Origin of the sequence: Pseudomonas sichuanensis (assembly GCF_003231305.1) — a bacterium.
In the GTDB taxonomy this organism is placed as follows: domain Bacteria; phylum Pseudomonadota; class Gammaproteobacteria; order Pseudomonadales; family Pseudomonadaceae; genus Aquipseudomonas; species Aquipseudomonas sichuanensis.
Window position 1 is genome coordinate 56,499 of the sequence record NZ_QKVM01000001.1, and the last position, 114,136, is coordinate 170,634.

At 65.2% G+C, this 114,136-nt stretch carries 101 protein-coding genes and 1 pseudogene (2 of these 102 only partly in view); 48 read left to right on the plus strand and 54 right to left on the minus strand.

Annotation, left to right across the window (positions count from 1 at the left end; all coding sequences use genetic code 11):
- From zapE to DM373_RS00300, 3 genes are all read right to left on the minus strand, one after another.
- Window positions 1-691, minus strand: partial view of a cell division protein ZapE gene (zapE, locus tag DM373_RS00290; protein ID WP_110991637.1) — the 5' portion only. It extends 404 nt beyond the left edge of the window; 691 of the gene's 1,095 nt are visible here — the first part of the coding sequence; the start codon lies at window positions 689-691; the stop codon falls past the left edge of the window.
- 193 nt (window positions 692-884) lie between these two features.
- On the minus strand, window positions 885-2,234 hold the full coding sequence (locus tag DM373_RS00295) for a tryptophan--tRNA ligase (RefSeq protein ID WP_110991638.1): 1,350 nt from the start codon (window positions 2,232-2,234) through the stop codon (window positions 885-887).
- Between the two features lie 24 nt (window positions 2,235-2,258).
- A complete protein-coding gene (locus DM373_RS00300; RefSeq protein WP_110991639.1) occupies window positions 2,259-2,894 on the minus strand; it encodes an alpha/beta hydrolase in 636 nt (211 codons plus the stop codon).
- Between the two features lie 135 nt (window positions 2,895-3,029).
- Here DM373_RS00300 and DM373_RS00305 point away from each other — a divergent pair, with 135 nt between their 5' ends.
- Window positions 3,030-3,467: a Z-ring associated ZapG family protein gene (locus tag DM373_RS00305; RefSeq protein WP_110991640.1), complete on the plus strand. Its 438-nt coding sequence runs from the start codon at window positions 3,030-3,032 to the stop codon at window positions 3,465-3,467.
- Window positions 3,468-3,609: 142 nt separating this feature from the next.
- On the opposite strand, the gene mdeB is transcribed toward DM373_RS00305, so the two are convergent.
- Together mdeB and DM373_RS00315 are read right to left on the minus strand one after the other, a co-directional pair.
- A complete protein-coding gene (gene mdeB / locus DM373_RS00310; RefSeq protein ID WP_110991641.1) occupies window positions 3,610-6,300 on the minus strand; it encodes an alpha-ketoglutarate dehydrogenase in 2,691 nt (896 codons plus the stop codon).
- Window positions 6,301-6,324: 24 nt separating this feature from the next.
- Window positions 6,325-7,521 (minus strand): methionine gamma-lyase, encoded by a 1,197-nt coding sequence (locus DM373_RS00315; RefSeq protein ID WP_110991642.1) that lies wholly within the window; start codon window positions 7,519-7,521, stop codon window positions 6,325-6,327.
- A 127-nt stretch (window positions 7,522-7,648) separates the two neighbouring features.
- Between DM373_RS00315 and DM373_RS00320 the strand changes: the two genes are divergently transcribed.
- On the plus strand, window positions 7,649-8,128 hold the full coding sequence (locus tag DM373_RS00320; RefSeq protein WP_110991643.1) for an Lrp/AsnC family transcriptional regulator: 480 nt from the start codon (window positions 7,649-7,651) through the stop codon (window positions 8,126-8,128).
- Between the two features lie 195 nt (window positions 8,129-8,323).
- Here DM373_RS00320 and cysN read toward each other — a convergent pair whose 3' ends face one another.
- The 3 genes from cysN to DM373_RS00335 form a co-directional block, all read right to left on the minus strand.
- Window positions 8,324-10,225, minus strand: a complete 1,902-nt coding sequence (cysN, locus tag DM373_RS00325; RefSeq protein WP_110991644.1) for a sulfate adenylyltransferase subunit CysN — start codon at window positions 10,223-10,225, stop codon at window positions 8,324-8,326.
- 15 nt (window positions 10,226-10,240) lie between these two features.
- Window positions 10,241-11,158 (minus strand): sulfate adenylyltransferase subunit CysD, encoded by a 918-nt coding sequence (gene cysD / locus DM373_RS00330; protein ID WP_110991645.1) that lies wholly within the window; start codon window positions 11,156-11,158, stop codon window positions 10,241-10,243.
- Window positions 11,159-11,362: 204 nt separating this feature from the next.
- Window positions 11,363-12,121, minus strand: coding sequence for a Nif3-like dinuclear metal center hexameric protein (locus DM373_RS00335; protein ID WP_110991646.1), 759 nt, complete (start codon window positions 12,119-12,121; stop codon window positions 11,363-11,365).
- Window positions 12,122-12,401: 280 nt separating this feature from the next.
- Between DM373_RS00335 and algW the strand changes: the two genes are divergently transcribed.
- Window positions 12,402-13,562, plus strand: a complete 1,161-nt coding sequence (gene algW / locus DM373_RS00340; protein WP_110991647.1) for a Do family serine endopeptidase AlgW — start codon at window positions 12,402-12,404, stop codon at window positions 13,560-13,562.
- 184 nt (window positions 13,563-13,746) lie between these two features.
- Here the strand turns inward: algW and DM373_RS00350 are convergent, their stop codons facing one another.
- The 4 genes from DM373_RS00350 to DM373_RS00365 form a co-directional block, all read right to left on the minus strand.
- A complete protein-coding gene (locus tag DM373_RS00350; RefSeq protein WP_110991649.1) occupies window positions 13,747-14,511 on the minus strand; it encodes an amino acid ABC transporter ATP-binding protein in 765 nt (254 codons plus the stop codon).
- Between the two features lie 10 nt (window positions 14,512-14,521).
- Window positions 14,522-15,619: an amino acid ABC transporter permease gene (locus DM373_RS00355; RefSeq protein WP_110991650.1), complete on the minus strand. Its 1,098-nt coding sequence runs from the start codon at window positions 15,617-15,619 to the stop codon at window positions 14,522-14,524.
- A 10-nt stretch (window positions 15,620-15,629) separates the two neighbouring features.
- Window positions 15,630-16,808 (minus strand): amino acid ABC transporter permease, encoded by a 1,179-nt coding sequence (locus tag DM373_RS00360; protein WP_110991651.1) that lies wholly within the window; start codon window positions 16,806-16,808, stop codon window positions 15,630-15,632.
- 67 nt (window positions 16,809-16,875) lie between these two features.
- Window positions 16,876-17,904, minus strand: coding sequence for an amino acid ABC transporter substrate-binding protein (locus DM373_RS00365; RefSeq protein WP_110991652.1), 1,029 nt, complete (start codon window positions 17,902-17,904; stop codon window positions 16,876-16,878).
- Window positions 17,905-18,240: 336 nt separating this feature from the next.
- Here DM373_RS00365 and DM373_RS00370 point away from each other — a divergent pair, with 336 nt between their 5' ends.
- The 4 genes from DM373_RS00370 to DM373_RS00385 all read left to right on the plus strand — a co-directional run bounded on the left by DM373_RS00370 (window position 18,241) and on the right by DM373_RS00385 (window position 22,248).
- A complete protein-coding gene (locus tag DM373_RS00370) occupies window positions 18,241-18,897 on the plus strand; it encodes an alpha/beta hydrolase (protein WP_110991653.1) in 657 nt (218 codons plus the stop codon).
- A 92-nt stretch (window positions 18,898-18,989) separates the two neighbouring features.
- A complete protein-coding gene (gene rhlB, locus DM373_RS00375; RefSeq protein WP_110991788.1) occupies window positions 18,990-20,453 on the plus strand; it encodes an ATP-dependent RNA helicase RhlB in 1,464 nt (487 codons plus the stop codon).
- Window positions 20,454-20,581: 128 nt separating this feature from the next.
- Entirely contained in the window at window positions 20,582-21,532 is a 951-nt protein-coding gene (locus DM373_RS00380) for an ornithine cyclodeaminase family protein (protein WP_110991654.1), read from the plus strand.
- 89 nt (window positions 21,533-21,621) lie between these two features.
- Window positions 21,622-22,248, plus strand: coding sequence for a helix-turn-helix transcriptional regulator (locus DM373_RS00385; RefSeq protein ID WP_110991655.1), 627 nt, complete (start codon window positions 21,622-21,624; stop codon window positions 22,246-22,248).
- Between the two features lie 29 nt (window positions 22,249-22,277).
- Here the strand turns inward: DM373_RS00385 and DM373_RS00390 are convergent, their stop codons facing one another.
- The 6 genes from DM373_RS00390 to DM373_RS00415 all read right to left on the minus strand — a co-directional run bounded on the left by DM373_RS00390 (window position 22,278) and on the right by DM373_RS00415 (window position 27,665).
- Window positions 22,278-23,054: an ABC transporter substrate-binding protein gene (locus DM373_RS00390; protein ID WP_110991656.1), complete on the minus strand. Its 777-nt coding sequence runs from the start codon at window positions 23,052-23,054 to the stop codon at window positions 22,278-22,280.
- A 166-nt stretch (window positions 23,055-23,220) separates the two neighbouring features.
- A complete protein-coding gene (moaE, locus tag DM373_RS00395; protein WP_110991657.1) occupies window positions 23,221-23,667 on the minus strand; it encodes a molybdopterin synthase catalytic subunit MoaE in 447 nt (148 codons plus the stop codon).
- Window positions 23,668-23,669: 2 nt separating this feature from the next.
- Window positions 23,670-23,915 (minus strand): MoaD/ThiS family protein, encoded by a 246-nt coding sequence (locus DM373_RS00400; protein ID WP_110991658.1) that lies wholly within the window; start codon window positions 23,913-23,915, stop codon window positions 23,670-23,672.
- A complete protein-coding gene (moaC, locus tag DM373_RS00405; protein ID WP_110991659.1) occupies window positions 23,915-24,385 on the minus strand; it encodes a cyclic pyranopterin monophosphate synthase MoaC in 471 nt (156 codons plus the stop codon). The genes DM373_RS00400 and moaC overlap by 1 nt, the downstream gene beginning before the upstream one ends.
- Before the next feature lie 116 nt (window positions 24,386-24,501).
- Window positions 24,502-25,896, minus strand: coding sequence for a PhoH family protein (locus DM373_RS00410; RefSeq protein WP_110991660.1), 1,395 nt, complete (start codon window positions 25,894-25,896; stop codon window positions 24,502-24,504).
- 647 nt (window positions 25,897-26,543) lie between these two features.
- Window positions 26,544-27,665, minus strand: a complete 1,122-nt coding sequence (locus DM373_RS00415; protein ID WP_110991661.1) for a polysaccharide deacetylase family protein — start codon at window positions 27,663-27,665, stop codon at window positions 26,544-26,546.
- Window positions 27,666-27,814: 149 nt separating this feature from the next.
- Between DM373_RS00415 and yaaA the strand changes: the two genes are divergently transcribed.
- The 15 genes from yaaA to DM373_RS00490 all read left to right on the plus strand — a co-directional run bounded on the left by yaaA (window position 27,815) and on the right by DM373_RS00490 (window position 47,465).
- On the plus strand, window positions 27,815-28,594 hold the full coding sequence (gene yaaA, locus DM373_RS00420) for a peroxide stress protein YaaA (RefSeq protein ID WP_110991662.1): 780 nt from the start codon (window positions 27,815-27,817) through the stop codon (window positions 28,592-28,594).
- A gap of 1,052 nt (window positions 28,595-29,646) precedes the next feature.
- On the plus strand, window positions 29,647-30,963 hold the full coding sequence (locus DM373_RS00425) for a nucleotide sugar dehydrogenase (protein ID WP_110991663.1): 1,317 nt from the start codon (window positions 29,647-29,649) through the stop codon (window positions 30,961-30,963).
- 71 nt (window positions 30,964-31,034) lie between these two features.
- Window positions 31,035-32,516 (plus strand): glycosyltransferase family 2 protein, encoded by a 1,482-nt coding sequence (locus DM373_RS00430; protein ID WP_110991664.1) that lies wholly within the window; start codon window positions 31,035-31,037, stop codon window positions 32,514-32,516.
- Window positions 32,517-32,552: 36 nt separating this feature from the next.
- The gene (locus DM373_RS00435) at window positions 32,553-33,719 is read left to right on the plus strand and encodes an alginate biosynthesis protein Alg44 (protein ID WP_110991665.1); all 1,167 of its coding nucleotides are present in this window, start codon (window positions 32,553-32,555) and stop codon (window positions 33,717-33,719) included.
- Between the two features lie 12 nt (window positions 33,720-33,731).
- Window positions 33,732-35,288, plus strand: coding sequence for an alginate biosynthesis TPR repeat lipoprotein AlgK (algK, locus tag DM373_RS00440; RefSeq protein WP_244215019.1), 1,557 nt, complete (start codon window positions 33,732-33,734; stop codon window positions 35,286-35,288).
- A complete protein-coding gene (locus DM373_RS00445) occupies window positions 35,285-36,763 on the plus strand; it encodes an alginate export family protein (RefSeq protein ID WP_110991667.1) in 1,479 nt (492 codons plus the stop codon). The genes algK and DM373_RS00445 overlap by 4 nt, the downstream gene beginning before the upstream one ends.
- A 19-nt stretch (window positions 36,764-36,782) precedes the next feature.
- Complete coding sequence (algG, locus tag DM373_RS00450; protein ID WP_110991668.1) at window positions 36,783-38,339, plus strand: mannuronan 5-epimerase AlgG; 1,557 nt, start codon at window positions 36,783-36,785, stop codon at window positions 38,337-38,339.
- 13 nt (window positions 38,340-38,352) lie between these two features.
- Window positions 38,353-39,798 carry an alginate O-acetyltransferase gene (locus tag DM373_RS00455; RefSeq protein WP_110991669.1) on the plus strand — a complete coding sequence of 482 codons (1,446 nt, stop codon included), beginning with the start codon at window positions 38,353-38,355 and terminating at the stop codon, window positions 39,796-39,798.
- A gap of 7 nt (window positions 39,799-39,805) precedes the next feature.
- The gene (locus tag DM373_RS00460; RefSeq protein WP_110991670.1) at window positions 39,806-40,909 is read left to right on the plus strand and encodes a mannuronate-specific alginate lyase; all 1,104 of its coding nucleotides are present in this window, start codon (window positions 39,806-39,808) and stop codon (window positions 40,907-40,909) included.
- Window positions 40,910-41,087: 178 nt separating this feature from the next.
- Complete coding sequence (locus tag DM373_RS00465) at window positions 41,088-42,545, plus strand: MBOAT family O-acyltransferase (protein WP_110991671.1); 1,458 nt, start codon at window positions 41,088-41,090, stop codon at window positions 42,543-42,545.
- 10 nt (window positions 42,546-42,555) lie between these two features.
- Window positions 42,556-43,716 (plus strand): alginate O-acetyltransferase, encoded by a 1,161-nt coding sequence (locus tag DM373_RS00470; RefSeq protein ID WP_110991672.1) that lies wholly within the window; start codon window positions 42,556-42,558, stop codon window positions 43,714-43,716.
- A 20-nt stretch (window positions 43,717-43,736) separates the two neighbouring features.
- On the plus strand, window positions 43,737-44,384 hold the full coding sequence (locus DM373_RS00475) for an alginate O-acetyltransferase AlgF (RefSeq protein ID WP_110991673.1): 648 nt from the start codon (window positions 43,737-43,739) through the stop codon (window positions 44,382-44,384).
- A 35-nt stretch (window positions 44,385-44,419) separates the two neighbouring features.
- A complete protein-coding gene (locus tag DM373_RS00480) occupies window positions 44,420-45,874 on the plus strand; it encodes a mannose-1-phosphate guanylyltransferase/mannose-6-phosphate isomerase (protein WP_110991674.1) in 1,455 nt (484 codons plus the stop codon).
- A gap of 177 nt (window positions 45,875-46,051) precedes the next feature.
- A complete protein-coding gene (locus DM373_RS00485; RefSeq protein ID WP_110991675.1) occupies window positions 46,052-46,516 on the plus strand; it encodes a multidrug transporter in 465 nt (154 codons plus the stop codon).
- Window positions 46,517-46,640: 124 nt separating this feature from the next.
- Window positions 46,641-47,465 carry an SDR family oxidoreductase gene (locus tag DM373_RS00490; RefSeq protein ID WP_110991676.1) on the plus strand — a complete coding sequence of 275 codons (825 nt, stop codon included), beginning with the start codon at window positions 46,641-46,643 and terminating at the stop codon, window positions 47,463-47,465.
- Between the two features lie 63 nt (window positions 47,466-47,528).
- Here DM373_RS00490 and DM373_RS00495 read toward each other — a convergent pair whose 3' ends face one another.
- The 4 genes from DM373_RS00495 to DM373_RS00510 form a co-directional block, all read right to left on the minus strand.
- Window positions 47,529-48,926: an efflux transporter outer membrane subunit gene (locus tag DM373_RS00495; RefSeq protein WP_110991677.1), complete on the minus strand. Its 1,398-nt coding sequence runs from the start codon at window positions 48,924-48,926 to the stop codon at window positions 47,529-47,531.
- 146 nt (window positions 48,927-49,072) lie between these two features.
- Entirely contained in the window at window positions 49,073-50,134 is a 1,062-nt protein-coding gene (locus tag DM373_RS00500) for an HlyD family secretion protein (RefSeq protein ID WP_110991678.1), read from the minus strand.
- Window positions 50,135-50,161: 27 nt separating this feature from the next.
- Window positions 50,162-51,703, minus strand: a complete 1,542-nt coding sequence (locus DM373_RS00505) for an MFS transporter (RefSeq protein ID WP_110991679.1) — start codon at window positions 51,701-51,703, stop codon at window positions 50,162-50,164.
- Window positions 51,704-51,929: 226 nt separating this feature from the next.
- On the minus strand, window positions 51,930-52,835 hold the full coding sequence (locus tag DM373_RS00510) for a LysR family transcriptional regulator (RefSeq protein ID WP_110991680.1): 906 nt from the start codon (window positions 52,833-52,835) through the stop codon (window positions 51,930-51,932).
- A gap of 223 nt (window positions 52,836-53,058) precedes the next feature.
- On the opposite strand from DM373_RS00510, the gene DM373_RS00515 reads away from it, so the two are divergent.
- Window positions 53,059-53,514 (plus strand): universal stress protein, encoded by a 456-nt coding sequence (locus DM373_RS00515; protein ID WP_110991681.1) that lies wholly within the window; start codon window positions 53,059-53,061, stop codon window positions 53,512-53,514.
- A 146-nt stretch (window positions 53,515-53,660) separates the two neighbouring features.
- On the opposite strand, the gene DM373_RS00520 is transcribed toward DM373_RS00515, so the two are convergent.
- From DM373_RS00520 to DM373_RS00535, 4 genes are read right to left on the minus strand one after another with little or no spacing between them, the layout of a single operon-like run.
- Entirely contained in the window at window positions 53,661-54,521 is an 861-nt protein-coding gene (locus DM373_RS00520) for an efflux RND transporter periplasmic adaptor subunit (RefSeq protein ID WP_110991682.1), read from the minus strand.
- A gap of 10 nt (window positions 54,522-54,531) precedes the next feature.
- Window positions 54,532-54,732 carry a DUF1656 domain-containing protein gene (locus DM373_RS00525; RefSeq protein WP_008097766.1) on the minus strand — a complete coding sequence of 67 codons (201 nt, stop codon included), beginning with the start codon at window positions 54,730-54,732 and terminating at the stop codon, window positions 54,532-54,534.
- On the minus strand, window positions 54,722-56,899 hold the full coding sequence (locus DM373_RS00530; protein ID WP_110991683.1) for an FUSC family protein: 2,178 nt from the start codon (window positions 56,897-56,899) through the stop codon (window positions 54,722-54,724). Before DM373_RS00530 ends, DM373_RS00525 begins: the two co-directional genes overlap by 11 nt.
- Entirely contained in the window at window positions 56,896-58,434 is a 1,539-nt protein-coding gene (locus DM373_RS00535; protein WP_110991684.1) for an efflux transporter outer membrane subunit, read from the minus strand. The genes DM373_RS00530 and DM373_RS00535 overlap by 4 nt, the downstream gene beginning before the upstream one ends.
- A 180-nt stretch (window positions 58,435-58,614) precedes the next feature.
- On the opposite strand from DM373_RS00535, the gene DM373_RS00540 reads away from it, so the two are divergent.
- Together DM373_RS00540 and DM373_RS00545 are read left to right on the plus strand one after the other, a co-directional pair.
- Window positions 58,615-59,562: a LysR family transcriptional regulator gene (locus DM373_RS00540; RefSeq protein WP_110991685.1), complete on the plus strand. Its 948-nt coding sequence runs from the start codon at window positions 58,615-58,617 to the stop codon at window positions 59,560-59,562.
- A 183-nt stretch (window positions 59,563-59,745) separates the two neighbouring features.
- Window positions 59,746-60,720, plus strand: a complete 975-nt coding sequence (locus tag DM373_RS00545) for a 2-hydroxyacid dehydrogenase (RefSeq protein WP_110991686.1) — start codon at window positions 59,746-59,748, stop codon at window positions 60,718-60,720.
- Window positions 60,721-60,822: 102 nt separating this feature from the next.
- On the opposite strand, the gene DM373_RS00550 is transcribed toward DM373_RS00545, so the two are convergent.
- Window positions 60,823-61,725 (minus strand): DMT family transporter, encoded by a 903-nt coding sequence (locus tag DM373_RS00550; RefSeq protein ID WP_110991789.1) that lies wholly within the window; start codon window positions 61,723-61,725, stop codon window positions 60,823-60,825.
- A gap of 217 nt (window positions 61,726-61,942) precedes the next feature.
- Between DM373_RS00550 and DM373_RS00555 the strand changes: the two genes are divergently transcribed.
- On the plus strand, window positions 61,943-62,821 hold the full coding sequence (locus DM373_RS00555) for a helix-turn-helix domain-containing protein (protein ID WP_110991687.1): 879 nt from the start codon (window positions 61,943-61,945) through the stop codon (window positions 62,819-62,821).
- Between the two features lie 84 nt (window positions 62,822-62,905).
- Here DM373_RS00555 and DM373_RS00560 read toward each other — a convergent pair whose 3' ends face one another.
- The 6 genes from DM373_RS00560 to DM373_RS00585 all read right to left on the minus strand — a co-directional run bounded on the left by DM373_RS00560 (window position 62,906) and on the right by DM373_RS00585 (window position 69,267).
- Window positions 62,906-65,308: a TonB-dependent siderophore receptor gene (locus DM373_RS00560; protein WP_110991688.1), complete on the minus strand. Its 2,403-nt coding sequence runs from the start codon at window positions 65,306-65,308 to the stop codon at window positions 62,906-62,908.
- Window positions 65,309-65,528: 220 nt separating this feature from the next.
- A complete protein-coding gene (locus tag DM373_RS00565; RefSeq protein ID WP_110991689.1) occupies window positions 65,529-66,500 on the minus strand; it encodes a FecR family protein in 972 nt (323 codons plus the stop codon).
- Window positions 66,497-67,072 (minus strand): RNA polymerase sigma factor, encoded by a 576-nt coding sequence (locus DM373_RS00570; RefSeq protein WP_110991690.1) that lies wholly within the window; start codon window positions 67,070-67,072, stop codon window positions 66,497-66,499. The genes DM373_RS00565 and DM373_RS00570 overlap by 4 nt, the downstream gene beginning before the upstream one ends.
- A gap of 4 nt (window positions 67,073-67,076) precedes the next feature.
- Window positions 67,077-67,403 (minus strand): DUF3325 domain-containing protein, encoded by a 327-nt coding sequence (locus tag DM373_RS00575; protein WP_110991691.1) that lies wholly within the window; start codon window positions 67,401-67,403, stop codon window positions 67,077-67,079.
- A complete protein-coding gene (locus DM373_RS00580; RefSeq protein WP_110991692.1) occupies window positions 67,403-68,965 on the minus strand; it encodes a PepSY-associated TM helix domain-containing protein in 1,563 nt (520 codons plus the stop codon). Before DM373_RS00580 ends, DM373_RS00575 begins: the two co-directional genes overlap by 1 nt.
- The gene (locus DM373_RS00585; RefSeq protein ID WP_110991693.1) at window positions 68,962-69,267 is read right to left on the minus strand and encodes a DUF3649 domain-containing protein; all 306 of its coding nucleotides are present in this window, start codon (window positions 69,265-69,267) and stop codon (window positions 68,962-68,964) included. The genes DM373_RS00580 and DM373_RS00585 overlap by 4 nt, the downstream gene beginning before the upstream one ends.
- Window positions 69,268-69,437: 170 nt before the next feature.
- Between DM373_RS00585 and DM373_RS00590 the strand changes: the two genes are divergently transcribed.
- The 5 genes from DM373_RS00590 to DM373_RS00610 all read left to right on the plus strand — a co-directional run bounded on the left by DM373_RS00590 (window position 69,438) and on the right by DM373_RS00610 (window position 74,371).
- A complete protein-coding gene (locus DM373_RS00590; protein ID WP_110991694.1) occupies window positions 69,438-69,932 on the plus strand; it encodes a sigma-70 family RNA polymerase sigma factor in 495 nt (164 codons plus the stop codon).
- Window positions 69,929-70,852 (plus strand): FecR domain-containing protein, encoded by a 924-nt coding sequence (locus DM373_RS00595; RefSeq protein ID WP_110991695.1) that lies wholly within the window; start codon window positions 69,929-69,931, stop codon window positions 70,850-70,852. Before DM373_RS00590 ends, DM373_RS00595 begins: the two co-directional genes overlap by 4 nt.
- Before the next feature lie 248 nt (window positions 70,853-71,100).
- A complete protein-coding gene (gene fecA / locus DM373_RS00600) occupies window positions 71,101-73,431 on the plus strand; it encodes a TonB-dependent Fe(3+) dicitrate receptor FecA (RefSeq protein ID WP_110991696.1) in 2,331 nt (776 codons plus the stop codon).
- 178 nt (window positions 73,432-73,609) lie between these two features.
- On the plus strand, window positions 73,610-73,957 hold the full coding sequence (locus tag DM373_RS00605) for an HPF/RaiA family ribosome-associated protein (RefSeq protein ID WP_110991697.1): 348 nt from the start codon (window positions 73,610-73,612) through the stop codon (window positions 73,955-73,957).
- A 126-nt stretch (window positions 73,958-74,083) separates the two neighbouring features.
- Window positions 74,084-74,371, plus strand: a complete 288-nt coding sequence (locus DM373_RS00610) for a DUF3509 domain-containing protein (RefSeq protein WP_110991790.1) — start codon at window positions 74,084-74,086, stop codon at window positions 74,369-74,371.
- A 3-nt stretch (window positions 74,372-74,374) separates the two neighbouring features.
- Here the strand turns inward: DM373_RS00610 and DM373_RS00615 are convergent, their stop codons facing one another.
- A complete protein-coding gene (locus tag DM373_RS00615; protein WP_110991698.1) occupies window positions 74,375-74,845 on the minus strand; it encodes a phosphate-starvation-inducible protein PsiE in 471 nt (156 codons plus the stop codon).
- Window positions 74,846-75,086: 241 nt separating this feature from the next.
- Between DM373_RS00615 and DM373_RS00620 the strand changes: the two genes are divergently transcribed.
- Complete coding sequence (locus tag DM373_RS00620) at window positions 75,087-75,350, plus strand: YebG family protein (RefSeq protein ID WP_012274138.1); 264 nt, start codon at window positions 75,087-75,089, stop codon at window positions 75,348-75,350.
- A gap of 35 nt (window positions 75,351-75,385) precedes the next feature.
- Here DM373_RS00620 and DM373_RS00625 read toward each other — a convergent pair whose 3' ends face one another.
- Complete coding sequence (locus DM373_RS00625) at window positions 75,386-76,405, minus strand: Leu/Phe/Val dehydrogenase (protein ID WP_110991699.1); 1,020 nt, start codon at window positions 76,403-76,405, stop codon at window positions 75,386-75,388.
- Between the two features lie 147 nt (window positions 76,406-76,552).
- Between DM373_RS00625 and DM373_RS00630 the strand changes: the two genes are divergently transcribed.
- A complete protein-coding gene (locus DM373_RS00630) occupies window positions 76,553-77,359 on the plus strand; it encodes a SirB1 family protein (RefSeq protein WP_110991700.1) in 807 nt (268 codons plus the stop codon).
- Here the strand turns inward: DM373_RS00630 and maiA are convergent.
- Genes maiA through hmgA form a run of 3 tightly spaced genes read right to left on the minus strand, consistent with a single transcriptional unit; the run spans window position 77,353 to window position 80,595 of the window.
- Window positions 77,353-77,985, minus strand: a complete 633-nt coding sequence (gene maiA, locus DM373_RS00635) for a maleylacetoacetate isomerase (RefSeq protein ID WP_110991701.1) — start codon at window positions 77,983-77,985, stop codon at window positions 77,353-77,355. The genes DM373_RS00630 and maiA overlap by 7 nt on opposite strands.
- A 12-nt stretch (window positions 77,986-77,997) precedes the next feature.
- Window positions 77,998-79,290, minus strand: a complete 1,293-nt coding sequence (gene fahA / locus DM373_RS00640; RefSeq protein WP_110991702.1) for a fumarylacetoacetase — start codon at window positions 79,288-79,290, stop codon at window positions 77,998-78,000.
- Window positions 79,291-79,293: 3 nt separating this feature from the next.
- Entirely contained in the window at window positions 79,294-80,595 is a 1,302-nt protein-coding gene (gene hmgA, locus DM373_RS00645) for a homogentisate 1,2-dioxygenase (protein WP_110991703.1), read from the minus strand.
- 194 nt (window positions 80,596-80,789) lie between these two features.
- Between hmgA and DM373_RS00650 the strand changes: the two genes are divergently transcribed.
- Entirely contained in the window at window positions 80,790-81,569 is a 780-nt protein-coding gene (locus tag DM373_RS00650; RefSeq protein ID WP_110991704.1) for an IclR family transcriptional regulator, read from the plus strand.
- A 36-nt stretch (window positions 81,570-81,605) separates the two neighbouring features.
- On the opposite strand, the gene DM373_RS00655 is transcribed toward DM373_RS00650, so the two are convergent.
- The 5 genes from DM373_RS00655 to DM373_RS00675 form a co-directional block, all read right to left on the minus strand.
- Complete coding sequence (locus DM373_RS00655) at window positions 81,606-84,821, minus strand: dermonecrotic toxin domain-containing protein (protein ID WP_110991705.1); 3,216 nt, start codon at window positions 84,819-84,821, stop codon at window positions 81,606-81,608.
- Between the two features lie 394 nt (window positions 84,822-85,215).
- Entirely contained in the window at window positions 85,216-86,130 is a 915-nt protein-coding gene (locus DM373_RS00660) for an SDR family oxidoreductase (RefSeq protein ID WP_110991706.1), read from the minus strand.
- A gap of 115 nt (window positions 86,131-86,245) precedes the next feature.
- Window positions 86,246-87,151, minus strand: coding sequence for an alpha/beta fold hydrolase (locus DM373_RS00665; RefSeq protein ID WP_110991707.1), 906 nt, complete (start codon window positions 87,149-87,151; stop codon window positions 86,246-86,248).
- A 179-nt stretch (window positions 87,152-87,330) separates the two neighbouring features.
- Window positions 87,331-88,017, minus strand: a complete 687-nt coding sequence (locus tag DM373_RS00670) for an LrgB family protein (RefSeq protein WP_110991708.1) — start codon at window positions 88,015-88,017, stop codon at window positions 87,331-87,333.
- Window positions 88,007-88,393 (minus strand): CidA/LrgA family protein, encoded by a 387-nt coding sequence (locus DM373_RS00675; RefSeq protein ID WP_110991709.1) that lies wholly within the window; start codon window positions 88,391-88,393, stop codon window positions 88,007-88,009. Before DM373_RS00675 ends, DM373_RS00670 begins: the two co-directional genes overlap by 11 nt.
- 97 nt (window positions 88,394-88,490) lie before the next feature.
- Between DM373_RS00675 and DM373_RS00680 the strand changes: the two genes are divergently transcribed.
- Window positions 88,491-89,369, plus strand: coding sequence for a LysR family transcriptional regulator (locus DM373_RS00680; RefSeq protein ID WP_110991710.1), 879 nt, complete (start codon window positions 88,491-88,493; stop codon window positions 89,367-89,369).
- A gap of 163 nt (window positions 89,370-89,532) precedes the next feature.
- Here the strand turns inward: DM373_RS00680 and DM373_RS00690 are convergent, their stop codons facing one another.
- Window positions 89,533-89,988, minus strand: coding sequence for a flavodoxin (locus tag DM373_RS00690; RefSeq protein WP_110991711.1), 456 nt, complete (start codon window positions 89,986-89,988; stop codon window positions 89,533-89,535).
- A 183-nt stretch (window positions 89,989-90,171) separates the two neighbouring features.
- On the opposite strand from DM373_RS00690, the gene DM373_RS00695 reads away from it, so the two are divergent.
- The 5 genes from DM373_RS00695 (at window position 90,172) to DM373_RS00715 (ending at window position 92,963) form a co-directional block, all read left to right on the plus strand.
- A complete protein-coding gene (locus tag DM373_RS00695; protein WP_110991712.1) occupies window positions 90,172-90,789 on the plus strand; it encodes a hypothetical protein in 618 nt (205 codons plus the stop codon).
- Between the two features lie 192 nt (window positions 90,790-90,981).
- Window positions 90,982-91,554, plus strand: a complete 573-nt coding sequence (locus DM373_RS00700; RefSeq protein ID WP_110991713.1) for a putative antibiotic biosynthesis monooxygenase — start codon at window positions 90,982-90,984, stop codon at window positions 91,552-91,554.
- A gap of 76 nt (window positions 91,555-91,630) precedes the next feature.
- Window positions 91,631-92,323 carry a dihydromonapterin reductase gene (gene folM / locus DM373_RS00705; protein WP_110991714.1) on the plus strand — a complete coding sequence of 231 codons (693 nt, stop codon included), beginning with the start codon at window positions 91,631-91,633 and terminating at the stop codon, window positions 92,321-92,323.
- A 9-nt stretch (window positions 92,324-92,332) separates the two neighbouring features.
- Window positions 92,333-92,629: a DUF1244 domain-containing protein gene (locus DM373_RS00710; protein ID WP_110991715.1), complete on the plus strand. Its 297-nt coding sequence runs from the start codon at window positions 92,333-92,335 to the stop codon at window positions 92,627-92,629.
- Entirely contained in the window at window positions 92,622-92,963 is a 342-nt protein-coding gene (locus tag DM373_RS00715) for a HopJ type III effector protein (RefSeq protein WP_110991716.1), read from the plus strand. The genes DM373_RS00710 and DM373_RS00715 overlap by 8 nt, the downstream gene beginning before the upstream one ends.
- Before the next feature lie 96 nt (window positions 92,964-93,059).
- Here the strand turns inward: DM373_RS00715 and DM373_RS00720 are convergent, their stop codons facing one another.
- The 3 genes from DM373_RS00720 to DM373_RS00730 form a co-directional block, all read right to left on the minus strand.
- Window positions 93,060-93,965, minus strand: a complete 906-nt coding sequence (locus DM373_RS00720) for an alpha/beta hydrolase family protein (protein WP_110991717.1) — start codon at window positions 93,963-93,965, stop codon at window positions 93,060-93,062.
- Window positions 93,966-94,104: 139 nt separating this feature from the next.
- Window positions 94,105-95,304 (minus strand): enoyl-ACP reductase FabV, encoded by a 1,200-nt coding sequence (fabV, locus tag DM373_RS00725; RefSeq protein WP_110991718.1) that lies wholly within the window; start codon window positions 95,302-95,304, stop codon window positions 94,105-94,107.
- Window positions 95,305-95,531: 227 nt separating this feature from the next.
- Complete coding sequence (locus DM373_RS00730) at window positions 95,532-96,383, minus strand: LysR substrate-binding domain-containing protein (protein ID WP_110991719.1); 852 nt, start codon at window positions 96,381-96,383, stop codon at window positions 95,532-95,534.
- Between the two features lie 134 nt (window positions 96,384-96,517).
- Between DM373_RS00730 and DM373_RS00735 the strand changes: the two genes are divergently transcribed.
- The 4 genes from DM373_RS00735 to DM373_RS00750 are packed head-to-tail and all read left to right on the plus strand — an operon-like array spanning window position 96,518 to window position 100,686.
- Window positions 96,518-97,573 carry an agmatine deiminase family protein gene (locus tag DM373_RS00735; RefSeq protein WP_110991720.1) on the plus strand — a complete coding sequence of 352 codons (1,056 nt, stop codon included), beginning with the start codon at window positions 96,518-96,520 and terminating at the stop codon, window positions 97,571-97,573.
- On the plus strand, window positions 97,570-98,466 hold the full coding sequence (aguB, locus tag DM373_RS00740; protein WP_110991721.1) for an N-carbamoylputrescine amidase: 897 nt from the start codon (window positions 97,570-97,572) through the stop codon (window positions 98,464-98,466). The genes DM373_RS00735 and aguB overlap by 4 nt, the downstream gene beginning before the upstream one ends.
- A gap of 2 nt (window positions 98,467-98,468) precedes the next feature.
- The gene (locus DM373_RS00745; protein ID WP_110991722.1) at window positions 98,469-99,563 is read left to right on the plus strand and encodes an extracellular solute-binding protein; all 1,095 of its coding nucleotides are present in this window, start codon (window positions 98,469-98,471) and stop codon (window positions 99,561-99,563) included.
- Between the two features lie 4 nt (window positions 99,564-99,567).
- Entirely contained in the window at window positions 99,568-100,686 is a 1,119-nt protein-coding gene (locus tag DM373_RS00750; RefSeq protein WP_110991723.1) for an agmatine deiminase family protein, read from the plus strand.
- Window positions 100,687-100,831: 145 nt separating this feature from the next.
- On the opposite strand, the gene DM373_RS00755 is transcribed toward DM373_RS00750, so the two are convergent.
- On the minus strand, window positions 100,832-101,365 hold the full coding sequence (locus DM373_RS00755; RefSeq protein ID WP_110991724.1) for a cytochrome b/b6 domain-containing protein: 534 nt from the start codon (window positions 101,363-101,365) through the stop codon (window positions 100,832-100,834).
- Complete coding sequence (locus DM373_RS00760; protein ID WP_110991725.1) at window positions 101,362-101,631, minus strand: PepSY domain-containing protein; 270 nt, start codon at window positions 101,629-101,631, stop codon at window positions 101,362-101,364. Before DM373_RS00760 ends, DM373_RS00755 begins: the two co-directional genes overlap by 4 nt.
- A 198-nt stretch (window positions 101,632-101,829) precedes the next feature.
- Here DM373_RS00760 and DM373_RS00765 point away from each other — a divergent pair, with 198 nt between their 5' ends.
- Window positions 101,830-103,008, plus strand: a complete 1,179-nt coding sequence (locus DM373_RS00765) for an acetyl-CoA C-acetyltransferase (protein ID WP_110991726.1) — start codon at window positions 101,830-101,832, stop codon at window positions 103,006-103,008.
- A 136-nt stretch (window positions 103,009-103,144) separates the two neighbouring features.
- On the opposite strand, the gene DM373_RS00770 is transcribed toward DM373_RS00765, so the two are convergent.
- Window positions 103,145-103,852, minus strand: a complete 708-nt coding sequence (locus DM373_RS00770) for an SDR family NAD(P)-dependent oxidoreductase (RefSeq protein ID WP_110991727.1) — start codon at window positions 103,850-103,852, stop codon at window positions 103,145-103,147.
- A 76-nt stretch (window positions 103,853-103,928) separates the two neighbouring features.
- Between DM373_RS00770 and DM373_RS00775 the strand changes: the two genes are divergently transcribed.
- Complete coding sequence (locus tag DM373_RS00775) at window positions 103,929-104,885, plus strand: arsenic resistance protein (RefSeq protein WP_110991728.1); 957 nt, start codon at window positions 103,929-103,931, stop codon at window positions 104,883-104,885.
- 149 nt (window positions 104,886-105,034) lie between these two features.
- Here the strand turns inward: DM373_RS00775 and DM373_RS00780 are convergent, their stop codons facing one another.
- Window positions 105,035-105,505 carry a histidine phosphatase family protein gene (locus DM373_RS00780; RefSeq protein WP_425272553.1) on the minus strand — a complete coding sequence of 157 codons (471 nt, stop codon included), beginning with the start codon at window positions 105,503-105,505 and terminating at the stop codon, window positions 105,035-105,037.
- Window positions 105,491-106,712 (minus strand): annotated as a pseudogene (locus tag DM373_RS00785) (5-methyltetrahydropteroyltriglutamate--homocysteine S-methyltransferase); the annotation flags it as partial. The gene DM373_RS00780 and the pseudogene DM373_RS00785, both read right to left, overlap by 15 nt.
- A gap of 319 nt (window positions 106,713-107,031) precedes the next feature.
- Between DM373_RS00785 and DM373_RS00790 the strand changes: the two are divergent.
- The gene (locus tag DM373_RS00790) at window positions 107,032-108,582 is read left to right on the plus strand and encodes a methylenetetrahydrofolate reductase C-terminal domain-containing protein (RefSeq protein ID WP_244215020.1); all 1,551 of its coding nucleotides are present in this window, start codon (window positions 107,032-107,034) and stop codon (window positions 108,580-108,582) included.
- Window positions 108,583-108,644: 62 nt separating this feature from the next.
- A complete protein-coding gene (locus tag DM373_RS00795) occupies window positions 108,645-109,394 on the plus strand; it encodes a S8/S53 family peptidase (RefSeq protein WP_157966797.1) in 750 nt (249 codons plus the stop codon).
- A 7-nt stretch (window positions 109,395-109,401) separates the two neighbouring features.
- Here the strand turns inward: DM373_RS00795 and DM373_RS00800 are convergent, their stop codons facing one another.
- Both DM373_RS00800 and DM373_RS00805 read right to left on the minus strand, forming a co-directional pair.
- Window positions 109,402-112,920, minus strand: a complete 3,519-nt coding sequence (locus DM373_RS00800; protein WP_110991731.1) for a hypothetical protein — start codon at window positions 112,918-112,920, stop codon at window positions 109,402-109,404.
- Window positions 112,921-112,942: 22 nt separating this feature from the next.
- On the minus strand, window positions 112,943-114,136 hold the 3' portion of the coding sequence (locus DM373_RS00805; RefSeq protein WP_110991732.1) for a hypothetical protein. Its footprint extends 414 nt past the window's final position; 1,194 of the gene's 1,608 nt are visible here — the last part of the coding sequence; its start codon lies beyond the right edge, outside the window; its stop codon occupies window positions 112,943-112,945.

A 114,136-nucleotide genomic window follows, 5' to 3' on the forward strand; every position in this document is an offset into this window, starting at 1 on the left:
ACGCCTTGAAGCTCGCACGCAGGCTCTGGTGGGCGGCATCGTTGAGCGGGTAGTGGAACAACTCGGCCTGCTCCAGGTGACGCAGACGATAGTCCACACCACTGTCGACGTTCACCACGTCGGTGTACTGCTTGATCATGGCGATGGCCGGCAGGAAACGCGCACGCTGCAAGCCGTCCTTGTACAGGCCGTCCGGCACGATGTTGGAGGTGGCCACCAGCGACACGCCGTTCTTGAACAGCTCTTCCATCAGGGTGCCGAGGATCATCGCATCGGTGATGTCGGAGACGAAGAATTCGTCGAAGCAGATGACCCGGGCTTCATCGCTGAAGCGCTTGGCGATGATGGTCAGCGGGTTCTTCTCGCCCTTGAGGGTTTTCATCTCCTCGTGCACACGCTTCATGAAGCGGTGGAAGTGCGTGCGCATCTTCTGCTTGAACGGCAGCGCCTCGTAGAAGGTGTCGACCAGGTAAGTCTTGCCTCGCCCTACCCCACCCCAGAAGTACAGGCCCTTGACCGGGGTCTGCTCCTTCTTGCCGAACAGCTTGCCGAACACGCCCGGCTTGTTGTTCTGCGCGTGTACCAGGTCGTCGTACAGACGCTGCAGGTGACGCACCGCAGTTTCCTGCGCCGCGTCATGGAAGAAGTCGGGGCGTTTCAGATCGGCTTGATAGCGTTCTAAGGGAGTCATAATTCGTTAGCGAGGCAACAAAAAACGGGCCGTCACTGTAGCGACCGGCCCGCTTAATGGCAATGATACATGCGGCCAATGCGCGCAGGAATCAACCTCGTGGGAGCGGGCTTGCCCCGCGATAGCGTCGGAAAACCAAGCTTCGTTGCATGCTCCAACGCAGATCGCGGGGCAAGCCCGCTCCCACGCTCCCTTACTCCTGGGCGGGTTGCAGCGCTTCACGCAGGCTCTGAACCGCCGCGTCACGGGCCTCGGCGCTGTCGAACTGCTGCCCCTCGGCCACCTGCTCGCCTTCCAGCCACAGGCTGAAGCTCAAGCCCTCGACCCGCACATCGGCCTCGCCACCTTGCTGCAGCTGCTTGCTCACCGCACCTGCGCTCTTGCCATCGGCAAAGCGGCGCGACAGCAGCAGTTGCTCGCCGTCGGCGGCCAGCAGGCGGAAGCGGAAGCTGCCGTCTTCGTCGCGGAAGCTGACGAAACGCGCGCTCTTGGCGGCCTTTTTCTTCACTTCGGCATTGGCCTGCACGCTGGTGCGGAACGAACGCAAGCCCACCGCCTCGCGCAGCTGCTCGAGGAACGGCGTGGCGCTCTTGCGCGCCTTGGCGGCACCGGCCAGCAGGATGTCTTCCAGGTCCGAGGGGCGCGAGATCAACTGGTGATAGTGATCGCGCTTCTCGGCCAGCTGGCCGTCAAGCAGCTGGAACAGGCGCTGCTTGGCCTCGCCCCAGCCCAGGCCCTGCAGCAGCTCTTCACGGAACTCGGCGCATTGCGCCGGCGTCGAGAAGGCCTGGAACAGGGTGAACAGGTGCGAATTGTCCGGGTCCTTGGCTTCGCCCGGGGCCCGCGAGTCGGTGACGATGCGCGAGATCGCGTCCTTCATGTCCTTGGCGCTGGTGAACAGCGGGATGGTGTTGTCGTAGCTCTTGGACATCTTGCGCCCGTCCAGGCCCGGCAACGTGGCCACGCTTTCCTCGATCACTGCCTCCGGCAGGGCGAAGAAGTCCTTGCCCTGGCCGAACAGGTGGTTGAAGCGCTGGCCGATGTCGCGGGCCATCTCCACGTGCTGGATCTGGTCGCGGCCGACCGGCACCTTGTGCGCGTTGAACATCAGGATGTCGGCAGCCATCAGCACCGGGTAGCTGAACAGGCCCATGGTCACGCCGGCGTCCGGGTCTTCACCGTTTTCGACGTTCTTGTCCACCGACGCCTTGTAGGCGTGGGCGCGGTTGAGCAGGCCCTTGGCGGCAACGCAGGTCAGCAGCCAGGTCAGTTCGGGGATCTCGGGGATGTCGGACTGGCGGTAGAAGGTCACCTTGTCCGGGTCCAGGCCGCCGGCCAGCCAGGTGGCGGCGATCTCCAGGCGCGAACGCTGGATGCGCAGCGGGTCGTCGCACTTGATCAGGGCGTGGTAGTCGGCCAGGAAATAGAACGAGTCGGCACCGGGCTGCTGGCTGGCGAGGATCGCCGGGCGGATGGCGCCGGCGTAGTTGCCCAGGTGCGGGGTGCCGGTGGTGGTGATACCGGTGAGGATGCGCGTAGTCATGGGTGTTCGCTTGTTCAGGCTTGCTCAGTTCGAAAGGCGCGGCAGCAGCAGATCCTTCAGATCGGTCAGCTTGCCATGGAAGAAGTGTCCGCATTCTGCCACTTTCAGCAGCTCATGGGGGCGCGACAGGGCGGCGGACCAGTCGTAGACCAGCTGCGGCTCGACCACTTCGTCGGTGTCCGGCTGCACGACCGTCAATGTGACCCGCTCAGGCATCGGGAACTGCTCGCTCAGGCGCATCACCGCCGGGGCGATCATGAACAGCTGCTGCAACGCGATGCCGTCGGCTTCCAGGCGCCCGGCCAGGCTGGCGGCGACGAAGCCACCGAAGGAGAAGCCCATCAGCACCAACGGCAACTGCGGGTGCTGCTCACGCAGCCAGGCCGCGGCGGCCTGGGCGTCGGCCACTTCACCGGCCCCCATGTCATGGCTGCCGGCGCTCTGGCCGACGCCGCGGTAGTTGAAGCGCAGGGTGACGTAGCCGGCGTCCCGGGCGGTACGTTGCAGGGTCGAGACCACCTTGTTGAGCATGGTGCCGCCCTGGACTGGGTTGGGGTGGCAGATCAGCACCGCGCCACGGGCATCGGCCACGTCCAGGTACAAGGCTTCCAACTGGCCGCACGGGCCATCGATGAACAAGGGTGTTTCGCGGATAAGCAAGGTACTACTCCGTGACCTCGGGGAGGGTCGACTCGTCTAGCAAAGGAATTCTGTTCTGATTTGCGATTGCTCGCGGTATACAGCGCAGGTCTGAGCCGTTAACGTAAAGCAAAGCCGTTTATAGAGGAAGGACTCGTGGAACACTCGCTCCTTGTTTGGTTGCTGCCGACCCTGGCCCTGGTCATCGGTGTCGTTGCAGGTTTCGCGCTGGCCCGCCTGCTGCCCAATGCGGCGCCCAGCAATACACAACGCCAACTGGATGACATCCAGCAGCGTTTCGACACCTATCAGAACGAAGTGGTCACCCACTTCAACAGCACCGCCTCGCTGGTGCAGAAGCTCACGCAAAGCTACCAGGACGTGCAGGACCACCTGGCCGACGGCGCCAACCGCCTGGCCCTCGACGAGCTGACCCGCCAGCGCCTGCTGGCTGCCCTGCATTCGGAAGCGGCGCAAGCTCCACGTGATCGCCTCACGCCACCGAAAGACACCGCCGAAGTGCCGCGCGACTATGCGCCCAAGGCACCTAACTCGCCGGGCATGCTGGATGAGAGCTACGGCCTCAAGCGTTGATCGGATGAAATGAAGAAGGCCTCGAAAGAGGCCTTTTTTGTGGGAGTCGCGCTCACCATCGCGGGGCAAGCTCGCTCCCACGCCGACAGGGCATGGCGTGGGAGCGGGCTTGCCCCGCGATCTGGCCAGCACCGGCAATACATCAGCGGTACCAGGCTGCCTCATCATCCACGATCGCGTACCGCGCCCTGGCCTGCCCCAACACTTCTCTTGGCAACCGCCCCTGCCGCACCAGCCCATACAACGCCGCCATCACCACCGCGAACCGATCCACCTCGAAGAACCGCCGAAGGTGCTGACGGCTATCGCTGCGGCCGAAGCCATCGGTGCCCAGGGTGATGTAAGGCGCATCGACATACTCGGCGATCAGCTGCGGCCAGGCGCGCACATAGTCACTGGCGGCGATCACAGGCGCATCGCCTTCGAGGCAGCGCCGCACATGGCTGTCCTCCACATCTCCCGCTATCGCGGCCCGACGATGATCCCTGGCCTCCCGGGCCAGCTCACTGAAGCTGGTGACACTGAACACCTCGCTGTCGACCTGCCATTCGGTCGCCAGCAGTTCACTGGCTTTGATCACTTCGCGCAGGATCGCCCCCGAACCCAGCAGCCGCACCTGGGCACGCGGCTCTACTGACTGCTGCCGTGCGTGCAGGTACATGCCACGCAACACATCGGCGTGTACGCTCGACGGCAGCGACGGCTGTGGATAGTTTTCGTTCATGACCGCCACGTAATGGAACTCGTCGCATTGCTCCACCAGCATGCGCCGTGCGGCATGGTCGAGGATCACCGCCAGCTCCCCGGCGAAGCACGGATCCCAGGCCCGGCAGTTGGGCACCATCGACGCCATGACCAGGCTCGAGCCATCCTGGTGTTGCAACCCCTCCCCACCGAGCGTGGTGCGCCCGGCAGTGGCGCCCAGCAACAGGCCACGGGCACGCTGGTCGGCGGCGGCCCAGATCAGGTCGCCGACACGCTGGAAACCGAACATCGAGTAATAGATGTACACCGGCAGCATCGGCTCGCCGTGCACCGCATACGAAGTGGCGGCCGCGACCCAGGACGAGATCGCCCCGGCCTCGGTGATGCCCTCTTCCAGCAACTGGCCGTCGCGCGCCTCCTTGTACGTCAGCAGCGAGCCTGCATCCTCGGGCTCGTAGCGTTGCCCCGCCGGTGAATAGATACCGATCTGGCGGAACAGGCTGGCCATGCCGAAGGTTCGCGCCTCATCGGCGACGATCGGCACCACACGCGGCCCCAGCCCTGGGGCCTTGAGCCAGTGGCCGAGCAGGCGCACGGCGGCCATGGTGGTGGACATTTCCTTGCCGTCGGCCTGCAGGGCGAAACCTGCGAACGCATCGAGCGTCGGCAGTGGCAGCGTGGCGCAGTCGCTGCGGCGCACTGGCAGGGGGCCGCCAAGGGCTTCCCGGCGCTGGCGCAGGTAGACCATCTCCGGGCTGTCCGCAGCCGGGCGATAGAAGCGCAGTTGCTCCACTGCCTCGTCCGACAGCGGCAGGTGAAAACGATCACGGAAGGCCAACAGCGCCTGTACATCCAGCTTCTTGGCCTGGTGCGCGGTCATCCGTGACTCACCGGCGCTGCTCATGCCGTAGCCTTTCTTGGTCTTGGCCAGGATCACCGTCGGCCGCCCCTTGCACGCCCTGGCGGCGGCATAGGCCGCGTGCAGCTTGCGAAAATCATGGCCACCGCGCTTGAGAGCGTTGATCTGCTCACTGCTCATATGCGCCACCAGGCGCTGCAAGGCCGGGTCCTGGTTGAAGAAATGCTCGAGGTTGTAGCTGCCATCCTTGGCGCCCAGGTTCTGGAACTGGCCATCGGGTGTCGCCGCCAGCTGGCGCAGCAACGCGTGCTCGTGGTCGCGGGCGAACAACGCGTCCCACTCCGAGCCCCACAGCACCTTGATCACATTCCAGCCGGCACCGCTGAACAGCGCTTCCAGCTCCTGGACGATCTGGCCGTTGCCACGCACCGGGCCATCCAGACGCTGCAGGTTGCAATTGACGATGAAGGTCAGGTTGTCCAGCCCTTCACGGGCGGCCAAGGTCAGGCCGGCGATGGACTCCGGCTCGTCCATCTCGCCGTCGCCGAACACGCCCCACACATGCCGCGCCGAGGTATCCAGCAGGCCGCGATGCTGCAGGTAGCGCATGAAGCGCGCCTGGTAGATTGCACTGAGCGGGCCGATGCCCATGGAGCCGGTGGGGAATTGCCAGAAGTCGGGCATCAGCCAGGGGTGTGGATAAGAGCACAGGCCATTGCCCGCGATCTCCTGGCGGTAGTTGGCCAGTTGCTGTTCGCTCAACCGCCCTTCGAGAAACGCCCGGGCATAAATGCCCGGCGCCGAGTGCGGCTGGAAGAACACCAGGTCGCCCGTGCGCCGCTCGCCGCCGCTTTCGCCGCGGAAGAAGTGCTGGAAACCGACCTCGAAGATCTCCGCCGCCGAGGCGTAGCTGGCGATATGCCCGCCCAGTTCGCCATAGGCATGATTGGCCCGCACCACCATGGCCAGGGCATTCCAACGCAGGATAGCGGTGATCCGCTCATCCAGCTCCAGGTCGCCGGGGTAGGTACCTTGCTGCTCCACTGGCAAGGTATTGCGGTAGGCAGAAAACGCCTGGGCCTCGCGCTCAAGGCCCAGCTCCAGGGCATGGGCCTGCAGGCGCTGCAGCAGGTAGCGCGCCCGCGCCGGGCCGCAATGGGCCAGGCTGGATTCCAGGGCCTGGCACCATTCGGCGGTTTCCGCCGGGTCGCTGTCCAACGCGGCATCGTGGGCCGTAAACGGCGCGTTCGGGTTCATCATCGCTACCATCGCGCAAGCCTCTTCCGTGGCAGTTCAGGCACAGGCCTTCAGGGCCTGGTCGATATCGGCCAGCAAGTCGTCGATGTCTTCGAGCCCCACCGACAAACGCACCAGCCCCTCGGAAATACCATGGTGCGCCCGCTCCTCGGGCGTGTAGCTGGAGTGGGTCATGCTCGCCGGGTGCTGGGCCAGCGACTCGGCGTCACCCAGGCTCACCGCCCGGCTGAACAGCTGCAATGCATTCATGAAGCGGCGCCCGGCCTCGATGCCACCCTTGAGCTCGAAGGCGATCATTCCACCCGGCAGGCGCATCTGCCGTTGCGCCAATGCGTACTGAGGGAACGACGGAAGGCCTGGGTAATGGATCAGCTCGACCTGAGGTTGGCGGGCAAGGTGCTCGGCCAACCGCTGCGCATTGGCGCAATGGCGGTCCAGGCGCAGGGCCAGGGTCTTCATGCCACGCATCAGCAGCGAGGCGTCGTGGGGCGACAGCACCGCGCCGGTCATGTCCTTGAGGCCTTGCAGGCGAATGCGGTCGACCAGCGCCTTGCGCCCGACCACCAGGCCGGCGGTGATGTCGCCGTGGCCGGACAGGTACTTGGTCGCCGAGTGCACCACCAGGTCGGCGCCCAGTTCCAGAGGGCGCTGCAGATAAGGGGTGCAGTAAGTATTGTCGACCACGATGCTGATGTCGTGGCCACGCACCGCCTCGGCCACGGCGGCGATATCCACCAGTTGCATGTTGGGGTTGGCCGGGGTTTCGAAGTAGATCATCCGAGTTTTCGCGGTGATCGCGGCTTTTAGCGCCTGCGGGTCGTTGAGGTCGACATGCTGGATCTTCACACCGAACTCACCGATGCCGTGGTGCAGGTAGGCGAAGGTGCAGCCATACAGGGTGCGGCCGACGATCAGCTCGTCCCCCGGGCGTAGCAAGGTCCACAAGGTGGAAGTGATGGCGCCCATGCCCGAAGCCAGTGCCAGCCCGGCCTCGCCGCCTTCGAGCGACGCCATGCGCTGCTCCAGCAGGGCCAGGGTCGGGTTGGAGATACGGCTGTAGAAGTGCCCGCCCTCCTCGCCGGCAAAGCAGGCAGCACCGTATTCGACGGTCGGAAAAGCGAAGGTGGCGGTCTGGTAGACCGGCGGCACCAGGGCGCCACCATGGGACAGCGGATCGTAGCCGTAGTGGATCGCTCGCGTGGAAAAACCGGTGTTGTTATTGGAGTCGCGCATGGCAACAGCCTCGTGTGGTTTGTTATAAGCTTATGCCACCGAGCTGCTGCAATTTTTCCAAAGTTGCCCACGCAATCGGGCCAGTATTGGAATAAAAACAATAAATGGTTAACCAGGAGGGCAAATCATGCCTTCGACCCTCGACCGCACCGACCGCGCCCTGCTCGCCGCCCTGCAGGACAACGCGCGCCTGACCGTCTCCGAACTTGCCGACCAGGTCGCCCTGACCACCTCGCCGTGCTGGCGGCGGGTCAAGTTGCTGGAGGACAACGGCTACATCACCGGCTACCAGGCTATTCTCTCGCCCAAATCGCTGGGTTTTGGGGTGACCGCCTTCGTCAGCATCATGATGGACTCGCACACCAAGGAGATGGCCCTGGCCTTCGAGCGGCGGCTGATGGAGATCCCCGAGATCGTCGCCTGCCACAACATTTCCGGGCGCTATGATTTTTTGCTGGAGATCCTGGCGCGCGACCTGGAGTCGTTCGGCGAATTCACCCGCGAGGTGCTGCAGCGGTTGCCGGGGGTGAAGGAGATCTACTCGAGCTTTTCGTACAAGGCGGTGAAGGAGCGCAGAGTCATCCCCGTTTCGGAAAAGCATATTTAGCTAACGCGTGGGAGCGGGCTTGCCCCGCGATAAGGCCAGCCCAGGCAACCGCTTCGCATGGCATGGACTTCGTCCATGATCGCGGGACAAGCCCGCTCCCACAGTACCGCGCCGAACTCAAAACCCGCTCCCACAGGCACACCGTCCACAAAAGAAAAAACCCGCCGAAGCGGGTTTTTCATGTACGACGATGGATCAGATCGCCCCACGCTGACGCAGCACATCCAGCACCAGCTTCACGCCTTCATCGACGCTGACCGACTGGGTGTCGATCACCAGGTCCGCATCCAGCGGCACGTCGTACGGGAAGCTCTCGCCCGGGATGTTGTCGCCACCGGCGGCATACAGGCCCTGCGGGTCACGCTCGCGGCAGGCCAGCGGCGAGGCCTGGACGTAGATGGTCACCAGGCGCTCCTTGCCGATCAGCGCCTTGGCCTGTTCGCGGCCTTCGGCGTCCGGGGCAACGAAGGCAGCCAGGGTCAGCAGGCCGGCTTCATTGAACTGGCGCGCCACATGGGCGGCACGGCGCCAGTTTTCGGTGCGGCCGGCGCGGTCCTGCGGCAGGCCCTTGTTCAGGTCGTGACGCAGGTTCTGGCCATCGAGCACGTAAACCGCACGGCCCATGTCGAACAGCTTGCGCTCGACCGCATAGGCCAGGGTGCTCTTGCCGGCGCCGGAGAGGCCGCTGAACAGCACGGTGGCCGGTTGCTGGCCAAAGCGCAGGGCGCGCTCTTCGGTGGCCACGTGGGCCAGCTTGCCATGCTGGCCGGCGCTGCCGTGGGGCAGTACCGGCGGCGCGATGATCATGCCGGCGCCGACGGTGCCGTTGGTCAGGCGGTCGATGACGATGAACGCACCGGTGGTGCGATTGCTGTCGTAACCATCCAGGGCAATGGCGCTGTCCAGGGCGACCTTGACGCGACCGATCTCGTTCAGCTGCAGCGCGCTGGCGGCGCCCTGCTCGAGGGTGTTCACATCGACCTTGTGGGTGATGCTGGCAATCGAGCCCGGCACGTAGCTGGTGGCGCGCTTGATGTCGTATTTCTTGCCCGGGAGCATCGGCTCCTCGGCCATCCACACCAGCATGGCGTCGAACTGGTCGGTCACCTGCGGCACGTTGTCGGCATGCACCAGCAGGTCGCCACGGGAGATGTCGATCTCGTCTTCCATGGTCAAGGTCACCGCCTGGCCGGGGCCGGCGTTCTCCAGCTCACCTTCGAAGGTGACGATGGACTTGACCCGGCTGCTCTTGCCCGACGGCAGCACGACGATCTCGTCGCCCTTGTGCACCACGCCACCGGCGATGGTGCCGGCAAAGCCACGGAAGTTCAGGTTCGGGCGGTTGACGTACTGCACCGGGAAGCGCAGGTCGGTGACATTGCGGTCGGCGGCGATCTCGACGGACTCGAGGATCTCCATCAGCACCGGGCCGGTGTACCACGGCGACTGCTCGCTGCGGTTGACCACGTTGTCGCCCTTGAGCGCCGACATCGGCACGAAGTGCAGGCTCGATGGTTTGAGGTCGATGCTCTCGGCGAACTTCAGGTAATCGGCCTTGATCGACTCGAAGACCTGCTCGTCGAAGCCCTTGAGGTCCATCTTGTTGACCGCGACGACGATGTGCTTGATACCCAGCAGCGAGGCGATGTAGCTGTGCCGGCGGGTCTGGGTCTGCACGCCGTAGCGGGCATCGACCAGGATGATCGCCAGGTCGCAGGTCGAGGCGCCGGTGGCCATGTTGCGGGTGTACTGCTCGTGGCCCGGGGTGTCGGCGATGATGAACTTGCGCTTGGCAGTGGAGAAGTAGCGGTAGGCGACATCGATGGTGATGCCCTGCTCGCGCTCGGCCTGCAGGCCGTCCACCAGCAGCGCCAGGTCGACTTCCTCGCCGGTGGTGCCGGATTTCTTCGAGTCGCGGGTGATGGCCTCGAGGTGGTCCTCGTAGATCATCTTGGAGTCGTGCAGCAGGCGCCCGATCAGGGTGCTCTTGCCGTCGTCCACGTTGCCGCAGGTGAGGAAGCGCAGCAGCTCTTTACGCTCATGCTGGGCCAGGTAGGCGAGGATGTCCTCGCTGATCAGATCAGATTGGTGCGACATGACGAAACCCTGAAATTAGAAGTAGCCTTGGCGTTTTTTGTCTTCCATCGAGCCTGCACCATCGTGGTCGATGACGCGGCCCTGGCGCTCGGACGTGCGGGTCAGGAGCATTTCCTGAATGATGTCCGTCAGGGTCTCGGCTTCGGACTCGACCGCACCCGTCAACGGGTAGCAGCCCAGGGTACGGAAACGCACTTTCTTCTTGACGATGCGCGCCTTCTCTTCCTCGCTGAGGTGCTCGAGGATGCGTTCGTCGTCGATCATGATCAGGGTGCCGTTCTTCTCGATCACTTCACGCTCGGCGGCGAAGTACAGCGGCACGATCGGGATGCCTTCGAGGTAGATGTACTGCCAGATGTCCAGCTCGGTCCAGTTGGACAGCGGGAACACACGGATCGACTCGCCCTTGTTGACCTTGCCGTTGTAGATGTTCCACAGCTCCGGGCGCTGGTTCTTCGGGTCCCAACGGTGCTTGCTGTCGCGGAACGAGTACACGCGCTCTTTCGCGCGGGACTTCTCTTCGTCGCGGCGCGCGCCACCGAAAGCGGCATCGAAACCATGCTTGTCCAGCGCCTGTTTCAGGCCCTGGGTCTTCATGATGTCGGTGTGCTTGGAGCTGCCATGGGTGAACGGGTTGATGCCCTGCGCCACACCCTCGGGGTTGACGTGGGTGATCAACTCCAGGCCCATCTCCTCGACCATCTTGTCGCGGAAGCTGTACATCTCCTGGAACTTCCACTGGGTGTCGACGTGCATCACCGGGAACGGCAGCTTGCCCGGGAAGAAGGCCTTGCGCGCCAGGTGCAGCATGACCGCGGAATCCTTGCCGATCGAGTAGAGCATCACCGGGTTGTCGAACTCGGCGGCCACCTCGCGGATGATATGGATGCTCTCCGCCTCCAGCTGTTTCAAGTGCGTCAGATTGTCGACCATGGCTACTCACGAAAAACGATCTTATGGACGGCCTGCGGGCCGTGTTCGAGCGAGCCACTTTATCACAGCGCCTGATTCTATTTAGGAGGCTGCCTAGATCGAAACAATCTAACGATATGACTGGGGGTTTGGGCCCAAAAGCATCGCGGGGCAAGCCCGCTCCCACGCCAGTCGTGGGAGCGGGCTTGCCCCGCGAAAAGGCCATCAGATCGGGTTCGGGCAATCGATGAACAGGTGCTCGACCGCGAACCGCCGTGCCAGGTAATCCCCCAGTGCCTGCACACCATAGCGCTCGGTGGCGTGGTGCCCGGCGGCAATGAAGCTGATGCCGTTCTCCCGGGCACTGTGGAAGGTCTGCTCGGACGCCTCGCCGCTGAGGAACAGATCCACCCCCGCCGCGATGGCGGTGTCGATATAGCCCTGACCGCCACCGGTGCACCAGCCGACCCGGCGGATCATCTGCTCGCCCTCGATCACCAGCGGCTCACGGCCCATGACCTCCTGCACCCGGCGGGCGAAATCACGCGCCGACAGAGGCTCGGCCAACGAGCCGACCAGGCCCACCACCTTGGGGTTGTTCGGGTCCAGCGGGCCTTCGACGGTGATGTCCAGCTGGCGCGCCAACTGCACGTTGTTGCCCACTTCGGGGTGCAGGTCCAGCGGCAGGTGGTAGGCCAGCAGGCTGATGTCGTGCTTGAGCAAGGTCTTCAGGCGGCGCTGCTTCATGCCGGTGATGCAGGGGTTTTCCCCCTTCCAGAAATAACCGTGGTGGACCAGCACCAGATCGGCCTCGGCCTCGACGGCGGCATCGAGCAGTGCCTGGCTGGCGGTGACCCCCGTGACGATGCGGCTGACCTGCGGGCGGCCCTCGACCTGCAGGCCATTGGGGCAGTAATCCTGGATTTTTGCACTGGCCAGGTAGCGCTCGGCTTCCTCGACCAGGGTATTGAGGGCGACGGCCATGAAAAATCTCCTCGAAATCGGCGTTGCACCAGGGCACGAGGCCCTATAATGGCCGCCATTATGGGCCGTTGCCGGCGCAGGGGAAACCGGCGGCAAGTGCTTGGGGGACTACCCCATCGCGGGGCAAGCCCGCTCCCACGCCTTCACTACCTGGCGTGGGAGCGGGCTTGCCCCGCGATGAGGCAGCCGTCGCCGATCGACTTTTTCACGTGTATGATCGCGCGCGCTCGCACCCTGGGCCGCACCGATGTGGCCCCCGCCCTACTCCCAGGATTGATTCATGCTCAAGGCTCTGCGTTATTTCGGCTGGCCCCTGCTCACCGGCGTATTGATCGCCATGCTGGTCATCCAGCGCTTCCCGCAATGGGTCGGCCTGCCCAGCCAGGACGTCAACCTGCAGCAGGCCCCGCAGACCACCCGGATCATGCAGGGCCCGGTCTCCTATGCCGATGCCGTGACCCTGGCCGCCCCGGCGGTGGTCAACCTGTACACCACCAAGGTGGTCAACAAGAGCGCCCACCCGCTGTTCGAAGACCCGCAGTTCCGGCGTTTCTTCGGCGACAACCTGCCCAAGCAGCGGCGCTGGGAATCGAGCCTGGGTTCGGCGGTGATCATGAGCCCCGAGGGCTACCTGCTGACCAATAACCACGTCACCAGTGGTGCCGACCAGATCGTCGTGGCGCTCAAGGATGGCCGCGAAACCCTGGCCCGGGTCATCGGCAGCGACCCGGAAACCGACCTCGCGGTACTGAAGATCGACCTCAAGAACCTGCCGGCGATCACCATCGGCCGTTCGGACAACATCCACATCGGCGATGTCACCCTGGCCATCGGCAACCCCTTCGGCGTCGGCCAGACCGTGACCATGGGCATCATCAGCGCCACCGGGCGCAACCAGCTGGGCCTGAACAACTACGAAGACTTCATTCAGACCGACGCGGCGATCAACCCAGGCAACTCTGGCGGCGCGCTGGTCGATGCCAACGGCAACCTGGTGGGCATCAACACGGCAATCTTCTCCAAGTCCGGCGGCTCGCAAGGCATCGGCTTCGCCATTCCGGTCAAGCTGGCACTGGAGGTGATGAAATCGATCGTCGAGCACGGCCAGGTGATCCGTGGCTGGCTGGGCATCGAAGTGCAGCCGCTGAGCCAGGAATTGGCCGAGTCGTTCGGCATGCAGGGGCGCCCGGGCATCGTCGTGGCAGGGATTTTCCGCGACGGCCCAGCGGCACGCGCGGGGCTGCAATTGGGGGATGTGATCCTCAGCATCAACGGCGAGCCAGCCGGCGATGGCCGCAAGTCGATGAACCAGGTGGCGCGGATCAAGCCTACCGAAAAGATCACCATCGAAGTGGTGCGCAATGGTCAGCAACTGAAGCTGATCGCCGAGGTGGGGCTGCGGCCACCACCGGCGCCGGTGGCCGCAAAAGAAGAGAACTAAGCGTACACGGATCGCCCTGTAGGAGCGGCCTTGTGCCGCGAAAGGGCCGCAACGCGGCCCCGGCGGCATTTGTGGTGAAGCTGAAATCCTGGGGCCGCTGCGCAGCCCCTTCGCGGCACAAGGCCGCTCCTACAACGACCGCGTCAGCCGCTGCAAAAAGGGCTGCAAAGCAGCCCTTTTTGCATCAATGCAGGATCTGGCTCAGGAACAACTTGGTCCGGTCACTGCGCGGCCGGTCGAAGAACTCGTCCGGCGCCGCCTGCTCGACGATCTCACCCTTGTCCATGAAGATCACCCGGTTCGCCACGGTGCGGGCAAAGCCCATCTCATGGGTCACGCAGAGCATGGTCATGCCGTCCTCGGCCAGGCTGACCATGGTGTCGAGCACTTCCTTCACCATCTCCGGGTCGAGCGCCGATGTCGGTTCGTCGAACAGCATGATCTTCGGCTTCATGCACAGCGCCCGGGCAATCGCCACGCGCTGCTGCTGACCACCGGACAACTGCCCCGGGTACTTGTGCGCCTGCTCTGGAATACGCACGCGCTCCAGGAAGTGCATGGCGATTTCCTCGGCCTTGCGCCGTGGCATCTTGCGTACCCACATGGGCGCCAGGGTGCAGTTCTCGAGGATACTCAGGTGCGGGAACAGGTTGAAGTGCTGGAACACCATGCCCACCTCGCGGCGGATCGCCTCGATCTGCTTGAGGTCGTTGGTCAGCTCCACACCGTCGACGACAATGCGCCCCTGCTGGTGCTCTTCCAGGCGGTTGAGGCAGCGGATGGTGGTCGACTTGCCCGAGCCGGACGGCCCGCACAACACGATGCGCTCACCCTGGCGCACGTTCAGGTTGATGTCCTTGAGCACATGGAACTGGCCGTACCACTTGTTCACGCCCTGCATCTGGATGATGCCTTCGGGGCCGGCAGGCTGCTTGATCGCTTCACTCATTTCGAAACTCCTAACGCTTGTGGCCAGTGTCCAGCTTGCGCTCCAGGTGCATGGAGTAGCGGGACATACCGAAACAGAAAATCCAGTAAACCAGGGCCGCGAACACGTAGCCCTCGGTCGCCATGCCAAGCCAGGCAGGGTCTGCCGTGGCTTGTCGAGTGCTGTTGAGCAGGTCGAACAGGCCGATGATGATCACCAGGCTGGTGTCCTTGAACAGGGCGATGAAGGTGTTGACGATGCCAGGGATCACCAGCTTGAGCGCCTGGGGCAGGATCACCAGGCCCATGGCACGCCAGTAGCCCAGGCCCATGGCCGCAGCCGCTTCGTACTGGCCCTTGGGGATCGCCTGCAGGCCACCGCGGACCACCTCGGCGATATAGGCAGACTCGAACAGGATCACGAAGATCATCGCCCGCAACAGCTTGTCGAAGCTGGTCCCCTCGGGCATGAACAACGGCAGCATCACCGAGGACATGAACAGCACCGTGATCAACGGGATGCCGCGCCAGAACTCGATGAACGTCACCGAGACCGCCTTGACCACCGGCATCCTCGAGCGCCGCCCGAGGGCAAGCAGAATGCCCAGCGGCAGCGCCGCAGCAATACCCACAGTGGCGATCACCAGGGTCAAGGTCAGCCCACCCCATTGGGACGTCGGCACCAGGGCCAGACCAAAGCTGCCACCGTGCAGCAACAGGTAGGCAAGAATGGGATACAGCACCAGGTAGCCGATGCCGTAGGGCACCTTGCGTGGGAAGCGCTTGATGAACAGCGGCGCCGCTGCGATCACGCCCAGCCAGACCGTCAGGTCGACACGCCAGCGTAGCTCGGCCGGGTAGTAGCCATACATGAACTGGCCGATGCGCTGCTGAATGAACACCCAACAGGCACCTTCCTTCGTACAGTCCGCCCGGGTGGTGCCGGACCAGTTGGCCTCCAGGAACGCCCACTGCAACAGGGGCGGCACAATCAGCCACACCAGGTAGATGGCAAACAGGGTCAGCAGGGTGTTGACCCAGCTGGAAAACAGATTGGCGCGCATCCACGCCAGCACGCCGACGGTTTTCACCGGTGGCGGCATATCAGGTTTGAAAACATGGGAACTCATGCGCCTGCCCTCACCGCTCGATCAGCGCAATGCGCTTGTTGTACCAGTTCATCAGCAACGAAATGCTGATGCTGATCGTCAGATACACACCCATGGTGATCGCCATGACCTCGACAGATTGCCCCGTCTGGTTCAACACCGTGCCCGCGAACAGCGACACCAGCTCGGGGTAGCCGATCACCGCAGCCAGCGAGGAGTTCTTCGTCAGGTTCAGGTACTGGCTGGTCAGCGGCGGGATAATGACCCGCAGTGCCTGGGGGATGATCACCTTGCGCAAAGTCGGGCCTTCGCGCAGCCCGAGTGAACGCGCCGCCTCAGTCTGGCCGTAGCTGACCGAACGAATGCCGGCACGCACGATCTCGGCGATAAACGCTGCGGTGTAGATCGACAGGGCCAGGGTCAACGCCAGGAACTCGGGGATCAGCACCCAGCCGCCGACAAAGTTGAAGCCCTTGAGCTGTGGCACCTCCCACTGCAGCGGGCTGCCGAACAGCAGCACGCTCATGGCGGGGATACCGATGAACAGTGCCAGGCCTACCCAGAACTTGTGGAACGGTTGCCCGGTTTCATCGAAGCGCTTGTTGGCAAAGCGCACCATCACCACGACCGCCACGACCGCCAGGGCCACCGCCACCGCGAACGGCCAGGCGCCCTCGGCGATGGACGCACCGGGCATGTTCACGCCACGGCTGCTGATGAAGAACAGATCATCGATATTGATGCTGCCCCGCGGCCCCGGCAGCGCGGTGAACACCGCGAAGTACCAGAACAGGATCTGCAACAGCGGCGGGATGTTGCGGAAGGTCTCCACATACACCGTCGCCAGCTTGCTGATCACCCAGTTGGAGGACAAGCGGGCCACGCCGATGGTGAAGCCAAGCACGGTGGCGAGAATGATGCCGATGACACTCGCCAGCAATGTATTGAGCAGGCCGACCAGCAATACCCGTGCGTAGGTATCGGCCTCGGTGTAGCCGATCAGATGCTGGGCGATGCCGAAACCGGCACTGCGCTCGAGAAAGTCGAAGCCCGAGGTGATGCCCCGGTGCTGCATGTTGGTCTGGGTGTTATGAATGAGGTACCAGCCCAGACCGATCACACAGGCTACCGTGAGGATCTGGAACAGCCACGCGCGCACACGTGGATCGCTAAGGGAAAACCCTTTCCGTGCGCCGATTTGATTTTGCATGAAGTGCCCCGAAAAGAAGGGTGTCGAACGACCCGCGGCGGCGGTATGCCGCCGCGGGGTGCAAGCATCAGCGCACTGGCGGTGCGTACTGGATGCCGCCGTTGTTCCACAGGGCGTTCAGGCCGCGGTCGATCTCCAGCGGTGTGCTCTTGCCAAGGTTCTTCTCGAACACTTCACCGTAGTTGCCGACCTGCTTGACGATCTGCACCACCCAGTCCTTCGGCAGCTTGAGGTCCTTGCCGTATTCGCCGTCGGCACCCAGCAGGCGGGCGACATCAGGGTTCTTGGTGGACTTGGCCTCGGCTTCGACGTTCTTCGAGGTGATCCCCGCCTCTTCGGCATTGAGCATGGCGTAGAGGGTCCACTTGACGATGCTGAACCACTCTTCATCGCCTTTGCGCACCACTGGGCCCAGAGGCTCCTTGGAGATGGTTTCCGGGAGCACCACGTAGTCGGTCGGCGCGGCCAGCTTGGAGCGCTGGGCGAACAGCTGCGACTTGTCGGAGGTCAGCACGTCGCAACGACCCGACTCCAGCGACTTGGCGCTCTCGTCGGAGGTGTCGAAGGTGATCGGGGTGTATTTCAGGCCGTTGGCGCGGAAGTAGTCGGAGACGTTCAGCTCGGTGGTGGTACCGGCCTGGATGCAGATGGTGGCGCCATCGAGCTCCTTGGCGCTGGAAACGCCGAGCTTCTTGTTCACCAGGAAACCGACACCGTCGTAGTAGGTGACGCCGGCAAATACCAGGCCCATGCCGGCATCGCGCGAGCTGGTCCAGGTGGTGTTGCGCGACAGCACGTCGACTTCGCCGGACTGCAGCGCGGTGAAGCGTTCCTTGGCGTTGAGCTGGCTGAACTTGACCTTGGTGGCGTCACCGAACACGGCGGCGGCCACTGCACGGCAGACGTCGGCGTCGATGCCGACGATCTTGCCTTGTGCATCAGGTACGGAGAACCCCGGAAGACCATCGCTCACGCCACACTGGACGAAGCCCTTCTTCTTCACCGCATCGAGGGTGGCGCCGGCCTGGGCGAAGCTGGTGGCGCCCAGCGCAGCGGCGGCGGTCAGGACTGCCAGGGTGGTTTTCAACATCTTCATCAACAACCTCCAAATCGCTCTTGTTGTACGAGCCGGAATTGCACCGCACCCTTATGAGGCACATCCGACCCCGTGTTGGCTTGTTTTTGGGTCAATTGGCGCAATGAGCTGTTCTATGACAGCCTTTATATCCACACGAGGGGTGTTACCGTGACTGGCCCACTCCTTCGCATGACAAGGTCATAGCAAAGGGCGTACCACAGTTGCAGGCTTAAGCGATTAAGCGGGCGTCAAGTAGGAAAAGTTGTAGAGTTGCGACATCTTTTTCTGGCATTAACCTCCATCGCCTTCTTTTTACGCACTCATTACGTACGCACGCACTTTTTCGGAGCAGTCATGACCAACCCGCTGATTCTCGAACCCCAGAACACCGCCGACGCCTGTGTGATCTGGTTGCACGGCCTGGGGGCCGACCGTTACGACTTCCTACCGGTGGCCGAGTTTCTCCAGGAGCGCCTGCTCAGCACCCGCTTCGTCATGCCCCAGGCCCCTACCCGCCCGGTGACCATCAACGGCGGCTATGAAATGCCCAGCTGGTACGACATCAAGGCCATGACCCCGGCACGGGCCATCGACGAAGCGCAGCTCGAGGAATCGGCCGGGCAGATCATCACGCTGATCAAGGCCGAACAGGCCAAGGGCATCAACCTGTCGCGGATCATCCTGGCGGGCTTTTCCCAGGGTGGCGCCGTGGTGCTGCACACCGCCTATATAAAGTGGCAGGAAGCGCTGGGCGGGGTGATTGCCCTGTCCACCTACGCCCCGACCTTCACCGACAGCCAGCAACTGAGCGCCTGCCAGCAGCGCACGCCCGCGCTGTGCCTGCACGGCGTGCATGACCCGGTGGTGATCCCATCGATGGGCCGCACGGCGTTCGAATACCTCAATACCTGGGGCGTGGCCGCGCAATGGCACGAATACCCGATGGAACACGAGGTGGCGGTGGCCGAGCTGAACGATATCCACGACTGGCTGAGCCGCCAGCTGCAGTGAGCCTGTAGCCGCCCGAGCATTGCACTACGCCGCGCCCGATTCTTGCATTACACTGCCCGGCGTACATTCCTTAACCAGTTGACGAGATGATCGTGCTCAAGGCACTCAAGAAAATATTCGCCAAGGGAGACGCCGCGCCGCCAGCCGCCGAGCCCGTCGCCGTGACCCCGCCCGCGCCGGCACCGCAACCGGCCGCCGAACATTCTGCGCCGCGCGCCAGCGCCAAGCCCAAACCCGCCCCGGCCGCCGCCGACAAGCCGGCCACCGAGCCGGTCCGCGCGCAGCAGCCCGCCACGCCAAAGCCACGCCGCGAGCGCAAGCCCAAACCCCAGGCCAGCCTGTGGAAACCCGAAGACTTCGTGGTCGAGCCGCAAGAGGGCAAGACGCGCTTCCACGACTTCAAGCTTTCCAACGAGCTGATGCATGCCATCCACGACCTCGGGTTCCCGTATTGCACGCCGATCCAGGCCGGCGTGCTGGGCTACACCCTGCGTGGCCAGGACGCCATTGGTCGGGCACAGACCGGCACCGGCAAGACCGCCGCGTTCCTGATCTCGATCATCTCGCAGCTGCAGCAGACCCCGCCGCCCAAGGAGCGCTACATGGGCGAACCGCGCGCGCTGATCATCGCCCCGACCCGCGAACTGGTGGTGCAGATCGCCAAGGACGCCGTGGCCCTGACCAAGTACAGCGGCCTGAACGTGATGAGCTTCGTCGGCGGCATGGACTTCGACAAGCAGCTCAAGGCCCTCGAAGCCCGCCACTGCGACATCCTGGTGGCCACGCCGGGCCGCCTGCTGGACTTCCAGCAGCGTGGCGAAGTGCATCTGGACATGGTCGAGGTGATGGTACTGGACGAAGCCGACCGCATGCTCGACATGGGCTTCATCCCCCAGGTGCGGCAGATCATCCGCCAGACCCCGCCGAAGAGCGAGCGCCAGACCCTGCTGTTCTCCGCCACCTTCACCGACGACGTGATGAACCTGGCCAAGCAGTGGACCACCAACCCGGCCATCGTCGAGATCGAGCCGGAGAACGTCGCCAGCGAAACCGTCGAGCAGCACGTGTACGCGGTGGCCGGCAGCGACAAGTACAAGCTGCTGTACAACCTGGTCACCCAGCACAAATGGGAACGGGTGATGGTGTTCGCCAACCGCAAGGACGAAGTGCGGCGCATCGAGGAAAAACTGGTGCGCGACGGCATCAACGCCGCCCAGCTTTCCGGCGACGTGCCGCAGCACAAGCGCATCCGTACCCTGGAAAACTTCCGCGAAGGGCGCATCACCGTGCTGGTGGCCACCGATGTGGCCGGCCGCGGCATCCACATCGACGGCATCAGCCATGTGATCAACTTCACCCTGCCGGAAGACCCGGACGACTACGTGCACCGCATTGGCCGTACTGGCCGCGCGGGGGCCGAGGGCGTGTCGATCAGCTTCGCCGGTGAGGACGACTCCTACCAGTTGCCGGCGATCGAGGAACTGCTGGGGCGCAAGATCAAGTGCGAGATGCCCCCGGACGAGCTGCTCAAGCCGGTGCCGCGCAAAGGGCACTGAGGCGTCACTCATATTGGGGCTGCTTTGCAGCCCCAATTGCTTTGCTTGACCCCGCTGTCCGTACCCGCGATATTGCTCAACAGAACAAAAAGTCCATAATGGACTAAATTGTTTATCAGGAGCCGTCCATGCCCACGCCCCTCGTCATCGATCAACAACACGCTCGCCACCTGCTCGGCCAGCTGGACGTGCCGCAGATCCTGCGCAAGCTGTTCCGCGACTTGGCCGCAGGCGAAGCGGTGCAGCCCCCTCAGCAACTGGTGGAATTCCCCGCCGGGCGCGGCGACTTCATCAACTATGGCGGGGTGCTGGCCGAGGAGCGCGTCTACGGGATCAAGACTTCACCCTACATCGTCCGCGAGCAGGGCCCGCTGGTGACGGCCTGGACGCTGCTGATGTCGATGGACAGCGGCCTGCCGCTGCTGTTGTGCGACGCCGGCGAGCTGACCACCGCGCGCACCGCCGCCACCACCGCCGTGGCCGTCGACGCCCTGGCCTCACCCCAGGCCCGGCGCCTGGCCGTGATCGGCAGCGGCGCCATCGCCCGTGCCCACTTGCACTACGTGCGTGGCCTGCGCCAATGGCAGGACATCCGCCTGTTCTCGCCAAGCCTCGCCCGGCAGAGCGCCGCGCAACGCCAGCAATTGACCGACCTCGACAATCGCGTGCAACTGGCCGACAGCCTGGAGCAGGCGCTGGTCGATGCCGACGTGATCATGCTGTGCACCTCATCGGCAGGCCCGGTGATCGACCCCGGCCAGTTGAGCAAGCCGGCACTGATCACCTCGATCAGCACCAATGCCGTGCGTGCCCATGAGGTCCCCCCGGCCAGCCTGCAAGACATGGATGTGTACTGCGATTACCGGGTAACCACCCCAGGCAGTGCCGGCGAAATGCTGATCGCCGCCGAGCAGACCGGCTGGCGGCCCGAGGCGATCATCGGCGACTTGGCGCAACTGCTCAGCGGCGTAGCGCCCGTGCCGAGCTACCAGCGCCACGCCTTCTTCCGCTCCATTGGCCTTGGCCTGGAAGACATCGCCCTGGCCAATGCCCTGTATCGCTTGCAACAGGCCGGCTAAGGCCCGCCCGGATGACGCGCCGCCATGATTGCGGCACACTCCCAGCGCCCTTGGCACAAGGGCGCTGATACCGCATGGAGCCTGCCACGATGCCTTCACCTTGCCCCGATCCGGCCCTGGACAACTACCGGGCCATCGCCGACGCGATCGCCACCCTCTTCTTCCCCCATGCCGAGGTGGTGCTGCACGACCTGCGCAGCCAGAAGATCGACTACATCGCCAACAACCTGTCCAAACGCGAGATCGGCGACGATGCCGCCCTGGAAGACCTGCTTGAACCCGGCACCGACGAAACCAACATCGGCCCCTACGAGAAACTCAACTGGGACGGGCAGAAGATCCGTTCGCTGAGCACCGTGCTGCGCGACAGCGCAGGCAAGCCGCTGGCGGTGCTGTGCATCAACCTGAACATCTCGCTGTTCGAAAACGCCCGGGCGGCGCTGGACCTGTTCCTCTCGCCGAGCCGGCTGATCCCCCAGCCCGATGCGCTGTTCCGCGACGACTGGCAGGAACGCATCAACACCTTCCTCAATGGCTGGCTGCGCGAGCATCAGCTGAGCCTGAGCGTGCTCAACCGCGACCACAAGCGCGAGCTGGTGCTGGCCCTGCATGCCGAGGGCGCGTTCAAAGGCAAGAGTGCGGCCAACTACGTGGCCAATGTGCTGGGGATGGGGCGGGCGACGGTGTACAAGCACCTGAAGGAGCTCAAGGCCTGAAACGGCTCAGGCCTTGAACCCAGGGCGGCTCAGTCGCCGTAGATGTCCGACTTGAAGTACTTGCCCTGGATCTTCTGGTACTCGCCACTGGCCCGCAGTGCGTCGATGGCGCCGTTGAGCTGGCTGACCAACTCGCCGTTGCCCTTGCGCACGGCAATGCCGGCACCTTCGCCGACGTATTTCGGGTCCTTCAGCTCCGGGCCGACAAAGGCGTAGTCGGCGCCGCGCGGCATCGACAGGAAATCATCCAGCGGGATGGTGTCGGCGAAGATCGCATCCACACGCCCCGATGCCAGGTCCATGTAGATCTCTTCGTTGTTGCTGTAGCGCTTGACCTTGACGCCCTTGGGCTCGAGCACTTCGGTGGCGTAGCGGTCGGTAGTGGTGGCGCGCTGCACACCAATGGTCTTGCCGACCAGGCTCTGGTACTGGTCATCGACCGTCGCGCCCTTCTTCATCACCAGCCGCGACGAGGTGAAGTAGTACTTGTGGGTGAAGTCCACGGACTTCTTGCGCTCATCGGTGATGGTCATCGACGACAGGGCGGCGTCGATCTTCTTCACCTTCAGCGACGGGATCAGCCCGTCGAACTCGACCTCGGTCCACACGCACTTGACCTTGAGCTGCGCGCACAAGGCATTGCCGATGTCATAGTCGAAACCGACGATTTCGCCCTTGTCGTTCTTCGAGGCAAACGGCGGGTAAGCCGCTTCGATGCCGATTCGCAGCTCGGAATTGGCGGCGAACAGATTGCTACTGGCCAACAGGCCCAGGGCCAGACCACTGATCAGGGTGATTTTCTTCATCGGAATCTCGCTCGCTCATTATTGGAGGTTGTGGTGCAAGACAGAGGTAAAGACAAAGGCCGCAAGGCCGTATGGAATCATTTTGTACTTATGATTCCATACTGGACTTTTGTGTCTTGAAACTCAACCACCTCCGAGACGAAATACACGCCCCGAAAGAGCTCGCTCACCAGCGCCGGGCAGCGTCCTCATCGCTCTGCTTGCCCTCGACCCAGCGCGGGCCGTCGCCGGTCTGTTCTTTCTTCCAGAACGGCGCACGGGTCTTGAGGTAATCCATGATGAAGTTGCAGGCGTCGAATGCCGCCTGGCGGTGTGCGCTGGCCACCCCGACGAACACGATCGGTTCGCCCGGCTCCAGGGCACCGATGCGGTGCAACACCTCGACCTTGAGCAGCGGCCAGCGCTGCTCGGCCTCGACCACGATCTTGGCCAGGGCCTTCTCGGTCATGCCCGGGTAGTGCTCGAGGAACATCCCCGCCACGTCCTGGCCATCGTTGAAATCGCGCACGTAGCCGACAAAGCCGACCACCGCACCCACGCCGACGTTGGCGGCGTGCATGGCGTTGACCTCGAACCCCGGGTCGAACGCCGCCTCCTGCACACGTACGGCCATGGTCAGCCTCCGGTCACCGGCGGGAAGAACGCGACCTCGTCGCCCTCCTCCAGCGGCTCATCGAGCCTGCACAGTTCCTCGTTGCGCGCACACATCAGGTTCTGCTCGGCCAGCACGGCGTACTGCCCGCCCTTGGCCACCAGGGCCTGGCGCACATCGTCCAGCACCTTGAAGGTGCCCTCCACCCGCTCGACATCCACGCCCAGCACTTCGCGATAGCGGGCGAAATACATGACCTTGACCTTCATCACCCCTCCACCTTGTAGTGGCCGCTCTTGCCGCCGGTCTTCTCCAGCAGGCGCACCTGCTCGATGACCATGCCTTTGTCCACCGCCTTGCACATGTCGTAGATAGTCAACGCAGCGACACTGGCCGCGGTCAGCGCTTCCATCTCGACCCCGGTCTGCCCGGCCAGCTTGCAGCGCGCGACGATATGCACCACGTCCTCGCCCTCGGCGGCCAGCTCGACCTTGACGCTGGTGAGCATCAACGGGTGGCACAGCGGGATCAGGTCGCTGGTCTTCTTCGCCGCCTGGATGCCAGCGATACGCGCCACGGCGAACACGTCACCCTTGGGGTGTTCGCCATCGACGATCATGCGCAAGGTCGCCGGCAACATGCGCACCCGCGCCTCGGCCAGCGCCTCGCGTGCGGTCACGGCTTTTTCAGTGACGTCGACCATGTTGGCGCGCCCCTGGGAATCAAGATGAGTCAGCACAGCTCTGCTCCTGTGAAGGGAAAGCAGAGTGTAAACCCGTGGGTCAGGTTTGAGCAGAGGGCAACGCGGGGCAAGTCGTATCGGCGGTACGCCGATGCGACCTGCCCCGCGAAGTGTTACAGATGCGACTCGGCGTACTCGGCCAGTACCGAGCGCGGCACGCCCTGCAGGGTGATGTGCACGCCGTGGGGGAAGTCCTTGAAGCGTTCGGTCAGGTAGGTCAGCCCGGAACTGGTGGCCGACAGGTAGGGGGTGTCGATCTGCGCCAGGTTGCCCAGGCAGACCACCTTGGATCCTGCACCGGCACGGGTGATGATGGTTTTCATCTGGTGCGGGGTGAGGTTCTGGCACTCGTCGATCAGGATCAGGCTCTGCTGGAAGCTGCGCCCGCGGATGTAGTTCATCGACTTGAACTGCAGCGGGACCCTTTCGAGGATGTACTCGACGCTGCCGTGGGTGCTCTCGTCATCCATGTGCAAGGCTTCGAGGTTGTCGGTGATGGCGCCCAGCCAAGGCTCCATCTTCTCCGCCTCGGTGCCCGGCAGGAAGCCGATCTCCTGGTCCAGCCCCTGCACGCTGCGGGTGGCGATGATGCGCCGGTAACGCTTGCTGACCATGGTCTGCTCGATGGCCGCGGCCAGTGCCAGGATGGTCTTGCCGGAACCGGCGGCGCCGGTCAGGTTGACCAGGTGGATATCCGGGTCGAGCAAGGCGAACAGCGCCAGGCTCTGGTGGATGTCGCGCGGCTTCAGGCCCCAGGCCTCCTGGTGCAGCAGCGGCTCCTGGTGCAGGTCGAGCAGCAGCAGTTCGCTGTCGCGGATGCCCTTGACCCAACCGACGAAGCCTTGCTCATCGATGATGAACTCGTTGATGTGCACAGCCGGCAGGTTGTCGATCATCTGTACCCGGTGCCAGGTGCGGCCGCGCTCCTGGCGGGTGTCGACCTTGCTGACCCGGTCCCAGAAGGAACCGGTGACCGAGTGGTAGCCCTTGGACAGCAAGGACACGTCGTCGACCAGTTGGTCGGTGCTGTAGTCCTCGGCGGCAATCCCGCAGGCGCGCGCCTTCAGGCGCATGTTGATGTCTTTGGTGACCAGCACCACGTCCAGGTCCGGGCGCTTGGCGCGCAGGTCCAGCAACTGGTTGATGATGATGTTGTCGGCAAGGTTTTCGGGGAGCAGGCGGTTCGGCTCGTTGCGCGTGCTCATGAGGATGGACAGGAAGCCCTTGGGCCCGCTCTTGCCGCGCTGGATCGGGACACCCTTCTCGACATCGCTGGGCGAGGCGTCGCCCAGGGTCTGGTCGATCAGGCGGATGGCCTGGCGACATTCGGCGGCGATGGTGTGTTTACCGGTCTTGAGCTTGTCGAGTTCCTCCAGCACCGTCATCGGCAAGGCGACGTGGTGCTCCTCGAAGTTGAGCAGGGCGTTAGGGTCGTGAATCAGGACGTTGGTATCGAGCACATACAGGATTGGCTGGTTGGAGGAAGGGTTGCGTCCTTGGTCATCCATACTCGGTCACCTTATGTGAAAGCCACACGGCGCATACGGCTGCGCCGCAAAGTGACTGCCGTTTCCCCCGTATCCGCGTTGTTACGGGCGGGGATTTCACCTGGCAAGGCTGGCGTGGATGACGCCACCTGTGCTGCAGGTTTCGGCTGTCTGGTTCCTTGATACCGCAAAAACCATGACGGTAAAAAGTCTTTTTACGCACAGATGAAGTTTATTTTTCCGATTGACGAACAGGGCTTGGCGTGAGGGTTGGGTGGGACTACGCTCAGAGATCAAATGCGGTGTTTCAGCTGGATTTTTTGGTGATCCGTTCGGATATTGCAGCGCCTATCAGATCGAGCGCCGCCCGCGCGGCGCATCGCGGGACAAGCCCGCTCCCACATTTGTTTCGGGCCAGTCTGTCCTGTGCCATTACCTGGTCCGCCTTGTTGGTACGACGCGGTATCAAGGTTGGCACTGCTGGCGTCTCGCCTGACTTGAGGCATGCACCAAGGCGGGCAGCGGTACCCTCACAGACATCATTGGCCCGAAACAAATGTGGGAGCGGGCTTGTCCCGCGATGCGCCGCGCGGGCGGCGCTCGATCTCAAGAGCGCTGCAAATCCATCGCCCTACACCTAGCCGCCATTACACGATCAACCGCCAAACCTATTCCCCCACCACCCCATACTCCCGACACCCCTCCCAGCCAATCCCGCTCTGCGCCGTGTGCTGCAACAGCCACTCCAGCGCCGGCTGCGCCTTGGGCAGGTAATCGCGGAACTGGATCACCCCCTTGCGCCACAACAGCATCAGGGTCATCACCCGCTGCGCCGAGGCCTCTGCGGTCAACGGCCCGTCATCCTGGGCATCGATATCCCACAACGACACCCGCAACCGCTGGCTGGCCATGAACGCCTCGCCATCCCCGCGCCGCTGCCCGTAGGGCGGGCGGAACAACGGCACATATTGCGCTGGCAGGTCCGCCTGAACCCGCGCCTGGCTGCGCCGCAGCGAGTCCTGCCAGCCCTGCCACTGGGCATGGGAACGGTACTCCCAGCCCTGGATGCCCACGCACTGGCCCGCATACAGCCCGGCCAGCGCCCCGCTGTCACGACGCTGCTGCAGCCGATTGCCAAGCACGAAGAAGATGCCGTCGAGCTTCTGCCGGCGCAGATAGTCGGCCAGGCCATCGGTGTTGCCGCCCGCAGGGCCCGGGCCGCCGACGAAGCTCAGGAGGAACATGCGGTCGTTGAGCTCATCGCCGTTTCGCTCGCGCGCGGACAGCTTTTCCACCTCGCTGGAGGTCTGCGGGAACACTGCTGCCTTGCGCAGCAGCTCGTCCAGGTAGCGGGTGTGGAACTGGTGGCCGGGCTCGATCCAAGCGGCATAGAACTTGCCGACTTCTGCGGCGAATGTGGCCGACTTCATGCGCAAATCAGCCATTGACTCCAGCGGATAGCAAAACGATGCATCCTGCTCGCAACTCTGCTGCGCCTGCTGATAGTTGGTCCATAGCCGCTGCCACATGCGCGCCCGCAGCGCACGGATCACCGGCAGGTTGACCTGGCGCAGGCCCAGGCGCGCCGCCAGCGCCTGTTCATCAAGCATTTCGCTCTCGTGCAGCACCCGGGCAAACGAAAGGATCTCGGCGCGCGAGGCCACGTCGAACAACGCCGGGCTGTCGAGTTTCTCGGGCCACAGGCTGCGCTCGAAGCTGACGAAATCTGCAGGGGCAGCCTGTACGCCCAGGCTCAGCAGCCCGGCCAGCAGGGCAAAAGCGATACGCACGATGAACGGTCTCCTTGAAGGCATGCCGCGCACTATAGCGCGACGCCCGGCGAAACTCCGTGGCCATGTGCCCAGGCTATCGTCACCATAGTTTGGCGTTGCCCCGCCAGCCCCGTAGAATCGGTCGATTGATTCCAGGAGCCGACCCGATGCTGACGGTGATTTCCCCCGCCAAGACCCTCGACTACGACACCCCGCCGGTAACCCAGCGCCACACCTTGCCCCAGTACCTGGACGACTCCCAGGAACTGATCGTGCAACTGCGCGAACTGTCGCCGGCACAGATCAGCGAACTGATGCACCTCTCCGACAAGCTCGCCGGCCTCAATGCCGCGCGCTTCGGCAGCTGGACCCCGGCCTTCAGCCCTGCCAACGCCAAGCAGGCGCTGCTGGCCTTCAAGGGTGACGTATACACCGGCCTGGACGCCGAAAGCCTGACCGAAGACGACTTCAGCTATGCCCAGGACCACCTGCGCATGCTCTCCGGCCTGTACGGCCTGCTGCGCCCGCTGGACCTGATGCAGCCCTACCGCCTGGAAATGGGCACCAAGCTGGCCAATGCCCGCGGCAAGGACCTGTATGCCTTCTGGGGCACGCGCATCAGCGAGTGGCTGAACCAGGCCCTGGCCGAGCAGGGCGACGACGTGCTGCTCAACCTGGCCAGCAACGAGTACTTCAGCGCGGTGAAGAAGAGCGCCCTGAAGGCGCGGGTGATCAACGTCGACTTCAAGGACCTGAAGAACGGCCAGTACAAGATCATCAGCTTCTACGCCAAGAAGGCCCGCGGGATGATGAGCCGCTTCGTGATCGAGCAGCGCATCAACGACCCCGAGCAGCTCAAGCGCTTCGATGTGCAGGGCTACTACTTCAGCGCCGAGCAGTCCAAGCCCGATCACCTGGTGTTCCTGCGCGATCACGCCGAAGGCTGATGCCTTCGCCCTGGTGTTTGCCGAGCGTTCTTCAGCGCCTATCAGATCGAGCGCCGCCCGCGCGGCGCTTCGCGGGTAAACCCGCTCCCACAGTTTGTTTCGGGCCAATTATGCCTGTGGAGGTACCGGCGCCTGCCTCGGTGCATGCCTTGAGTCATGCGGGGCGGCGGCAACGCCCACATTGAAACCGCGTCGTACCAACAAGGCGGACCAGGTGATAGCACAGCAAAGACTGGCCCGAAACAAACTGTGGGAGCGGGTTTACCCGCGAAGCGCCGCGCGGGCGGCGCTCGATCTCATAAGCGCCGCAAAATCGTCGGCGAGCCCCCGCCCCTCCCCCCTCAAACACGCCAATCATCAGGCGCCAAAAAACCACCACCCATACCTTTATCGCAAAACGCCATAAGACCGTTCGTACTTTTTTGACGGATTTTGAAAAATATTTTCGCATGCTGGCATATAACCATCCCGCTTCGTTTTCGCCCTTTATAAACGGGGGTGAAACTAGCGCGTGCCATCAAAGTGAAAGTATTTGCCACTGAAAAAATATTTAGAAATCTTTCATCCGCGCTGAACCCAGCCAGGAACTTCTACCGCGCCGCATGGCTCATAGCACCCGTAACAAGTTTCAAGCGCCGCAGCGTGAGAGATGACTTACAGATGACAAAGTGCCGCTATCGCGCACAATCAAACAAACTTCAAAGGCGGTACAGGAAGTGCCAAAAGCCATTATCCATGCAGGAGACAAGCGCCCCTAACATACGTCCTAGTGGTTGATTTCAAAGGATTTATCCACTTGAAAAAACAAGCACAGCAGTACGCATACGGCGAACTGCAATAAAGACGGCTGCATTTCAGGGCACGCCTTATTAATACTGGCCTTAGCTTGCCAACGTTGAGTGCATAACTTTCTGCGCTCCGGATTTATTCATGCCTGCGCACGGTGAAGTGTCAATTCGCCAGGGAGCCGTGCGCCCGAAAACTGCTGGTCAATCAACCCGGCTGGCTCTTTCGAAGAAGGGCTGGCGTGATAAACACACGAGGTGAATGCGATGCGTATCAGCATCTTTGGTTTGGGTTATGTGGGTGCAGTCTGTGCCGGTTGCCTGTCGGCACGCGGCCATGAAGTGATTGGTGTGGACGTGTCCAGCACCAAGATCGACCTGATCAACCGGGGCAAGTCGCCCATCGTCGAGCCGGGCCTGGAAGCACTGCTGCAACAGGGCGTGGCCAATGGCCGCCTGCGTGGCACCACCGATTTCGCCGAAGCCATCCGTGCCAGCGACGTGTCGATGATCTGCGTCGGAACCCCGAGCAAGAAAAACGGCGACCTGGGCCTGGAATACATCGAGTCGGTATGCCGCGAAATCGGCTACGTACTGCGCGACACCAGCCGCCGCCACACCATCGTGGTGCGCAGCACCGTGCTGCCGGGCACCGTCAAGAACGTGGTGATCCCGATCCTCGAAGACTGCTCGGGCAAGAAGGCCGGCGTCGACTTCGGCGTCGCGGTCAACCCCGAATTCCTGCGTGAAAGCACCGCGATCAAGGACTATGACCAGCCACCGATGACCGTCATCGGCGAACTGGACAGCGCCAGCGGCGACGTGCTGCAAGCACTGTACGAAGAGCTCGATGCCCCGGTCATCCGCAAGCCGATCGAAGTGGCCGAGATGATCAAGTACACCTGCAACGTGTGGCACGCCACCAAGGTCACCTTCGCCAACGAGATCGGCAACATCGCCAAGGCCGTGGGCGTCGACGGCCGCGACGTGATGGACGTGGTCTGCCAGGACAAGGTGCTCAACCTGTCCCAGTACTACATGCGCCCGGGCTTCGCCTTTGGCGGCTCGTGCCTGCCCAAGGACGTGCGTGCCCTCACCTACCGCGCCGCCAGCCTGGACGTGAAGGCACCGCTGCTCGACTCGCTGATGCGCAGCAACGAATCCCAGGTGCAGAACGCCTTCGACATCATCGAAAGCCACGACAAGCGCAAGGTCGCCCTGCTCGGCCTGAGCTTCAAGGCCGGTACCGACGACCTGCGCGAAAGCCCGCTGGTGGAACTGGCCGAGCGCCTGATCGGCAAGGGCTACCAGCTCGACATCTACGACCAGAACGTCGAGTACGCCCGGGTGCATGGCGCCAACAAGGAGTACATCGAGTCGAAGATCCCCCACGTTTCCTCGCTGCTCAACGCCAACTTCGAGCAGGTGGTCAACGACGCCGAGATCATCGTCCTGGGCAACCGTGACGAACAGTTCCGCGCCCTCGCCCAGCAAGCGCCGGAAGGCAAGCAAGTGATCGACCTGGTCGGTTTCATGAGCAAGCCAACCTGCACCACCAGCCGTACCGAAGGTATCTGCTGGTAACCCCGGCCGGGCGGCGCGTCCCTCCCCAGCGCGCCGCCCGTCCACCCCCGAATTCTCGACGGATGCCGAACATGCAAAGGTTCCAGACAGTGCTGTTGCAGTGCGCCGGCTGGCTGCTCTACATGAGCCTGCTCATGCTGATCGCCCTGGCCCTGCCCAGCGATATCTTCGATTCGCAGTCGAAGCACTTCATCTTCCTGGTCGGTGCTGTCGGCATCTGGCGCTACTCCATGGGCGCCACCCATTTCATCCGCGGCATGATCTTCCTGTACCTCGTCTACCCCTATCTGCGCCGCAAGGTGCAGAAGCTTGGCACGGCGGCCGACCCGTCACACGTGTACCTGATGGTCACCAGCTTTCGCATCGATGCCCTGACCACCGCCCAGGTGTACAGCTCGGTGATCCGCGAGGCGATCAACTGTGGCTTCCCCACCACCGTGGTCTGCTCGCTGGTGGAAAAGTCCGACGAGCTGCTGGTGAAGAGCCTGTGGGCCAAGTACAACCCGCCCGCCCACGTCGCCCTGGACATCGTGCGCATCGCCGGCACCGGCAAGCGCGACGGCCTGGCCTACGGTTTTCGCGCCATCTCGCGGATGCTGCCCGACGACCACGCCGTGGTGGCGGTGATCGACGGTGACACCGTGCTCGGCGAAGGCGTGGTCCGCAAGACCGTGCCCTGGTTCAAGCTCTACCCCAACGTCGGCGGCCTGACCACCAACGAATTCTGCGAAGTGCGCGGCGGCTACATCATGAGCGAATGGCACAAGCTGCGCTTCGCCCAGCGCCACATCAACATGTGCTCGATGGCCCTCTCCAAGCGCGTGCTGACCATGACCGGGCGCATGTCGATGTTCCGCGCAAGCGTGGTGACCGACCCCGAGTTCATCGCCGATGTGGAAAGCGATTCGCTGATGCACTGGCGCCTGGGCCGCTTCAAGTTCCTCACCGGCGACGACAAGTCGAGCTGGTTCAGCCTGATGCGCCTGGGCTACGACACCTTCTACGTGCCGGACGCGGCGATCAACACGGTCGAGCACCCGCCGGAGAAGAGCTTCGTCAAGGCCAGCCGCAAGCTGATGTACCGCTGGTACGGCAACAACCTGCGGCAGAACTCCCGCGCCCTCGGCCTGGGCCTCAAGCGCCTGGGGCTGTTCACCAGCATCGTCCTGTTCGACCAGCGCGTGTCGATGTGGACCAGCCTGCTGGGCCTGACCGTGGCCGTGATCGCCAGCTTCAAGTTCGGCCTGCAGTTCCTGCTGGTGTACCTGCTGTGGATCGGCATCACCCGCCTGATCCTCACCATCATGCTGCTGTGCTCGGGCCACAGCGTCGGCCCCGCCTACCCGCTGATTCTCTATTACAACCAGATCGTCGGCGCGGTGATGAAGATCTACGTGTTCTTCCGCCTCGACAGGCAGTCCTGGACCCGCCAGCCCACTGCCCTCAAGCGCGACCTCGCCAGCTTTCAACAATGGTTCAACACCTGGTCCTCGCGGACCATGACCTTCTCGGCCGCGAGCATCTTCGTCGCCGTGCTGTTCATGGTCGTGTGAGCCCAACCCGGATCGGATAACAGGAACGAAATCGCCATGAATACCGCCGTGAACGTCAATGTCGTGCATGAATCCGAAGCGCAGCGCCAGCACGCCCGGGTACGCATCCCCGCCAAGCTGCGCTACCTGGACGGCAACCGCGAGCCGCACGATGTGAAGGTGGACGATCTTTCCGCCGGGGGCTTGTCCTTCCACGCGAAGAAACCGCTCGCCGAAGGCGAAGTGCTGCGCGGGCGTCTGCAGTTCGTGGTCGACAACCTGGGGCTGTCGATGGACGTCGAGCTGCTGGTGCGCACCAGCAGCCGCGACACTGGCCGCACCGGCACCGAGTTCCAGAACCTGGAGCCGCGCGACATCGCCACCCTGCGCCACATCATCACCAGCCACCTGTCCGGTGAGCTGATCAGCGTCGGCGACGTGCTCAGCACCCTGCAACGCGACAACTTCACCAAGGCGCGCAAGCAGAACAACGCAGGCTCCGGCCTCTCGGCCTTCGGCCGCCTGCGGGCGGTCACCGTCACCGCCGGCGTGTTCGTGGTCGGCCTGGTGGCCTTCGGTTTCGTCGCCAAGTCGCTGTACGGCCTGTACTTCGTCAGCCATGCCGAAGCCGGCGTGGTCGCGGTCCCCACCACCACCGTCACCATGCCCCGTGACGGCAGCGTGCAGAGCCTGGTCGAGAACGGCACCCCGGTGGCCAAGGGCGCACCGCTGGCGACCTTCAACACCAGCATGCTCGACCTGCTCAAGGGCCACCTGGACGACGCGCAGCTGGAGCCGGCCAAGGTCGAGGAACTGTTCGGCAAGCAGCTTTCCGGCACCCTCACCAGCCCGTGCGACTGCGTGGTGTCGCGCCAGCTGGTGGATGACGGCCAGTACGCCAGCAAGGGCCAGCCGGTGTTCGCGCTGATCCCGCGCACCAGCAACCCGATGGTCGAAGCGCGCTTCAGCTACCGCCAGTTCGACGAAGTGAAGCCGGGCACCCGGGTCAACTTCCAGATCGCCGGCGAAGACGAGGTGCGCAGCGGCCGCATCGTCGGCAGCACCAGCCTGGACACCGACAACCTGGCCTCGGATATCCGCGTGCAGATCAAGCCCGACGACGGCCTGCCAGCCGAACTCGCCGGCCGCCCGGCCGCGGTCAACAGCGACCGTGGCCCGTCGCTGAACTGGCTGATCGACAAGGCCGTGGCCCGCGGGCTGTAAGAGGATCGGAGCATGAAACCTTTCAACCGTGTTTCTGCTGTGGGGGCGGTGTCGCCTGTGTTGCGAGGGCTGCGCCCTCGTTCGCGGCACAAGGCCGCTCCTGCAGAGTCCGCGCCTCACCCCGTGGGAGCGGGCTTGCCCCGCGATCGAGCGCAAAGCGCTCGCCCCTACACCTGGTGCACCCTGGCCCTGGCCATCACCCTGGCCGGCTGTGCCGGCCTGCCCGACCAGCGCCTGGCCAACGAAGCGCTCAAGCGCGGCGACACCGCCACCGCCGAGCGCAACTACAAGGCCCTGGCCGACCTGGGCTACAGCGACGCGCAAGTGGGCCTGGCCGACATCCAGGTGGCCACCCGCGAGCCGGCCAAGCTCAAGCAGGCCGAGGCCACCTACCGCGCCGCTGCCGCCACCTCGCCCCGCGCCCAGGCCCGCCTTGGCCGCCTGCTGGTGGCCAAGCCCGACAGTACCCAGGCCGAACGCGAGGAGGCCGAGCACCTGCTCAAGCAGGCCGCGCTGCAAGGCGAAGGCAACACCCTGATCCCGCTGGCGATGCTCTACCTGCAGTACCCGCAGAGCTTCCCCAAGGTCAACGCCCAGCAGCAGATCGACCAGTGGCGCGCCGCCGGCAACCCCGAGGCCGGCCTGGCCCAGGTACTGCTGTACCGCACCCAGGGCAGCTACGACCAGCACCTGGGCGAGGTGGAAAAAATCTGCAAGGCCGCGCTGGCCAGCACCGACATCTGCTACGTCGAACTGGCCACCGTCTACCAGAAACGCGCCCAGCCCGAGCAACAGGCCGCCCTGCTCGACCAGCTCAAGGCCGCCTACGCCCGTGGCGCGGTGCCGGCCACCCGGGTCGACAGCGTCGCCCGCGTGCTGGCCGACCGCAGCCTGGGCCAGACCGACGAGAAGACCGCCAAGGCCCTGCTGGAGCAAGTCGCCCCGGCCAACCCGGCGTCCTGGGTGAGCCTGGCGCAGCTGCTCTACGACTTCCCCGAACTGGGCGACACCGACCAGTTGCTGGCCTACATCGACAAGGGCCGCGAAGCCGAACAGCCGCGCGCCGAGCTGCTGCTGGGCCGCCTCTATTACGAAGGCAAGACCGTGCCGGCCGATGCCGCCAAGGCCGAGCAGCACCTGCAGGCCGCCGCCGACGCCGGTGAAGTCAGCGCCGACTACTACCTCGGCCAGCTCTACCGCCGTGGCTACCTGGGCAGCGTGGCGCCGCAGAAAGCCGTCGACCACCTGCTCAGCGCCGCCCGTGGCGGGCAGAACAGCGCCGACTACGCCCTCGCCCAGCTGTTCAGCGAAGGCCATGGCATCCGCCCCGCGCCCACCAATGCCTGGGTGTTCGCGCAACTGGCGCAGGCCAACCCCACGCCGCAGTCGAGCGAGCTGTTGCAGCAGCTCGACCAGCAGCTCACGCCCGAGCAGCGCAGCCAGGCCCAGCAACTGCTGGCGCAGGAAAGACAGGCGCGCAGCAGCCTGTTTCAGGGCGCCAACAGCACCCTGGCCATCGAGGCCCTGCAAGACGACGAAACAGCCGTAGACGCCGAGGATTCGCTATGACGCTCAACCCCTTCGTGAAAGCCGGCATCGGCCTGAGTTTCGCCCTGTTGTGGTCGATGCCGACCCTGGCCGCCGAAACCGCACAGAAGAACTTCGGCCTGGATGTGAAAATCACCGGCCAGTCCGAGGACGACCGCGACCTGGGCACCCGCGCAGGCGGCGACGTCAACGGCGTCGGCCTCGATCTGCGCCCCTGGGTGTACGGCGAGCGTGGCAACTGGAGCGCCTTCGCCATGGGCCAGGCGGTCACCGCCACCGACATCATCGAAACCGACACCCTGCGCCAGAACGACGACGGCAGCACCACCGACAATGGCGACGACAGCCGCAAGCCGGACAAAAGCTACCTGGCCATGCGCGAGTTCTGGGTCGGCTACAGCGGCCTCACCGCCTACCCCGGCGAGCAACTGCGCCTGGGCCGCCAGCGCCTGCGCAGCGACGATGGCATGTGGCGCGACACCAACATCGAAGCACTGAACTGGACCTTCGACACCACCCTGCTCAAGGCCGACCTGGGCGTGGCCCAGCGCTTCAGCGAATACCGCACCGACCTCACCGAGCTGGCCCCGGAAGACAAGGACCGCACGCACATCTTCGGCAACGTCGCCACCCAGTGGACGCCCGGCCATTGGGTCGGCGTGCGCGCCCACCACACCCACGACAGCGGCAGCCTGAAGCGCCCCGGCGAAACCGTCGACGCCCTCGACAAGACCCGCACCGGCGATCTCACCTGGCTGGGCCTGGAAGCCAACAGCGACGCCTACAACTGGCGCAACGACCACACCGTCAACTACTGGGGCAGCCTCACCTGGCTGACCGGCGACCGCGACACCCTCAGCAGCCAGGCAGTGGGCAACGACCAGGTCGCCACCGGCAAGCAGAGCGGCGACGTCAATGCCTGGGCCACCGACCTTGGCATCCGCCTGCGCCTGGACCCCAACTGGCAGGTCGGCGCGGCCTATGCCCGAGGCAGCGGCGGCGGCGGCAGCGACGGCTCGAACAACTTCGAGCAGACCGGCCTTGAGAGCAACCGCTCCAACTTCACCGGCACCCGCTCGCGCGTGCACCGCTTCGGCGAGGCCTTCCGCGGCGAGCTGGGCAACCTGCAGGCGGCCACCCTGTTCACCTCCTGGCAGCTGCGCGACGACTACGACGCCAGCCTCATCTACCACAAGTTCTGGCGTGTCGACGGCAAGCAGAACATCGGCTCCAGCGGCATCAACGCAGTGGTCGACGACGGCGGCGTGAACCGCCCGCTGGTCAACGGCGAGAAAGACCTCGGCCAGGAAATGGACGTGGTCGTGACCAAGTACTTCAAGCAAGGCCTGCTGCCGGCCTCGCTCAGCCAGTCGATCGACGAGCCTTCGGCGCTGGTGCGCCTGCGCGCCGGTGTGTTCAAGCCAGGCGACGCCTATGGCAAGGAAGCCGACTCGTACATGCACCGCGCCTTCGTCGACGTGATCTGGCGCTTCTGAGGCCGGGAGAGGATTTGACATGAACCTGCACCCGAACCTTCGCCATAGCCTGCTGGCCAGCGCCCTGCTGCTGGCCGCAGGGCTGGCCCAGGCCGCCGAGCCGGAAATGGCCAAGGGGCTGCAACAGGCCAAGACCTACACCGTTGCCAGTGCGCCGATCGAGCCGCTGCTGATGGACCCGCCCAAGCTGCCCGACCTGTCCGGCTACACCGCCGCCGCCGTGCAGAAGAAGATCGACCGCGCGCACAAGGGCAAGGTCAGCGTGCGCCGCATGCTCCAGGAGGACACCCTCAAGGAGTTCATCGGCGGCGACAACAAGGGCGCCGAATGGGTGCGCCGCCAGCACGGCATCCCCCAGGCGATCTTCGTCGACGACGGGCATGTCGACCTGGTGGAGCTGAGCAAGAAAGTACCCAACCAGTACCTGCGCGAAACCGCGCCGGGTGTCTACCTGGCGCGCCTGCCGATCGTGGTCGGGCGCAAGGGCGTGCTGGAGATCGACGCCAAGGTCAAGGAGCTGCGCCTGTCCGAAGAGGGCGGCGCGTTCATCGTCAACGACGGCAAGCTGTTCGTCAGCGACACCCAGGTGACCGGCTGGCGTGAACAGGCCAATGGCCCGGCAACCTTCCGCAAGCCCGATGAGTTCCGCCCGTTCCTGCTCAGCTGGGGCGGCACCGAGACCTACATCGTCAACAGCAAGATGGCCAGCTTCGGCTACGCCAAGTCCAAGTCCTACGGTGTGAGCATCTCGCAGTACACGCCGAACATGGCCAAGCAGATGGGCCGCCCGGAACCCACCGGCTGGATCTTAGGCTCCGAGTTCAGCGACATGTGGTACGGCTTCTACTGCTACGAGACCAGCGACTTCGTGGTCAAGGACAGCACCTACCGCGACAACATCGTCTACGGCATCGACCCCCACGACCGCTCGCACCGCCTGATCATCGCCGGCAACACCGTGTACGGCACCAAGAAAAAGCACGGGATCATCGTCTCCCGCGAGGTCAACGACAGCTGGATCATCAACAACAAGAGCTACGACAACAAGCTCTCGGGCGTGGTGATCGACCGCAACAGCGTCAACAACCTGATCGCCTACAACGAGATCTACCGCAACCACACCGACGGCATCACCTTGTACGAAAGCGGCGACAACCTGATCTGGGGCAACAAGCTGATCAACAACCGCCGCCACGGCATCCGCGTGCGCAACAGCGTGAACATCCGCCTGTACGAGAACGTCGCCATGGCCAATGGCCTGGTGGGCGTGTACGGGCACATCAAGGACCTCTCCGACACCGACCGCGACATCGCCCTCGACCCGTTCGACACCAAGGTGTCGCTGATCGTGGTCGGCGGCGAGCTGGCGGCCAACGGTTCCGGCCCCTTGTCGATCGACTCGCCGCTGTCGGTGGAGCTGTACAAGGTGTCGATGCTGATGCCGCGCAAGGCCAACGGCATCAGCTTCAACGGTGTGCTGGGCGAGCGCCAGGACGAAATCCTCGACCTGCTGGTGCGCCAGCAGAAGGCCGTGCTGATCGACCCGGTCGAACGCCAGACCGAAATGATCGATTAAGGAAGCCCAGACCATGACCCCACACCTGATCAAACTGCTCGGCCTGTCCGCCGCCCTCCTGGCCATCAGCCAGGGCGTGCGCGCCGAGGACGTCAAGGCGCCGGCCTTCAGCGCCGAACCCTGCTGCCAGCTGTGCCCCGAGGCCCATGACGCCAGCCGCTACACCACGCGCTACCAACAGAACTTCACCACCCTGGTGCAAGCCCAGGGCGACTGGCTGTTCCGCACCCGTGAAGACCTGCGCACCGAGTTCGACACCACCCCCGGCGGCTACAAACGCCTGCAGCAAGTGCACGACGCGTTCAAGAAGCGCGGCGTGGAGCTTGTGGTGGTGTATCAGCCCACCCGTGGCCTGGTGAACCGCAACATGCTCAAGCCCGAAGAGAAGGCCGCGTTCAATTACCAGAAGGCCCTGCACAACTACCAGGCCATGCTCGCCCGCTTCGCCAAGATGGGCTACAACGTGCCCGACCTGTCGCCGCTGACCAACGAACAGCTGGCCGCCGCCGACCAGGGCAAGGACTTCTACTTCCGCGGCGACCAGCACTGGACGCCCTACGGTGCCGAGCGCGCGGCCAAGATCGTGGCCGACACCGTGCACCACATGCCGGCCTTCGAAGGCATCCCGCGCAAGGAATTCGAGACCAAAAAGTCCGGGCGCATGGGCAAGACCGGCACCCTGCACAACGTCGCCGGCCAGCTCTGCGGCACCAGCTACGCGGTGCAGTACATGGACCAGTTCGCCACCGAGCCCAAGGGCGGCGCCAGCGGCGGCGACGACCTGTTCGGTGACTCGGGCAACGCGCAGATCACCCTGGTGGGCACCAGCCACAGCGGCAAGAACTACAACTTCTCGGGCTTCCTGGAGCAATACATCGGCGCCGACGTGCTCAACGTCGCCTTCCCCGGCGGCGGCCTGGAGGGCTCGATGATCCAGTACCTGGGCAGCGAGGAATTCCAGAACCACCCACCGAAGATCCTGATCTGGGAATTCTCCCCGCTGTACCGCCTGGACCAGGAAACCATCTGGCGGCAGATCCTCGGCCTGCTCGACGACGGCTGCGACGGCCGCCCTGCGCAGATGAGCGCCAGCGCCACCCTCAAGCCCGGCAAGAACGAGCTGATGGTCAACGGCAAGAACGGCGTGATCAAGGACCTGATCAACCGCAACCACCAGCTCGACATCAAGTTCGAGGACAGCTCGGTGAAAGTGCTGCAGGCCACCCTGTGGTACCTCAACGGCCGCCACGAGGACATCAAGATCGAGAAGCCCGAGACCTCCGACACCGACGGCCGCTTCGTCTTCCAGATGCGCGAGGACGAAGACTGGGCCGGCCAGAACCTGCTGGCCCTGGAAGTCCAGGGGCCGGAGAGCGGCACCCAGAAAGTCGAAGCGAAACTGTGCAAACGCAACAACTTCGCCAACCCTGCGCAACACACCGCGCAAGCTGGCCAGTGAGGCGACCATGACATCCATCAGCCACAAGACCGCCCCCGCCCTGCTCGCTCTCGCCCTGTTCGGCGGTGCGGCGCAGGCCGCGCTGGTACCGCCCCAGGGGTACTACGAGGGCATCGAAAAGCTCAAGGCCGGCGACGGCAACTTCCGCTGCGAAGCGGCGCCCAGGCCCTACACCGGCTCGCTGCAGTTTCGCAGCAAGTACGAGGGCTCCGACAAGGCCCGGGCGACGCTCAATGTCGCCTCGGAGAAAGCCTTCCGCGACTCGACCAAGGACATCACCACCCTCGAGAAAGGCGTGAGCAAGATGATCGGCCAGTACATGCGCGACGGCCGCCCGGCCCAGCTGGACTGCGCCCTGGACTGGCTCGGCAGTTGGGCCCGCGCCGACGCGCTGATGTCCACCGACTACAACCACACCGGCAAGTCCATGCGCAAATGGGCGCTGGGCAGCATGAGCGGTTCGTGGCTGCGCCTGAAGTTCTCCAACTCGCAGCCGCTGGCCGCGCACCAGGCCGAGGCCGAAGCCATCGAAAAATGGCTGGGCCGCCTGGCCTCGCAAACCGTGCGCGACTGGAGCGACCTGCCACTGGAGAAGATCAACAACCACAGCTACTGGGCGGCCTGGTCGGTGATGGCCACCGCCGTGGCCACCGACCGGCGCGACCTGTTCGACTGGGCCGTGAAGGAATACCGGGTCGGCGCCAACCAGGTCGATGCCCAGGGCTTCTTGCCCAACGAGCTCAAGCGCAGGCAGCGCGCCCTGGCCTACCACAACTACGCCCTGCCGCCGCTGGCGATGATCGCCAGCTTCGCCCAGGCCAATGGCGTGGATGTGCGCGGCGAGAACAACAACGCCCTGCGCCGCCTGGGCGAGAAGGTGCTGAACGGCTCGCAGGACCCCAGCGCGTTCAAGACCCGCAACGGCGAGAAGCAGGACATGGGCGACCTGAAGATCGACAGCAAGTACGCCTGGCTCGAACCCTGGTGCCAGCTGTACCGCTGCGACGCCCAGACCCTCAAGCGCAAGCACGGCATGCAGCCGTTCAACAGCTTCAGGCTGGGCGGTGATCTGACCCGGGTCTACGACCCGAGCGCAGAACAGAAAAAGTAAGTCGTTTGCGTGGGAGCGGGCTTGCCCCGCGATGGCGTCAGCAGAGCCAACGCCATTGCCCTTGCGGGCCTCATCGCGGGGCAAGCCCGCTCCCACGCCATAGTGATCCTCCACATTTTTCGTGGGGGGTTTGGGGGGCGCTGTGCCCCAGGTGCTGTGCATAACTAGGAGAACCGGGATGGTCTTCTCGTCCAACGTGTTCCTGTTCCTGTTCCTGCCGGTCTTCCTCGGCTTGTACTACGTGAGCGGGAACCGCTATCGCAACCTGCTGCTGCTGGTTGCCAGCTACATCTTCTACGCCTGGTGGCGGGTGGACTTCCTCGCCCTGTTCGCGGGCGTGACCCTGTGGAACTACTGGATCGGCCTCAAGGTGGGCGCCGCTGGCGTACGCACCAAGCCCGCCCAGCGCTGGCTGCTGCTGGGCGTGGGCGTCGACCTGTGCATTCTCGGCTACTTCAAGTACGCCAACTTCGGGGTCGACAGCCTCAACGCGATCATGACCTCGATGGGCCTGGAGCCGTTCATCCTCACCCACGTGCTGCTGCCGATCGGCATCTCGTTCTACATCTTCGAGTCGATCAGCTACATCATCGATGTGTACCGCGGCGACACCCCGGCCACCCGCAACCTGATCGACTTCGCGGCCTTCGTGGCGATCTTCCCGCACCTGATCGCCGGCCCCGTGCTGCGTTTCAAGGACCTGGTCGACCAGTTCAACAACCGCACCCACACCCTGGACAAGTTCTCCGAAGGCTGCACCCGCTTCATGCAGGGCTTCATCAAGAAGGTGTTCATCGCCGACACCCTGGCGGTGGTCGCCGACCACTGCTTCGCCCTGCAGAACCCCACCACCGGCGATGCCTGGCTCGGTGCGCTGGCCTACACCGCGCAGCTGTACTTCGACTTCAGTGGCTACAGCGACATGGCCATCGGCCTGGGCCTGATGATGGGCTTTCGCTTCATGGAGAACTTCAAGCAGCCCTACATCAGCCAGTCGATCACCGAGTTCTGGCGGCGCTGGCACATCAGCCTGTCCACCTGGCTGCGCGACTACCTGTACATCACCCTGGGCGGCAACCGCAAAGGCACCTTCAACACCTACCGCAACCTGTTCCTGACCATGCTGCTGGGCGGGCTGTGGCACGGCGCCAACTTCACCTACATCATCTGGGGCGCCTGGCACGGCCTGTGGCTGGCCATCGAACGCGCACTGGGCCTGGACACCAACCCGCAGCGTTTCAACCCGGTGAAATGGGCCTTCACCTTCCTGCTGGTGGTGGTCGGCTGGGTGATCTTCCGCGCCGAGAACCTGCACGTGGCCGCACGCATGTACGGCGCCATGTTCAGCTTCGGCGACTGGCAACTGTCGGAACTCAACCGCGCCAACCTCACCGGCCTGCAAGTCGCGACCCTGATCGTGGCCTACCTGAGCCTGGCGTTCTTCGGCCTGCGCGACTTCTACCGCAATGCCACGCCGGCCCCCAAGGCCACCCCGGTGCAGATCAACGCCGATGGCTCGGTTGGCCTGGACTGGACGCGAATCATGACCCGCGCCCTGGTGCTGCTGCTGTTCATCGCCTCGGTGCTCAAGCTCTCGGCGCAGAGCTACTCACCCTTCCTGTACTTCCAGTTCTGAGGCCCGACACATGAACCGGACACTTCGCATCACTTACTCCCTGTCGTTCATGGGCCTGCTGGTCGGGCTGGGCGCCTGGTCGGTCGGTGGGCTGGACGGCTTCACCCGCACCGGGCAGATGACCCTGCTCGACGGCAAGCTGGCCAAAGCCGCCGAAACCCACTACGACGAGCAGTTCCCGATCAAGCGCCTGGGTACCAACCTGTGGGCCGCGCTGGACTTCAAGCTGTTCAATGAAGGCCGCCCCGGTGTAGTGCTGGGCCGCGACCAATGGCTGTTCAGCGACGAAGAATTCAAACCCACCGTCGGCGCGCAACAGCAGATGCAGGACAACCTGGCGCTGGTGCGCGGCATCCGCGACAGCTTGCAGCGCCAGGGCGTGCAACTGGTGCTGGCGATCGTCCCGGCCAAGGCCCGCCTGTATGCCGAGTACCTCGGCAAAGAGACGCCGGCCAGCCTGCACGACGACCTGTTCAACCAGTTCCACGCCCAGGTGCGTCAGGCCAATGTGTTCGCCCCCGACCTGCTGGCCCCGCTGGAGCAAGCCAAGGCCCGTGGCCAGGTGTTCCTGCGCACCGACACCCACTGGACGCCGCTGGGCGCCGAGGTGGTCGCGCAATCTTTGGCCGAAGCCGTCAACCGCCAGGGCCTGCTCAGCGGCGAACCCCAGGAGTACATCACCGAGGCCGGCGCCAGCGCGCCGTACAAGGGTGACCTGACCAATTTCCTGCCGCTGGACCCGCTGTTCAGCAACCTGCTGCCCACCCCGGACACCCTGCAGCAACGCAAGACCCAGCCGGTGCAGGCCGAAGGCGAAAGCGGCGACGACGCGCTGTTCGACGACAGCCGGATCCCGGTGGCGCTGGTGGGCACCAGCTACAGCGCCAACCCGCATTGGAACTTCCTCGGCGCCCTGCAGCAGGCCCTGCGCAGCGACGTCGCCAACTATGCCGAAGACGGCCACGGCCCGCTGCTGCCAATGCTCAAGTACCTGCAAAGCGACGCCTTCAAGAACGCCCCGCCACAGGTTGTGGTGTGGGAATTCCCCGAACGATATCTGCCAATGAAGAACGACCTCAGCGCCTTCGATCCGCAGTGGATCGCGCAGCTGAAGAACTCCCGCAAATCCGAAGAAAACCTGGCCCTGTCGTCCAACCGGACGGACCACTGAAGATAGAGAGGAACACGCACATGACCACCAAGACTTCCATTGCCAAAGCCCTCACCCTCGCTGCCGGCCTGAGCCTGGCCTCGATGCAGGCCTTCGCCGGTGCCGACGCCGCCCTGTACGGCCCGAGTGCGCCGAAAGGTTCGACCTTCGTGCGCCTGTACAACGCCACCAGCGCCCCTACTGCGGCGAGCGTGGGCAATACCCAGATCAAGCAGGTCGGCGCCCAGGCCAGCAGCGACTTCAGCTTCCTGCCCGGCGGTGACTACACCGCCCAGGTCGGCGGCAAGAACGTCCCGGTCAAGCTGGCCGCTGACAAGTACTACACCCTGGTCAACAACGCAGGCTCCAACCCGCAGCTGATCGAAGAGCCACCGTTCAAGAACAAGCAGAAAGCCCTGGTCCGCGTGCAGAACCTCAGCGACCAGCAACTGACCCTGAAAACCGCCGACGGCAAGACCGAAGTGGTCAAGCCGGTGGCGGCCAAGGGCCGTGGCGAGCGCGAGATCAACCCGGTGAAGGTCAACCTCGCGCTGTATGCAGGCGACAAGAAAGTCGGCGACGTCAAACCCGTCGCCCTGGAGCGCGGCGAAGCGGCCGTGCTGTATGTCACCGGGTCCGGCAGCAGCCTGTCGCCGGTCTGGGTCACCCGCCCTGTGTCCACTAACTGATCCCTGCCTCTTAACGACCTTATTGGAGAAACAACATGATCCCGGTAATTCTTTCTGGTGGTAGCGGTTCGCGTCTGTGGCCTTTGTCGCGCAAGCAGTTCCCCAAGCAGTTCCTGGCCCTGACCGGCGAGCACACGCTGTTCCAGCAGACCATCCAGCGCCTGGTGTTCGACGGCATGGACACGCCCATCGTGGTCTGCAACAAGGACCACAAGTTCATCGTCCAGGAGCAGCTGGGCGCCCTGAAACTTGAAACCCAGGCCATCCTGATGGAGCCGTTCGGGCGCAACACCGCGCCGGCCGTGGCGATGACCGCCATGAAACTGGTCAACGAAGGCCGTGACGAACTGATGCTGGTGCTGCCGGCCGACCACGTGATCGAGGACCAGAAGGCCCTGCAACGCGCCCTGGCCCTGGCCACCGTGGCCGCCGAGCGCGGCGAGATGGTGCTGTTCGGCGTGCCGGCGACCAAGCCCGAGACCGGCTACGGCTACATCCGCTCAAGCCAGGATGCGCTGCTGCCCGAAGGTGTGGCCCGGGTGGCGCAGTTCGTCGAAAAGCCCGACGAAAAACGCGCCGCCGAGTTCGTCCGTGCCGGCGGCTACTTCTGGAACAGCGGCATGTTCCTGTTCCGCGCCAGCCGCTTCCTCGAAGAGCTGAAGAAACACGACCCGGACATCTACGACACCTGCCTGCTGGCCCTGGAGCGCAGTGACGAAGCGGCCGATGTGCTGAGCATCGACGAAGCCACCTTTGCCTGCTGCCCGGACAACTCCATCGACTACGCCGTGATGGAAAAGACCCAGCGCGCCTGCGTGGTGCCGCTGTCGGCCGGCTGGAGCGACGTGGGTTGCTGGTCGTCGCTATGGGACGTGCACGAGAAGGACGACAACGGCAACGTCACCAAGGGCGACGTGGTGGTGCAGGACAGCCACAACTGCATGATCCACGGCAACGGCAAACTGGTGTCGGTGATCGGCCTTGAGAACATCGTGGTGGTGGAAACCAAGGACGCCATGATGATCGCCCACAAGGACAAGGTTCAGGGGGTCAAGCAACTGGTCAACACCCTCGATGCCCAGGGCCGCACGGAAACCCAGAACCACCTGGAGGTGTACCGCCCGTGGGGTTCGTACGACTCGGTGGACATGGGCGGGCGCTTCCAGGTCAAGCACATCACCGTCAAGCCGGGCGCGGCGCTGTCGCTGCAGATGCATCACCACCGCGCCGAACACTGGATCGTGGTGTCCGGCACTGCCGAGGTGACCTGTGACGAAAACGTGTTCCTGCTGACCGAGAACCAGTCCACGTACATTCCGATCGCCTCGGTGCACCGCCTGCGCAACCCGGGCAAGATCCCGCTGGAGATCATCGAAGTGCAGTCCGGGAGCTACCTCGGCGAGGATGATATCGAGCGCTTCGAGGATGTGTATGGGCGTACGTCCACGCCGGTCGAGCGTGGGATATCGGTGAAGACCATCGCGCAGTAAGCCTGGGGCATCTTCGCGGGGCAAGCCCGCTCCCACGCTGTTGGCTGCTCTCCCTGGCCTGGATTCCGGGAGACTGTGCACAGCGTGGGAGCGGGCTTGCCCCGCGATTGCGTTTTTGAGGCCTGCTCATTTTGCGGCTAGGATGGTCAAACCCCCGCCACCAAGGCCTGCTCCACCATGATCATCGGCGCCCTGCTCGTCCTCACCTGGCTGGTCCTGCTGCTGCGCTACCCGGCCAAGGCCCTGCCGATTTCCCTGGCGGCCGTGTGCGGCCTGGGGCTGGTGGCACTGGGCGTCGCCTGGCAAGACAACCGCGAAGCCTCGCAACTGGCGCGCCTCGATCTGCGCCTGAGTTACGCCCCCGATCAATGCCCCGCCGACCGCGCCCTGCAGGTGCGCATGAAGAACGGCAACAAGGTCCCCTTGTCTGAGCTGCGCTGGCGCGTGGGCGCCTATGCCCCGGGCGATACCGTGAACCTTGCCGAGAACACCTATGCCGCACCGCGCTATCGCGGCCCGGGCGAATTGCAGCCCGGCGCCGAGTGGAGCGACTGCCTGCCGTTGCCGCCGCTGCGTTCGGGGTATCGGCCGCAAACCCTGGAGTTTCGTGCCGAGCATCTGCAAGGTACATTCGCCAATTGAGTCCGACTCATCGCGGGGCAAGCCCGCTCCCACAATGCCTTGAGTCGGCGTCGTGGGAGCGGGCTTGCCCCGCGATGAGGCCGGTAGCCATGACACCCATGTCCAACTAACACAGGCCCGCCCCATGCCCACCGTCCTCATCACCGGTTGTTCCAGCGGCATCGGCCGCGCCCTGGCCGACGCCTTTCGCGATGCCGGCCACGAAGTCTGGGCCACCGCCCGCAAGCTCGACGATGTCGACACCCTGCTCGCCGCCGGCTTCGCCGCACGGCAACTGGATGTGAATGACAGCGAGGCACTGACCCGCCTGGCCGACGAGCTGCAAGACCGCCACGACGGCCTCGACATCCTCATCAACAACGCCGGCTACGGCGCCATGGGCCCGCTGCTCGACGGCGGTGTCGAGGCCATGCGCCAACAGTTCGAAACCAACGTCTTCGCCCTGGTGGGCGTGACCCGCGCGCTGTTCCCGCTGCTGCGCCGTTCGCGTGGGCTGGTGGTGAACATCGGCAGTGTCTCGGGCGTGCTGGTCACGCCATTCGCCGGCGCCTACTGCGCCTCGAAGGCGGCGGTGCATGGGCTGACCGACGTGCTGCGCCTGGAGCTGGCACCGTTCGGTATCCGGGTGATGGAAGTGCAGCCGGGGGCGATTGCCTCGCAGTTCGCCAGCAATGCCCAGCAACAGGCAGAGCAGGTGCTGGCGAGCGATTCGCCGTGGTGGCCGTTGCGTGAGCAGGTGCAGGCCCGGGCGCGGGCTTCGCAGGATCGGCCGACCTCGGCGGCGGTGTTTGCCCAACGCTTGCTGGCCGCTACGCGCAAGTCGCCCGTGCCGGCACTGGTGCGGATCGGCAATGGCAGCACGGCGTTGCCGTTGATGGCGCGGGTGCTGCCGCAGAGGCTGCTGGATTGGGTACTGCGCAAGCGGTTCGGCTTGTTGCGGCCGCTCTGAAGCCATCGCGGGGCAAGCCCGCTCCCACACAACCGTGGGAGCGGGCTTGCCCCGCGATACTTTTCAGACCTGGTCGAACGCCTGCCAGCCGCCACCCAAGGCCTTGTACAACCCCACCAACGCCTGCGACACCGCCGCCGAGCTGTCGATCCACTGCTCTTCGCTGGCCAGCAGCGCACCCTGCACGGTCAGCACATTGAGAAAGTCCACCGCCCCTTCCACGTACTGGCGCTGCGCAGTCTCCAGGGCGATGCGGTTCTGCCGCACCGCCTCGGCCAGGTGGTCGCGGCGCAGCTGGCTGGCGTTGTACAGGCGCAGCACGTCGTCGATCTCATGCCAGGCGCCAAGCACCACCTTGCGGTAGTTCAGCGCCGCTTCCTGTTGCTGGGCTTCGCGCAGCGCCAGCGTGCCCTTGAGCCGCCCACCCTCGAAAATCGGCAGCGACAGTTGCGGCCCGAAGGCAAAGCGTCGTGAATCCCAGGCGCCGAAATCGGACAGCTGCATGGCCTGGAAGCCGACACTGCCCGACAGGCGAATGCTCGGGTAGAAGTCGGCCTTGGCCACGCCGATGCTGGCGGTGGCCGCATGCAGGCGGGCTTCGGCCTGGCGGATGTCCGGGCGGCGCTCGGCCAGCTCCGACGGCAAGCCAATGGCAAACTTCTGCTGCGGCGCGGGCAGTTCGCCGCCCTGCAGCAACTCGGCCTGCAAGCTGCGCGGCGGTTCGGCGGCGAGCAGGCTGAGGGCGTTGATCAGGTCGTCGCGTCGTGCCTCCAGGGTCGGCAGCCGGGCTTCGATCGACGCCACCTGGGCGCTGGCCTGGGCCACATCCAGGCGCGTGGCAACGCCCTCGGCCTGGCGGTCTTCGGACAGTTTCAGGCTGTGGCGGGCAACCTTGAGGTTGTCCTGGGTGACGTCCAGGGTGTGCTGCACGGCGCGCAGCTGGATGTAGTTGCCGGCGGTTTCCGACAGCAAGGCCAGCAATACCCCACGGCGGTCGTTCTCAGCCACTTCGACGCTGGCATCGGCCGCCTCGACCTGGCGCCGCACACGGCCCCACAGGTCCAGTTCCCAGCCGGCGACCAGGTCGCCCTGCCAGAGGTTGAAGGCCGATTTGCCCGCCTTGCCCGACGGATCGCTCAAACCTTCGGCGCTGTTGCGCGCACGGCTGTAGCCGGCGTTCACGTCCACCGATGGCATTTCGTCGGCGGCCACGGTGCTGCGCAGGGCGCGGCTTTGCAGCAGGCGTGCGCTGGCCATCTGCAGGTCGAGGTTGCGCTCGGCGACCTTCTGGATCAGGGCACTCAGGCGCGGGTCATGGAAGCTGTCCCACCAGCGCAGTTCCAGCGGTTCGGCGACCGGCTGGCTGGCCGCCGCCTCGGATTGCAGTGCCGCCCACCCCTTCGGCGCCTCGCTGGCGGGGCGCTGGAAGTCCGGCCCGAGGGTGCAGCCGGCCAGCAACATGGCCAACAGGACGGGGGTCGCTGCGCGCCCCTTTCGCGACCCAAGGCCGCTCCTACAAGCGACCGCGATCCCCTGTAGGAGCGGCCTTGCGCCGCGAAAGGGCTGCGCAGCAGCCCCATCGGCCGCGAAAAAATCAACCTGCCCACTCATCGCGCAGTCACCTCTTTGCCGTCGAGCCGGTCCCCCCGAGTGTCGATGGTCGCTTCCACCGACATGCCCACCCGCAGGCGTGCAAGCAGCGGCTGGCCGTCATCGAAGACGATCTTCACCGGAATGCGCTGCACCACCTTGGTGAAGTTGCCGGTGGCGTTGTCGGGTTTTACCGCGGCGAAGGTCACCCCGGTGGCCGGGGCGATGCTTTCGACATGGCCGTACAGCTTTTCGCCCGAGAAGGTATCGACGCTGATGCTCACCGGCTGACCCGGCTGCACGTGGGTCAGCTGGGTTTCCTGGAAGTTGCCGACGATGTAGGCGCGCTCCAGCGGTACCACCGACAGCAGCCGCGCCCCCGGATTCACGTAGGCACCCACGCGCAAGGCGCGCTCGCCGACCATGCCGTCCACCGGCGCGGTGATGCGGGTGTAGGACAGGTCCAGCTGCGCTTTCTCCAGCCCCGCTTCGGCACGTTTGAGCTGGCCATCGGCGCTGGCCACCTGAGCGGTGAGAATGTCCACCTGCTTGCGCGCCGCCACCAGTGCGGCCTGGGCATTGGCCAGGCGGGCACGGGCCTGGTCGACGCCGCTGCGCGCCTGCTGGGCGTTCTGCACGGTACCGGCGCCCTGCTCGGCCAGGCGGCTATAGCGGTTGACCTCATGGTCGGCGAACGCCGCTTCGGCCTGGGCCGCTTTGACAGCCGCCTCGGCCTGGGCAATCAGCGCCGCCTGGCGCTCCAGGGTGGCGCGCGCATCGGCACTTTGCGCCTGGGCTACCAGCAACTGCGCTTGCGCGGCATCCAGCGCGGCCTGGTAGTCACGGGCATCGATGGTCGCCAGTAGCTGGCCAGCCGTGACCTGCTGGTTGTCTTCCACCAGCACCTCCTTGATGAAGCCCGCCACCTTGGGCGCCACCACGGTGTAGTCGGCGGTGATATAGGCATCGTTGGTGCTCTGGCGATGATCGCTGCCGAGCATCCACGGCCCGACGATGCCAGCCAGCACGGCCACGGCCAGCACCGCGCCGATGAACAGGGTTTTACGGTTGTTGGTCATTTCAATGTCTCGAATTCATCCACAGGCTCAGGCCACCGCACGCGGTGGATAGATGCGGGTAGGCACGAAGGGGATCAGGCAGATCAGGGCGACGGCGAAGCCCGCCATCACCAGGTAAAGGTCGGCCGAGGTCAGCACCAGCGCCTGGTCATGAATGCGCTTGGCCAGGCCGGCGGTGCTGTCGTCGATCAGTGGGGCATTGCCCAGGCGGTCGACCAGGTGGTTGGAATGAAAATGCCGGCGCACGGTGCCCAAGGCATCGAGCAGGCCACCGGCGATTACCGCCGACAGGCCCTTGACCGTGTTGAACCAGCTGGAGGCGAACGGGCCTTCCTGCGGGGTCATGCCGTTGGTCGAGAGCATCAGCAGCGGCAGCACCGCCATCGGCTGGCCGAACACCTGCAGCAGGTAGAAGGGGTAGAAGTCGCCGCGGATCCACTGCGAGGTGAGCAGGCTGCTGCCCACGCACGACGCCGCCAGCATGGCCAATCCGAGCGCCAGCACCCAGCGGCAGTCCACCGCGCGGATGTTGCACAGCGCCGCCGTCAACGGCAGGGCAAGCAGTTGCGGCATGGCCACCAGCAGCATCAGCGGGCTGGTCTGCGCCGGGCGGTAGCCCTGGATCTGCGCCAGGTATGCAGACGGAATGCTGCCCACGCCCGAAAGCACGATCAGCACCCCGGCCAGTGTCACCAGGGCAAAGCTCAGGTTGCGCCGCGACAGCATGCGCAGCTGGAAGAACGGCAGCGGCTCGGACCATTCGTTGTACATGAACAGCACCAGCAGCAGCAGGCCACCACCAAGCAGCCAGCAGATCAGCGGCGAGTCGAACCAGCCCCAGCGATCGCCCAGCGACAGGCCAAGGACGATGCTGCTGATCGCCGGCAGGCCGAGCAGCACGCCGCGCCAGTCGAACTGCTGGAAGCGCTCCAGGCGCAGCGGGTCCTGGGGCAGGCCCCAACCCACGCAGGCGATGGCCAGCAAGGAGGGCAGGATGATCTGCCAGAACGCCCACTGCCAACCGACGTATTCGGTCCACAGGCCCGCCAGGGGTGTGCCCAGGTTGGGCCCGAAGGTGGCGGTCAGGGCGTAACAGGCCAGGCCGTAGACCTTGATGCCCGGCGGCAGGAAGCGCAGCGCCACGCTCATCAGCATCGGTGGCAGGGCACCGGAGGCGAAGCCTTGCACAACGCGCAGCAACATCAGGCTGTGCAGGTTAGGCGCGAAGGGCTGGATCAAGCCAAGCACGGCGAACAGGCCAACGGCGGATATGGTGAAGCGGCGCAGCGAAAAGGTGGTGGCCAGCCACGGGGCGAAGGCCATGGCCGACACCGAGGCGGCGCTGTACACCGCCAGCAACCAGGCGCCTTCGTCGGCACCGATGCCCATGGCGCCACGGATGTCGCTCAGGGAAATCTTGGTCACTGCCTCGTTGAGCCCGGCGCACAACACCGCCAGCAACACGCCGAACAGCCCCACCACCACCCGCAGGCCGAACGCCGCCTGCACAGGGGCAGCCGGCGCTGGGGCGGCGGCCAGCGCGGCGGAGGGCGCGGTCAGGGAACTCATGGAATGACATCTCCAGCAACAAATTCAGGGCTGGGGGAAGTCTAAGAAGGTCGAATGCTGACGAAAACTGACTTGTTGGCAGGTTTATGTTGCGTCAGACGCAATCCAGCTTTGAGATCGGCGGCGCCTGCTTCGCGGGTAAACCCGCTCCCACAGGATTGCGCAAGATTTTAAGCCTGCGCTGTAGCTGTGGGAGCGGGTTTACCCGCGAAGCAAGCGACTCGGTTCACGGTTCGCCCGCGCAGCAGGCGCGCATGGTCCGGCGCAACCAGCGATGCGCCGGGTCGTTGTCGAATCGCGGATGCCAGGCCTGCATCACCCGCACCTTTTCCAGCGGCACCGGGATATCGAACGAACGCAACGGCAGGCCGAACTTGGTCACGCTGCCAAGGATGTTCGCCGGCATCGGCAGGATCAGGTCCGACTCCGGCAACGAGAACATCGCCGAATGAAAGCTCGGCGTGATCAGCGCGACCCTGCGCTGCACGCCATGGGCGCCCAGCTCCACATCGATCGGGCCGTTGGCTCGCCCGCGTCGCGACACGCTGATCTGCGGGTATCGGGCAAAACGCTCCGGGGTGATCTCGGCGTCGAAGATCGGGTGGTCGGCCCGCGCCAGCCCGACGAACCAGGTGTCGAACAGGCTCTGTACCTTGATCTCCGGCCCCATGTCGATGCTCGAACTGACCACCAGGTCGATCTGCCCGTGGCGCAGCACCAGGTCGTCATCGCCCTGGTGCTCGGGGACGAAGCGCAGCACGGTGTTCGGCGCCTGTTCGAGCATCATGTGCAGCAGGCGCGCGCCGTACAGGGCGATGAACAGGTCGTTGGTGCGGATGTTGAAGGCGCGGTCGAGGTTCGCCAGGTCGACTTCGTCGCCACTGCGAAACACCAACCCGGCCTGCTCCACCAGCGCCCGAACCTGGTCGCGCAGGGCCTGCGCCCGGGGCGTCGGCACCAGCCCGCGGCCGGCGCGCACCAGGATCGGATCGCCCATGGCCTCGCGGATGCGTCCCAGCGTGCGGCTCATCGCCGCCGGGCTCAGGTTCATGCGCTGGGCGGCACCGACCACGCTGCCTTCGTCGAGCAGGGCGTCGAGGGCGACGAGCAGGTTCATGTCCGGGAGTTGCATGGCCGTTTTCCGTGACAGCTGTGGGAAACACGATGGTATCAGGTTGCTGGATTGCGTCAGGCGCAATGGCACCGTGCGTGGGGGGCCATTTATCCCGGCCGGTCGATGCGTCAGCCTGTACCGGCCCAATCGCGGGGCAAGCCCGCTCCCACGAGCAATCTATAGATGGCGTGGGAGCGGGCTTGCCCCGCGACAGGGCCGCCACTGCCAACAAGGAATTCCCATGCCCCACCCAGTGCTGATCGCCATCGACGCCTCCCCCGCCAGCCACGCCCTGCTCGACCTCGCCCGGCGCTACTGCCGCCCAGGCGACCACACCCTGCACGTGCTGCTGGCCATCGACGCGACCTTCGCCGTGCACGAGCAGCGCACGGCCTACACCGAGCAAGAGCTGGAGGAGTACCCCGCCGCTTGCGACGAGCAGCAGTTGGCTGAACATGCCGTGAGCAACGCCGTGAAGACCCTGCGCGAAGCCGGCTTCGACAGCCTGGGGTGCATGCTGGCCGGCCAGCCGGAAGACGCCATCGTCGCCAAGGCTCGGGAGTTGGAATGCGAGCTGATCATCATGGGGCACCGGCATCTGTCGCGGCTTGGGCGATTGCTGGATCCGTCGATCAGCGCCAAGGTGATCGACCGGGTACAGGTGCCGGTGCTGGTAGGTGTAGCGACAGGGGCGTGAACGTGGATTAGCCCGGATCTGTAGTGGTTTCGCCGACGCCATCGCGGGGCAAGCCCGCTCCCACGGTGTTGAGCTTGAACTGCCCTGTTTTCCTGGGGACAGTCCATCTCGTGGGAGCGGGCTTGCCCCGCGATGGCGTCCTCGGATCAATCCTCGCTCGGCTTGACCACCACAGTGCACGTAGTCCCCGCCGCCAGCAGGTACCCCTCTGGCACCTCATCGATATGAATCCGCACCGGTACCCGCTGCGCCAGCCTCACCCAGTTGAACGTGGGGTTCACATCGGCGATCAGCTCGCGGCTCTGCGGGTTGTCGCGGTCGTAGATACCCCGGGCAATGCTCTCCACATGCCCGCGCAGGCGCTCGCCGCTCATCATCTGCAACTCGGCCACATCGCCCACCTTCACATGGGGCAACTTGGTCTCCTCGAAGAAGCCGTACACCCAGAACGAGTTTTCATCCACAACCGCCATCACCGCCTCGCCGGTGCGGGCGTAGTCGCCCTTGTGGATGTTCAGGTTGGTCACGTAGCCGTCGACGGTGGCGACGATCTGCGTACGTTCGAGGTTCAGCTCGGCCGCCGCCAGCTGGGCCTGGGCCTGCTGGTAGTCGGCCAGCGCCGAGTTGGCGATGTTGCTGGCGTCGTCGCGGTTTTCCTTGGAGATCACCAGATTGTCCATGTCGGCACGGCGCTTGGCGTTGACCTTGCGCATTTCCCAGGTGGCCTTGCGCGAAGCGACCAGCGCCTTGGCCTGGTCCACCGCCAGCTGGTAGTGCTCGGGGTCGATGCGGATCAGCACATCGCCCTTCTTCACCCGCTGGTTGTCCTTGACCGGTACGTCCACCACATAGCCCGGCGCGTCGGCGGCGACGTTGATGATGTCGGCGCGCACCCGGCCGTCGCGGGTCCAGGGCGTGGTCATGTAGTGCAGCCACAACTGGCGACCGATCACCACGGCAGCGGTCAGCACCAGCAGGGTGGCGATCAGGCTGAAGAACTTTTTCATCGAAGGTTTCTCACCAGTAGAGCGACAGCGCCAGGGCGCCGAACAGGCAGACGAACAGGGAAAGGCGCAGCAGCGCCGGGTGCCAGAAGAAGCGGTAGCCATCATGGCTGGCAATGAACCGGTCGAGCCCCCAGGCCAGGCCCAGGGCGAACAGGAACATCAAGGTCATGGTGGGCATGTACACGCCATGGAAGGCGATCTCACGGGGCATCGTGCAATCCTTTCGCCGGAGCCAACGGCGATTGTGGGTCGAGCAGGGAGGTTCGGATGAAGTGCAGGTAGCTCTGCGCCCGGCGCAGTACCGAGGTGTCGAAGTGCCGGGCGAAGGGTTCGTCGGTGGCCTGCACCCGGCTGATGGCATGGTCAACCGCCACCAGGGCGCGCTCGTGATTGCTGGCGCTGGGTTGCAGGAACAGCCGCGCCAAGGCCCGGCCCATGACACGGATGGCCTGGCGCCAGGGCTGCGACTCGGCATAGGCCGGGTGCACCGGCGCGCGGGCCTGCTCCTTGCGCAGTTCGATGACGGCGTGGCCGATCTCCAGCACCGTGAACATCCAGCCCATCAGTTGGCTTTGCACCTGGGGCTTGCCGGCGGCCAGGCCATAGGCCTGGTGCAGCAGGTCGCGGGTGCGGCTTTCGAAGGCCGAGCCCAGGCCGCGCAGGCGCCCGCTGATGGCGAACAGCACCTGCTCGCGCAGCTCCTGCTCCAGGCGGCTCCACAGCCAGCGGCTGTTGGGCGGCAGGATGATCGCCCCGGCCGCGGCGCAGACGAACATGCCGATGACCATGCCGATGTAGTCGTTGATGAAGGTGTAGGGGTTGTAGATGGTGAGGTTGTTGGGCACCGAGCCGATGGCGAAGAACACCAGCAAGCCCAGGCCATAACCGGCGTAGGCCGGGCGTGAGGCAAGGAACGCACCGAGCACGAACACCGGCGCCAGCACCATGCACAGCAAGGGGAAGCCGTCGATCCAGGGGAATACGAAGAAGGTTTCGAAGAAGCCGACGAAGGCGCCGATCGCCGTGCCGCAGGCCATCTGGAACGACATGCGCTTGGGGTTCGGCGAGGCCGCCGACAGGCCCACGGTGACGGTGGCGATCAGGGTCATCATGGCGCCGCTGGGCCAGTCGCTGAGCAGCCAGTAGCTGCCCAGCAGCAACAGCACCGCCGAGGCGCGCACGCCAGCGGCCGCCGACACCAGCCAGCTGGTCTGGGCCACGTAAGGCTCGTCCCATTGCTCGCGCTCGTGGGTATGGGCGGCCAGCGAGGCGTGGGTCTCGGCGTAGCTGTACATCTCGTCGACGAAGCGGTAGAGCAGCTCGAAGGCGGTGTGGAAATCGAGCAGGTCGGACTCGCTGGGGTTGGTTTCCAGGTAGTCCGCCCGCAGCCCACGGACCTGGGCTTGCAAACCTTCCTTGTAAGTGCCCAGTTCGAGCGCCAGGCGCAGCGCATCGGCATCGGTCAGCGCACGCCCCACATAGGGTTGCAACAGCTCGGCCAGCGTCTCAAGGCCCGGCTCGATGGCGCCGACGATCTGCAGCGGGCCACGGGCGCGCAAGCGCTCCAGCAGCCGGTGCAGGGCGTTGAAGCGGGTGGTGATGGCCATGAACTCGCTGTTCATGCGCACCAGCCGGCCAGAGCGGCGGCGCATGTGCGGGTCTTCGAAGGCGGTGACGTTGCGCAGGCTCTCAAGCCCCACCGCCTCGGCGACGAAGCGTACGTTGCTGGTCTCGTAGCGGTCGCGCTGGCTGTCGCCGCGCAGCGCTTCGACCACCACCCCGGCGAAGGTGCCGAAGCGCTGGTACAGGGCGTTGCGCATGGCGGCGCTGGCCGACTGCGGCAGGATCGCGGCGCTGACGAAGGTCGACACCAGGATCCCCAGGGCAATTTCCAGCACCCGCCACACTGCGGCCATGAACGCCTGGTCGGGGTGCTCCAGCACCGGCAGGCCGATCATCGCGGCGGTGTAGCCGGCCAGCACGAAACCGTAGGCGCGGAAGGTGCGGTAGCGCATGGCACCGGCCGAGCACAGGCCCACCCACAGGGCCAGGCTGGGCAGGAACAGCTCGGTGTTCTGCGGGAAGATCGCGATCAGCGCAACCATCATCGCCGAGCCGGCCAGGGTGCCGAGCACCCGGTAGAAGCTCTTGGCGAACACATGGCCGCTTTGCGGCTGCATGACGATGAACACGGTGATCATCGCCGTGCGCGGCTGCGGCAGCTCCAGGCGCATGGCCAGCCACAGGGTGATGAAGGCAGCGGCCAGGACTTTGAAGATGTACACCCAGGTGACGCCGTCAGTGCGCGCCCAGGCGAAGAAGCCCCGGCGCCATTCCAGGCTCTGCAGCCAGCGCAGGGGCAAGCTCGAGGCGCTCATTGGGCGTGATCCGCGTGGTCGAGAACGTTGTCGATCAGCGTCAGGGCGGCCGGGGTTTTCGGCGCGGCCTGGCGCTGTTCATCCGGCACGTCCTTGCCGGCCTCCAGGCCGCCGCCCAGGGCGGTGACCAGTTCGGCATGGGCGATCAGGCGCGCGGCCTGCACTTGCTGTTGTACCTGTTGCTGGCGGAACAGCAGGGTCTGGGCGTTGAGCACGTTGAGGTAGTCGGTGAGGCCGCGCTGGAAGGCCACGGTGGCGATGTCGTAGGTCTTCTGCGCGGCGGCCACGGATTCGGCGGCGAAGTGCGCCTGCTCCTGCATCGATTCGCGGCGGATCAGCTGGTCGGAGATATTCTTCAGCGCGCCGATCACCGTCTGGTTGTAGCGCGCCACGGCCACGTCATAGCCGGCCGAGGCCACGCCCAGCTGCGAACGCAGGCGGCCACCGTCGAAGATCGGCAAGGTGATCGCCGGCCCGACGTTGTAGTTGAACTTGCGCCCGGTGAGGAATTCCAGCGGGCCGCCGCCGGTGGCCATGAAGCCGAGGCTGCCCACCAGGTCGACATTGGGGAAGAAGCCGGCATGGGCCACATCGATGCCGCGCGCCTGGGCGGCGACCTGCCAGCGGCTTGCGACCACGTCGGGGCGCTGGCCGACCAGTTCGGCGGGCAGGTTCGACGGCAGCTTGAGCGGCGCGCCGAGGGTCAGGCTTGGGCGCTGCAGTTTGCCGCCCTCCCCCGGGCCCTTGCCGGCCAGGGCCGCCAGCTGATTGCGGGTCAGGGCGATTTCTTCGTTGAGGCTGTCGATCTGGCGGTGGGTCTCGGGCAGCGGCGCTTCGGCCTGGCTGACCTCGAAATGGGTGCCGATGCCACCGTCGAGGCGGCGCTTGGCCAGGGCGACGATCTGCTCCTGCTGGGCCAGCTCGGCCTGGACGATATCGCGCCGGGCAAACTGCAGGCTGAGCTGGATGTAGCTGCGCACCACGTTGTTTTCCAGCTCAAGCTGGGCCTGGCGCGCCTCGGCGACGCTCATGTGGGCCTGGTCCACGGCCTGCTCGCTGGCATTGCGTTCGCGGCCCCACAGGTCCAGCGCGTAGCTGAAGCCGATGGCGGCGTTGTTGTCCCAGGTGTTGGCGCCAGACAACGCGCCGGGGCCGTAGAACTGATCCTCGGGCCAGTTGTGGCGCTTGAGCGAGGCCTGGCCGTTGGCCTGGAACCGCTCGGCCGACTCGACCACACCGGCCATGGCCTTGGCTTCACGCACCCGCGCGGCGGCCATGGCCATGCTCGGGCTGCCCTGCAGGGCCAGCGCTACCCAGGCGTTCAACTGCGGGTCGCCATAGGCGCGCCACCACTGTTGGGCCGGCCAATGGGCATCACGCGCCGCCTCGCGAATGGCGGCGTCGGTGGTCAGTTGGTTGGCGTGGATTGTCTTGCTTTGCGGGGCAATGCCCCAGGTTCCGATACAGCCGCTCAAGGACAAGCTAAGGGCACAGGCACTGAGCGCTCGGAGCGCTCCGATGTGGCGACGCGGCACAGCTGCGATTTCCCGAGGAAGAGGTGGAGGGGCTGGGCCATTCTAGGGGTGGCTTTGATTGGCGATAAGCGCATATTCCTGCGAATCTTTGTTACCAAAACAGCGATAATCCGGCTTTGGTCGAACGTGCATTCACGTTACTTCATGTCACAATTTTGTCCTCTAACCCGAGAGTGACCCATGGACACCCTGCAAAACATGCGTGCTTTCAGTTGTGTGGCCCAGCTCGGCAGTTTCACTGCCGCCGCCGTGCAACTGGATACGACCACCGCGAACGTCTCGCGCGCGGTCTCCAACCTGGAAGCCCATCTGCAAACCCGCCTGCTCAACCGCACCACCCGGCGCATCGCGCTGACCGAAGCAGGCAAGCGCTACCTGATGCGCTGCGAACAGATCCTCAGTTACGTCGAGGAGGCCGAGGCCGAAGCCAGCGATGCCCACGCCCGACCTGCCGGGCAACTGAAGGTGCATTCGATGACCGGCGTGGGCCAGCATTTCGTGGTCGATGCCATCGCCCGCTACCGCGAGTCGCACCCGGACGTGACCTTCGACCTGACCATGGCCAACCGTGTGCCCGACTTGCTCGACGAGGGCTACGACGTGTCCATCGTGCTGGCCAGCGAGCTGCCGGACTCGGGCTTCGTCTCGCAGCGCCTGGGCATCACCTACAGCATCGTCTGCGCCTCGCCCGAATACGTGGCGCGCCACGGCACCGCGCACAAGCCGGCCGACCTGCTCAAGCATTCGTGCCTGCGCATGGTCAGCCCGGTGATCCCGTTGGAGAAGTGGCTGTTCGACGGCCCCGAAGGCCAGGAGCTGGTCAACATCACCACCTCGCCGTTCCAGGTGAACTCGGCCGATGCGATGAAGACCGCGATCCGCAGCAGCATGGGGGTTGGCGTGCTGCCGATCTATTCGGCCATCGATGCCCTGCGTAACGGCAGCATCGTGCGGATCATGCCCGACTACCGCCTGCAGGAGCTCAACCTGTACGCGATCTACCCGTCGCGCCAGTACCTGGATGCCAAGATCAAGACCTGGGTCGAGTACCTGCGCAACTCGTTGCCGGAAATCCTGGCGGCCCATGAGGCGGACCTGAAGACCCACCAGGTGCTGATCGCCAACTGAAAAAGCTGCTGCATTGCGGGTGGGGACAATGGTAGGTTGCTAAGCAATGACACCGCCATTCGCGGGGCAAGCCCGCTCCCACGAGTTGGACTGCCCCCTGCAAAAACGGGGCAGCCCAAGCTCAGCAACGTGGGAGCGGGCTTGCCCCGCGATGAGGCCCCACCCGCCTTGCAGAGAAGCCCGATGAAAAAGACCGTCCTGGCCTTCAGCCGCATCACCCCCGCCATGGCCGAACGCCTGCAGCAAGACTTCAACGTGATCCTGCCCAACCCGAAACTGGGCGACATCGCCGCGCAGTTCAACGAAGCCCTGCCCGAGGCCCACGGCCTGATCGGCGTGGGCCGCAAGCTCGGCCGCGCGCAGCTCGAAGGCGCGGGCAAGCTTGAGGTGGTATCGAGCGTCTCGGTCGGCTACGACAACTACGACCTGGCCTACTTCAACGAGCGCGGCATCGCCCTGACCAACACCCCCGACGTGCTCACCGAAAGCACCGCCGACCTGGGCTTCGCCCTGGTCATGGGCTGCGCCCGCCGTACCGCCGAGCTCGATGCCTGGACCAAGGCCGGCCAGTGGCAGGCCACCGTGGGCCCGGCGCACTTCGGCACAGACGTGCACGGCAAGACCCTGGGGATCGTCGGCATGGGCAACATCGGCGCGGCCATCGCCCGCCGTGGCCGCTTCGGTTTCAACATGCAGGTGCTGTACGCCGGCAACAGCCGCAAGGCGGCGCTGGAACAGGAGCTCGGCGCACAGTTGCGTAGCCTGGATGAGCTGCTGGCCGAGGCCGACTTCGTCTGTATCGTGGTGCCGCTGTCCGAGGCCACCCGCAAATTGATCGGCGCACGGGAATTGAAGCTGATGAAGCCCAGCGCGTTCCTGATCAACATCGCGCGCGGGCCGGTGGTGGATGAGGCGGCGCTGGTCGAGGCGCTGCAGGCTGGCACCATCCGTGGCGCAGGGCTGGATGTGTACGAGAAGGAACCGCTGGCCGACTCGCCGCTGTTCAAGCTGCCCAACGCCCTGACTCTGCCCCACGTCGGCTCGGCCACCGCCGAAACCCGCGAAGCCATGGCCAACCGGGCGATCGACAACCTGCGTGCGGCGCTGCTGGGTGAGCGGCCGCGGGATCTGGTGAATCCGCAGGTGTGGAAAGGCTGATAGTCGCTCACTGACCGGGCTGGCCCTATCGCCGGCAAGCCGGCTCCCACAAGGTCTCAGTGATCGCTGTGGGAGCTGGCTTGCCAGCGATAGGGCCAACCCTCATTTCACTGCCAGTACGCCTTCGACCGGCTTCACTTTCGGCTTGCGAAACACCAGCACATTCCCCGCCATCACCACCACCAGCCCCAGCAGCGCCGGCGGCGTCCATTGGTAGCCTTCGGCGAACGCCGACACATTCAGCGCCACCAGCGGGAACAGTACCGTGCAGTAGGCCGCGCGCTCCGGCCCCATGCGCCCGACCAGGGTGAGGTAGGCGGTGAAGCCGATCACCGAGCCCGGGATCACCAGGTACAGCAGCGAACCGATATAGCGCGTGTTCCATTCCATCTCGAACGGGATGCCGCTGACCAGGCAGTACACCGCCAGCATCGACGCGCCGTAGAGCATGCCCCAGGCATTGGTGGTCATGGGCTTGAGCCCGGCCCGCTGCTGCACGCTGGAGAGCATGTTGCCGGCCGAGAAACACAAGGTGCCGAGCAGCGCCAGGCCCAGGCCGTAGAGGGTTTCGCGGCTGGCGGCGTGGTGCGAAAGCTCCGGCCAGAACAGCAGCCCCAGGCCGAGCAAGCCCATGGCCCCGCCGCCGAGCACGTTGGCGGCAACCTTCTGGCCGAAGAAGATCCGCGCATTGAGGGCATTCCACAGGGTGGCGGTGGAAAACACCACGGCGATCAGGCCGCTGGCGATCCACTGGCTGGCGGTGAGGAAGCACATGAAGTTGACGCAGAACAGGCACAAACCCTGGGCCAGGCACACCAGATGGCCGCGCCTGCCCATCGGTTGCAGGCGTCGGGTAAGCAGCAGGATGGCGAACAGGATCAACCCGGCCAGGGCGAAACGGTAGACGATCGACACCGGGATGGCGACCACGCCCAGCTGCAGTTTCAGGGCGATCCAGGTGGTGCCCCAGATCAGGACGGTGAGCAGGTAGAGCGACAGGTTCATGGTGAACTCCCAGGGCATCAGGCCCATCGCGGGGCAAGCCCGCTCCCACGCCAATTCGCAAACCGACGTGGGAGCGGGCTTGCCCCGCGATGGACATCACAGGAAACCAGTGTCCGGCCTTCGCCCCTGCCCCGCTTGCACAAACTTGCGCTTTTGCTCATCAGGTAGCTGCCAGCCCCTCGCCATCGCAGTACGATGGCCACCAGAGGACCCGCCCATGCCCGCACTCGATCACCTGCAAGTCTTCAACGCCATGCACGCCTCCCCCCACGCCCGCCTGGAGCTGAGCGCGCACCTGGGCGACGGGCTGGCGGCGGCGTTGTGGAGCAACCGTGACGATGCCCGCGACTACCAGGCCCCGAGCCACCACACCCTGTCCTGCTACATCGCCGACGGCACCGGCACCTTCCGCCGCCAGCGCCCGTCGGACAAGGGTTCGCCTGGCAAGCTGTGCATCATGCCCGCCGGCCACGAGTCGAACTGGGTGGTCAACGGCTCGATCCGCCTGGCCCACCTGTACATCAGCGAGGCGCAGTTCGCCCTGGGCTGCACCCGCCTGCTCGACCGTGAGCCACGGGAGATGCAACTGCGCGAGGCGACCTTCCTTGAGGACCCTGTGCAGGCCGCGCGCTTTCGCCAACTGATCCAGCTGGACTGGGCCGAGCCCGGCGAACGTCTGCTGGCCAGCAGCCTGGGGCACGCCATCATCGACCACGCCGTGCTGCACCAGGCGGGGCTGCGCCAGGGGCTGAAACTCAAGGGCGGGTTGGCGCCGCACCAGCGTCGGCAGTTGGTCGAGTACATCGAGGCCAACCTCGACCAGCCGCTGACGCTGGGTGAGTTGGCGCTGCGCTGCAACCTGTCCGAATACCACTTTGCGCGGATGTTCCGGGCGAGCTTCGGTTTGCCGCCGCATCAGTACCTGCTGGCCCGACGCCTGCACCGGGCCTGCGAGCTGTTGCGCCTGGGGCAACTGCCGCTGGGGCAGGTGGCATTGCTGTGCGGGTTCGCCAGTGCCAGCCATTTCAGCAACCGGTTCAGGCAGGCGTTGGGGGCGACGCCGGGGGAGTATCGGGCGGCCTTCGTGGCTGCCTGAGCAGGCCTCATCGCGGGGCACGCCCGCTCCCACACACGCATCGTGGGAGCGGGCTTGCCCCGCGATGAGGCCCGTACTGCCAACCTAGAACTCGAACGTACTCGACAGGCTCACCTGCCGCGCATCCCCCACCGCGACGAAGTAACGGTTCACCGCCGAGGTGTAGTACACCTTGTCGAACAGGTTTTTCACGTTCAGTTGCAGTAGCACCTTGTGCTCGTCGAGCTTGGTCTCGTAGCTGGCAAAGGCATCGGCCACGGTGTATGCCGGCAGGTCGAAGTCGTTGGTCGCATTGCCGGCGCGTTCCCCCACATAGCGGGCGCCCGCCCCCACACGCAGGCGGTCGCCGCCGAACAAGCTGCCGTAGTCATACACCGCCGACAACGAACCACTGTGGCGAGCGACGTTCTGCAAGCGATTGCCCTTGAGGTCCGGGTCCTTGGTCACTTCGGCATCGGTGAAGGCGTAGGCGCCGATCAGGCTCCAGCGCTCGCTGAGCTGGCCGGTCAGGTCCAGTTCGACGCCGCGTGAACGCACCTCACCGGCGTTGCTGTAGATGATCGTACCGGGCTGAGTGTCGCCGTCGGCCACCAGCACATTGCGCTTGTTGATATCGAACAGCGCCAGGGTGCCGGTCACCCGGCCCGGGATGTCCAGCTTGGCGCCCAGTTCCCACGACTTGCCTTGCTCCGGCTCGATGCCTGAGTCGAGGGTGAGGGTCTGGCCACCGCCGATGCTCAGCGGCGCGATGGTCGAGTTGGGTTTGAACGACTCGCTGTAGCTGCCATAGAACGACAACTGCTCGTCGAGCTTGTACACCAGGCCCGCATGGGGCACCCAGGTCTGACCGCTGTTGTCGGTGTTGACGTTGAACGGTCGGCCACGGCCGGCGTACTGGTCGAACTGCTGGAAGCGCCCGCCGGCCACCAGGATCCAGTGATCGTCCAGGTGCCAGGCATCCTGCAGGAACAGCGAGTCGCTGCGCAGCTCGTCGGTCTGGTCGCTGTCGCTGGCGCGCACGGTGGTGCCCTCCACTTCGCGGCCATAGACCGGGTTGAGGTAGCTGAAGGTCGAACGGCTGTTCTGGCGGATCAGGTCGGCGCGGTAGATCTTGCGGTCTTCGTGATCGACACCGACCAGCAGGTCGTGGCGCTGGCCCGCCAGCTCGATGTTGCCGTTAAGGCTGAAGGTGGCGAACTGGTCGCGGCTCATGGCGCCCTGGGTGCCGTCGATGCTGCGGGTCAGCGTGCCTTTTGCCTCGTTCACCCCGGTCACACGGACCTGGCTGGCATCGTAGGTCTCGCGGTTGAAGCTGTAGCCGAAGTGGGCTTTCCAGGCGTCGTTCAACGCGTGATCGACCTCCAGCCGATACAGGTCGGAGCGGCCTTCCATGTCGTTGAACGGCTCGTCGAGACGGCGGCTGGCAGGAATGTTCAGCGGATGCCCGTCACTGCCGAAGGCGGTGCCGCGGTCGAACGGGTAGCTGAACTCTCGGTGCTCGTAGGCCAGCACCACCTGGGTGTCCTCGCCCAGCCAGGCGAACGACGGCGCCACCAGCGACTCGCGGTGCACGCCGAAGTTGCGCCAGTAGTCTTCGTCTTCATGGTCGACGATCAGTCGATAGGCGAAGTTGCTGTCGCCCAGCGCGCCGGTGCTGTCCAGGCCGCCGCCGCTGCCGTTCTTGCCGCTGCCGTAGCTGGAGCCGCGCAGGGTCACGGCGTTGTACTGCGCAAGCTGCGGGCGCTTGCTGACCACGTTGATCACCCCGCCCGGGTCCTGGATGCCGTACAGCAGCGAAGCGGGGCCCTTGAGCACCTCGACCCGCTCGGTGCTGGCATTGAGGGCGCGGCCCTGCACGATGGGCATGCCGTCGCGCATGATCGAGCCGTCGCGGTTGTCGCCGAAGCCGCGCTTCATCACGGTGTCGGCGGTGCCGCCGAAGTTGTTGCCCTGGGTGATGCCGCTGACGTTGTACAGCGCATCGTCGAGGTTGCGCGGCGCCTGATCGCGGATCACTTGCGCGGGCACCACGTTGATCGCCTGGGGGATGTCCTGGGTCGGGCCCTGGCCGCGCATGATCGAGGCGCTGGCCGGGGGCTGGTAGCTGTAGTCGTCGGCCTGGGATGTAACGGTGGTGGCTTGAAGGTTCACGGCCCCTGTGGTGTCGGCCTGTTCGAGGGTCAGCGTGCGGCCATCGAGGCGGCGCCAGGCCAGGCCGGAGCTGCCCAGCAACTGCTGCAGGGCCTGCTCGGCGCTGAACGTGCCGTGCAAGGCCGGCGCCTGCAGATCGGGCAGCGCCAGGGTGTAGACCACGCTCTGCCCGGTGGTGCGGCTGAAGGCGTTGAGCGCCTGGGCCAGCGGCTGGCTCGGCTGGGCGAAGGCATAGGCCTGGCTCTGCTGCTCGGCCATCGCCAGAGGGGCCATGGCCAGCACCGACAAGGTGCTGAGGCCGAACCAGAGCGGAACGCAACGCGGGGTGAACTTCATGGACGCTGACCTGTGAGAGGGATGATCTTTTGCGAATGAATCGCACTTCCACTCACTACACGGATGTCGTCGAGCAGTACCTCATCGTCTTGATGAAAAATTTCTTCGTTTCAATAACCCTATCGCGGGGCAAGCCCGCTCCCACGCCAGTCGCCCAGGTTGCACATCGGGTAGCGTGGGAGCGGCGGTGCGCCGATGCGACTTGCCCCGCGATTGTTTGTCAGCGCAACACCGTCAAGCGCCCCAACAGCGTCTGGCGCGTGAACCCCAGCACCTTGCCCAGCGAGTCCAGCGCCAGTAGCGGCTCGGCCACCGGGAAGCTGCCACTGACCTTGCGCTGCGCCAGCTCGCCGTCGAGCAGCACGATCCGCCCGGGGTAGTAACGCCCCAGGTCCTCGACCACCTGCCCCAGCGGCACCTGGTAATAATTCAGCCAGCCCTGGCGCCAGGCCAGGCGGCTGTCGCTGTCCACCGCCTCGACCGCGCCCGCGCTGCCGGTGGCATAGGCCAGCTGTTGATTGGCGGTCAGCTCGCGCGCCGACTGGCCCTGGGCAGGCGTCACCGCCACCCGGCCGCTGCGCACCGTGACCTGGGCCCCCTCACCCTGCTCGCGCACTTCGAACTGGGTGCCGAGCACGCGCACCTGCCCGCCGTTGGCGTCGACCAGGAACGGCGCGCCGGTGTGGGTCACCTGGAAGAACGCAGCGCCGCGCAGCAGGCGCACACGGCGTTCACCCTGGTCGAAGTCCACGCCGATCGCCGTGCCGGCGTCCAGTGTCAGTTGCGAACCATCGGCCAGAGTCACCTGGCGCACCTGCTCGGCGCTGGTGTAGTCGGCGCGCAGGTCCTGCAACCAGTGCTGCGGCTGCCAGCCGGCCACACCACCCAGCGCCAGCACCAGGCAAGCGGCCATGGCGAAACGCTGCCAATGGGGTTTGCGCGCAGGCCGGCGCATGGCCTCGAGGTACTGCTGCAGGCCGGCCTGTTCTTCAGCGGCCAGGCGCGCGGCCGGGGCCTCGGTCTGGCGCCACAACGCCTGGGCCTGGGCGTAGGCTTGGCGATGGGCCGGGGCCTGCAGCAACCAGCGCTTGAAGGCGGCGCTTTCGGCCTGCTCCGGCTGCTGCTGGATGCGCATCAGCCAGCCCAGGGCGTCCCGGGACTGTTCGGCAGTGATAGGCGGTTCGAGGCTCATCGACGGGCGCTCCCTGGCCGGCGCGGTGGAGGTGCGGCTTCGGCGACACTCGCCTTGCACGCTTCGAGGGCGCGCATCATATGCTTTTCCACAGCGCTCTGGGACAGCTGCATGGCCTTGGCGATCTCGCCATAGGTGCAGCCGTGGATGCGATTGAGCAAGAAGATCTGCCGGCTGCGCTCGGGCAAGGCGCGCAGCGCCGCCTCGATGCGCTGCAGGTCATGGTCGACCTCCAGGGCCTGTTCGGGCGCCTGGGCGAAGGCTTCGTCGTCGGTGTGCTGTAAGCCTTCGGCCACGCGGTCGCGGCTGCCTTCGCTGCGCAAGTAGTCGATGGCCAGGTTGCTGGCGCTGCGCAGCAGGTAAGTATCGAGGGCCTCGACCTTGACCTCGGGGCGGCGCCAGAAGCGCAGGAACAGCTCCTGCACCAGGTCGGCGGCGGTGGCGCGGCAGCCGATGCGCCGGTTGACCAGCGCCTCCATGCGCGCACGCTGGGCGAGGAACACCTGGACGAAGCGCGCCCGGCCATGGCTGGCCTCGGCGTCGGCGTCGATCACCTCCCCCGGTTCGCGCAACGCCTTACACCGCCAGCACGGCCAGCAACGGCCCAAGCACCAGGCTGGCCGCTGCCAGGCCAACCAGCAACCGCGGCTGGTACGGCAGGCCGAACACCCACAGCGTCACCCCGGCCATCAGCACGGCGATCCATTCCACCAGGCCGAGGGCCAGGCCCTGCAAGTGCACGGCCAGCACCAGCGACAGCAGCAACAGCGACCAGCCACCGATGCGCAGGGCCTTGAGCACGATGGCCGTGGGCTTGCGCCCGAGCAGGTCGTTGAAGTGTTTATCCATGGCCAGGCACAGGCCGGCGAAACCGGCGAAACCGAGCAGCGCAACGCTCAACATCAGCTCACCTCCACGGCTTTGGCCGCCTTGGGGGCGCGCTTGGGCATGGCCTTGGGCGCGCGCAGCATCTTGCCGGCAGCCCAGGCGAGAAACAGCCCGGTGCCCAGTGCAGTCAGGTCGAACCCGGCCATGGCCCAGTCACCGACGGCAATGGAATGGTTCAACCCCTGGCCGGTGGTCAGGGCGTTGAGCAGCGGCACCAGGGCGAAGGCAAGCGCGCCCAGCGCCAACTGCTCGCCCCAGGCCCGGCGCCCGGGGCGCAGCACGGCATGGGCCAGCGCCAGGGCCCAGGCCAGGAAGAAGGCATTGACCTCCCAGTCGGCACGCCCCTGCAACGTCACCGGCAGCAGGCGGTTGGCCCAGAAGAACGCCGCCACGCCGAGCAGCAGGCCGCTCATGCTGGCGATGTTGAGCACCTCGACCAGGCGCAGCTCGACCGGCATATGCCCGCTCTTGGCGTGCTTGAGCTGGCGTTTGCCCAGCCACATCACCAGGCCCGTGCCGATCACCGCCGTGCCGGCCACGCCGAAAGCGAAATACAGCCAGCGCAGCCACGGCCCGGCGAAATTGCCCATGTGCAGGCCGACGAAGGTGAACGAAGCCATCATCGCCGCGCTCTCCGGCGCGCCTTGGCTAAGCAGGGCGCCGCTGACACCATCGAAGGTCCAGTTGGCGCTGCGCTTGTAGGCCACGCTGTCCGCCGAGGCGCGGCTGAAGGTGACCCGGGCATTGCCGTCGCCAGGGTTCTGCACCTGGATGAAGCCCATGCGCGCGCCCGGCGCCTGCGCCTGTACCTTGGCGTACAACTGCGGCAATGGCGCCAGGGGTGCCGCGACGCCTGCCAGCGCCGGGGTTTGGTCACGGCCGAACAGGTCGTTGAAATAGTCGCCGCTGTCGCCATAGCTGGCCATGATGCTGGCCGGCATCACCATGTACATGAAGATCACCAGGCTGCTGTAGCTGATCATCAGGTGGAACGGCAGCACCAGCACGCCGATGGCGTTATGGCCGTCGAGCCAGGAGCGCTGGCCCTTGCCGGGGCGGAAGGTGAAGAACTCCTTGAAGATCTTCTTGTGGGTGATGATCCCGGTCACCAGGCCCAGCAGCATGATGAAGGCGCAGAAGGTGGCCAACCAGCGCCCCCACGGATAGGGCATCTGCAGCTCGAAGTGGAAGCGGTAGAAGAACTCGCCGCCACGGCTGTCTCGGCCCGCCACTTCCTGGCCGCTGACCGCGTCCAGGTCCTTCCTGACCATGCCGCGTCGCCCACCCGCATTCGGGTCGCGCCAACTGACGCTGAGCGCCGGCTCGCGCTCGCTGGGCAGGCGGATGAACCAGCTGTTGGCGTGGCCGGCGTTGCTTTGCAGGTAGCGCTGCGCCAGCGCCAGGCTGGCCACCGGATCCAGCGGGTGGCTCTGGACTTCGGGCGCGCTCCAGTGGCTGATCTCGTCCTTGAAATACGACAGCGTCCCGGTGAGGAAAATGGCGAACAGCAGCCAGCCGAAGATCAGCCCGGTCCAGGTGTGCAACCAGGCCATGGCCTGGCGAAAGCCCTCTTTCATCCGTTTTTCATCCAGTAGGCAAGCCCGGCGATCAGGCCCAGCACTAAGCTGGGCAGCAGCACGCCGAGCCAGGCGCGCCAGGCGCTGCGACAGGCGAAGCAGCCGATGAAAGCCAGCAGGTAGACCACGAACGACAGCATCATGCCGGTAAGCGCGGCATCGACCTGGGCCATGGGCGTGAGCAGGGTGATGCACACGCTGGCCAGTGACGCCAGCAGGTAGCCGCCCAGCAGTGCCGCCAGGCTGCGTGAGGCCACGGCCAGGCGATAGCTCAAGGGGGGGCCGGCGGCTTTGCTCTTCATCGCGGTGGTCCGGGGAAATGGGGGTGCAATAGTAATGATTTCAATTCTCATAAGCAAAGAGTCGGGGATGAACTGCGTCCCCTCGCAGCGATTGCCGAAAGGTCGAGGCCTGAATACAATGCGAACAATTCTTACTTCCAGTTGCGCCATTGAGCGCCGGAGTCGCATCGGTGCCCAGCGCCCTCTCCTCCACCGTCGAAGGCCTCTACCTCAACCATCACAGCTGGCTTACCGGCTGGTTGCGGCGGCGCCTGGGTTGCCCGCAGAGCGCCGCCGACCTGGCCCAGGACACCTACGTGCGGCTGCTCCAGGCCCGTGAAGCGCCGCAACTGGTAGAGCCCCGCGCCTTCCTCGCCACCGTGGCCAAGCGGGTACTGTGCAACCACTTCCGCCGCCAGGAACTGGAGCGCGCCTACCTCGAGGCGCTGGCCCTGGTGCCCGAGCAGGTGGCGCCGAGCGAAGAAGAAAAGGCGATCATCTTCGACACCCTGCTGGAGCTCGACCGCCTGCTCGATGGCCTGCCGCCGCTGGTCAAGCGCGCGTTCCTGCTGGCCCAGGTCGACGGCCTGGGCCAGGGCGAGATCGCCCGGGAACTGGGCATCTCGCTGGCGACGGTCAAGCGCCACCTGCACAAGGCAGCCCTGCGCTGCTACTTCGCCCAATGAACACCACGTTCGCCCCCCGGGTCGCCGAGCAGGCCGTGCATTGGCTGATCGAATCCCAGGCCGAGGGCTTCGACCAGCACCTGGCGCTGGAACGCTGGCTGGCAGCCGACCATGAGCACCAGCGCGCCTGGGCGCACATTCAGCAGGTCAACCAGCGCCTGCGCGGCGTGGCCTCGCCGGTGGTGCACGCGACCCTGCAGGCGCCGCCCTCCCCGGCCCGGCGCCGGGCGCTCAAGGCACTGCTGCTGGTGGGTGTGGCCAGTGCCACCGGGCTGGGCCTGCAGCAGCACAACCCGCTGCCGGGGCTGATGGCCGACTATCGCAGCCCGGTCGGCCAACGCCGGCGCCTGACCCTCGACGATGGCAGCCGATTGCACCTGAACACCCGCAGCGCCGCCGATGTGCGCTTCGATGGCCAGCAGCGGCTGGTGCGCCTGCAGGAGGGCGAGCTGTTGCTGGAGGCGGCCAACGATGCGCGCCCGCTGCGGCTGCGCACCGGCGAAGGCGACCTGCTGCTGGGCAGCGGCCGCTTCAATGTGCGCCAGTTCGACGGTTTCAGCCTGGTCACGGTGTTCAGCGGCAGCGCCAGCGTGGCCGGGCAGAGCTTGCTGGCCGGGCACCAGGCGCGTTTCGCCGGGGGCGGTTGGCAGGCGATCGCGCCGCTCGAGCCGAACCGCGCAGCCTGGGTGGACGGCATGCTGGTGGTGTCGCAGATGCGCCTCAGCGACTTTGTTGCCGAGCTTTCGCGCTACCGGCTTGGGCAATTGGGTTGCAGCGAACGGGTGGCCGACTTGCGGATTTCCGGCTCGTATCCGCTGGAAGACAGCGAGCGGATCCTGGCCATGCTGGAGGTGGCGTTGCCGGTGAAGGTGCGCCGGTTTACCCGGTACTGGGTGTCGGTCGAGGCGGCTACAGGGTGAGGGCAGCAAGCCTGCGCGACCGATGTAGGAGCGGCCTTGTGCCGCGAAAGGGCCGCGAAGCGGCCCCGGCAATAGTTGCTTCAGCCATAGATCCCGGGGCCGCTCTGCGGCCCTTTCGCGGCACAAGGCCGCTCCTACAGGAATCGCACTTTTTAGAAAACCTGAAAAAAGTGCAGATCAGCTGAGCCATTTCCCCGACCTCGCGTGACAGAGAAGGCAGAACCCCCTTCTCACAGGACCACCGCCCCATGCTTCTGCGCCCCAGCCCCCTCGCCCACGCCCTGCTGCTCGCCATCAGTCTGGGCGGCGCCGTGCCCGCCACTCTGGCCGCCGAAACCCGCAGCTACCACATCGCCTCCGGCAGCCTGGAAGACGCGCTCAACCAGTTCGGTCGCGAAAGCGGCGCGTTGATCTCGTTCGGCTCGGCGCTGACCCAAGGCCTGAGCAGCCCCGGCCTGGACGGCCAGTACGAGGTGGGCCAGGGCCTGGATGCCTTGCTGCGCGGCAGCGGCCTGCAAGCCCGCCAGGAAGCCGACAACGCCTACAGTCTGCAACCGGTACAGGCGGGCAATAGCGGCGCGGCCGTTGAGCTGGGGGCCTCGACCGTGGTCGGCGACTGGCTGGCCGATGCGCGCCAGGACAACGTTTTCGAGCACCCCGGCGCCCGTGACGTGGTGCGCCGCGAGGCGTTCGAGCGCAGCGGCGCCAGCAGCGCCCGCGAGGTGCTCAACCGCATCCCCGGGGTGAACGCGCCGGAGAACAACGGCACCGGCAGCCACGACCTGGCGCTGAACTTCGGCATCCGTGGCCTCAACCCACGCCTGGCGTCGCGCTCCACCGTGCTGATGGACGGCATCCCGGTGCCGTTCGCCCCTTACGGCCAACCACAACTGTCGCTGGCGCCGATCAGCCTGGGCAACATGGACGCGGTGGACGTGGTGCGCGGCGGCGGCGCGGTGCGCTACGGGCCGCAGAACGTCGGTGGCATCGTCAACTTCGTCACCCGAGCCATCCCCGAAGAGGCGACGTTCAAGGCGGCGATGCAGAACCAGATCAGCCCGTCGTCCAGCCAGGATGGCCTGAAGAACAACGCCAACCTGCTGATCGGCGGCACCAACGCCAACGGCCTGGGCGGTGCCCTGCTGTACTCCGGCACCCGGGGCAGCGACTGGCGCGAACACAGCGACACGCAGATCGACGACCTGATGCTCAAGGGCAAGCTGCAGCTCGACGAGGCCAACAGCCTGCATGCCATGGCCCAGTACTACGAGGGCGAGGCCGAGATGCCGGGCGGGCTGAGCGCAGCGGCGTTCGACGACGATCCCTACCAGTCGACCCGCCTCAAGGACAAGTTCTGGGGCCGCCGCACACTGTTCAACTTCGGCTACGACTACAAGCAGGACGACCGCCAGTTCAGCGTCAACAGCTTCTTCACCAAGACCCTGCGCAGCGGTTATCTGGACCAGGGCAGCTTCGTTTCGCTGTCGCCGCGCGAATACTGGGTGCGCGGTATCGAGACGCGCTTCTCCCAGGGCGTGGCGCTGGGTGACAGCTGGCACGAACTGGGCATCGGCTACCGCTACATCAACGAAGCCGGCCACGAACTGCGCTACCGCGAGCCGACCCGCAGCAACCTGCTGCCCACCACCGACAGCCGCAACGACCGCGACACCCGTGGCAGCACCGAGGCCCATGCGATCTACCTGGACGACCGCATCGACATCGGCCGCTGGACCATCACCCCGGGCGTGCGCTACGAGATGATCGACTCCGAGCAGAGCAACAAACTCAACGGCCAGCGCTATCAGGGCAGCTACAACACCGCCTTGCCGGCACTCAACGTGATGTACCACCTCACCGATACCTGGAACCTGTACGCCAACACCGAAGGATCATTCGGCAGCGTGCAGTACAGCCAGATGCCCAACCGGGTCAGCAGTGGCGAGGTGAAACCGGAGAAAGCACGTACCTGGGAAGTCGGCACCCGTTACGACGATGGCGACCTGCAGGCGGAGATCGGCGCATTTCTGATCAATTTCGACAACCAGTACGAAAGCAACCAGACCAACGATTCGGTGATCGCCCGCGGCGAAACCCGCCACCAGGGCATCGAGACCAGCGTGCGCTACGCCCTCGACGGCCTGAGCCCGGCACTGGCCGGTTTCGACGTGCATGCCGGCTACGCCTTCGTCGATGCCACCATCCGTGAGGACGGGCCGAACAAGGGTAACCAGGTGCCGTTCTCGTCGCGCCACAAAGGTACCCTGGGCGTGGGTTACACCGAGGGCCCGTGGCAGTTGAACCTGGACAGCAGCTTCCAGAGCAGCCAGTACGCCGACAACGCCAACACCGGCAGCGAGAGCGCCGACGGCAGCACCGGGCGCATCCCCGGCTACATGCTGGTGAGCACCCGGGCCGGGTATGACTTCGGCCCTGCGCTATCGAACCTGAAGGTGGCGGTGGGGGTGAAGAACCTGTTCAACCGCGAGTACTACACCCGCTCGTTCGACGACAACAACAAGGGCAAGTACGTGGGCGAACCCCGTACTCTATACCTGCAGACCTCGGTTGAGTTCTGACCGACGACAACGAAAGCCCGGCGACCGCCGGGCTTTTTGCAACAGGAAATTTTTCTTGCGCAGGGGGTTGAATTCGTCGCGCGGATGCCTGACCTTAGAGTCAAGAGGCGCAAAAAGACCAACGCCCTCAGTGGCTTGATAGTGCCTCCCGCGAGCAAGCTGAATAAGGATTGAAGTCATGCAAATCCAGGTCAACAGCAGCAACCATTTCGAAGGCAACAACCGTCTCGACGAGTGGGTCCGCGCCACGCTGCACAGCAGCCTTGAACGCTACGAAGAAGACCTCACCCGCATCGAAGTCCATTTGCGCGACGAGAACGGCGCCAAGCCCGGACCGCACGACAAACGCTGCCAGATGGAGGCTCGCCCCAAAGGCCATCAACCGATTTCCGTGACCCATACCGCCACTTCGCTGGACCAGGCGGTCGATGGCGCCGCCAACAAGCTCAACCACGCACTGGAACATTTCTACGGCAAACTGCGCAGTAAACGTGGCGTGCTTGAGCTGAGCGACCCAGACGCCTGACCTAACCGCATCAGAAAAAACGCCCGGCCTTGCGCCGGGCGTTTTCATTTGCACCGATCAGCGGGCCTGAACCAACCCCGGCATGCCCCGGTCAACTCCTGCAGTCATTCAATGCAGGCCTTGTCCATGAACAACCCCTTCGACCAGATCAGCGCTGCGTTCGCCCCCGAATACCGGGTCAACCTGAGCATCGAGCGCCTCGATGGCAGCATCATGCTGACCCTCTCCGATGACAGCGGCGTGGTTGCCAGGCGCCTGGTCAGCGCGGCCCAGCGCAACGACCCGGTGCGCCTGCAGCGGGTCATCGACAGCATCCGCCTGGGCCTGGCCATCGAGCTTGGCCAGAACCCGCTGCAAGTGCTGGCCGCACTGACCCGCGATCATCGCCACCCGGCCTGCTGCCTGGCCAACTGAGGGCTATTTGCCCTCGTCCACTTCCTTGCCGTTGGCGTCCAGCACCTTGGTCGAGGGGTAGCGGTAGGAGGCGTAGCGCACCACCAGGATGGCGAACGCCAGCAGCAGGATGCCGCCGCACACGTACAGCAGCCCGACATCCGGCGCCTTGTGGTGCGACACATCGCCGATCAGCAAGCGGGTCAGCGCGGTGATCGCCACGTACAGCAGGAAGCGGATGGGCATGTGGTTGGTCTTGAAGTAGATCCCCACCATCGCCCCCAGCTCCAGGTAGATGAACAGCAGCAGGATGTCATCGACGCTGACCCCGCCCTTGCCCAACATGTCCAGGAAGGTCACCACCGCCGCATAGGCAGTGATCGCCCCGATGCCGAACAGCGCCAGGTAGTGGAATGCCTCCACGCACAGGTTGCCCAGCGAGTCGGCGGAGCCATGCAGGCCCTTGCGCAGCTTGTCTGCCCATTTGGTGTTCACGATGTTCGATTCCCCGATACGGCTGAAGGATGGTGCGTCACGCCTGTGACATTTGTTGTGCCATGCAGTTAAAGGGCCAGGCACCCTGTCTTGGAAGGTGGTGGATTGCCGCAGGGCACTTGTGCGCTAGGCTTTTTGCTCGCGAATGGCCATCACTGCAGTTGCAGTGAGCAGGCCTTCACCTGTACTGTATAAAAATACAGTTAATACCCCAACCAGCAAAAAGGCATAGAGGTGATGAATGGCCGTCGAAGTGGTGTACCGCAGCAGCCGCGACCCGGAGCGCTTGTTCATGGATAAGGCCGAAGCAGATCGTCACGACAAGATGCTCGAACTGGCCGAGCGCCTGGCTGAAGTACTGCACAAAGCGGTGCCGTCGCTGAGCGAGCAGCAGGTCGAGGAAGCCGGTATCTACATGGCCAAGAACCGCGATGTGTTCGCCCGCGCGTTCAAGAGCCAGCCGGATGCGCTGGCGGAACTGCTCGAAGGTGGGGCTGCCGAGTAAAATCGGCGCGGCCCCCTGTAGAAGCGCAAGCCTTCTCAGCCGTAGAGCAACCTTTCCGCCAGCATCTGCGCCACCCGGGCCGGTGAGCGTTTTTCGGCCTGGGCATGGGCAAACACCTCGGTCAACCGCGTGGGTATCCGCGCCAGGTGCGCGGTGATGGTGCCCAGGTCTTCACCGCGATGCTTCAACGCCACGTAGATCAAGCCGCCGGCATTGATCACATAATCCGGCGCATACAGTATTCCGCGGTTCTCCAACTGGTCGGCTACCTGCAAGGTAGTCAGCTGGTTGTTGGCCGAGCCCGCCACCGCTGCGCAGCGCAGTTGCATCACGCTCTGCCCGTTCAGCACCGGCCCTACCCCACAAGGCGCGAAGATATCGCAGGGGGTGCTGATCAAGGCATCATTGGTCACCGGGTGTGCATTGAGTTGCTCCACCGCCAGGCGCACCTTCCCCGCATCCAGGTCACTGACCAGCAACTCGGCTCCCGCCGCATGCAGTTGCTCGGCCAACGCGTAGCCCACATTACCCAGGCCCTGCACCGCCACCCGCAACCCTTCCAGGTTGTCGCTGCCCAGGCGGGCCATGGACGTTGCGCGAATGCCGGCAAACACCCCCATCGCTGCATGGGGCGAGGGATCGCCCGAGGCGGTGGTGCTGGTGACATGGGGTGTGGACTGGGCAATGCAGTCCATGTCGAGGGTCGAGGTGCCACTGTCCACGGCAGTGATGAAGCGGCCTTGAAGGGTGTCCACGAAACGGCCGAACGCTTCGAACAATGCCGCACGGTTCTCCACATGCGGGTTACGCACGATCACCGCCTTGCCGCCGCCCATCGGCAAGCCCGCCAGGGCGGCCTTGAAGCTCATGCCCTGGGCCAGGCGTATGGCATCGGTCATCGCGCTTTCGTCATCGGCATAGGGCAGGTAGCGGCAACCGCCCATGGCCGGCCCCAGGTGTTCGCTGTGAATAGCCACCACGGCCTTCAGACCCGTGGGCGGGTCTATGAACAGGTGCAGTGACTGGGTGCGGGTACTTTGCATGAGGGCGAACATCGACGGGCTCCCCCGAGAGGTGCTCCTACCAGTATAGGCAGGTGCATCAGGGCCGCCGCACGGGCGGACCACTGGACGAAAGCCGGTGCCAGAGCTAGACGAATGCCGGTGGCAGAGCTAATAGTACAAGCGTGACGGAGAGTCCCCATGAACCCACGCCAAGCCTGCCTGGCCTGCCTGCAACGCGAACCGGCCGCCCTGCTGGAAGCCGCCCTGTGGATAGCCGCCGAACACGATCACAGCGTCGACCCCTCGATCGGCCTGGCGCGCGTGCACGAGCTGCAGTGCGAGGTCAGTAGCCACCTGCCGATGCTGCCCCTGAACGAACTGGCCCAGCCGCTGCTGCGCCAGCTCAACGCCCTGGGCTTCCAGCAGGATGAGTACCACCCGCTGCGCCCGCATGTGGCGCTGATGGACAAGGTGCTGCAGCGCCGCCGTGGCCAGCCGCTGCTGTTGGCCATCCTCGCCCTGGAGCTGGCCCGGCACCTGTCGATCCCGCTCGAAGGGGTCAACTTTCCCGGCCACTTCCTGCTGCGCGTGCCTGGGGCCGATCACCTGCTCGACCCCTGCGGCGGGCGCCGCCTCTACCCCAACGACTGCCGCGAACTGCTCGCCCGCCAGTTCGGCGCACAGTTGCCGTTGAGTGCCGAACACCTGCGCAGCGCCTCACCGATGCAGATGCTCCAGCGCCTGTCGCGCAACCTGCGCCAGCTGCACAGCAGCAACGACAACGACCTTGCCGCACTCATCGATGCCGAACGGGTGATGCAACTGGGCCCGGTGCAGGTCAGCGACTACCTGGCCCGGGCCACCCTCTACCAGCACCTGGAGTGCCCCCAGGCCGAACGCTTCGACCTGGAGCATGCGCTGCTGCTGACCGACGACCCGATCCAGCGCCTGAAACTGAGCGAGCGGCTCGGCCAACTACCGTCGACCAAGCGCTCGATTCACTGAGCCGGCGTGTCCACCTGCCGTGCAGGGTGAGCCTTGGCAAACGCCGGATGCGCCTCGGCCAGCGCCGCCACCCTGCGAATGCGCGGGTAGCCGCTCAGGTCGATGTTGAAGCGCTCGGCCGCGTACAGCTGCGGGATCAGGTAGACATCGGCCAGCCCCGGCGTGGCACCGAAGCAGAAGCCCTCATCGCCGATCAATTGCTCCACCGCCGCCAGCCCTTGGCCGATCCAGTGGGCGATCCACTGATTGACCTGCGTCTCATCGTGCCCCAGCTGGCGCAGCTGGTTGAGCACACTGACGTTGTGCAGAGGGTGCACGTCGCAACCGATGATCGCCGCCACGCCGCGCACCTTGGCGCGCGCCTCGGCAGCGGCCGGCAGCAGCGCCGGCTGTGGATAAACCTCCTCCAGGTACTCGATGATCGCCGGCGACTGCACCAGCAGTTCGCCGCCGTCGGTGCGCAGGGCGGGCACCCGCCCTTGCGGGTTGAGCGCCAGATAGTCATCGCCGCGCTGCTCGCCCTTGAGCAGGTTGACCGGCAGAGCCTGGTAGTCCAGGCCCTTGAGCGCCAGGGCGATGCGCACCCGGTACGACGAGGTGGACCGATAGTAGGTAAACAGCTCCATCGCCCTGCCCCCTCAGTTGGCCGCGACGATGGTGCCGCGGCACTCGCCGAAGCCGATGCTGGCTACGCCATCGCGCACGCAACGGGCCCGCAGGATGACTTCGTCACCATCCTCGAGGAACTTGCGCACCTCGCCGCTGGCCAGCTCCACCGGGTGCTTGCCGCCCTCGGTGATCTCCAGCAGGCTGCCGAACGACCCCGGCGTGGCGCCCGACAGGGTGCCCGAACCGAACAGATCGCCCGGCTGCAACTGGCAACCGTTGACGCTGTGGTGGGCAACCATCTGTGCCACGGTCCAGTACATGCTGCGGGTGCTGCTCAAGGTCAGGCGATGGGCCGGCAGGTTCTGCTCGCGCATGCGCTCGGTCAGCAGCAGCACCTCGAGCTCGATATCGAAGGCGCCACCGGCCTGGTCACGGGTGTCCAGCAGGTACGACAGCGGCTGCGGGTCACCCTCCGGGCGCGCCGGCTGGGCGCAGCGGAACGGCTCGAGCGCTTCGGCGGTCACCACCCAGGGCGACACGGTACTGATGAAGCTCTTGGACAGGAACGGCCCCAGCGGCTGGTACTCCCAGGCCTGGATATCGCGGGCCGACCAATCGTTGAGCAGGCAGAAGCCGGCCACGTGCTCGGCGGCATCGCCAATCGGGATCGACTGCCCCAGCTCATTGCCCTGGCCGATCCAGATGCCCAGCTCCAGCTCGTAGTCCAGGCGCGCGCAGGGGCCGAAACTTGGCTCGGTCTGCCCGGCCGGCAAGGTCTGGCCCTTTGGTCGGCGTACATCGGCACCGGAGGGGCGAATGGTCGAGGCGCGGCCGTGGTAGCCGATCGGCACGTGCTTGTAGTTGGGCAGCAACGGGTTGTCCGGGCGGAACAGCTTGCCGACGTTCTTGGCATGCTCGATGCCCACGTAGAAATCGGTGTAGTCGCCGATCTTCGCCGGCAGGTGCAACTGGCAGGTGCTGGCGGGGTACAAGGCAGCGTTCAGCGCGGCCTGGTGTTCGCTCCCCTCCCCCAACAGCACCAGCAGGCGTTCGCGCAGGGCGACCCGCGCCGGGCGGCCGAGGGCGAAGAAAGCATTCAATGCGCCGCCCTTGGTGGCCTCGACTGCGGCCTTGGCCTCACCTTCGAACAACCCGGCAGCCAGCACGGCCTCAAGGTCGAGGATGGCGTCGCCGATGGCCACGCCGCAACGTGGCGCCTGCCCCGGGCGGCTGAAGATGCCCAGCGGCAGGTTCTGCAGCGGGAAGTCGCTGTGCCCGTTGGCGTGCTCGACCCAGCTACGGGCAATGGCGGTGTGGTTCATCGGTTATCTCCGGTTCGGGTTGAAGGTGCTCGGCAAGGTGGCCCAGCAACTATCGTAGTCGGCCTGCAATTGCGGGCTGTCGAGGGCCTGACGGCTCGGGCGCAGCACCTGGCTGGTCTCGAACATGAAGGCCATGGTGTCGTCGATCTTGTGCGGTGCCAGGTCTGCGGCGATGGCTTTGTCGCAGGTCTCGGCGTCGGGCCCGTGGGCGCTCATCACGCCATGCAGCGAAGCGCCGCCCGGCAGGAAACCTTCGGCCTTGGCGTCGTAGGCGCCCTGGATCAGGCCCATGAATTCGTTCATCAGATTGCGGTGGAACCATGGTGGACGGAAGGTGTTCTCGGCCACCATCCAGCGCGGCGGGAAAATCACGAAGTCCATGTTGGCCATGCCATGCACGCTGGTGGGCGAGGTCAGCACGGTGAAGATCGACGGGTCGGGGTGGTCGAAGCTGACCGTGCCGATGGTGTTGAAGCGGCGCAGGTCGTACTTGTACGGCACGTTGGTGCCGTGCCAGGCGACCACGTCCAGCGGCGAGTGCGAAAGCTCGCAGGCCCAGTGTTCGCCGAGGAACTTCTGCACCAACTGCACCGGCCCGCTGGTTTCTTCGTAGTGGGCCACCGGGGTGAGGAAGTCGCGCGGGTTGGCCAGGCCGTTGCTGCCGATCGGGCCGAGGTCCGGGATGCGCAGGGGCGCGCCGTGGTTTTCGGCGATGTAGCCGCGGGCCTGGGCATCGAGCAGTTCGACACGGAATTTCATGCCCCGCGGGATGACCGCGATCTCCAGCGGCGCCACGTCCAGCACGCCCAGCTCGGTGGCGATGCGCAGGCGGCCCTGTTCGGGCACCAGCAGCAGTTCACCGTCGGCGTTGAAGAACACCCGCTCCATGGAGCGGTTGGCGCGGTAGATGTAGATGCTCACGCCGGCCGGTTTTTCCGCCGCCGAGTTGGCCACCATCGGCAACCAGCCTTCGATGAAGTCGGTGGGTTCGGACGGGATCGGCTGGGGGTTCCAGCGCAGGCGATTGGGGGTGATGGCGCCCAGGGCGCCGGCCAGCGGCTGGCGCTCCAGGCGCTCGAAGCGTGGGTGCAATGCCGACGGGCGAATGCGGTACAGCCAGGTGCGGCGCAGTTCGCTGCGGGCCATGGTGAACGCGGTGCCCGACAGCAGCTCGGCGTACAGCCCGTAGGGCGCCTTCTGCGGCGAGTTCTGCCCGACCGGCAGCGCGCCGGGCAAGGCTTCGCTGGCGAATTCGTTGCCGAAACCGCTCAGGTACTCAAGTTCAGGTGAGGTGTCGCGGGTCATCTCGGTGCCTCCGGGCTGCTCAGAGCCGTCATGGGCAGCTGGCTGCGAAGCCCGATCCTGAAACCGGCACCTGGGGCGGCAGCGCGTCTGCATTGTTATTTTCGTAATCAGATTACGAATAACGTAATTTGCTCCCGTGCAGGCGTCAAGCTATAAAGGCGCCACCCCGTAAAATCTGGATAGATGTCTCCCCCATGGCCAAAGCCAGCAGCACCGACAACGGCAAACAGAAGGTCCGCTCGGCGGAAGTCGGCACCGACATCCTCAAGGCCCTGGCCGAACTCTCCCCTTCCACCTCGCTGTCGCGCCTTGCCGAACATGTGCAGATGCCGGCGAGCAAGGTCCACCGCTACCTGCAGGCCCTGATTTCAAGCGGGTTCGCCGAACAGGACGCGGCCACCAACCATTACGGGCTGGGCCGCGAGGCCTTGCGGGTGGGGATGGCGGCGCTGGGCAGCATCGATGTGCTGAAAGTCGCGGCTTTGCCGCTGTCGCAGCTGCGCGACGAGCTCAACGAAAGCTGTTTCATCGCCGTATGGGGTAACCAGGGCGCGACCGTGGTGAGCATCGAGCCGGCAGTGCGCGCGGTGACGGTGGTAACCCAGATCGGCTCGGTGCTGCCGCTGCTCAGCTCGTCCACCGGCCTTGTGTTCGCCGCGCACCTGCCTGAGCGCGAGACCGTCGAATTGCGCGACCGGGAGTTGGCAGCCCTGAATCAGAACAGCGATGACTACGTGCCGTTGCTGGCACAGATCCGCCAGCGCGGCCTGCACCATGTGCACGGGCTGCTGATGCCGGGCGTGGACGCGCTGTCCGCCCCGGTGTTCAACGCCATGGGCCAGATCGCCGCGGTGATGACCGTGGTCGGGCCGACCTCGATCTTCCATGCCGACGAGCAAGGGCCGGCGGCACAACGCCTGCTGGCGGCCACGGAGGCGGTCAGCAGGCGCATGGGCTTCAGTCAGGCAGGCTGATCACAGCCAGTGGACAAGTGCATATGGCGCGAGCGTCTAGTTGAGCAGGTCGAGGACCTTCATCAGCTCATCATCGAACACTCGGCCTGCGGCGCCCGCGCCTTTGGGCCCCCACTCAAGCACCATTTCCTTCAAGAACCCGGTGAAAATCCCTGATGGCCCGGGATAGAGGCTGGAATAGACAGTGGACACGGCCTTGCCCAAGCCAACTGCGGACACGATGCCAACGCCCCCCATCAGGAAGTAGAGCGAGGCGGAGTTCCTTTCACCATTTGCCCAGGCGTGTGCCCCCCTTGCGAAGGTCAGCGATCCCATCGCCAGGTTGACCACGGATGCGAGCAAGGTCAGGGGCATGGCAAGGAAACCAACCGCCGTGCCGAGTACCCCGATAACCGGGGAGACGATGTACTCCAACGATTCGAAGACACGATCGGCAATGCTGGTCGTCTGTTGCTGTGCATCCCAGATGCGCTGCGTCGCACGCAGCCGCAGGTCATCCTCCCAGCGTTCGATCCGCGATGTATGGGCATGGGCATCGATGATGACGTTGGCATGTTCCGGCTCGCTGCCTCGCAGGCGGGTCAGCTCACGCATCGCCGCCTTGTCGCAGGAAGCCACACGGCTGGTGAAAAAGGCACCCAGGTTTTCCTCGTGCCAGGACAAGGCGATATCGTCGATCGTACGCACCGTTACGCCGTTGACCGCATCGCTCACATAGACCAGATGCTGCCCTGGGGCGTTGGCCAACAAGTACCCCCCCTCCACGATTCGGTGGGTCAATTGCCTGAAGGACAGCCGCTCGAAGTGCAGCTTCACCAGGATGTCATCATCGGCCGGTGTTTCGCTGATGTCCTTCAACCAGCTCGACTGCTGCTCGTCGAGATGCCCCAGCAGGCTGGCCACCAGGAAATCGCGACGCACTTTCAAGCTCATCATTGAACGATGCAGCTCGAGCTTGTGCTGCTCGGCGATGCTGAGGTCCTGGTCAGTCAGCTTCTTTTCAGGAAACGCTTGCTCGATGTGCTGGCTGTACACCTCACGGATATGGCTGCTGGACTGACGGATGGCGCTCGCCACCTGAGCCAGTGCCAGGTGTGACAGGTCCTGGCCAACAGTCGAACGAATTGTCGAGGACGCTGCGAAATTGAAACCTGTCGGATACCCCCAGGCCATCCACTGGGTAAAGGTCAATGCCGCGTCCGGGGTTTCGATCATCACGGTGTCCGGATCGATCCAACGCCCCTTGTTACCCGGAAACTCATTGAGCCTCAAGGCCGCCTTCTGCTGCGCGAAGGCCAACAGATTCGGCACTTGCGTGAGTGCGTGATGTTCTGGATGGAACAGTGCCAGCTCGTTATCGAGCGAGGCCACGCGCTGCCGGTCCTCGCCACTGGCGCTGATATACCAGTTCGGAACAGCCAGCCGCAAAGTGTCGTACCGGAAAGAGACCAGGTCATTGGCCATGGCCTTGCGAACACTGCCTTTAACGTCCTGCAGGTACACCCTGTCGAAATGCCAGGCCAGCGTTTCGAGACGATTGAGTTTGTGCTCCAGGGCCGTACGCACCTTCAGGCGCACTCGCGACATCAGGTAGGCCATGCCATCAGGCGTTGCCAACATGCTCACCACTGCAACCTGGAGAAACTGCAGGTGTTCGAACCATCGGAAATCTCCTCCCGGCGCCCCTGGGCTGTAAAGCAGATATTGCCCTTCGTGCTCGAAACAGAAGATGCCACGCAGCACAGCCCCCCACACCGTGATCCGGTGCACGCTGATGCCCTCCACCGGCTGCCCCTCCTTGAGCAGTGCCTCGATCATTGAACGGCTCTGCTCGGACAACCCGTGGGCATGCACCGCCCGTTGCGCGCAAAGTGACATCTGCGCGGATTCGGCCTCGCCCAGCAATAATCGAGTGGGCGCCTGGTTGTAGAGCGGGGCGACCTTGCTGCGGTAGTCCACCTTCAGGTCCAGCGCGTTGATCATTCTTTGCATCTGGGCATGGGTGAGGCGATTGGCCAGCTCAGGCTCGATCATCTCGGCCACCAGCCCATAACCGGTGTAGCCGCCGCTGACGACCCAGTCCAACAGGCTGTAGGTACGTTCACGCCCCACATCGTCTCGGGTGTTGCGGACAGTGAGGTAGGTCTTCTCAGGGGGGATATCCAGCCCTGGCAAGTTGGTCTCCAGCCAGACTCGCACACGCTGGGCGGCAAATGTCCGGTCGTCACGAAGATCGCCCAGATGCTCGTCTACCCCTTGCCTGGCCTCTGCCAGCGCCTGCTCCAGCGCCAGGTAGCCCTCCAGCGCTTCACCTTGCAGATTCCTGCGCCAGTGCGGCTGATGGGTTTGCCGGTAGGCCACCAGATGCTCGGCGACGCGCTCCTGAATCGCGACGACCAGCTCATCCAGGCGAGCTACGGCATTGAACGCGCTAACCGCAACCGGGCCCGCCTCTACCTGGTCCTGCAGATCCGTCATCAGGTTGTGCTGGATGATGCCCAGGTCATCGATGGCCTTCCTCGTAGGGGGAACATCGCCGAGGCCCCTGAAATGTAGGTGCAGGGACGCACCGTCCTGCAGTGCCTGGATGAACGCCTGAGGCAACAAGCGCACCTTGCTGGCTGCGTCGAGGACCGCCTGGCGCAAGTAGTCGGCAGCCTCCTCACGCTGCCTGCCCACCCACACACCTGTGGCCAACCCATACAGCACGAAGTCCTCACCGTCCTGGTAATCCTCGAGTTCACGGGTAATAACCATACAGCCAGGAAATGGCACGGGGTCCTCGGCGCCCGTACTCACAGCCAGCCAGCCGAAATCCCCACTCTGCTCGCCCGGCGCCAGCAAGTCCTCGAGTACATGTTTGGCTCCTGGCTGGGCGAATGGGTGAGCCGCCAGCTCAAGCTCGAACAGCCGATAAATCTGCCCACGCAAGCCAGGCCCCGACGGCCCACCCTGCCCCTGCTCCAGCCACCATTCATTCATCATGCCTTGCCAGGCTGGCAGCAAAGTGTCCAACCGGGCCGTATCAACCATGGCTTGCTCAAGTGCCTTCGTTTGATGCTCCCCGGCATCGTCGGGCGCAGCTTCGCTCGACTCGGCCGTGTACTCATCGGCAAAGCGAGGTGCGGTGGCCAACTGTGCCTGCATGGCCAGCGCCAGCAACGAGAGTTGAGTGAGTAGCGCCTCTGGCGAGGCTGGGGAGTCTTGGCGACCAAGAAACGACAAATCGGGAAACAACGACTCGGAATACATCACGAACTCCTTAAGACAATGTGGAGTTCGATAGTGATTTCGAGATCAGTCAACTGAAACTCGGAACCAATTCCTACAAGCCAGACAGCTACTTTCAAACGCTGCTGTCTTACAGATCTCCTAACAGGCCGGTATGACTAGGTAGGAATCTTTCGATTATCACGAAGGATGTAATAGAGAATGTCAGAAGCGGCCATTTTTCCCGCAGGAATAAGCACTTATTCTTACCTCACTGGCCGGCACGAAGGGCTCCCCCCCCGCCTTTCGCGCCCGCCCAGGTTCACCGACGTTGATTTTGAAGCTCCTTGATCTAACGTCTCGATTGGCCGCTGCCTTTGCAGCGGCCTTTTTTATTCCTGCAAGAATCTGCTGAGCCTGTGACAGCGAAACAGCCTCAAGCCGACGGATACTTCTGCAGATTCGCCATCATCTGCTGCAGCGCCTGAAAACTGTCCTGCGGGTGGCTCGCGCCTTCGAAATCACCGATCCGCCCCCAGTTGGCCGCCACCTGCTCCGGGGTAAAACCCTCTCGCGGATCGAAGCCCACGCCCTGGCTACGCTCCCAACGCACCTTGCCCACCCAGCCACCGCCCACCTCGAACAGCTGGCCGCTGTCCTGGCACTGCTCGCTGCAAAGAAACACCACCAACGGGCTGATCAATTCGGGCTTGAGCTGCTCGAACACCTGAGGCGGGATCAGCCCCTCGGTCATGCGGGTACCGCCGGTAGGGGCGATGGCATTGACCAGGATGCCGTGCTTGCGCCCCTCGATGGCCAGGGTACGGGTCAGGCCGTACAGGCCAAGCTTGGCCATGCCGTAGTTGGCCTGGCCGAAATTGCCGTAGATGCCCGAGGTGGACGACGTGAAGATCACCCGCCCCCAGTTTTGCCCGCGCAGGTGCGGCCAGGCGGCATGGGTGACTTTGTAGGCGCCCTCGACATGCACCCGGTAAACCAGCTCCCAATCGCTGTCTTCCATCTTGTGAAAGGTCTTGTCGCGCAGGATGCCGGCGTTGTTCACCAGCACATCGACCCGGCCAAAGCTGTCCAGGGCCTGCTCGACGATGCGCGCGCCATCGGTCACCGAGTCATGGTTGGCCACCGCCGTGCCGCCGGCGGCGCGGATTTCTTCCACCACCCGGTCAGCCGCCGACACGTTGGCGCCTTCGCCATGGCTGCTGCCCCCCAGGTCGTTGACCACCACTTTCGCCCCGTGCCTGGCGAACAACAGTGCATGGGCCCGGCCCAGGCCGCCACCGGCCCCTGTGACGATCACCACGCGATCTTGCAGACTTACCGGTTCGCTCATGCTCAAGGCTCCAGGCAGATGAAGGATGCGCGCAGTGTCGGCCAGCCCTCGCCGCCCGACAATCAAGCGCGCCCCGGCGAATGCCGGGGGATAACCCATGGCGATGATCGCCCGGTCACGACCAGGCGACTTTCTGTGGCACGTAGCTCAGCGGTTGTTCACGAAAGGCCAGGTAGTGGCGCAGTACCTGCACCGGCGCTTCGGTGTGCGGGTAGTGGCCGATGCCCTGCAACACCACGGTGTCCGGCTCGGGCACCACTTCCCGGTAGCGCTCGACCATGTGCGCGCCGGACAACGGGTCGACCGCACCATTGATGAAGCGCAGCCGCACGCCTTCGCGCTGCAGGGCACCGACCCAGCGCTCGCGTTGCGCCCGGCGCTCGGGCAGGAAGTTGATCAGCTTGTGCAGGATGCGCTGGCCACCGTTGGCGGCGATCAGGCTCCAGCAGTCGTCCAGCGCACTTTCGCTGGGGTGGGTGCAGGGCCCGTAGACCTGGGTGACATTGCGCACCAGGTCGTCGCGACCGAACGAGCGCCCCACCAGCCAGCCAAGGCGGCTGAGCAGCAGTTTCTGGATCAGCAGCACGCGACAGCTCTCGGGGAACAGGCCGCTGTTGAGGAACACGCAGCTGGCGATCTGCAGACGCTGCTCGTGGTGCCGGGCCAACAGTTCCTGGGCGACACTGCCGCCATAGTCGTGGGCCAGCAAGTGCACCGGCTGGTCGATCTTCAGGTGCTCCAGCAGTGCCTGCTGCAAGTCGGCCTGCTCCAGCAGGCTGTATTCGTGGTCTGCGGGCTTGGCCGAATCGCCGAAGCCGAGCATGTCGCAGGCCACCACGCGAAAGCGTTGGGTGAGCGGTACCCACAGGTAGTGCCAATCCCAGCTGGCGGTGGGGAAACCGTGTAGCAATAGCAGAGGCTCTCCTTGCCCTGCCGTCCAGTAGCGGATGCTCTGGCCCCGGAAGGTGAAACCCTGGCTCCGGGTGCGCCAGACGCACAATGGAATCTCGGCCAAAGGCATCAGGGTCGTCCCGGTATTGGTGTGTGAGTGTCGGAATAGGGCAAGGCTGCGTTCATTGCAAGTTACCTCGGCACATACATGTGCTCTCTATGTCGAGGCTCAGTCTAGAAGCCAATACGAAGGTGTTAAGTCGCCTTGGCAGCCAGCCTGATGACCGTGCGAGTCAGTGGCACGAACGGTCAGAACAGCATCACCAGCAGTGGCGCGGCAAACAGGTTGAGCAACCCGGTGAGGACCATGACCAGGCCAGCCACCGAACCCTCTTCGCGGCCCACCTCCTGGGCCCGGCTCACGCCCGCGCCATGGGCGCCGACACCGAACAGCGCGCCCCGCGCCAGCGGCGTGCGCAGCGGCAGCCAGCGCAGCAGAACGCCGCCAAACACCGCCCCCAGCACGCCGGTGAACATCACGAACACCGCGGTCAGTTCTGGCACCCCTCCCAGGTCCTGGGCCACCGGCATGGCAAACGGGGTGGTGATGGAGCGCGGCAGCAACGACAGGCTCACCGACTCGTCCAGCGCCAGCAGGTGCGCCAGCCCCCAGGAACTGCCGATCGAGGCGACGCTGCCGGCCAGCATGCCCACCAGCAACGCCGGCCAGTGCCGCGCCAGCAGGGCCCGCTGCTGCCAGATCGGCACGGCGAAGGCCACCGTCACCGGGCCCAGCACGCCCATCAGCCAATGGGTGTTGCGCGCGTACTCGGCGTAGGCGGTGTGCAGCGGCACGGCCACCGCCAGCAACAGGGCCGGCACCAGGATCAGCGGCGACAGCAGGTAGCGCCCACTGCGCCGGTACAGCCAGCGGCTGCCCACATAGGCGGCCAGGGTGAGCGCGAGCCAGAACAATGACTTGGGTTCAAGGTTCATGGCGCAACCGCCAGCGGCACACCAGCTCGACCGTCGCGGCGGTGACCACCATCACCAGCAGGGTACTCACCGCGATCACCAGCAAGATGCGCCAGCCTTCGCTGCGCAACAGGCTGCCGTAGTCCAGCAGGCTCATCAGCGCGGGGATGAAGAACAGTAGCATCTCGGCCATCAGCCATCCGGCACCCAATTGCAGGGTGGCGGGCTTGAGCAGGCCTGTGGCGAACAGCATGAGCAGCAGCGCCAGGCCCATCACCCCGCCGGGGATCGGCCAGCCCAGCCAGGCCGCGAGCTGGCCGCCGATCAAAAACAGGGCCAGCAGCACCGCCAGCTCAGCGAGCAGGCGGCAGGTTTTTTTCAGTAATGCAGGGTTCATGGCAGGGTCCTCGACAACGTGCCCAGTGTAAAAGTCGGTCGCGAAGGCCAAAAGCGAATTGTTAGACTGCTCGCCATTCCATAATGGAATTCAAGGCATGGAATTCAAACAGCTGCGCAGCTTCATCGAAGTCGTTCACCGGGGTGGCTTCACCCAGGCCGCGGGCACCCTGCACATCAGCCAGTCGGCAGTGAGCAAGCAGGTCGCCCAGCTGGAACAGGCCATCGGCCAGCCATTGCTCGAGCGCCAGGGTTCGCAGCTGCTGCTGACCGCCGCCGGGCGCATCGTGCTGGAGCGGGGTGAAGTGCTGCTGCGCCAGCGCCAGGAACTGCTCAACGAGCTGGACGATCTTGGCCAGATGGCCCGTGGCGAGCTGCGCCTGGGGCTGCCGTTGCTGGGCAGTGACGCACTGTTTGCCGGGTTGTTCGCCGAGTACCGGCGGCGCTACCCGCAGATTTCGGTGCAACTGCTCGAAGGCGGCAGCCGCATGGTCGAGCAGGCGGTGAAGAGTGGCGAGCTGGAGCTGGGCGGTAGCCTGACGCCGAGCGACCCGGCGTTCGACTACCAACCCTTCTGCAATGAGCCGCTGGATGCCCTGCTGCCCGCCGACCATGCCCTGGCGGGCCAGGCAGAAGTCAATCTGGCGCAACTGGCCGATACGCCGTTCCTGCTGTACCAGCGCAGCTTCATGCTCAATGACCGGCTGCTCAGCGCCTGCCAGCAGGTGGGTTTTACCCCGAAGGAAGGCGGGCGCAGCGGCCAGGCGGACTTTCTTGCCTCGTTGGTGGCGGCGGGCCAGGGGGTGGTGTTGCTGCCGCGGGTGGTCGCCAGGGCTCTCGAGCGGCCCGGGGTGGTGCGCTTGCCATTGCGCGCACCAGGCGACCTGAGGTGGGACATCGCCTTCATCTGGCGACGCGGGGCGTACCTGTCACGGGCGGCGCAGGCGTGGTTGGCATTGTTGCGCGAGCACACCTGAGCGCGCCGAACTCAAGACCTGCAATCTGCCTGTGGGAGCGGGTTTACCTGCGAAGATGACAACTCGGTGCCTGGCACGGGCTATGCCCGTGTTCGCGGGTGAACCCGCTCCCACAGGGTGTGGGAGCGGCGGTGCGCCGATGCGACTTGCCCCGCGATGGGGTTCAGCCCTGAATGGCGGCGACAAACTCCGCCAGCCACGGCTCGGCGTCGGCCTCCGGGGTCACGGTCTCGCTGGCATCCAGGCGCAGCATCGGCAGCACCTCACGCACGCCCAGCTCGGCAAACAGCTCGCGCAGCTGCTCGCCACCACCGCAGTAAGTATCGCCGTAGCTGGAGTCACCCAGGCCGATCACCGCACCCGGCAAGCCACGCCAGGCGGCGGGCAGCACATCGCGAATGACGCTGTACAGCGGCATCAGGTTGTCGGGCAGCTCGCCCATGCCGGTGGTCGAGGTCACCGCCAGCAAGGCCTGCGGGGCAAAGCCCTCGATATCCTGCAGGGTGGCACGGCCTGCATGCCAGGCTTCATGGCCGGCAGCGTTGAGCAGCGACACCGCATGACGGGCGACTTCATCGGCGGTGCCATAGACCGAACCGGAAATAATGGCGACTTTCATCAGGTGAGGATTCCGAAACTGAGTGAAAGCGTAGGATACTAGCACCCGACAGTGGCAAAAGGCCGCCTCACCCTAAAGTCACAGCCGCGCAAACAATCCGACCAGTGACCTGAACCAAACCCATACATCACTGTCCACCCCCTTGACGTAATCGCCATTACCGATCGCTTCCCGAGTTCGACCATGCAAGCAGACGCCCTTCTCTCCCAGGACGAACTGGATTTCATCCAGAACATGCAGCACTCGCCGCAGTTGAACCTGGCCGACCCCATGGCGAGCCTGCTGGTCAATGGCGACCGTCGCCTGAAGGATCTGCTCACCCGCCTGGTGGCCAATGAACAGGTCACGCTGCAGGCCAGCTTCAACAACCAGCAGTTGAGCTTCCCCCTGCAACTGGTCGAAGACGAGTTCCACGCCCTGCACCTGCAACTGGGCTCACCGGACATCTACGAAGACGGCCCCATGCTGCGCCCGTGGCGCCTGTCGCTGGAGCAACCGGCGGCATTGCTCGACGACCACCACCAGGCCAGCGACCTGTGGGTACGGGATATTTCGTTCAAGGGCGTGCTGGTGGAAGTCCACGGGCAGAGCAAGGCACCGGCGCATTTCGAGCTGCACTTCGCCCCCGAGGACATCCCGGCGATCAGCCTGCACGGCGTGTTGCGCCGGCGCATCGGCCCCAGGCTGGCCGCCTACGACCTGTCGCACACGCCGGCCGAAGAGATCGAGCGCCTGCGCGAGTACATTCTTCAGGCCCACCGCCAGGCCCACCCCGAACTGCACGCGCAAGCGAACTTCTGACAGGTTTTCACTCGCTCTGAGACTGCGAGGGGCGCGTTGCGCCCCTTTCGCGGCACGAGGCCGCTCCTACGGTCATCGATGATCGGGCATAATCCGCGCCCGATTCTTGCAAGCATGCCTGCGCCGCCCACCACCCCGGGCCGCATGCCAAGGGGCCGGCTACCCGCCAGCCCCGTCGCCAGGAGATACACGATGTCTACCCACCCCGTCACCCTGATGGTGTCGCGCCGCGCCGCCCATGGCCGCTACCAGGACCTGCTGGCCTGGCTGCACGAAGGCGAACAGCTGGCCACCGACTTCCCCGGCTACCTGGGCTCAGGCATCCTCGCCCCGCCTGCCGAAGGCGATGACTTCCAGATCATCTTCCGCTTCACCAATGAACAAACCCTGCACGCCTGGGAGCATTCAGCCTCGCGTCGCACCTGGTTGCAGCGCGGTGACGGCCTGTTCGAACGCCCCAAAGAGAGGCGCGTCAGCGGCATTGACGACTGGTTCGGCACCAACATGGTGCAAAAACCGCCGCGCTGGAAGCAGGCCACGGCCATCTGGCTGGCGTTCTTCCCGGTCTCGTTGCTGTTCAACCTGCTGTTCGGCCACTGGCTGGCGCCGCTCGATCTGCTGCCGCGGGTGTTGCTCAGCACCCTGGCCCTGACGCCGGTCATGGTGTACCTGTTCATCCCGCTGTCGACGCGCCTGCTGGCCGGCTGGCTGAACGCGGCGCCGCGCTCGGCCGCAGACCGCGCCGAGGGCCTGCGCAGCCGCTGAGGCACGGGCTCGCAAGGCGGTGCACTTCGGGTATGCTGGGGCATCACGCACGGACAGATGGCAGACCGCCCCGAACATGAACAGCCCTATCCTCATTACCGGTGCCAGCCAGCGTGTCGGGCTGGCCCTGGCACTGGAGCTGGCCCAGGCCGGCCATACGGTGGTCAGCGCCAGCCGCAGCCTCAATGCACACGCGGCGCACCCGAACATCCAGCAGTTCCAGGCCGACCTCACCAACGCCGACGACCGCCAGGCCCTGATCGACCACCTGCACAAGCATTACGACGGCCTGCGCGCGATCATCCACAACGCCTCGCTGTGGCTCGACGACGGCCTGGACAACCTCGACACCATGTTCCGCCTGCACGTCGAGGCGCCCTACCACCTCAACCTGGCGCTGGGTGAGCTGCTGGGCAAGGTAGACAAGGCCGACATCATCCATATCTGCGACGAGACCTCTTCGCGCGGCAGCAAGAGCCATATCGGCTATGCCGCGACCAAGGCCGCGCTGCAGAACATGGTGCTGTCGTTCGCCGAAAAGTACGCGCCCACAGTGCGCGTCAACGGTATCCTGCCGGGCCTGCTGATCCTCAAGGAGGGTGGCGACGAGCACTATCGCCAGCAGACGCTGAAAAAAGCCCTGCTGGAGTTCGAACCCGGCGCCCGCCCGCTGATCGACGCCGTGCTGTTCCTGCTGCACAGCCAGTACAGCACCGGCAGCCAGGTGGTCATCAACGGTGGCCGCCATCTGAAGAACCGCATGACCTGAGAGACCGCCATGACTCCCCAGCAACAGCTCGAACTCGAAGCCGCCGCGTTCCGGCGCCTGGTCGACCATCTGCAAAAGCGCACCGACGTGCAGAACATCGACCTGATGAACCTCTCCGGCTTCTGCCGCAACTGCCTGTCCAAGTGGTACAAGGCCGCCGCCGACGAGCGCCAGGTCGACCTGAGCATGGACGACGCCCGCGAAGCGGTGTACGGCATGCCCTACGCCGAGTGGAAAGCCCAATACCAGAAAGAAGCCAGCGCCGAACAACAGGCGGCGTTCGAACAAGGAAAACCCCGTGACTGACCTGAACACCCTGCGCAACAGCCTCGCCAGCGGCGAACATGTGTTTGCCGACACCCTGGCGTTCATCGCCGCGAACTACAGCTACCAGCCACAAGCCTTCGACAACGGTGATGTGCACAACGCCGCCGGGCAGAACGAAGGTTCGTGCAAGACCCTGGGCCTGGCCTTGCTGGAAGGGTTGAGCGACCAGGAAGCGCTGCTGGCCTTTGGCGAGCACTACCGCAGCGTGGTGGCCACGCCCGAGGGCAGCGACCATGGCAATATCCGTGCGCTGATCAAGCATGGGCTGGCTGGGGTGAAATTTGCCGAGCAGCCTTTGGCGCGCCTGGCCTGACAATCCGCATCGCGGGGCAAGCCCGCTCCCACGCCACTCGCGCATTTACAGGTCTGGCGTGGGAGCGGGCTTGCCCCGCGATAAGGCCATGAGCCTTCAGATGATCTTGCCCGGCACTCCACCCGCCAACCGCCCCGCCTGCAACCACCCCAGCGCAATCGGCCAGAGGCTCTGGCGAAACCGGTCATGGAAGAACGCGAAATGCCCTATCTCCTCGACGCCGATATCCACAGGCGCCACCCGCAGGTGCTTGCGCCCGCGCTCATCCAGATAACCCAATAACCGCTCGGTGGCCGCCACCGTGCCGAACGGATCGTCGGTCAGGCTGATCGCCAGGGTCGAGGCGCTGACCTGAGCGAACGGCAACGCTTCCAACAACCGCCCGCTGGGCCGATGCTCGTAACGTGGCGTCGGCGTGCTCCAGTCATGCACCACACCGGCCGGCGTGTCCTCCAGCCACCCCAGGCGCTTGCCCGGAAAGTAGCCGAACACCCGGGTCAGCAATGGCATCAGCACATGCCATTTGCCATATAACTGCCAACGCTGGTCCGCCGCATAGTCGCGCCAGTAGGCGAACTGCGCGCCCACCAGCACCGCGTGCTGCACCTGTGCCGCCGAGGGCGCCAGCCCCAGCGCCCAGCCGCCGAAACTGTGCCCCACCACATGCACCGGCTGCCCCGGATGCTCGGCGCCGGCCAGTTGCAGCATGGCCTCGAAATCCAGCCGGCCCCAGTCGCTCCACGAGGCCTGGAAACCGCGCAGCGAGGCCGGGCGCGATTCACCGATGCCACGGTAGTCGTAGCTCAGCACATCGAAGCCTTGGGCGAACAGGTAGTCGGCAAAACGCGAGTAGTAACGGCAACGCACCGAAGTGGCGGCGTTGATGATCACCAGCGGGCGCTGGCTATCGAGGGCTGCATGGCGCCAGCGGAAACCACCGAGGCTGTAGCCGTCGGGGGCGTTGTGGCGAAAGGCGGTGGCGGGCTGGGTAAGGCTGCTCATGGCGCGCTTCTGTGTTGTTGTGCGCCTACGCTAGCAAAAATTCTTTCGCCTGTACCAATGCATCGCGGGGCAAGCCCGCTCCCACGCCAGATATTGAAGGCGTGGGAGCGGGCTTGCCCCGCGATGGGGTCAAACGCGATTACAGCTCGATGCAGTCGAACTTCACATCGGTGGCCACGTCTTCGTCGTAGTTGACGTCAGCGCGCTCGAAACCGAACAGGTTGAGGAACTGCTTCTTGTAACCGGCGTAGTCGGTCAGCTCGAACAGGTTCTCGGTGGTCACCTTCGGCCACATGGCACGGCAGGCGTCCTGCACATCATCACGCAGTTCCCAGTCGTCCAGACGCAGACGGCCTTCCTCGTCCAGTGCAGCCGGCGCACCGTCCTCACGGTACATGCGGTCACGGAACATTCGGTCCAGCTGGTGCTGGGTACCTTCGTGGATACCCTTCTCCTGCATGATCTTGAAGACCATCGACAGGTACAGCGGCATAACCGGGATAGCCGAGCTGGCCTGGGTAACCACCGACTTCAGCACCGCAACGTTGGCACTGCCACCGACTTTTTTGCCCAGGCGCTGGGCGGTTTCGTCCAGGTCCTGCTTGGCCTTGCCCAGCGCGCCGTCCCAGTAGATCGGCCAGGTGATGTCGGAGCCGATGTAGCTGAAGGCCACGGTGCGGGCCTGAGGCGCCAGTACGCCGGCGGCGTTCAGGGCATCGATCCACAGCTCCCAGTCCTGGCCGCCCATCACGGTGACGGTGTCGGCGATTTCCTGCTCGGTGGCCGGCTCGATGCTGGCCTCGATGATGGTGTCCTTGTTGGTGTCGATGGCGGTCGACTTGTACGGCTGGCCAATCGGCTTGAGCGCGGAGCGGATCACTTCACCGGTCTGCGGCAGCTTGCGCACCGGCGAGGCCAGCGAGTAGATGACCAGGTCGACCTGGCCGCCCATTTCGTTCTTGATCAGCTCGATGACCTTGGCGCGGGCTTCGTCGGAGAAGGCGTCACCGTTGATCGACTTGCTGTACAGGCCCTCGGCCTTGGCGAATTTGTCGAAAGCGGCGGCGTTGTACCAGCCGGCGGTGCCGGCCTTGGTCTCGGTGCCCGGCTTTTCGAAGAACACGCCCAGGGTGTCGGCCTTGAAGCCGAATGCCGCGGTGATGCGGGCGGCCAGGCCGTAGCCGCTGGAGGCGCCGATCACCAGGACTTTCTTCGGACCATCCTCGCGCACGCCCAGCTTGCGGGTGGCTTCGATCTGGTCACGGACGTTGAGCTCGCAGCCCTTCGGGTGAGTCGTGGTGCAGATGAAACCGCGAACCTTGGGATGAATGATGGCCAATGTCTGTACCTCGTCAGGTTTAGGCTGGGGAAGCGCCCCGGCAAAAATGGGGCGGTTCCGTTTGATCTAGAGGGTGAGACTACCCTCGCATGTCATCCGACACATATTACGGGGTGATCGGGGTGATGCAAAACACCAGCGGCCCTATCGCGGGGCAAGCCCGCTCCCACGCTGTATGTGCAAATGCGCGAGCGGCGTGGGAGCGGGCTTGCCCCGCGATAGGGCCATCAGCCCTGCACCAGTACCCCCTTCAACCATTCCAGAAAGCGCCGCGCCTGCGGGTCATCCTGGCTGTCGCGATGCACCAGGCAACTCCATGCCGGCCCACGCACGCGCTGGGCAGACAACGCCTGCAAGCGCCCCTGCGCCACCAACCGCTGCGCCAGCAGCTGGCTGACCAGGGCAATCCCCAGGCCCTCGCCCGCCGCCTCCAGCAGCAACCCCGGGTCGGAAAAGTTCAGCCCCTTGCCCTGCTGCCCGACATCCTCGCCGCCTTCGACCTGCCAGTGGCTCCAGTCCATCTCCCGCTCGCCATGCAAGGTGGTGCGGCCCTGCGCGGCCAAGTCCGGGTGGCAGGCCGGGTACAGCAGGTCCTGGTGCAGCACACTGAAGCTGCATTCAGCCTGGGCCCCGATGTCATCGCGGATCGCCAGGTCGATGGTCTCGCTGGCCATGTCCGGCACCTCGAAGCTGGTGAACAGCCACAGGTCCACCTCCGGATAGCGCTGGTGAAAGTCCGCCAGGCGCGGCAGCAGCCAGTGCCGGGCGAACGCAGGGGTGGTGTTGACCACCAGTTGGTTGGGCTTGCGGTACTGGTCCAGCCGGCGGATGCCCACCGCCAGTTGCTGCAGCAAGGTCTGGGTGGTGCTGAGCAGATCATGCCCGGCATCGGTAAGGCTGACGCTGCGCCCGGTACGGTGGAACAGCGGTTGCTCCAGGTAGCTTTCCAGGCTGCGAATCTGCTGGCTGATCGCCGACTGGGTGAGGTTCAGGGCCTCGGCGGCCTTGTGGAAACTGCCCAGGCGGGCAGCGGCTTCGAAACCGCGCAGGGCGTTGAGCGGGGGCCAATGCTTGAGCATGCTGATAAGCCTGACTGATCAGAAATACGCTAAATCTATCGTTTGTCGCCCCAACTTCCCAGCCATAACATTGGCACCAACACCCGCGACGGCGGGCTTCGTTGATAAAAATCCCTAATAGATCGGAGTTCACTATGACCCTGTCCCACGACAGCGGCTGGCGCATGCCTGCCGAATGGGCCCGCCACGCCGCCACCTGGATGATCTGGCCGCACAACCAACCGCTGTGGGAATCGGGCTGGGGCGTCACCCTGGCCGATGTACAGCGCGACTACGCCCGAGTAGCCGCCGCCATCGCCCGCTTCGAGCCGGTGAAGATGGTGGTGGACCCGTCCGCCATGGCCACCGCCCGCGAGCTGTGCGGCGCCGGCATCGAGCTGATCGAACTGGCCGTCGACGACAGCTGGTGCCGCGACAGCGGGCCAAGCTTCCTGCTGCACCTGCAGCACGGCGTGGCCGGCCTGAGCTGGCGCTTCAACGCCTGGGGCAACAAGTCCGAACACGGCAAGGACCGCAGCCTGGCCCGGCGCATCCTCGACCAGCTCGGTTTCGAAGGCTTCAGCACCCCGCTGTGCAACGAAGGCGGCGCCATCCATGTGGACGGTGAAGGCACGCTGATCACCACCGAATCGGTACTGCTCAACCCCAATCGCAACCCGGGCCTGAGCAAGGCCGAGTTCGAGGATTGCTTCGCCCGCCTGCTGGGCATCCGCAAGACCATCTGGCTGCCGGGCGACCCGCAGTACGTGACCGGTGACATGACCGACGGCCATGTCGACGGCGTGTGCGCCTTCGCCCGCCCCGGCGTGCTGCTGGTGGATGCCACTCATGACAAGGGCTCGGTGTACGCCGAGGTGGTCCGCGAGAACCGCCGTGCGCTGGAGCTGGCCACCGACGCCCAAGGCCGTCAATTCGAGCTGCTCGACCTGTACGAGGCCACGGCGGCCGTGGACACCGACGCCGAGGTGTTCTGCGCCTCCTACACCAACTTCTACCTGGCCAATGGCGCGGTGATCATGCCGGCCTATGGCATCGACGCCGACCAGGCCGCCGCCGATCAGCTCGCCCATGCCTTCCCCGGCCGCGAAGTGGTGCCGGTGCGCATCGACCATATCGCCCACGGTGGCGGCGGCATCCACTGCATCACCCAGCAGCAGCCGGCCTGGCCGCTGCAAGGAGAACGCCCATGAGCACCCTGCGCATCGCCACCACCCAGATGGCCTGCAGCTGGGATGTGCCCGGCAACCTCGACCGCGCCGAGCAACTGGTGCGCCAGGCCGCTGCCGATGGCGCCCAGGTGATCCTGCTGCAGGAGCTGTTCGCCACCCCGTACTTCTGCATCGAGCAGTGCCACAGCCACCAGGCCCTGGCCGAGGACTACCACGACAGCCCGCTGCTGCGCCGCTTCGCCGCCCTGGCCAAGGAGCTGGGCGTGGTGCTGCCGCTGAGCTGGTACGAGCGCGCCGGCAACGCCTTCTTCAACTCGCTGACCGTGGCCGACGCCGACGGCACGCTGCTGGGGGTGTACCGCAAGAGCCATATCCCCAATGCCATCGGCTACCAGGAGAAGGAGTACTTCAGCCCCGGCGACACCGGCTTCAAGGTCTGGGACACCGCCTTCGGCCGCCTGGGCATCGGCATCTGCTGGGACCAGTGGTTCCCCGAGACCGCCCGCTGCCTGGCGCTGATGGGCGCCGAAGTGCTGCTGTTCCCCACCGCCATCGGCTCCGAGCCCGGCGCCGCGGGGCTGGATTCGCGCGATCACTGGCAAGTCGCCATGCGCGGCCATGCCGCCGCCAACCTGCTGCCGGTGGTGGCCGCCAACCGGGTCGGCGAGGAAGTGGCCAAGAGCGACAGCAGCCTGTCGATGCGCTTCTACGGCTCGTCGTTCATCTGCGACCACAAGGGCGCCCTGCTCGCCGAAGCCGACCGCGCCAGCAGTGGCGTGTGGCTGCACGACCTGGACCTGGCGCAGATGCGCGAGGACCGCCTGAGCTGGGGCGTGTACCGCGACCGCCGCCCCGACCTGTACGCGCCGTTGATGACCCTCGACGGCCGCACCCCACACACCGAGAGGGCCTGAGCATGCCACGCCGTCCATCACAACTGCTGGCCATCGCCGCGCTGGCGGCCTGCGCCGGTATCGCCCAGGCCGAGCAGGACGCCTTGCGCCTGTACAACTGGGCCGACTATTTCGCCGAGGACACGCTCAAGCGCTTCACCGCCGAAACCGGTATCCCGGTGATCTACGACGTCATGGACGGCAGCGAGGTGCTCGAGGCCAAGCTGATGTCCGGGCGCAGCGGCTACGACCTGGTGTTCCCCGGCGACACCGTGGCCGAACGGCTGATGCGCGCCGGCAGCCTGCAGAAGCTGGACCGCAGCCAGCTGACCGCGCTGGACGACATCGACCCCAGCCTGCGCAAGCTGCACGACCAGTACCCCAAGGCCAGCCAGGCCACCGTGCCCTACACCTGGGGTACCATCGGCCTGACCATGGATGCGAAAAAGATCCGCGAGCGCATGCCCGACGCCCCGCTGAACAGCCTCGACCTGCTGTTCAAGCCGGAGCTGGCTGCCAAGTTCGCCGACTGCGGCATCTCGATGATCGACTCGCCCGACGAAGTGCTGGCCGTGGTGCTGCACTACCTGGGCCGCGAACCGCGCAGCGCCAAACCCGATGACCTGGCCGCCGCCAGCGAACTGCTCAAGGGCATCCGCCCCTATGTGAAGAAGCTGCAGTCGCAACCGGTGACCGAGCTGGTCAACCAAAACATCTGCCTGTCGCTGGGCTACAGCGGCGACGTGATCCAGGCCCAACGCACCGCCGAAGCCGCCGGCAAGGCCATCGACTTCCAGTACCGCGTGCCCCGCGAAGGCACCACGGTGTGGATGGACACCATGGCCATCCCCGCCGACGCCAAGCACCCCGAGTACGCCTATCGTTTCATCAACTTCGTCATGCGCCCGGAAAACATGGCCGCGATCAGCAGCACCACCGGCTACCCCACCTCAAGCGCCAAGGCGCGCCCACTGGTGGACGCCCGGCTGCGCGACAACCCCGATATCTACCTTGACGAAGCTACCTATGCCCGGCTGATCCCCGGCAAGGACATCCCCCAGGCCGACATGCGCGCGCGCATGCGTGTCTGGACCCGTTTCAAGACTGCTCAGGACTGACCCCATGCCCACTCGCCGCACCTTCCTTCAACAGCTCAGCGTGGTCGCGGGCGTCAGCGCCGCCGCCAGCTTCGGCCTGCCCCTGGGCAACGCCCGCGCCGCCGAGGCCGGCCGCTGGTTCATGCCCGACGAGGGTGAAAAGCAGCAGTGCGCCTACATCGCCTTCGGCGCCCAGGACGCCATCTGGGAAGACTTCACCGAAGACGTGCAGGCCGCGCTGGGCCGTATCGCCCGGGCCATTGCCGCCTACCAGCCGGTGACGGTGTTCTGCCGCGCCAGCGAACGCGATATCGCCGAGGAAGAATGCGGCAGCCACAACATCACCTATGTCGAAACCGAGCTGGACGACATCTGGATGCGTGACATCGGCGCCAACCTGGTGCTGGACGACGATGGCGCGCTGGGCGCGGTGGACTTCAACTTCAACGGTTGGGGCGGCAAGCAGCAGCACCGTTACGACGCCAAGCTGGCGGCGCGCGTGGCCAAGCTGGCCGGCGCCCAGTACCTGCGCAGCGAGCTGGTGGGCGAAGGCGGCGGCATCGAAGTGGACGGCCACGGCACCGGGATCATGACCGAGAGCAGCTGGATCAACCGCAACCGCAACCCCGACTGGAGCAAGGCCGAGGTCGAAGAGGAACTGAAGGCGCGTTTGGGGCTGCGCAAGATCATCTGGCTGCCGGGCATCAAGGGCAAGGACATCACCGATGCCCACGTGGATTTCTATGCGCGCTTCGCGGCGCCCGGCGTGGTGGTGGCGAACCTGGACAACGACCCGGATTCCTACGACTACGCCGTGACCCGCAAGCACCTGGAGATTCTGCAGAACGCCACCGACGCCGATGGGCGCAAGTTGCAGGTGCATACGATGTCGCCGCCGTTGAAACCGCGCAGCAACAAGTTCAGCAAGGGCAACCCGGACTTTGCCGCGGGGTACATCAACTACTTCGTGATCAATGGCGCGGTGATCGCACCGCAGTTTGGTGATCGCAGTGCCGATGAGAAGGCCCGGGCGTTGCTGGTGCAGTTGTATCCGGGGCGCACGGTGGTGCAGCTGGACATCGATGCGATTGCGGCGGGTGGCGGAGGCATCCACTGCGTGACCAACCAGTGCCCGGCGGTGTAGATGCACTCATCGCGGGGCAAGCCCGCTCCCACGCAAGCATCGCTTGTGACTGTGGGTTACCCCCAAGGGTTGGATTGGTGTCCAACTTCTTGGAGGCAATCCGGTGCGTGGGAGCGGGCTTGCCCCGCGATGGCCCCTCAGCCTTTCACGGATCCTCGGGCGACCGTCGCCGCCCGGTCACCATCGACAATGGCAGGTTCTCCCGCAAGCGCACACTCTCCACCAGCGCCGCCAGCAGGTGCACGCCAACCAGCGCCAGCACCGCGTCGGCCAGCCAGCTGTGCAGCGTCTCCAGCCATTCGGCGCCCCACAGGGCATCCACCTCCAGCATCATCCAGCCGGTCACGCCCAGGCTGGCGATGCCGGTCATCATCAGCACCATCACCAGCGCGCCGATCGGCGTATGCCCCATGCGGTGAAAGCGCTCGCCGCGCCAAAGCGCCAGCGCATGCGCCTTCAACCGCGCCCGCGTGGGCCAGAAGTCCGTCCAGCGCGCGCTGCGCGGCCCGACAAAGCCCCAGCCAATGCGCAGCACCAGGCAGGCCCCGGCGTAGTAACCCAGCCACTGGTGCCAGTCGTCACCGGCCTCGTTGAAGAAATAATCGGCAAAGAACACCAGCGCCAGGGACCAGTGGCACAACCTCAGCAACGGGTCCCACAGGCGCACGCTGGCGGTCACTTATGGATCTCGGTCTTGATCGCCTTGCCCGTGACCGGGTCGTGGTAGATCTCGACCTTGCGCCCGTCCTTGTCGAAACCGTAGATCTCGTAGCAGTTGCCCTTGGTGATCTGGAACTTGTTGATCTTGTAGCCCTGCTCCTTGAGCTGGGCCTGGAACTTGTCGGCGTCCTGCCAGGTACTGCGGTCGGCCGTGGTGCATTCGGTCTTGGCAAAGGTGTTGGCGCTGGCGAGCAGCAGGGTGATGGCAATCATTGAGTAGCGCATGGCAGGCGGCTCCGATCTGGTGGTTGGTAAACACTGTCCCCGGAAGCTGACGGCAAGCTTAGTTGCGCGCAGCACAGGCGTGGCCCGCCGCCGTTCATTGATTTGAAATTCGGATCAATGGCAAAGAAAAACAAACTTCTCAAATCAGCGCCCGGCAGGGATGCTGTGGCGATCATGACCGTACCCCGGAGAACAACAATGAACGAAGTCGTCATCGTCGCCGCCACCCGCACTGCCATCGGCAGTTTCCAGGGGGCGCTGGCCAACCTGTCCGCCGTCGAACTGGGCGCTGCGGTGATCCGCCAGTTGTTGGCCCAGACCCAGCTGGACCCGGCCCAGGTCGACGAAGTGATCCTCGGCCAGGTGCTTACCGCCGGCGCCGGGCAGAACCCCGCCCGCCAGGCCGCGGTCAAGGCCGGCCTGCCCTATGAAGTGCCGGCACTCACTCTGAACAAAGTCTGCGGCTCGGGCCTCAAGGCCCTGCACCTGGCTGCCCAGGCCATCCGCTGCGGCGACGCCGAGGTAGTGATCGCCGGCGGCCAGGAGAACATGAGCCTGGCGCCCTACGTGCTGCCCTCGGCCCGCACCGGCCAACGCATGGGCCATGGCCAGCTGGTCGACAGCATGATCACCGACGGCCTGTGGGACGCCTTCAACGACTACCACATGGGCATCACCGCCGAGAACCTGGTGGACAAGTACGGCCTCAGCCGCGAGCAGCAGGACGCCTTCGCCGCCGAGTCGCAGCGCAAGGCCGTGGCCGCCATCGAAGCCGGACGCTTCAAGGATGAGATCACCCCGATCCACATCCCGCAGAAAAAAGGCGAGCCGCTGGTGTTCGACACCGACGAGCAGCCCCGCGCCGGCACTACCGCCGAATCCCTCGGCAAGCTGCGCGCCGCGTTCAAGAAAGACGGCAGCGTCACCGCCGGCAACGCCTCCAGCCTCAACGACGGCGCCGCTGCGGTGCTGCTGATGAGCGCCAGCAAAGCCAAGGCCCTGGGCCTGCCGGTGCTGGCCAAGATCGCAGCCTACGCCAGTGCCGGCGTGGACCCGGCGATCATGGGCATCGGCCCGGTGTCGGCCACCCAACGCTGCCTGGCCAAGGCCGGCTGGCAGCTGGGCGAGCTTGACCTGATCGAGGCCAACGAAGCCTTTGCCGCCCAGGCGCTGGCGGTGGGCAAGCAGTTGGAGTGGGATGCGGCCAAGGTCAACGTCAACGGCGGCGCCATTGCCCTGGGCCACCCGATCGGTGCGTCGGGCTGCCGGGTGCTGGTGACCTTGCTGCATGAAATGATCAAGCGCGATGCCAAAAAAGGCCTGGCCACCCTGTGCATCGGTGGTGGCCAGGGTGTGGCGTTGGCGATCGAGCGGTAATCGCAATCGCGGGGCAAGCCCGCTCCCACGCAAAAAAGTGCGCCCCTGATGTTGAACGCAAATCCAATTTCAAGGGCGCGGCATCATTCGTGGGAGCGGGCTTGCCCCGCGATAAGGCTGCCGCTTAAGGCTGACCTCAGAACCGCTCGTCGCGCAGCGCCGGCAAGGTGATGTCACGCACATAGCTGGCAGCGGACAGGCTCAGCATCATCCGGCACACCTGCACCACATCGTGCAGCGGGATCAGCGAACCTTCTCCGCGCTGCTCGGCCTGGGCCAACGGTACATCCAGCCCGTCCTCGGTGTTGAGGTAGCCCAGGTTCAGGCAACTCACCCCCAACCCCTGCTCGCGGAACCCTTCGCGCAAGGTTTCGGCAATACCGCGCAAGCCGAACTTGCTGGCACCGAAGGTGACCTCCGGCCGCCCACTCCCCGGCAAAGCCGAGGTCGACCCGGTGAGGATGATGCGTGGCCGCGCGCTGTCGAGCAGCACCGGCAACAACCGTTTGATCAGCAGCAACGGCGCCGTGAGGTTGGTGGCGACCATGCGTTCGATCTGCCCATCGTCATCGTCGAGGAAGCTGTAGCCGTCCTCGAACGCCCGCGCCTCCCAGATCCCGACGTTGTACACCAGCACGTCCAGCCCCTCTCCGGCGACCGCCTCGTGGATCGCCGCCGCGGCCTGGCGCGGCTGGCCGAGGTCGGCCTCGATCCAGCGTACCGCCGCCGGCAGCGCTTCAGGCCGGGTACGCGACACGCCAATCAGCGTATCGCCCGCCTGGCCCAGGCCCTCGACCAGTGCCTTGCCCAATCCCTTGCTCGCACCCACCACTAGAATTCGCATCGAATCACTCCCTATGGTTTGCGCCAGATAGTACCCTGCCCCACCCCGTAATTCAGTCGCAAATACCAGGACGCCCGTGGACAGAGAGCAACTCGAACGCCAGCAGATCCCCGTTTACTTCATCGCCGTGGTGCTCGCCGCCGCCGTCGGCCTGCTGGCGCCTTCGGCGGCCCGGCCGCTGGAGCTGCTGGTGACCCCGGCCATCGCCGTGCTGATGTACGCGATGTTCCTGCAGATCCCCTTTCTCGACCTACGCGCCGGGCTTGGCAACCGGCGCTTCATGGGCGCGCTGCTGCTGGCCAACTTCGTGCTGGTGCCACTGCTGGTGTGGGCCGCTACCCGTGGCTTGGTCGACCACCCCGCCGTGCTGGTCGGCGCGCTGCTGGTGCTGCTGACACCCTGCATCGACTACGTGGTGGTGTTCACCCACCTGGGCAAGGGCGAGTCGCGCCTGACCCTGGCCGCCACGCCGGTGCTGTTGCTGGTGCAACTGGCGCTGCTGCCGCTGTACCTGGCGCTGATGCTCGGCGGCGCCCAGCAGGTGGACATCTCGGTGGCGCCGTTCGTGGAAGCCTTCGTGCTGCTGATCGTGCTGCCGCTGTTGCTGGCCGTGGCCACCAGCGGCGGGGCCCGGCGTTCGCCGCTGATTGCGCGCTGGAACGACGCCTGGGCCTGGCTGCCGGTACCGGCCATGGCGTTGGTGCTGATCGCGGTGATCGGTTCGCAGATTGGCGTGGTGGTTGCGCGGCTGGATGCGTTGCTGCCGGTGCTGCCGGTGTATGTCGGCTTCGCTTTGCTGGCACCGGTGCTTGGCTGGGCGGCGGCGCGGCTGCTGCGGTTATCCACAGGCGAGGCGCGGGCGGTGACCTTCAGTGCAGCGACGCGTAATTCGCTGGTGGTGTTGCCGTTGGCGTTGGCGCTGCCGGAGCCGATCCGTGCGCTGGCGGCGGCGGCGGTGATTACCCAGACGCTGGTGGAGTTGGTCAGTGAACTGATCTATATCCGCGTGGTGCCGGCGTTGGTGCGGCGGTAGGGCCTGTAACTTCGCTCAGTTCGAGCTCGCTGGGGCCGCTTCGCAGCCCTTTCGCGGCACAAGGCCGCTCCTACAGGGGATCGCGGCCACCTGTAGGAGCGGCCTTGTGCCGCGAAAGGGGCGCGAAGCGGCCCCAGCGTTAGTAACCGTCAACTCAGCTGCAGCCGCCACTGCCCGTAATGACTGAAGCGCACACGGGCCAAGGGCGGTACATCAATGCGCTGAAAGGACGCCAACGGCGCCCCCAGCGCATGCAACATCGCGGCGCGGATGACAAAGGGATGGGTGATGGCGATCCACTCACCCTCGGCCAGGGCACTGTCCATCCACTGGGCGACGCGCTGGCACAGCGCGGCGATCGATTCGCCACCATGGGGTGCCGCCTGCGGGTCGCTGAGCCACAACTGCAGCGCCTGCTCGTCCAGTTGCTTGAGCGGCATGCCCTTCCAGTTGCCCAGGTCGCAGTCGCGCAAGCCTTCGTCGACCGTCACGGCCAAACCCTCGGCAGTCTGCCGGGCGCGTAGCTCGGGGGCGCTCAGGTAGCGGGCGGTTGTGGATAACTCGCCCAGCGGCCCTGGTGCTTCAAGCAGCGGCTCGTCATCCAGGGCAAAGCGCCCCACCCGCTGCGCTTCGGTGCGGGCGTGGCAGATCAGGGTCAGCTGGGTGGGCTTCATGGCAGGCCGTGCTGGTCGCGGTGGAACCTGCGATGTTGCCTGAATGATCGCGGGGCTGCTACGCAGCGCACAGCCGGGTGGCTTCGGGCTGCTCAAGGGCTTTGGTCAGCGTTGCCACTGCCTGGCACTTCTGCACGGCGAAGGCCAGCCCGCTGTTCGGTTCATCATCGTGCTCCACCGAGCTGTGCAGCAACGCACACGACGGCGCAACCCACAGCCGATCACCCAGGCGCTCATGGGCGTGGCGCAGCACATCCAGCGCCTGCTCCAGCTCGCAGTGCCCAGCATGGTGGCCGTTGACCACGCCCAGCGACAGCACCTTGTAGGCCGGCAGGCGGTCGAGCAGGGTCGGGAACTGGTCCGGGGCGCGCACCAGGTCGACGTGCAGGCCATCGACCGGCAGGTTGGCGGCCAGGCCGAGGTTGGCGTCCAGGCCACCGAAGTAGGTGGCGATCAGCTTTTTCAGCGGGGCGCGCTGGAGGATGTTGTAGGTGCGCTCGTAGGCGTTCTTCCAGTCCTGCGGCAGCTCCAGGGCAAGGATCGGCTCATCGATCTGCACCCATTCCACACCTTGTGCCGCCAGGCGGTTCAAGACCTGGTCGTACAGCGGCAACAGGCGGTCGAGCAGGTCCAGCTTGTCGAACTCGTCGCCCTTGGCCTTGCCCAGCCACAGGTAGGTCAGCGGGCCGATCACCACCGGCTTGACCGCGTGGCCCAGGGCCTGGGCTTCTTCGACTTCCTCGAACAACTGCTCCCAGTTCAGGGCGAATTGCTGGTCAGCGGTGAATTCGGGGGCCAGGTAGTGATCATTGGTGTCGAACCACTGGGCCACGCCCTGGGCCTCGGCGCCCTGGGCTATGGCGAACAGGGTTTGCAGCGTCGGCCTGGCAGCGTCCTTGGCCTTGAAGCGCTCAGGGATCACGCCGAAGGTCAGCGAGTGGGTCAGCACCTGGTCATGCCAGGCAAAGTCGCCGACCGGCAGCAGCTCGATACCGGCGGCCTTCTGCGCCTGCCAATGCGCAGCGCGCAGGCCACGGCCCACGGCACGCAGACCGGCCTCGTCCAGCTCGCCCTTGCAGAACGCCGCCTGGGCTTGCTTGAGCTCAGGGTTGCGGCCGATGCAGGGGAAACCCAGGTTGTGTGCCAGTGCCATGTTCGTGTCCCTAGATGCTTGAAATTGAATGAGGGCATTCTGCTGGGGCTGAAGAGGTGAGACAAACTCATAAAATTTGAGATGAAATCAAGATTTGCTCATGATCCTATGCCAGGCTCGGCCTTGCTGGCCCTATCGCTGGCAAGCCAGCTCCCACAAGGCCTGCGAGGCCCCTGTGGGAGCCGGCTTGCCGGCGATGAGGCCATTGGGATCAACCCAGAATGTCTCAATCAACACACTCCCCCGCGCAACCAGACATGCCCCGCGCGCCAATCTGCGCCACACTGCCACCCTGCCCAAACCCGGTAGCCCGCACACCATGAGCCTGCTGAAAACGACCCTGGACGCCAACGCCTTCGCCTGCATCCTCGAGTTCGTCCCCAAGCCCAGCGCCGAGCGCTTCGCCACGCTGGACACCCTCATGGCCCGCACCCAGCTGTGCGGCTGGCCGCTGACCGTGGCCATCGGCGACCGCGTCGGCAGCACCCTGGACATGTCGCCGCTGGACGCCTTCGCCAGCCTGGCCGAACCCGTCCCCGCCCTGCTGCACTTCTCTGGCAAGGACCGCGAACGCCGCGACCTGCTCGCCCAGTTGCAGCGCATGGACGCCGCCGGCCTGGACCAGTTGCTGGTACTGACCGGCGACCGCCTGCCCGGCCACAACCCAGGCCAGCACCCGGTGCGCTACCTCGAATCCGTCGCCGCGCTGCAGATCGTGCGCCAGGCCCGCCCGCACTGGCTGCTGGCCGCCGCCCTCAACCCGTTCAAGTACCAGGAAGCCGAGGACGGTGCGCAGTATTTCAAGGCCGAGAAGAAACTGGCCGCGGGTGCCGACCTGTTCATCCTGCAGCTGGGTTTCGACATCGAGAAACACCAGGAAGCCTACGACTGGATGCAGCGCCAGCCCGGGCCGAAGCCGCTGATGGCCTGCATCATGGCGCTGACCGAAGGCCGCGCCGGCATGCTCGATCACGTCGCCGGGGTGACCGTTACGCCGTCGATGCGCGCATTGCTGGCGGCAGAAACCGCGGTGTCCAAGCAGTACGCCAAGGACCGCGCCAACCAGCGCCTGGCCTTGCAAGTGATCGGCCTGAAGTTGATGGGCTATGCCGGCGTGCACCTGTCCGGCATTCATGATGTCGCCCAGTTCGAAGCACTGGAGCAGACGATCAATGAACTGCAACCGCTGTTCACGACGCTCCAGGATTGGATGCCCGCCTGGCAGGCGGCCTGGCAGGAACCTGGCCTGCCAGCCGTCACCTTCCACCCGCCCGGGCACGCCTGGCGCCTCGGCCAACGGCAGATCACCGCGTCGAAAAAAGAGAAAGCCCGTTACCACCTGCTGGCAGCGATACACCATCAACTGTTCAGCCGCACCACGCCACTGAGCAAAGCCTTCGGCTGGGCCGTGACCCGACCGCTATGGCGCAACCCGACGGCAGCGCAATGGCTGCATCAGCTGGAACGGCGCATCAAACGGCCGATGGTGGGCTGCGATACCTGCGGCAGTTGCCGGCTGGAGGACACCCTGTACATCTGCCCCGAGACCTGCCCCAAAGGGCTGGCGAACGGGCCATGCGGCGGGACCCGCCTGGACCGCTGCGAGTTTGGCGACCGAGAGTGCGTACACAGCGCCAAGTACCGACTGGCGGTGGGTGTGGGGCGGACCGAGGTGCTGACCGAGCGGCTGATCCCCTGCGTGCAGGTAGAGAACCGACATCGCAGTTCGTGGCCGGTGTGGTTCGAGGCTGGGACACCACAACCTCATGATCCCACACCGAGGAACGAAGTCGATGAGGCCCTGCTTGCCACGACACCTGAGCGCAAGGCTGCGCCCCGGCGGGTGAAGGCCACGCTGGAAGATCTGTAGGGCCGCATCGGCACGCTCACTCGGCCGTGCTAGCCTGTGGCTTTCCCGCCCGCGCGTGCCCCATGATCTGCCTTATCGACGATGGAATCGCCCCCGACACGCTCCCCCATGGCTTTGTGGCAGGTGGCATCAATTTCTCCGACGACGGCGCCGAGCACCAGTTCCAGGCTGGCCCACACAGCCACGGTAGCGCCATGGCGCAAACCCTGTTCGAAACCTGCCCGCATGGGCGCGTGTTCGTGGTCAGGCTGCTGGACCGGCACGGTCATCTGAACGACGTCGAACGCCTGACCACGGTGTTCGCCTGGCTGGTTCGGCAACGGGCAGCATTGGGCATCACGCTGGTGTGCGCACCGCTGGCAGACAACGCCTTGCACACCACCGACGAGGCCTTTCGCCAAACGCCGCTGGCCGAGCATGTGGCGCAGCTGCGCAGGGCTGGCGTGCCAACACTGATGCCAGCAGGCAACCGCAACGCATCGTCCAGCGCTATCGACCGGCCAGGCATGGCCTGGCCCGCCATCCTCAGGGAGGTGATCAGCGTCGGCGCGTTGTCAGGCGATCACGGCCACAGCCTGCACGACACCAGCAAACGCCTTGCAGCCAGCCCCGACAGCCCGTGCGCGACCACCTTGTTCACCCACCCCGGCAGCCCGGGGCAAACCAGCGGGGCGACCGCACGGGCCGCCGGCGTCATGGCTGCCGCACAACTGCGCTGTCCCGGCATCACCGTGCAAGCCTGCCTGGACCAGCTGTGCCGCCCCTGGGTGGACCAACATGGGCAGCCCTGGCCCATGCTGGTCGATGCCTAGGCCCCCGCTAAATCTTGGGCGCCCCTGTGCCATGCCGGAACATGCCGACCATGAAGTCGAAGGCGAAGGCGCCGGCGGTGGCAGCCGCCACGACCTTCCCGCGCGTGAGGGGCTCGGGATAGAAGGTGCAAGCCTTGTAGGCCGTGAGGGCGCTGTTACGGGCCACGAACTGCAATGCCTCCAATAGCTGGGGGTCATCTTCGTAGGCCAGCGCGAGCAACTTCATGGCGGACTGCATCGTCATGAACATCATCTCCACCCCGTTGGCCGTTTCCGCCGAATCCACGTTGTCCAGGTGGTAGCTCGACAGGTTCTCTTCTCGGCCCTGGTAGAGGTGCCAGCCCTTGTAGGCGATCCCGCTGACCCCAAGCCAGAAGACGATGTACCTGAGTTGGTTTGCCGCGGCGGAAGGCGCGTCATTCGCTCGCCAGGGCGCCTTGAGCAGGAGCAACCCCGCCTTGCCTGACAGCAGCAGGCAATCGAGCGGTTTGGTCGCCTTCTGTGCCTTGGCCCCGGTCATGGCCGAGGCCATGCCCATGGACAGCACCGCCATGCCGACATAGGTGCTGACCACGTCCTTGAGGTAGTCGAGTGCCGAGGCATTGGCACTCGACTGCGCCGTCAGCGCGCCGGTGAGCGCGGGTCGGCTGGCCAGCACCGGCGCCAAGGGGCGGTCGCCCATGAACAGTTTGTAGGTGACCGTGCCGAGCACCGAGGGTACGAACAGAATGATGTCGATCAGCCGCACACCGGTGTCCAGGGGCTTGCCCGTGAGCAAGGCGAAGGTCTTCTCGATGAACGGGAAGCTGATTCTGGCGAACAGGATCCGGCGCAACAAGTCGACAAAGCCGGCCACCGAGTCGATGAGTTTTTCGACCAGTGCCTGGGTCGCGATCGTGACTTTCTTGGCGGCGTTGAGTACCACCGCGTAGAGGATGCGGGTCAGCTTGTCGAGGTCGAAGTCCGCCAGGGTGAAGCCTTGTGGCCCGAGGATGTGCTGGAAACTCTCCTGCAAGGTCGGGCCGGAATTGGCGAACGCCGACATTTGCTTGTCGAACGCCGAGGCCATCCCCTCGAATGTCTGGGCTTGCGGCATTTCCACCTTCACCACCATCGCGACGATGCTGCCGAGCAGGTCCATCATCCCGCCGCCCGGGCCGCTATGGGATACGTTCTGCTGCTTGTGCCTGGCCTCGCGCTGCGCTTGGGTGACGCTGCCGGAACCTGGAGGGACCGGCTGCTTTTGCCAGTCGCCGATGAGGTTCAGCTCGACGCTTTTTTTATCGATGGCCTTGATGGCCTTTTCAAAGGCCGGGGTTGTTACCTTGCGCAGGTCATGGATGCGCGTGGCCAACATCTTCAGTTCTTCGCCGATGAAATCGGCCATGGTTTCACGCACAGCCGAGATGTCGCCCCAGTCGAACAGGAACTTGGCATAGCTCCAGACCTTGTCGATGCCGGTGCGCACCTGCTGCCACAGCCAGCTGAAGAACCCGCCGATCTTCTCCAGGGTATCGAGCACGAAGCGCTTCACCTTGCCGGCCACTTCGCAGACGAACTCGACCACGCCGCTGACCTTGCGGATAAGGAAGGCCACTGGCGAATCCTCGTGGCGCCACAACCCCTCCAGCAGGTCGGAAAGCGACTGGCCCAGGCCAGGCAGGATCACCGCAGCAGCCGTGGACGCCCCCGCCAGGGCCGACACCGGCGGGGCCTGCAATTGCCCCTGGCGGCTGGAAACCGCCAGGCAGAAGTCGTCCGCCACGTGCCGGGTATCGAGCGAAGAGTGGAAACCTTGGTCGCCATCACGCAAGCGCACGCCAGTGGCCTGATCGCCGCCGACCAGCACCGCTGCCTGACGCAACACCGCCAACAGCGTCTCCACCGTGCGCGTGCCTTCCTTGCCATGCAACGCCTGCGGCAACAGCTTGCCCTGCCCCCCGGGCAGTTCGGCGCCCTGCAGTTCAGCGGCGCTCATGCCGGTGAACCGTTGGTACAACGAGGCGGCCGGGTTGATCTCCAGCACCTGCTCCAGCCCTTCGAGGGCCAGTTCATAGGACGCCGGGGTGAACGACAGGGCCCGGTTGAAGATGCGCAGGTTGCCATTGAGGTCAGTCTGCACCCGCACCGGGTCCTGCGGGCCGACGAACAGGCTGCGACCATTGACCACCAGGGTGGACAGCACCGAGGTACGCAGCTGCACTGTGGCATCGCCAAGGGGAATGCCCGCAGGGTCGAGCACGCTGATGTTGGTGGAGAAGCAGGTGATGCTGGCCGACGCGTCTGGGTCGGCCACGCGGATCAAGGTCTCTTGCCAGTGGCCCTCGGCATCACGCCATTGGTGGGCCGCCTGGCCGTCTTCGTAGACCACCAGCACACTGCCCGTGAGCTTGTCGTCGCCCACCACGGGCGCAAGGTCCACCACATGCCGGCGCAGCGCCACCGGCTCGCCCCAGGCGGCGGACAGGCCGGCGCGCTGGGCCACCAACAGCGTGCCGTCACTTTGCAGCGCCCATACGCTGGTGGCCCCGTCCGCCGCTTCGCAGACGCTGAGCTGGAGCACGTCGTGCGCAAGGCTGGCCGGGATGACCGGCTCGAATTCGGCATCGTCCTGCTCGGCGAGGCTTTCCGCCGGCAGGCGCCAGACGCCCTTGCCAGCCACGTAAACGTCAGTGCCCATCCAGCGGGTCTGCCCCATGGCCATCACCCGCGCGCCCGCCGGGCAGAGGAACGCGGACCCCGAGGTGATCTCGGGGCGGCCATCCTTGAACTGCGGCAGTTTGCGCGCATTGAGCAGCAGTTGGCGGTCGCTGCGCCCCAACCCCAAGGTATGCAGCGCGGGCCGGCCCTCGATCATGCCCACATCGAAATCGAGGATTTCGCCGATATCACGGGCAACGCTGAACAGCACACAGTGCGTTTTCAGGGACGCCGGTGTGTTGCTGCGCACCAGGTAAGCGTCCTGCCCCGCAGAGCCCGCGGCGCTGATCAGCACCGTCCACACGCCGTCGTCCCCTGGCTGCACGCGCAAGGCATCGATCGCCAGGCCATCACGGGTGCCATGGTCACGCCAGGGCAACTGCTGCCAGTCGATGGTCTGCGCATCGAAACCGTAGGCCACCAGCAGCCGCGAGGCCCCGACGCCCTCATCGAGGGCCACGGCCAGGGTGGTCAGTTCCTTGCCGTCGACCATGGCCCAAGCGGCCGCAAAGGCGACCACCTTGTCGTGCAGGGGCAGGCTCTGCCAGCCCGCGGAGCTTTCGCCGTCGCGGCGCACCAGTGACAGCCGCTGCCCATTGCCCAGCGTGATCACCATGGGCTGCACGGCCACGCCGCGACGGTCCGGCAGCGCCACCATGCGCTGCTGGAAGCGGCCCTTGGTGTTCGGGTCGATCAGGTCGTCCCGGCCAAAGGTGCGGGCGGGCTCGATGTAGTCGATGATGTCGCTGCCTACGGTGAAGCTTGTGTGCAGGGTGTTGTGGCCATCGAACGCGTCGAGGTGCACCACTTGAGATGTTTTTTGCATGGACAGTGCTCCTTGAGGGCGCTCAGACATCGCGATGAAGGACGTTGATGACCAGGTCCAGATGCTGGTTGAAGCGCGGCTCGCGGAAGAAGAAGGTCTCCTCGCCTGGCGGGACGAAGGCCAGGTTGCCCATCTCCAGGTTGACGTCCCTGAACACGCCCTCGAGCATGCCGATGATCGCGTCGCGCGATGCGCCCAGCCAGTCGCCCGCGATCCCCACGTCCCAACTGTTGTTGATGCGCGTGAAGAACTGGGTGATGGCCCAGGTGTCGCCCTGATCGTCGTTTTTGCCGGTGACCGGCGTGAAGGTGGGCGCGAACACCGGCACCACCGAGCATTTGGCACCCTGGCCTTGGGTACTCAGCGACATGCTGCCGCCGATGTCGGTGTTGCGGGTGGCCGTGGCGCGCGAATGCATGTCCCAGGAGGTGGTGCGATCACGGTCCAGATGGCCGTGGAGCCGGCCGTCGAGCAGGAACCGGTTGCCCTCGACGAGCTTGATCTCAAGCTTCAGGTGCTTGTCCAGGGCGAGCTGGAGGTCGCCGTCCTTCCACTGGTAATGCTTGCTGCCCTGCAGGAACAGCGAGTTGCCGTCACGCTCGAAACTCAGCACTTTCAGAAAATCCAGCTCAGGGTGCTTGAGCCTGCCGGCGTTGCCTTGCAGGCTGTTTTCCTGCGCCATGCGCTCGACTTCACGTTTGAGTGCCTGCTTGAGGCTGTTGAGCAGGTGCTGGATGAACAGGTCCTTGCGCAACACCATCAGGCCTGCGAACAAGCCATCGGAGCCGTCCGCGAACATGTGGCTGGGCCAGATCCCCTGACTGCGGCACAAGGCGTCCTGCTTGGCGGCATCGTCGGGCAGCCTGTGCCCCCCTTCCGTGACGCACAGGTAGTCGATGGTGTGAGTAAGGTCGGGTTCGACATTCGTGACATGCTCCCTGACCAAGCGGAACAAGTAGTCCTCCATGAACAGGCTGGGCGGCCGCTTGGCCGCACGCGGCACCACCGAAGCCATCAGCAGCAGGCCATTGGGGCCATCGATGCCGCTGTCGGCGATCCAGGTCTCGATACACGCCACCAGCTGGCCGCGAGCCTCGCTCGACAGCGTGGCATCCTCGGGCGTGTGCAGCTGCGGGATCATCAGCGCTTCGGGCCGGGTCAGGGTGAGGAACAGGCATTCGATGGAAAACTGCCCCTCGGCCAGCTTGAAGTGCTC

Bases quoted from the DNA above. Each gene is read 5' to 3' on its own strand.
- DM373_RS00295 (WP_110991638.1), bottom strand. From the start codon at position 2,234: ATGACTACGCGCATCCTCACCGGTATCACCACCACCGGCACCCCGCAC.
- mdeB (WP_110991641.1), bottom strand. From the start codon at position 6,300: ATGGTAGCGATGATGAACCCGAACGCGCCGTTTACGGCCCACGATGCC.
- DM373_RS00315 (WP_110991642.1), bottom strand. From the start codon at position 7,521: ATGCGCGACTCCAATAACAACACCGGTTTTTCCACGCGAGCGATCCAC.
- DM373_RS00320 (WP_110991643.1), top strand. From the start codon at position 7,649: ATGCCTTCGACCCTCGACCGCACCGACCGCGCCCTGCTCGCCGCCCTG.
- cysN (WP_110991644.1), bottom strand. From the start codon at position 10,225: ATGTCGCACCAATCTGATCTGATCAGCGAGGACATCCTCGCCTACCTG.
- cysD (WP_110991645.1), bottom strand. From the start codon at position 11,158: ATGGTCGACAATCTGACGCACTTGAAACAGCTGGAGGCGGAGAGCATC.
- DM373_RS00335 (WP_110991646.1), bottom strand. From the start codon at position 12,121: ATGGCCGTCGCCCTCAATACCCTGGTCGAGGAAGCCGAGCGCTACCTG.
- algW (WP_110991647.1), top strand. From the start codon at position 12,402: ATGCTCAAGGCTCTGCGTTATTTCGGCTGGCCCCTGCTCACCGGCGTA.
- DM373_RS00350 (WP_110991649.1), bottom strand. From the start codon at position 14,511: ATGAGTGAAGCGATCAAGCAGCCTGCCGGCCCCGAAGGCATCATCCAG.
- DM373_RS00355 (WP_110991650.1), bottom strand. From the start codon at position 15,619: ATGAGTTCCCATGTTTTCAAACCTGATATGCCGCCACCGGTGAAAACC.
- DM373_RS00360 (WP_110991651.1), bottom strand. From the start codon at position 16,808: ATGCAAAATCAAATCGGCGCACGGAAAGGGTTTTCCCTTAGCGATCCA.
- DM373_RS00365 (WP_110991652.1), bottom strand. From the start codon at position 17,904: ATGAAGATGTTGAAAACCACCCTGGCAGTCCTGACCGCCGCCGCTGCG.
- DM373_RS00370 (WP_110991653.1), top strand. From the start codon at position 18,241: ATGACCAACCCGCTGATTCTCGAACCCCAGAACACCGCCGACGCCTGT.
- DM373_RS00380 (WP_110991654.1), top strand. From the start codon at position 20,582: ATGCCCACGCCCCTCGTCATCGATCAACAACACGCTCGCCACCTGCTC.
- DM373_RS00385 (WP_110991655.1), top strand. From the start codon at position 21,622: ATGCCTTCACCTTGCCCCGATCCGGCCCTGGACAACTACCGGGCCATC.
- DM373_RS00390 (WP_110991656.1), bottom strand. From the start codon at position 23,054: ATGAAGAAAATCACCCTGATCAGTGGTCTGGCCCTGGGCCTGTTGGCC.
- moaE (WP_110991657.1), bottom strand. From the start codon at position 23,667: ATGGCCGTACGTGTGCAGGAGGCGGCGTTCGACCCGGGGTTCGAGGTC.
- DM373_RS00400 (WP_110991658.1), bottom strand. From the start codon at position 23,915: ATGAAGGTCAAGGTCATGTATTTCGCCCGCTATCGCGAAGTGCTGGGC.
- DM373_RS00410 (WP_110991660.1), bottom strand. From the start codon at position 25,896: ATGGATGACCAAGGACGCAACCCTTCCTCCAACCAGCCAATCCTGTAT.
- yaaA (WP_110991662.1), top strand. From the start codon at position 27,815: ATGCTGACGGTGATTTCCCCCGCCAAGACCCTCGACTACGACACCCCG.
- DM373_RS00425 (WP_110991663.1), top strand. From the start codon at position 29,647: ATGCGTATCAGCATCTTTGGTTTGGGTTATGTGGGTGCAGTCTGTGCC.
- DM373_RS00430 (WP_110991664.1), top strand. From the start codon at position 31,035: ATGCAAAGGTTCCAGACAGTGCTGTTGCAGTGCGCCGGCTGGCTGCTC.
- DM373_RS00435 (WP_110991665.1), top strand. From the start codon at position 32,553: ATGAATACCGCCGTGAACGTCAATGTCGTGCATGAATCCGAAGCGCAG.
- algK (WP_244215019.1), top strand. From the start codon at position 33,732: ATGAAACCTTTCAACCGTGTTTCTGCTGTGGGGGCGGTGTCGCCTGTG.
- DM373_RS00445 (WP_110991667.1), top strand. From the start codon at position 35,285: ATGACGCTCAACCCCTTCGTGAAAGCCGGCATCGGCCTGAGTTTCGCC.
- algG (WP_110991668.1), top strand. From the start codon at position 36,783: ATGAACCTGCACCCGAACCTTCGCCATAGCCTGCTGGCCAGCGCCCTG.
- DM373_RS00455 (WP_110991669.1), top strand. From the start codon at position 38,353: ATGACCCCACACCTGATCAAACTGCTCGGCCTGTCCGCCGCCCTCCTG.
- DM373_RS00460 (WP_110991670.1), top strand. From the start codon at position 39,806: ATGACATCCATCAGCCACAAGACCGCCCCCGCCCTGCTCGCTCTCGCC.
- DM373_RS00465 (WP_110991671.1), top strand. From the start codon at position 41,088: ATGGTCTTCTCGTCCAACGTGTTCCTGTTCCTGTTCCTGCCGGTCTTC.
- DM373_RS00470 (WP_110991672.1), top strand. From the start codon at position 42,556: ATGAACCGGACACTTCGCATCACTTACTCCCTGTCGTTCATGGGCCTG.
- DM373_RS00475 (WP_110991673.1), top strand. From the start codon at position 43,737: ATGACCACCAAGACTTCCATTGCCAAAGCCCTCACCCTCGCTGCCGGC.
- DM373_RS00480 (WP_110991674.1), top strand. From the start codon at position 44,420: ATGATCCCGGTAATTCTTTCTGGTGGTAGCGGTTCGCGTCTGTGGCCT.
- DM373_RS00485 (WP_110991675.1), top strand. From the start codon at position 46,052: ATGATCATCGGCGCCCTGCTCGTCCTCACCTGGCTGGTCCTGCTGCTG.
- DM373_RS00490 (WP_110991676.1), top strand. From the start codon at position 46,641: ATGCCCACCGTCCTCATCACCGGTTGTTCCAGCGGCATCGGCCGCGCC.
- DM373_RS00495 (WP_110991677.1), bottom strand. From the start codon at position 48,926: ATGTTGCTGGCCGGCTGCACCCTCGGGCCGGACTTCCAGCGCCCCGCC.
- DM373_RS00500 (WP_110991678.1), bottom strand. From the start codon at position 50,134: ATGACCAACAACCGTAAAACCCTGTTCATCGGCGCGGTGCTGGCCGTG.
- DM373_RS00505 (WP_110991679.1), bottom strand. From the start codon at position 51,703: ATGAGTTCCCTGACCGCGCCCTCCGCCGCGCTGGCCGCCGCCCCAGCG.
- DM373_RS00510 (WP_110991680.1), bottom strand. From the start codon at position 52,835: ATGCAACTCCCGGACATGAACCTGCTCGTCGCCCTCGACGCCCTGCTC.
- DM373_RS00515 (WP_110991681.1), top strand. From the start codon at position 53,059: ATGCCCCACCCAGTGCTGATCGCCATCGACGCCTCCCCCGCCAGCCAC.
- DM373_RS00520 (WP_110991682.1), bottom strand. From the start codon at position 54,521: ATGAAAAAGTTCTTCAGCCTGATCGCCACCCTGCTGGTGCTGACCGCT.
- DM373_RS00525 (WP_008097766.1), bottom strand. From the start codon at position 54,732: ATGCCCCGTGAGATCGCCTTCCATGGCGTGTACATGCCCACCATGACC.
- DM373_RS00530 (WP_110991683.1), bottom strand. From the start codon at position 56,899: ATGAGCGCCTCGAGCTTGCCCCTGCGCTGGCTGCAGAGCCTGGAATGG.
- DM373_RS00540 (WP_110991685.1), top strand. From the start codon at position 58,615: ATGGACACCCTGCAAAACATGCGTGCTTTCAGTTGTGTGGCCCAGCTC.
- DM373_RS00545 (WP_110991686.1), top strand. From the start codon at position 59,746: ATGAAAAAGACCGTCCTGGCCTTCAGCCGCATCACCCCCGCCATGGCC.
- DM373_RS00550 (WP_110991789.1), bottom strand. From the start codon at position 61,725: ATGAACCTGTCGCTCTACCTGCTCACCGTCCTGATCTGGGGCACCACC.
- DM373_RS00555 (WP_110991687.1), top strand. From the start codon at position 61,943: ATGCCCGCACTCGATCACCTGCAAGTCTTCAACGCCATGCACGCCTCC.
- DM373_RS00560 (WP_110991688.1), bottom strand. From the start codon at position 65,308: ATGAAGTTCACCCCGCGTTGCGTTCCGCTCTGGTTCGGCCTCAGCACC.
- DM373_RS00565 (WP_110991689.1), bottom strand. From the start codon at position 66,500: ATGAGCCTCGAACCGCCTATCACTGCCGAACAGTCCCGGGACGCCCTG.
- DM373_RS00575 (WP_110991691.1), bottom strand. From the start codon at position 67,403: ATGTTGAGCGTTGCGCTGCTCGGTTTCGCCGGTTTCGCCGGCCTGTGC.
- DM373_RS00580 (WP_110991692.1), bottom strand. From the start codon at position 68,965: ATGAAAGAGGGCTTTCGCCAGGCCATGGCCTGGTTGCACACCTGGACC.
- DM373_RS00585 (WP_110991693.1), bottom strand. From the start codon at position 69,267: ATGAAGAGCAAAGCCGCCGGCCCCCCCTTGAGCTATCGCCTGGCCGTG.
- DM373_RS00595 (WP_110991695.1), top strand. From the start codon at position 69,929: ATGAACACCACGTTCGCCCCCCGGGTCGCCGAGCAGGCCGTGCATTGG.
- fecA (WP_110991696.1), top strand. From the start codon at position 71,101: ATGCTTCTGCGCCCCAGCCCCCTCGCCCACGCCCTGCTGCTCGCCATC.
- DM373_RS00605 (WP_110991697.1), top strand. From the start codon at position 73,610: ATGCAAATCCAGGTCAACAGCAGCAACCATTTCGAAGGCAACAACCGT.
- DM373_RS00610 (WP_110991790.1), top strand. From the start codon at position 74,084: ATGAACAACCCCTTCGACCAGATCAGCGCTGCGTTCGCCCCCGAATAC.
- DM373_RS00620 (WP_012274138.1), top strand. From the start codon at position 75,087: ATGGCCGTCGAAGTGGTGTACCGCAGCAGCCGCGACCCGGAGCGCTTG.
- DM373_RS00625 (WP_110991699.1), bottom strand. From the start codon at position 76,405: ATGTTCGCCCTCATGCAAAGTACCCGCACCCAGTCACTGCACCTGTTC.
- DM373_RS00630 (WP_110991700.1), top strand. From the start codon at position 76,553: ATGAACCCACGCCAAGCCTGCCTGGCCTGCCTGCAACGCGAACCGGCC.
- maiA (WP_110991701.1), bottom strand. From the start codon at position 77,985: ATGGAGCTGTTTACCTACTATCGGTCCACCTCGTCGTACCGGGTGCGC.
- fahA (WP_110991702.1), bottom strand. From the start codon at position 79,290: ATGAACCACACCGCCATTGCCCGTAGCTGGGTCGAGCACGCCAACGGG.
- hmgA (WP_110991703.1), bottom strand. From the start codon at position 80,595: ATGACCCGCGACACCTCACCTGAACTTGAGTACCTGAGCGGTTTCGGC.
- DM373_RS00650 (WP_110991704.1), top strand. From the start codon at position 80,790: ATGGCCAAAGCCAGCAGCACCGACAACGGCAAACAGAAGGTCCGCTCG.
- DM373_RS00655 (WP_110991705.1), bottom strand. From the start codon at position 84,821: ATGTATTCCGAGTCGTTGTTTCCCGATTTGTCGTTTCTTGGTCGCCAA.
- DM373_RS00660 (WP_110991706.1), bottom strand. From the start codon at position 86,130: ATGAGCGAACCGGTAAGTCTGCAAGATCGCGTGGTGATCGTCACAGGG.
- DM373_RS00665 (WP_110991707.1), bottom strand. From the start codon at position 87,151: ATGCCTTTGGCCGAGATTCCATTGTGCGTCTGGCGCACCCGGAGCCAG.
- DM373_RS00670 (WP_110991708.1), bottom strand. From the start codon at position 88,017: ATGAACCTTGAACCCAAGTCATTGTTCTGGCTCGCGCTCACCCTGGCC.
- DM373_RS00675 (WP_110991709.1), bottom strand. From the start codon at position 88,393: ATGAACCCTGCATTACTGAAAAAAACCTGCCGCCTGCTCGCTGAGCTG.
- DM373_RS00680 (WP_110991710.1), top strand. From the start codon at position 88,491: ATGGAATTCAAACAGCTGCGCAGCTTCATCGAAGTCGTTCACCGGGGT.
- DM373_RS00690 (WP_110991711.1), bottom strand. From the start codon at position 89,988: ATGAAAGTCGCCATTATTTCCGGTTCGGTCTATGGCACCGCCGATGAA.
- DM373_RS00695 (WP_110991712.1), top strand. From the start codon at position 90,172: ATGCAAGCAGACGCCCTTCTCTCCCAGGACGAACTGGATTTCATCCAG.
- DM373_RS00700 (WP_110991713.1), top strand. From the start codon at position 90,982: ATGTCTACCCACCCCGTCACCCTGATGGTGTCGCGCCGCGCCGCCCAT.
- folM (WP_110991714.1), top strand. From the start codon at position 91,631: ATGAACAGCCCTATCCTCATTACCGGTGCCAGCCAGCGTGTCGGGCTG.
- DM373_RS00710 (WP_110991715.1), top strand. From the start codon at position 92,333: ATGACTCCCCAGCAACAGCTCGAACTCGAAGCCGCCGCGTTCCGGCGC.
- DM373_RS00720 (WP_110991717.1), bottom strand. From the start codon at position 93,965: ATGAGCAGCCTTACCCAGCCCGCCACCGCCTTTCGCCACAACGCCCCC.
- DM373_RS00730 (WP_110991719.1), bottom strand. From the start codon at position 96,383: ATGCTCAAGCATTGGCCCCCGCTCAACGCCCTGCGCGGTTTCGAAGCC.
- DM373_RS00735 (WP_110991720.1), top strand. From the start codon at position 96,518: ATGACCCTGTCCCACGACAGCGGCTGGCGCATGCCTGCCGAATGGGCC.
- aguB (WP_110991721.1), top strand. From the start codon at position 97,570: ATGAGCACCCTGCGCATCGCCACCACCCAGATGGCCTGCAGCTGGGAT.
- DM373_RS00745 (WP_110991722.1), top strand. From the start codon at position 98,469: ATGCCACGCCGTCCATCACAACTGCTGGCCATCGCCGCGCTGGCGGCC.
- DM373_RS00750 (WP_110991723.1), top strand. From the start codon at position 99,568: ATGCCCACTCGCCGCACCTTCCTTCAACAGCTCAGCGTGGTCGCGGGC.
- DM373_RS00760 (WP_110991725.1), bottom strand. From the start codon at position 101,631: ATGCGCTACTCAATGATTGCCATCACCCTGCTGCTCGCCAGCGCCAAC.
- DM373_RS00765 (WP_110991726.1), top strand. From the start codon at position 101,830: ATGAACGAAGTCGTCATCGTCGCCGCCACCCGCACTGCCATCGGCAGT.
- DM373_RS00770 (WP_110991727.1), bottom strand. From the start codon at position 103,852: ATGCGAATTCTAGTGGTGGGTGCGAGCAAGGGATTGGGCAAGGCACTG.
- DM373_RS00790 (WP_244215020.1), top strand. From the start codon at position 107,032: ATGAGCCTGCTGAAAACGACCCTGGACGCCAACGCCTTCGCCTGCATC.
- DM373_RS00795 (WP_157966797.1), top strand. From the start codon at position 108,645: ATGATCTGCCTTATCGACGATGGAATCGCCCCCGACACGCTCCCCCAT.
- DM373_RS00800 (WP_110991731.1), bottom strand. From the start codon at position 112,920: ATGCAAAAAACATCTCAAGTGGTGCACCTCGACGCGTTCGATGGCCAC.